Here is a 91,975-nt window from a genome sequence, read left to right on the forward strand (position 1 = left end):
AGGAAGATCACGCCATGGGGCTCCGCTTCGCGCCAGCCAAATCATTGCATTAAGCATGGTACGGTTTTCTTTTGAGGGACGACCTGGTTTTCCTGTGTTTTCAGGAGGAAGTAAAGTTACTATATGATTCCATTCATCATCTGTTAATTCATATCGTCTCAACATATAAAACACCCCTTTTTCTTTATTTTACCATAAAACGGGGATGCAAAACATTTGTTTTGTGCAACTTTTAATTTTCAAACACGCTCTAGAGCGTGTTTGAAAATTCATTCCTGCCATCTGCACGCCCCACTTTGCGGCATATTTGCCCCGAATTCAGGTTACGTAGCCCGCTACGCGCCCTTCATCCGGAACAAATCTCCCACAAACTGTGACGCACAGGTGCCAGAAAGCAATTTTAAAACACGCTCTAGTGCTCCTGCTAGGCAGAAGTTAAATTTCTGTCCGGCCGTACCTGGTCTGTTATGAAAAATTTTCTATCCCCGAAGCTGGACGGCACAGATTTTTAGTACTCCTGTGACTGCTTTTCCTCAAGAACATGGGAATCAAATGCACTCCAGGCATCTCCCTGGGGAACCGTAGAAAACCAACCGCCGCAATATGGGCACTGTGCAGTGCTATCCTGCTGGTTTTCCGTGATGTCATAATTATTGCCTTCCTGGGCCACATGGCGGCCATAAGGGCTTGTACCGCTTTCATCCTGTATGGTGGAGAACCACTCGCCGCAGTACTGGCACTGGGCATCCGCATCGGTTGGGATGCTTACGGATGATTCTGTGGTATTAGCAGAACTTGTCTGGGATTGTGTTTCGGTAGTTGCTTCCTGAGTCACAGCTTCCGTTGTCTGAGGCGTTGTCTCGGGAGTAGTCTGCGGTGTGGTGACAGGCTCTGTTTCCGGTGCGGTTGTTTCTCCTTTTAATATCGGTGTATTTTTTTTGTTTTTAGAAGTATTACTGCTTTTCTGGGTTTCTTTTGCAGTAGTCTTTTTTGTGGTCTCAGTTTTAGCTGTTGTTTTTTCTGTGTCTCCGGAAGAATCCCTCTGGCATGCGGTTATACCAAGAGATAAACAAGTCAATATTAAAATTAATAGTCCTTTTTTCTTCATGAATAGTACCTCCTCATATATGTATGGTTATATTTTAGGCGAAAAGGAGAAAATAGGCAAGTAGAACTGCAAAATATTTTCATTTGCAAAAATCAGAAAATTTGGTATAATAAACATAGTGTAATAGAACAACGTGAGTAGGAGGTTGTTATTATGAGTAAAGAAGATAATCAATACGGTTATAATATACCAACAGATGAGAGTTTCGGACAGGTTCAGATTGCTGATGAAGTAGTAGCAATTATTGCCGGACTGGCAGCCACAGAAGTAGAAGGTGTAGCCAGCATGGAAGGAAATATTACAAAAGAGCTGGTAGGAAAGCTCGGAATGAAAAATTTATCAAAGGGTGTAAAGGTTGCGGTGCTGGATGGCATTGTAAATGTGGATATGACTTTGAACCTGGATTATGGTTACAGTATCGTAAAAACCAGTAAGAAAGTTCAGGAAAAAGTAAAAGCATCCATAGAAAATATGACAGGACTAACCGTGGCAGATGTAAATGTCAGAATTGCCGGCGTGACTATGGAAAAACGCAAATAATCAGTGGGATGTCTGAGACAGGACATCCCTTTTTTGCATGGATAGAATATTTGTGGTAAGATACGAGAAAAAGGAAGACCCGGAGGAAAAATAATGGGCAGAAGAGAATTACGAGAACACATATTTAAATTACTGTTTTTTACGGAGTTTCATGATGCAGAGGAAATGGAGCAGCAGCTTTCTATTTACTTTGAGGATCTGGGTGATGTGGAAGAGAAGAACCAGGAATATATTGAAGGAAAGTACCAAATGATCCTGGAGAAAGAAACGGAAATTGATGCGTCAATCGATCAGATCGCGGAAGGCTGGAAAACCACCCGTATGGGTAAAGTGGACCTGACGATACTGCGTCTTGCAGTATATGAAATGAAATTTGATGAAGAAATTCCCGTAGGAGTTGCCATTAACGAGGCAGTTGAACTTGCAAAGAAATTCGGTGGAGATGATTCACCTGCATTTGTTAACGGAATTTTGGCTAAACTAGCTTTATAGGAGATAAAATGCAGAATGTTTATTCCGTAGGCCAGGTGAATGCGTATATTAAAAATATGTTTACGCAGGATTTCATGCTGGCACGTATTTATGTAAAAGGAGAGGTTTCCAACTGTAAATACCACACTTCAGGGCATATCTATTTTTCTCTGAAGGATGAAACGGGCACAATGGCCTGTGTGATGTTCGCAGGTGCAAGAAAAGGGCTGGCGTTTCCAATGAAAGACGGACAGCGTGTAATTGCCATGGGCAGCGTCAGTGTATATGAACGGGACGGAAGGTATCAGCTCTATGCCAGAGAAATTATTCTGGATGGGGCAGGGCTTCTCTATGAAAAGTATGAGGCATTAAAAAAAGAACTGGAAGAAATGGGTATGTTTGCGGCGGAATATAAGCAGGAAATTCCGGGATTTGCCAGAAAGATTGGGATCGTAACGGCTCCAACCGGTGCTGCAATCCGTGATATTATGAATATCTCTTACCGCAGGAACCCTTATGTCCAGTTGATTTTATATCCGGCACTGGTTCAGGGGGAAGGTGCAGCTGACAGTATTGTTAAGGGCATCCATACTTTGGACAGAAGCGGTGTGGATACTATTATCGTAGGAAGAGGCGGCGGATCCATTGAGGATTTGTGGGCATTTAATGAAGAAAAGGTTGCCCGTGCAATTTTTGAATGCCGTACGCCTGTGATCTCGGCAGTGGGACATGAAACCGATGTTACAATAGCAGATTATGTGGCGGATCTTCGGGCACCCACTCCTTCTGCGGCAGCAGAGCTTGCAGTGGCAGACATATATGCCGTAAGAGAACAGTTGCTGCAGTATAAGAGAAGACTGGATGGAAGAATGCAGGAGTCCCTGGTGAGAAATCAGGAGAGACTTACGAAGTATCAGCTGAAGCTGAATTATTTAAGTCCCCGGAACCAGATTCAGGAAAAGCGCCGGGCATTGACAGAAAAAGAAGAAAAACTGAAGCGCCTAATGGAAAGCCAGTTACAGGAAAAGCGCCAGTTTTTAATTGATAAAGAAGATAAAATACAAAATCTGATGAATGACCGCCTCTTGGAGAAGCGGCATCAGTTTCGAATATATATAGAAAAGATGAAAGGCCTGTCACCCCTTGAAAAGCTGAATCAGGGATATGCTTATGCGACAGATGATAAAGGAAGTACCCTGAGCAGTATCGTGCAGGTAGAGCAGGGAGAAAGGCTTAAGATATATGTAACTGACGGACGGATAGATGCAGAGGTGAAAAAGAAAGAGCCGATGGACTATCGATAACAATCAGGAGTTTGACCAATGGAGAAAAAAGAAGAAGCAAAAGTCCTTACTCTGGAAGAATCCTTTGCACAGCTGGATAAAATGATAGAGGCGCTGGAGAGCAGGGATATTTCACTGGAAGATTCTTTTAAGACTTATCAGTCGGGAATGGAACTTTTAAAGAGCTGTAATGAAAAAATTGACACAGTGGAAAAGAAAATGCAAGTGATTAATGAAAATGGTGAGCTGAATGAATTTTAATGAAGAGATGAAAGAGCAGATTGCTCAGGTAAAGAACGTAATCAGACAGTATCTTCCACCGGAAGAAGGTTTTCAGAAAACACTGCTGGAAGCCATGAATTACAGCATGCTGGCAGGAGGAAAAAGACTCCGGCCGCTGCTTATGATGGAGTCTTACCGCCTGTTCGGCGGGACAGGCAGAATAGTGGAGCCTTTTATGGCGGCGATGGAGATGATTCATACCCATTCCCTGATTCATGATGACCTTCCTGCAATGGATAATGACGAATACAGAAGAGGAAGAAAAACAACCCATGTAGTCTATGGTGAAGCCATGGGAATCCTGGCTGGTGATGCTCTTTTGAATTATGCTTATGAGACAGCCTCTAAAGCATTTGACATGGAACCTGAAAATGCGCGCATTGGACAGGCTTTTCGGGTATTAACGGTAAAAACAGGGATAAACGGCATGATCGGCGGACAGTCAGTGGATGTGGAAGCATCCGGAAAACCTCTGGAACGGGAGCGGCTGGATTTTATTTACAGATTAAAAACCAGTGCCCTGATCGAAGGTTCCATGATGGTTGGAGCTGTCTTGGCAGGTGCAGACAAGGAAGAAGTTAATCTGATGGAAGCGATTGCTGCGGATATCGGACTGGCATTCCAGATCCAGGATGATATACTGGACGTTACCAGCACCACGAAAGCGCTTGGAAAACCGGTAAAGAGTGATGAAAAGAATCATAAGACCACATATGTAACCCTGCGGGGACTGAAAGAAGCGAAACAGGACGTGGCACAGATTTCAAACCGTGCAATACGTATCCTGGATTCTCTTCCCCAGAAAAATGAATTTCTGCGCAGTCTGATTCTGCAGCTGGTGAATAGAGAGAATTAGAAGGTGAACCAATGGTTTTAGATAAGATTCAAAAAGAAAATGATATTAAAGAACTGAATGCAGAAGAGCTTACTCTGCTGGCAGATGAGATTCGGGAGTTTCTGATTCATAAAATCAGCATCTCAGGGGGACACCTTGCCTCAAATCTTGGCGTAGTTGAACTGACCATGGCAATGCATCTGACATTTAACCTGCCGGAAGATAAAATGATCTGGGATGTAGGCCATCAGTCCTACACTCATAAACTCCTGACAGGCAGAAAGAATGGATTTGACCATCTGCGTAAATATGGAGGCATGAGCGGTTTTCCCAAGCGTAAAGAAAGTCTTTGCGATGCATTTGACACCGGTCATAGTTCTACTTCCATATCAGCGGGGCTTGGATATGCCCAGGCGAGGGATATCAAAGGAGAGAAGCACTATGTAATCTCTGTTATCGGAGATGGTGCCCTGACTGGAGGAATGGCTTATGAAGCCCTGAATAATGCTTCCCAGATCAAAACCAATTATATTATAGTACTCAATGACAATAACATGTCCATTTCGGAAAATGTAGGCGGAATGTCCTCTTATCTTGGAAATCTTAGGACGGCAGATGCTTATACCGAACTGAAATCCGGAGTGACAAATACCCTTTCTAAAATTCCGGTATATGGTGACCGCATTGTAAAACGGATACGTAAAACCAAAAGCGGGATCAAACAGCTTTTCATTCCGGGAATGCTGTTTGAAGAGATGGGGATTACCTATCTGGGCCCTATCGACGGGCACAATATGGAACAGGTATGTAAGACCTTTCGAGAGGCAAAGAAAGTAAACGGAGCTGTCTTGGTGCATGTGTGTACGAAAAAGGGAAAAGGCTATGAACCTGCGGAGCGTCATCCCGCCAGATTCCACGGGGCAGAGCCCTTTGAAATTGAGACAGGAATTCCAAAATCAAAAAGAGTAAAATCTAATTATACCGATATATTTTCTACAGTTATGCGAAAGCTGGGAGACCGGGAGCCCGAGATAGTCGCAGTGACAGCTGCGATGCCCGACGGCACAGGATTAAAGAGGTTCCGCAATATGTTTCCGGACCGGTTCTTCGATGTGGGAATTGCGGAAGAGCATGCGGTCACCTTTGCGGCAGGTCTGGCGGCAGCAGGACTTAAGCCTGTAGTCGCTGTGTATTCCTCGTTTTTGCAAAGAGCCTATGATCAGGTGCTTCACGATGTCTGCATACAGAATCTTCATGTGATTTTTGCGATTGACAGAGCAGGGCTGGTTGGAAGTGACGGAGAAACCCATCAGGGAATTTTTGATCTTTCCTATTTATCCAGCATTCCCAATATGTGTATAATGGCACCAAAGAATAAATGGGAGCTTTCTGATATGATGAAATTTGCGGTGGCCTATCACGGACCTATTGCACTGCGTTATCCCAGAGGAGAAGCTTATGATGGACTCAGGGAATTCAGGGAGCCTGTGAAGTATGGAAAAAGCGAAGTAATCTATGATGAAAGTGAAATCGCCCTTGTGGCAGTTGGGAGCATGGTCAAGACAGCCAAAGAAGTCCGGTCACGGCTGCGGGACACGGGTTACAGCTGTTCTCTTGTGAATGCCAGATTCGTGAAACCCTATGACAGCGAACTTTTATTGGAACTGCAGAAGGAACACAGGCTGGTGGTAACACTTGAGGAAAATGTAAAAAGCGGTGGATTCGGTGAAGCAGTACTGGATTATTTTAACCAGATCGGAAGCCGGGTGAAAGTCCTGAATATTACCTTGCCTGATGACTATGTGGAGCATGGAAATGTGGATATGTTAAAGCAGGAAGTGGGAATTGACGCAGATTCTGTGGAGAAAAAGATTCTGGCGGCTTATATTGGATTGTAATAAAGCTGCCAGTAAGGAGATACAATGAAAGAACGTTTAGATATATTATTGGTGCAGCGGCAGCTGGCTCCTTCGCGTGAGAAGGCCAAGGCGATTATTATGTCCGGAAATGTCTATGTTAACGGACAGAAAGAGGACAAAGCCGGTTCCACTTTTGATGAGAAGTCAGAAATAGAAGTAAAAGGAAATACCCTGAAATATGTCAGCCGTGGAGGGCTGAAGCTGGAAAAAGCGATGAGCCATTTTGATATTACCCTGGAAGGAAAAGTCTGCATGGATGTAGGCTCTTCCACCGGTGGTTTTACAGACTGTATGCTGCAAAACGGAGCAGTTAAAGTATATGCGGTGGACGTAGGCCATGGTCAGCTGGACTGGAAGCTTCGACAGGATGAACGGGTAGTCTGCATGGAAAAGACGAATATCCGCTATGTGGAGCCGGAAAACATAGAAGAATTAGTGGAGTTTTCCTCCATTGATGTTTCTTTTATTTCTCTGACAAAAGTCCTGCTGCCGGTGCGGAATTTACTGACGGATCAGGGGCAGATTGCCTGCCTGATAAAGCCGCAGTTTGAAGCCGGACGGGAAAAGGTCGGAAAAAAGGGAGTGGTCCGTGACAGTGCGGTCCATGAAGAAGTAATTAGAAAAGTCATTGCCTATGCGGTCAGTATTTCCTTTGAAGTACTGGGACTGGAGTTCTCCCCCATTAAAGGTCCGGAAGGCAATATAGAATATCTGCTCTATCTGCAGAAACTGCCGGAAGGCACACAGAATGAAGAGATTCCATTTTCTGTGGAAGATATTGTAAAGGAAGCACATAAAACGTTAGAGCGTGTTTAGGCACACTCAGAATTAGAGGTATATCAGTATGGATAAATTTTATGTGATAACGAATTGCTTAAAAGATCCGGATATGGAGACTACAAAATCTATCCGGGATTATCTGGAAAGTCAGGGAAAAGTCTGCATGATACAGCAGCGTCCGGGCAAAAATAAATTACATAATTATAAGTATACCAATGCAGCGCTTATCCCTCCGGATGTGGACTGTGTATTGGTGCTGGGCGGTGATGGAACGCTTTTGCAGGCATCACGTGATCTTGTCGAGCGGAATATACCTCTTCTTGGAATTAATCTGGGAACACTGGGATATCTGGCTGAGATTGACCGTTCTAATATTAAGCCGGCACTGGATAAGCTGCTGCTGGATGAGTATGAGATTCATGAGCGGATGATGTTAAGCGGAACGGCATATCATCAGAATAAAAAACTGATGAGTGACATTGCGTTAAATGATATTGTAATCGGACGTAATGGAAGGCTTCGCATTATAGATTTAAATATTTATGTAGATGATGAGTTTTTAAATTCTTACAGCGCAGACGGCATTATCATCTCTACGCCTACCGGATCTACCGGGTACAGCCTGTCCGCAGGCGGTCCGATCGTATCCCCTGAGGCAGAGATCATAATGATAACGCCGATTGCGCCCCATACATTAAATACCAGGAGCATTGTACTGCCACATAATGCGAAGATAACAGTGGAAATCGGAGAAGGACACAGTACCAGAGAGGGTGCGGAAGCCACCTTTGACGGAGACACTTCTGTAAATTTAAACTGTAATGATCAAATTGTCATTACAAAGGCAGACCGCTGTGCAAGACTGGTCAAAATAAATAATATCAGTTTTTTGGAAATATTACGAAAGAAAATGTACCAGACATAGGAGGTGTGGCATGAAAATAGCAAGACATGCTAAAATAGTAGATATCATCAACCGCTATGAGATAGAGACACAGGAAGAACTGGCAGAGCGGTTAAACCAGGAAGGTTTCCGTGTGACCCAGGCTACTGTGTCCAGAGATATCCGTGAATTAAAACTTACTAAAATTGCCATTAACGGCGGACGGCAGAAATATGCGGTGATGCAGGCAAACGGAAATGGAATGAACGAAAAATACCTGCGGGTATTAAAAGACGGTTTTGCATCTATGGATATGGCGCAGAACATCCTGGTTGTGAAAACGGTATCCGGGATGGCTATGGCGGTAGCAGCAGCCCTGGATGCCATGCATTGGCCTGAGATAGCGGGATGTATTGCAGGAGATGATACCATTATGTGTGCCATCCGAAGCGTGGATGATACACTGCTTGTTATGGATAAAATCCGTAAAATTGTAGGAACAGAGCACAAATAATCTTTTGTCGGGAGAGGTAGAAGGATAAGCTTATGTTACTAAATCTACATGTAAAAAATATGGCGTTAATACAGGAACTGGAAGTGGACTTCAGGAAAGGTCTGAATATACTGACAGGTGAGACAGGAGCTGGTAAATCTATTATTATCGGCTCTGTTAACGTTGCACTTGGACTTAAAAGTTTTAAAGAATTCGCAAGAGAGGATGCAGATTACGCATTAGCCGAACTGGTGTTTTCTGTTGAACAGGAAAACCAGAAAAAGCAGATTCTGGATATGGATATACCGATTGAAGACGATCAGGTGATCATCTCCAGGAAGCTGATGAATGGAAGAAGCATCACAAAAGTAAATGGGGAAACGGTTCCGGTTTCCGTTGTTAAGGAACTGGCGGAGATTTTGATTGATATTCATGGACAGCATGAGCATCAGTCTCTGCTGAATAAAAAAAATCATTTACAGATATTGGATGAATTTGCGAAAGAAGAGCTGGCAAAATATAAAGATAAAGGTGCTGCTCTGTATAGAAATTATACAAAAATTAAACATCAGCTGTCAGACACCAGAATGGACGAGGCACAAAAGGCAAAAGAAATGGATTTTCTGCAGTTTGAAGTAGATGAAATAGAAGAGGCCGGGTTAAAAATCGGGGAGGATGAGGAACTGGAGGCACAGTTTCGAAAACTTTCTAATGGTAAGAAGATTATTGAATATATTACAGAGATTCATGATCTGTGTGGAAACGACAGTATGTCAGGAGCCGCCGAAAATCTGGGCAGATCCTTAAGGAATCTCTCTCTGGTTACGGAATATGATAAGGAACTGGAGGGACTGTATAACCAGCTTGCCGATGTGGAAAGCCTTCTGTCGGATTTTAACCGGGAACTCAGTGCCTATATGGGAAGCATCTCATTTGACGGAGAGGATTTTGCCAAGATAGAAGACCGCCTTGATTTTATTAATCATTTAAAATCAAAGTGCGGCAACAGTATCAAAGCGATATTGGCATATAAGGATGAAAAAGAAAAGAGGCTGTCAGAACTTCGGGATTACGATGCCTATATGGAACGTTTAAACGGGGAATTTGAGGCTTGTAAAGCAGAACTGGATAAGAATGCCGCTAAGATGTCTGCGATCCGTAAATCCTATGGTAAAAAGCTTGCAAAGACTATCCGTGAGGCTTTGGTGGACCTGAACTTCCTTGAAGTGCAGTTTGAAATAGCCGTAGACCAGACCGGACAGGCAGATGCAAATGGATATGACGAGGTTTGTTTTATGATCTCCACAAACCCCGGGGAAAGTGTAAAACCGCTTGGCAGCGTGGCATCCGGAGGGGAACTCTCCAGGATTATGCTTGCGATTAAAACTGTTCTGGCGGATAAGGATGCTACGGAAACCCTTATTTTTGATGAAATTGATGTGGGAATCAGCGGCAGGACTGCCCAGAAAGTATCGGAAAAGCTGGCAGTTATTGCCAGGAACCATCAGGTTATCTGTATTACCCACCTGGCTCAGATTGCATCCATGTCAGACAGCCATTATGTCATCGAGAAAAAAATTGTTAAAAACAATACGATTACATCCATCCGTGAACTGTCTGAGGATGAGAGTATTCATGAGATTGCCCGGATTCTGGGCGGTGCAAAAATCACGGAAACGGTTATGGAAAGTGCAAAGGAAATGAAAGAATTGGCATTATGTACAAAAAAATACTAGAGTGAATCTGCTGCGATACTCACATACTAAAAAAGGATATACCAAGTGTATATTCTTTTTATTTTTGCAATCTTTTGATTAGAAAGTGTAAAAGATAATACACTACTGATTTGGGAATAGTACAAGAGAGCTTGTGTTAATTCCGGGGTCAGGCATGAGAATGCGAAATAATTGAATGATGATGAAAGGATGTGAGCATGTGGCAAAGAATAGAAAGCGTTGCAGGAAGATCATTATTTCGGTTTTAACAATTGTTCTTTTTGTCAGCGCAACGGGGGCATTTTTAATAGACCGCAGCATACCGGATCGCTTACAGGTGGTATCGGGCGACAGGAAAACTCAGATTTTAAGATATCCATTTGATACGTTTATTGAGGAAAACGTAGCACAGGCCGCCAGTCAGAACGGTTCTAACATTCCGCAGGATAACCTGAAGATGAGTTCTCAGGAACCGTATACTATTGAATGTAAATTGTTTGGAGTTATTCCGGTAAAGAACATCCAGGTAGATGTGGTGGAACGCAGTAAGGTAATCCCTTGCGGCAGCCCGGTGGGAATCTATATGAAAACAAGAGGAATTCTGGTGGTAGGAACAGGTGCAGTAAATGGAATGGATGGGGTAGATTATGAACCTGCGGCTTCCGTTGTTCAGTCCGGAGATTATATATTGGGGGTAAATGGAAATCCAATATCCGATAAAAAAGAATTAATTTCCCGTATAAATGAATCAGGCGGATCGGATATAACGCTGGAAGTTCAGAGAAAAGGGGAAATCACGGATTTAAAGGTAAAACCGGTCATGACCGGAACGTCTGAATACAAGACCGGCATCTGGGTACGTGATGACACTCAGGGTATCGGAACCCTTACGTATGTGGATGAAAATGGAAATTATGGAGCTCTGGGACATGGAATCAGTGATGTGGATACCAGTACGCTGTTATCACTTCAGGAAGGAAAATTATATCCTTCAGACATTATTTCTGTAGTAAAGGGTGAAAAAGGCACACCGGGTGAACTGGCAGGAGTAATCCGCTATGACGAAAACGAAGTCATGGGCAGTATTACGGCAAATACTGAGGCAGGCATATTTGGTAAAGTGACAGAATCTTTTAAATCCCAGCTGAAAGGGACACCAATAGAGGTTGGCCTTAAACAGGAGATCGAAACAGGCCCTGCAACGATACGCTGTACCGTAGATGGTACTGTAAAAGAATACGACATAGAAATCGAAAAAGTTTTATTAAATAGCAGCGATGTAAATAAAAGCATGGTGATTAAAGTGACAGATGAGGAATTACTGCAGAAAACAGGCGGAATTGTCCAGGGAATGAGCGGAAGTCCCATCATTCAGAACGGAAAATTAATCGGCGCAGTAACCCATGTTTTCATCCAGGATTCGACAAGCGGATTCGGTATATTTGCGGAAAACATGATTTTTGTCGATTCTTGATGACAAGTTTTTCTTGATAATAGGTTCAAATGTTATATAATACAATTAGTTTTTGTTCGTGACAATTTATGGTATGGGCAAACATTAAATTTAGCGTACAATGACAAAAAAGTAAAATTGGAGGAGAGATTTGTGGAAAAATTAAATATAGCGATCGCTGACGATAATGAAAGAGTCGTCCAGTTACTGGATAATATTGTTGGCAGCGATGACGAACTTAACGTTGTGGGGAAGGCGGCGAATGGTGAAGAGCTTGTAGACATTATTAAACAAAAAGAACCGGATGTAGTACTATTAGATATTATTATGCCGAAGGTTGACGGTTTAACCGTCATGGACCGGATCAATAAAGATAAGACGGTTAAGAAACATCCGGCATTTATTGTCATTACAGCAATTGGACAGGAAAAGATTACAGAAGATGCATTTGATCTTGGGGCGGATTATTATATTTTAAAACCATTCGACAACGATATGGTAATCAACAGAATTAAGCACGTAAGAAGAAATAGAGAAAGAAACTTTGCCGAAGTGCGTAAAGTAAATGCGTATGAAAGCAAGAATGAATATATGGAACGCAATCTGGAGACGGATGTAACAAATATTATTCATGAGATTGGCGTTCCGGCACACATTAAAGGATATCAGTATTTAAGAGATTCCATCATCATGTCGGTAAATGATATGGAAATGCTGAACTCAATTACGAAAATTTTATATCCAACAATCGCGAAAAAGCATCAGACGACACCGAGCCGTGTAGAAAGAGCGATTCGCCATGCGATTGAAGTAGCCTGGAGCCGTGGTAAGATGGACACAATCGACGAACTTTTTGGCTATACGGTAAGCAATGGAAAGGGTAAACCAACGAACTCAGAGTTTATTGCCCTGATTGCAGATAAGATCAGATTGGAATATAAAAACAGATAATGCTTTTCATAACGCCTAAAATGAGGTATAATGTATGATTATAAGACTAAATCTACATTAGGGAGGGTATGGTATGAAGAAAGTATTATTTGTCGCATCTGAGTGTGTCCCTTTTATTAAAACGGGAGGTCTTGCGGACGTAGTAGGATCACTTCCAAAATGTTTTAACAAAGAAGAATTTGATGTGCGTGTAATTTTGCCCAAATATATGTGCATGAAAGAAGAGTACAAGAGCCAGATGAATTATGTGAGTCATTTTTACATGGATTTAGCATGGCGTTCTCAATATGTGGGAATACTGGAAATGAAATATGAGGGAATTCAGTTCTATTTTATTGATAATGAATATTACCTTTCAGGACCTAAGCCCTATGGGAATATTTATGAAGATATTGAGAAATTTGCTTTTTTTTCCAAGGCTGCGCTCTCTGCGTTACCGGTAATTGGATTCAGGCCTGATATTGTACACTGCCACGACTGGCAGACAGGGTTGATACCGGTTTATCTGAAGGATCGGTTCCATGAAGGAGAATTCTTCAGCAGCATGAAATCTATTATGACCATACATAATCTGAAATTCCAGGGAGTCTGGGATATGAAGACTGTAAAAGATATGACAGGACTGCCTGCATACTATTTTGCTCCGGACAAATTAGAAGCTTTCGGGGATGCAAATTATTTAAAAGGCGGCATCGTATATGCCGATGCAGTGACAACAGTCAGCGATACTTATGCGGAAGAAATTAAAACACCATTTTATGGCGAGCATTTAGATGGGCTTATGAGAGCCAGAGCTAACTGCTTGTCAGGGATTGTCAACGGTATTGATTATGAAGAATATAATCCGGAGACAGATCAGTATATAGTTAAGAATTATAATGCGAAAAATTTCCGAAAAGAAAAGATTAAGAATAAACGCGCTCTGCAGCAGGAATTAGGCTTGGAACAAAATGATAAGAAGTTCTTGATAGGTGTTGTATCCAGGCTGACAGATCAAAAAGGGTTTGATTTGATCGCCTATATAATGGATGAAATGTGCCAGCAGCAGGATTGGCAGTTCGTTATATTAGGTACTGGTGAAGAGAAATATGAGAATATGTTCCGGCATTTCGCATGGAAATATCAGGGAAAGGTAGCGGCTTGTATCTATTATTCCGAAGCGATGTCCCACAAGATTTATGCTTCCAGTGATGCGTTCCTGATGCCATCTTTATTCGAACCATGCGGACTCAGCCAGTTAATGAGCCTTCGTTACGGTACCGTACCGATTGTAAGGGAAACAGGAGGTTTAAAGGATACCGTTTGGCCATATAATGAATATGAAAGTACAGGAACCGGATTTAGCTTTGCAAATTACAATGCCCATGAAATGTTTAATACGATTAAATATGCATATTACGTATTCAATGAGAAAAAACGTGAATGGAATAAGTTGATCGACAGAGGCATGGCAGCAGATTTCTCCTGGGATACATCTGCCCAGAAATATGCAGAGCTTTATAACCGCTTATAAGAATAGTTTTCCTCCTTTTTAGACATACTAGTAAAGTAAAATAGATATGTCAAAAAGGAGGAATTTTTTATGGCAGAAATATCAGAATTAGATTTACAGAACCTGCGTCATCTCATCGGTGGTTGTGCTACTACGCACTGTAAAATGACTGCATACGCATCTCAGGCTCAAGACCCGGGTGTAAAACAGTTTTTCCAGAAGTCAGCTCAGTCTGCAATGGAAACAAAGCAGCAGTTAATGGGATTCTTACAGTAATCAACAGGAGGAAAAAAACATGGATGAAAAAACAATGGTATCTGACACGCTTGTAGGTATTAACGGTGAATTAACACGTTATGCTGAGATGATTACCCAGTCTGAAAATCCACAGCTGAAACAGACTTTAAAACAGATCCGTAATCAGTGTGAAATGTCTCAGGAAGAAATTTACCAGATCGCAAGAGCAAAAGCTTATTATGTGCCGGCTGCAAAAGCAACGGCAGAAGAAATCTCTCATGTACGTTCTATTCTGACTCAGGGTTAATTAATGAGCCTCGGCTGAATATATTGGCCAAATAGAATGAAAAAGAAAGACCCGGATTGTCGGCTGTGGATTGATATGCAGCCTGCTTGTCCGGGTCTTTCTGTGCTGTTTCAAAATTTTTTTCTCCGGATTACTGTAAACCAGGCTGTACATCTTACTTCAGTCGAAGCGAAATTATCCAATTATGAAATAAAGTTAACTTAAATAAACATTAGTTCTTGTCTGCCTTGAATAATATAGTTATAATACAGATAGTTTTTTATATAGTCATCAGAACAGGATGCCTAATGGATGTTCCTGGTCACTTTGCCGACTGCAATTCCGGCTGCAAATGAAGTTATCAATGAGCAGAATAGAAAGGTATAAGATAATGAGTATGAGTTTAAAAGATTTATGTGAAAAAATAGAATTACCCGAAGCAGTAATCAGCAATGTAATATTACTGGAACAAAGTTTAGAGTTGGATCAGTTAGACGAAGTGAACCTGCTTATGGATTCCGGAAACTGGGATACCGGGCTGAAAATACTGCGTACCCGGCTGGGGGAAGATAAAGAGGGATTTAAAATTCTTACCGTGATGCTTTATGCAGCATTAAAAACGAAGATGACTTATGACCGGCTGGGGATTGAGGAGTCTGTTTTCTTAGATACGATGAAATGTTTTACGAGATTTGTCAATGAATACAGGGAAAGCTATGGTGACTATGGTTTTGACCGAGATTTTTGGGTACCCAGACAGTTATCCTGTCTGTTGTTTCGGCTTGGAACTCTTGAATTCGAAATGAAAGTGATTGATAATGACGGGGTACTGGATATACACATACCCTCAGACGCTGATCTATCCAGAGAAAAGTGTGATGAATCTTACGAAATGGCAAAGCGGTTTTTTTTACATTATTTTCCGGAGTTTCAATACAAAAATATCTGCTGCAGCTCCTGGCTCCTTTCTCCTGAATTGAAAGAGGTGCTTCCGGTGGAATCAAAAATTATTCAGTTTCAGAATCAGTTTAAAATCACAGAGGTATATCCGGATAACCAGGAGTATTTGATCTGGATTTTTAAAAGTAAGGATATTCCATTTGAAAAATTGCCTGAAAATACTTCTCTGCAAAAAAATGTGAAGCGGTATCTCCTGGAAGGAAAACACATTGGTAGTGCAGATGGGATATTATAATCCCATCTGTGTTTGATACATATCATAATAAAGACCTCTTCGGGTAAGCAGTTCTGTATGGTTCCCCATTTCAGCAATTTCTCCATCTTTTAATAAGAGTATAACATCTGAATCCCGAATCGTTGATAATCGGTGGGCGATTATAAAAGAAGTACGGTTTTGTGTCAGATTCAATACGGCTTTTCGGATCTTCTGTTCTGTTCGGGTGTCTACGGAGCTGGTTGCCTCGTCCAGAATAAGGATAGGAGCATCTGCAAGGATTGCTCTGGCTATGGTAATAAGCTGGCGTTCGCCCTGGCTGAAACTGCCAACCTCTTCTCCCACTAGTGTATCATATCCGTTTGGCAGGCGGCTGATGAAACTATGTGCTCCTGCGGCTTTCGAGGCGGAAATCACTTCCTCATCCGTTGCATCTTCCCGCCCATATCGGATATTTTCCCGAATGCTTAGATAAAATAGTGCCGTGTCCTGCAATACGATGCCGAAACTGTTTCTAAGACCAGCTGTTTCGTAATCCCGCAGGTCATTGCCATCCAACAGGATGCGCCCGCCAGTTACATCGTAAAATCGTGCCAGAAGACTGATGATTGTGGTTTTTCCGGCTCCGGTGGGTCCTACAATCGCAATGCGGGTACCGGAAGGAACTGTGAAGCTTAAATCCTTTAAGATTGGGATATCAGGGTTATATCCAAACCAGACATGGTCAAACACAACTTCCCCCGTTGGATGTTCAACAGGCAAAGCATCCGGTTTGTCTGCCGGTTCAGGTGTTTCATCAAAAATATCAAAAATTCGCTCTGCCCCTGCCACAGCCGTCTGAAACACGTTGAATATGTTGGATACCTCAATGAGGGGCCTGGTAAACTGTCTGGAATACAGCAGAAAACTGGATATTACACCTACGGTAATGAGACCGCGGGATGCCATAATACCGCTGACAACAGAGATACAGATAAAACCTAAGTTGTTAATAACATTCATGATGGGCATTAGATAACCGGACCAGATCAGAGCTTTTGTTCCAACCTTGCACAGGGATTCATTGTAACTTTCAAATTCATCGGTAACCTGCGTTTCCCGTCCGAAAGCTTTTACCAGAGACAGTCCTGCTATGCTTTCTTCAATATGTCCGTTTAGAGAGCCAAGTACATTTTGCTGTTCCCGGTATAATTTCCGTGTATGTTTTGTAATTGTTTTTGTAAGCAGAAAGACAAATGGAACGGTAATCAGCGCGGTTATGGTAAGCCAGAGGTTTAACCAAAGCATAATGCAGAGAATGCCCGTTAAAGTAAAGGCGAGCATCATAAGCTGAGTTAAGGAATCTGAAATAGTAGTGCTGATATTGTCTATATCATTTGTAAGTCTGCTCATCAAATCGCCATGCTGGCTTTTGTCAAAATAAGAAAGGGGCAGGTCTTTCATTTTAGAAAATAATGTTTTTCGGATAAAACAGATTATTTTCTGGGATACGGATGCCATTAGAAAGGACTGCAAAAAGCGGATTGCCCAATCAGCAAGATACACAATAAATAATGCTGCTAACAGAAATGGTACCGGAGTTAAAGCATCAATATGATCAATAATGCGCCCAATCAGAAAAGGGGTCAGCATTGCAGAAAGAGACGCAAAACCGGATAGTAAAAAGACGGTTAACAAGCCATGACGGCGGCCTTTCGTAAGATTCCACAGCCGTAGTAATGTGCCGCCTAAGTTTCTGGGCTTAACTACAGGCAGCCCTCTTTGATGCCTCAGAGATGCTTTAGAGGGCGGTATTCCATTTGATTTAAGCTCTGGCAATTTCATCATCTCCTATCTGTGAACGGTATATTTCCTGGTATACGGTGCATTTGTTTAAAAGCTCTTCATGGTTTCCCTGGCCGCAAAGTACACCGTCTTCCATGCAGAGGATCAGATCGGACCGCATAACGGAAGAGATTCGCTGGCTGATTAAAAAGACGGTAGTGCCCTGGGAATGAGATCGGATATTGTGCATCACGGCAGCCTCGGTAGATGCATCTAATGCACTTGTGCAGTCGTCCAGAATCAGAATCCCGGGCTGACGGATCAGAGCTCTTGCAATGGACAGCCTCTGTTTCTGTCCCCCGGAGAGATTGACGCCGCCCTGACCGAGAATGGTATCGTATCCATCCGGAAAGGATTCAATAAAACTGTGGGCACAGGCTGCCTTGGCGGCTTTATAAATGGAATCATCCGCAGCTTTTGAATCACCCCAGCGGAGATTGTCAATGATACTGCCGGAAAACAAAAATGATTTCTGAGGCACAATGCCAATGTGGCTGCGCAGGTGTCCGGTTTCTACGGTACAGACATCTTGACCGCCTACAAAGACAGCACCTGCGGATACATCATAAAATCTCGGTATCATATTAACCAAGGTGGATTTTCCGGAACCGGTGGAACCGATGATCCCTATGGCAGATCCGGAGATGGCGCTAAAACTGATGTTCTGCAGTGCCATTCGTTTGGAACCGGGATAGGAAAAAGATACATCCTCAAATTGTACTTCTCCGGTCAGATTAAATTCTTTTGGATTTTTAGGTTCGGACATGGCCGGTACCTCATCTAATACCTGCTGGACACGTTTTGCTGAGGCGGTGGCCCGAACCATGCTGTTTAAAATATTGGAGACCATACTGAGAGAAAAAAGTACCTGAGTCATATAATTAACGGAAGCCATTAATTTACCAACGTCTGTTTGTTCCCCATTGCCTCCAAGCCATAGTAATACCACAATTCCGGTGTTGACGGTTAGATTAATCAAAGGGCCGAAGACGGAAGTTACACGCATGGCTGAAGTGCCGGAAGCAGCCAGTTCATCGGCGGCATTAGCAAATTTGTCTGTTTCAAAGCGCTCCCGCCCAAAGGCTTTTACAACCCGGATGGAGGTTAAAAATTCTCTGCTGACATTATTTAGCCGGTCCAGCTTTTTTTGCAGGCGTGCAAATCTGGGATAACCCAGGAGCATATTTCCAAGGATCCAGATGGAGCAGAGTATCAGAATCAGAATGATCATAGGAATCTGTTTAGGTGTCCGGGTTACGATTAAAAAAATGGCACCAATGCAGGTAATGGGGGCCTTTACCAATATCCGCATACTTCCGTTAATGAAGTTCTGAATCTGCGTCACGTCATTGGTCAGCCGTGTTATGAGGGAAGCCGGGTTAAGCTTATCAATATTTGCATAAGAAAACGTCTGGATTTTTTGAAATAGAACAGAACGCAGTTCTTTTCCGATCTGCTGCGAGGTTCGGCTTGCAAGGATATTCCGCATAACGGCACCTAAGGCGCCAAGGAGTGCCACGCCAAGCATCACCATTCCGTAATATAGAACCACGGATGTATCCTGGTATTTAACACCTTCATCTACGATGCGGGACATAAAAGCCGGCTGCAGCAGATCACAGAGCGCTTCTATTGTTAAGAAGAAGATTGCACAGCAAAAAAGCAGTAAATGTTTTTTGATCATAGAGAATATCAGTTTCAAAATGTTACCTCCCTGTCTTTTGTCAGATAAATTATATCATGAAATAGAAAAGCGTGATGGAAAAATAGTGTCTGTTATTCTATCCGATATTCTATTTGCAAGTATATCTTAAATTTTACTTAATTAGCAAACCAGCCGTGCAAAAATCTTGTCATGATAAAGAAAGTATGACATAATATACCTATTCAATATGGTATGCAAAAAGGCAGGAAAACATTTAAGGGAGTGACCGGAAATGGAGAAAAGAATGAATAAAAAGTGGAAACTGTTGATCTTGACATTAACAGCAATATGTATGTTTGGGATGCTGTCTGTTACCTCTCTGGCAGGTTTCCGGCAGACAGAAGGCGGATATCGTTATTACATGGATGGAACGGATCAATATCTGAAGGGTTTTCAGACCGTGGATAACAATACGTATTACTTCAATAAAAAAGGCTATATGCAGACCGGCTGGGTGAAAATAGGAAAAAGTTATTATCACTTCACCGACAATGGCATTATGACGAGAAATAGCTGGTATGGACCATATTTCCTGGGACGAAACGGTAAGATGGCAGTCAATAAGTGGATTGGCGGCCGGTATGTGGGAAAAGACGGTGCATGGATTCAGGGATATGATAAGAAAAGCAAGCCCGGATTTGTACAGACGGCAAAAGGAACCAAGTATAAAAAACCAAATGGTAAATATGCAAAAAGAGAATGGCTCTGGATTGGCAAGAACGGTAGTGTGACAAATGGGTATTGGTATTATTTTTATACCAACGGCATTATGGCAAAGAACACCTGGCTGAATGGGATCTTCCATATGAACAGCAAAGGACGTCTGGATACAGACAAATGGATAAGCGGGAGATATGTGGATAAGGACGGAGAGCTGGTCCGCAATGCATGGGTAAAAAATACATATTATGTGGGTTATGACGGCAGAAAATACCGCAGCATGTGGATCGATGACCATTATGTGGGCAGCAATGGTAAAATGGTGAAGAAAAGATGGGTTGGTAATAAATATCTGCAAAAGGATGGTACGCTGGCTAAAGATAAATGGATTGGTGAGCGCTATGTGGATGTGAACGGCAACTGGATAAAAAATAAAAAGAAATAAGATACAGATATTAAAAAGCTGTCGGTCATTTGGCCGGCAGCTTTATTACGCGAAAAACGAAAAGCAGTAGTACGTAAGACAATGTTAAGAGGATTGCTAATGAAAACAGCTCGATCAGCGGAGGGGGAACAAATCCCAGTGAATGTACCGACTGTCTTGCGAAAAGAATAATGCCGATGCTGAGCACCAGTGCCAGCACAGGAAGAACGATGGATGCCTGCACATGGAAGGAATAGTCATATTCCTTTTTCAGGGAACGCAGAGCCATAAATGCTATAACCAGTTCACTTGCCAGTAAGCCCCAGAGATACCCGGAGATTCCAAACAGGGGGACAGCGAACCATACAAAGCCAATTCTGAGCAAAAGACCGATGGTGCTTTGAATAAAAGTAGTAGTCGTTTTGCCAAGTCCATTTAAAACACTGGTCAGGGTAGTGGTCAGATAAAGAAACGGACAGATCCAGGAAAGCGTTAGGATAAAAGGACCAGCCAGATCACTGTGAAACAATACCTCACCCATTTCATTGCCCAGTGCAAGGAAAACTCCGGTGCACAGAATTCCAAGAATCAGGCTGTATTTAATCGTATTTTCAATGGTTACGGTAATTCGCGTACCGTCCTGGGCGGACTGGGCTTCGGAAACGGTGGGCAGCAGTAAAGTAGACGCGGATGCGGTAATTGCGGATGGAAATAATATGAGCGGTATCGACATACCGGTCAGGACGCCATATGTACTCAGTGAAGTAGAAACATCCATTCCATATACTCTCAGGCGAAGGGGTATAAAAAGTGCTTCCATGCTTTGCAAAAGGTTTAGCAGTACGCGGTTTAAAGTAAGGGGTGTAGATAAGGATAACATCTCCTTGAAATTGGTTACCATAGAACTGGTTGGAGAATCCTTGTAGTTTTCATTTCCAAAGTGTACGGCGATAACCGTACTGCATAACAGGAATGAAACCACTTCTTCCGTAACCATACCATATACGGCAAGTGCTGGTGTGATGGCAATTCCTTTTTCAATAAAGATAATGTAAAGAACGTATGAAGTTCCCATGCGGACCAGGGATTCAATCAGCTGGGAGATAGCAGGTACATTGGTGCGGCGAAGTCCATAATAATATCCGTTAATACAGGAGTGAACCGCGGCAAAAGGAACCGAGTAGGCAAGCAGGCGCAAAAGTTCGGCACATCGTGTCTCTTCCAGGAAATGCACGGATATAAAATCAGCATAAAAGAAGAGGACATAGCAGGCAAGTGCGGATAGAGCCAGAGAGATAGTAAGACCGGTTATGAATATATTCCGGGCACCTTTTTTATCACCAACCGCCATTTTTCCGGATACGAATTTGGAGATGGCAGTCTGGATACCGGAAGCAGTCAGGGAACAACTCATAGCATAGATTGGGAAAATTAACTGGTAAATCCCCATTCCTTCCGCACCGATTGTATAAGAAAGGAATATTCTATAGAAGAAGCCGATGATGCGGCTGGCGAAACCGGCAAGGGTCAGAATGATGGCTCCCTTAATGATAATATGCTTTTTGTTCATAGGAAGTCTCCCACAAGTTTTCTTTAATATATATTCGATATAAGTGCTTGACAGAACTATGCAGTGGTGTTATATTTTACCTATGAAATCCGAGTAAATTACTGGGGATTAAAGTCAAATCCGCGGCAGCAAGCTTGGCGGGGGGATTTGTTCGATGCTCTGCTTCGATCCGTGCTAAACGTGCGTTACCGGCGCACAGCACTCCTCGCGGCAGTCGCCAGGTGGATGTGCCCGCACATCCGTTTGGCTCGTTGCCCGCGGAAATAAATTTTAAGAAGGTGAGCAGATGAAGCTTTCTACAAAAGGCAGATATGGGCTTCGTGCGCTGATAGATTTGGCGATGTACAGTGAAAAGGAAGCAGTGTCCATCAGCAGTATTGCAGCCAGACAGAATATTTCGGAGAGCTATTTGGAACAATTAGTAGGAAAGCTTAAAAAAGCAGGAATCGTACTTAGCATCCGCGGAGCTCAGGGCGGCTACAAGCTGGCAAAACCCGCATCCGATATATCAGTAGGTGACATCTTAAGAGCTTTGGAAGGGAATCTGGATGCCGTAGAGTGTCCGGGACTGAAAGAAGAAAACGGATGTGAAGGCGCAGATCTATGTGTCACCAAATACGTATGGCAGCGTATCAATGAAAGTATAAGCCACGCAGTGGACGAAATGAAATTGGATCAGTTAGTAGAAGAAAGTAAAAAAACAAAAAATAAAGGGCAGCAAAAATCAAAAGCATGTGAAAATTAAGGAGATGGTTATCATGAAGAAATTAATATATCTGGATAATGCGGCTACAACTAAAACTGCTCCGGAGGTAGTGGAAGCAATGCTTCCTTATTTTACGGAGAATTATGGGAATCCATCCAGCATTTATGAATTTGCAGGTGTCAGCAAAAAAGCCGTGTCACAGAGCAGAGAAATTATTGCAAAAGCATTAGGCGCAAATGACAATGAGATCTATTTTACCGCAGGAGGCTCAGAAGCAGATAACTGGGCACTTAAGGCTGCAGCTGAAGCATATCAGTCAAAAGGAAACCATATCATTACCACAAAAATAGAGCATCATGCCATTCTTCATACGGCTGAGTATCTGGAGAAAAACGGTTTTGAAGTGACTTATCTGGATGTAGATGAAAATGGTGTAGTGAAACTGGAACAGCTAAAGAAAGCAATCCGTCCCACCACAGTCCTCATTTCTGTTATGTTTGCAAATAATGAAATCGGAACCATTCAGCCGATTAAGGAAATTGGAGAAATTGCCTGTCAAAATGGCATTCTTTTTCATACAGATGCGGTACAGGCTTTTGGACAGCTTCCGATCAATGTAGATGAATGTCATATCGATATGTTAAGTGCAAGCGGACATAAGTTAAACGGACCAAAAGGGATCGGCTTCTTATATATCCGTAAAGGTGTGAAAATCCGCTCTTTCGTTCATGGCGGAGCACAGGAGAGAAAAAGACGAGCAGGTACAGAGAATGTACCGGGCATTGTGGGGCTTGGAGCAGCGGTACAACGTGCTGTAGATACTATGGAAGTAAGAACGGCTCAGGAAATAAAATTGCGGAATCATCTGATTGAACGGGTGCTAAAGGAAGTGCCGTATACAAGATTAAACGGACACCACACATTGCGTCTTCCTAACAACGTGAACTTCAGCTTCCAGTTTGTTGAAGGAGAATCCTTACTGATCATGCTTGATATGGAAGGTATTTGCGGTTCCAGCGGTTCCGCCTGCACATCCGGTTCTCTGGATCCGTCCCATGTATTACTGGCAATCGGGCTTCCGCATGAAATCGCCCATGGTTCATTGCGTTTAACATTGAGCGAAGAAACCACAATGGAAGACATTGACTTTGTAGTAGAAGTCATAAAGAAAATCGTTGAAAAGCTGCGCAGCATGTCACCGCTATATGAAGATTTTATGAAAAAGGCAGTACGTAAATAAATATAGATAAAAATCATAGATTTGAGAAAAATAATAGAACAAGTGATAACAGGTCACAGAGAATATGGAGGAAACTTAGAATGTACAGCGAAAAAGTTATGGATCATTTCCAACATCCAAGGAATGTGGGAGAAATAGAAAATGCAAGCGGTGTAGGTACCGTAGGAAATGCAAAATGTGGAGATATCATGAGAATTTATCTGGATATCGATGAAAATAAGATTATCCGCGATGTAAAATTTAAGACTTTCGGATGCGGCGCTGCAGTTGCTACCAGCAGTATGGCAACGGAACTCGTAAAAGGCAAAGATATAAACGAAGCACTGAAGATTACAAATAAAGCAGTAATGGAAGCCTTAGACGGACTTCCGCCTGTAAAAGTACATTGTTCCCTGCTGGCTGAAGAGGCAATTCATGCTGCACTGTGGGATTATGCTGAAAAGAACCACATTCAGATAGATGGATTGGAAAAACCAAAGTCAGATATTCACGAAGGTGAAGAAGAGGAACAGGAAGAGTATTAATGGAAAAGAAAAAAGTAGTCGTAGGAATGTCCGGAGGAGTTGATTCCTCCGTTGCGGCCTACCTGTTAAAAGAGCAGGGATATGATGTAATTGGTGTCACCATGCAGATATGGCAGGATGAAGACAACGAAGTGCAGGAAGAAAATGGCGGATGCTGCGGGCTGAGTGCAGTAGATGATGCCAGAAGAGTGGCGCAGGATCTTGAGATTCCATACTATGTAATGAACTTTAAGTCGGAATTCAAAGAAAATGTGATGGACTATTTTGCAAAGGAATATCTGCAGGGAAGGACCCCCAATCCTTGTATCGCCTGTAACCGTTATGTGAAATGGGAATCTCTTTTAAAAAGAAGCCTGGACATCGGAGCGGATTATATAGCCACTGGGCATTATGCCAGAGTGACACAGCTGCCAAATGGCAGATATACATTAATGAAATCAGCAACAGCGGCAAAGGACCAGACATACGCATTATATAACCTTACTCAGAATCAGCTTGCCCATACCCTAATGCCGGTAGGGGCATATACCAAAGACGAGATCCGCGAAATTGCAGACAAGATCAATCTTCGTGTAGCACATAAACCGGACAGTCAGGAGATCTGTTTTGTTCCGGATAAAGACTATGCATCATTTATCGAAGAATATTCCGGAAAGCGGATACCCCAGGGTAATTTTGTAAATACAAAGGGAGAAGTGATCGGACGTCATAAAGGAATTACCCATTATACAATCGGTCAGCGTAAAGGATTAAATCTGGCAATGGGACATCCTGTTTTTGTGGTGGAAATCCGTCCGCAGACAAATGAGGTGGTTATCGGTGAAGGAGATGAGGTATTTGGACATACGCTCTATGCTAATCATCTGAACTTTATGTCCATTGAAGATCTGGATGGGGAGATGGAAGTAATGGCGAAAATCCGTTATAACCATAAAGGCTCTCCCTGTACCGTAAAAAGAGTAGAAGAGGATAAAGTACTCTGTACTTTCCCGGAACCGCAAAGGGCCATAACACCCGGACAGGCTGTAGTTTTCTATGACGGCGACTATGTGCTTGGGGGAGGTACCATCCTGTAGCGGACTGGTGCAGCATTATGCGATGAGGTACCGGAGCGTGTTTGAAAGGAGTATTCAAGATGAAATCAGATTACCATCTGCATACCTGGCATTCCGCAGATTCGGAAGCGCCCATGCGTTCCATGATCGAAGAAGGCATACGGATTGGACTGAAAACCATGTGTTTCACCGAACATATGGACTATGACACCCCAAAGGAAATGGGGGATTTTGAATTAAATACAGAAGCATATTTTAATGAATACCGGTGCTTAAAAGAAGAATATCAGGATAAAATGGAATTGCTTTTTGGCGTAGAATTGGGATTGCAGGCACATCTTGCAGAAAAACACGAAGCCTATGTGCAGAAGTATCCTTTTGATTTTATTATCGGTTCCTCCCATGTGGTCAGGGGATGTGATCCCTATTATCCCAGCTTCTTTGAGGGAAGGACAGAAGAATCCTGCTATCTGGAGTATTTTGAATCTATTGAAAAGAACATACGGGCATTTTCTGATTTTGATTCATACGGGCACCTGGATTATGTAGTCCGTTACGGGCCTAATAAAAACCGGGATTATTCCTATGAAAAGTATCGGGAGATTCTGGATGGCATCCTAAAGCTGCTGATTGAAAAAGGGATTGCCCTGGAAGTAAATTCCGGCGGGATCAAGTATGGACTTGGAGAGCCGAACCCATCGGTGGATGTGATCAGGGCTTACCGGAAACTGGGCGGAGAATTGATCACCCTGGGGTCAGATGCCCATACACCGGAATACCTGGCTTATGAATTTAAGAAGCTTCGGCAGATTTTAGAAGAATGCGGTTTTACCCGTTATACCGAATTTCGGAAAAGAAAACCGGAATTTGTAGAACTTACGAATATATAAGGCGTATATGAGGTACGGAAGCTTGTCTCCTGCGGGGCAATCTATAACAAAAAGACATGTTTCCCCGCTAATATGCCATTTTTAATGTGCAGGTATACAGAAATTTGTAAAAGAAGCATAAATTTTGAAATTGCACTTGAATTTTAGAAGGAAATTAGGTAAAATAGCAAATAGGTTGATGTTTCTTTAACAATCTTAATGAAACTCTAAACTAACCAGGTACATATAATATGCTCCCGGTTATAATATTTTATTCTTAGGAGGAATTAAATCATGGCAGTAAAAGTAGCAATTAATGGTTTTGGACGTATTGGACGTCTTGCTTTCAGACAGATGTTTGGCGCAGAAGGATATGAAGTAGTTGCAATCAACGACTTAACAAATCCTAAAATGTTAGCACACTTATTAAAATATGATTCAGCTCAGGGTAGATATGCATTAGCTGATAAAGTTACTTGCAGCGAAGATTCCATCACAGTAGACGGAAAAGAAATCAAAATCTACGCACAGAGAGATCCTAAAGATCTTCCTTGGGGCGAATTAGACGTTGACGTAGTTCTGGAGTGTACAGGCTTCTTTACATCCAAAGATAAAGCTTCTGCTCATATTGCAGCAGGTGCTAAGAAAGTTGTTATTTCTGCTCCAGCAGGAAATGACCTTCCTACAATCGTTTACAATGTAAACCATACAGAATTAAAAGCAGAAGATACTGTTATTTCAGCAGCTTCCTGTACAACAAACTGCTTAGCTCCTATGGCTAAAGCTTTAAATGACTTAGCTAAAATCAAAACTGGTATCATGGCTACTATCCATGCTTACACAGGAGATCAGATGACTCTTGACGGACCTCATCCAAAGGGAGATTTAAGAAGAGCTCGTGCAGCAGCAGCTAACATCGTTCCTAACAGCACAGGCGCAGCAAAAGCTATTGGTTTAGTTATTCCTGAATTAAACGGAAAATTAATCGGATCTGCTCAGCGTGTACCAGTTCCAACAGGTTCTACTACTATCTTAACAGCAGTTGTAGAAGGAACAGTTACAAAAGAAGATATCAATGCAGCTATGAAAGCAGCAGCTACAGAATCTTTTGGTTACACAGAAGAAGAATTAGTATCCAGTGATATCATTGGAATCAGATTCGGTTCCCTGTTTGATGCTACACAGACAATGGTACTGCCATTAGATAACGGCACAACACAGGTTCAGGTAGTTTCATGGTATGACAATGAAAACTCCTACACAAGCCAGATGGTTCGTACAATCAAATACTTCTCTGAATTAGCATAATTCAAGCAAAACAGAGATAACAAGTTAGATCCTGAAGGGTCCGGTCTTAGGACTGGACTCTTTTGTGGTTTTGCTGGTGCATTTGATCATATTCAACCAATTTAACAGTACGTATTCTGCTCCACAGTTGTGTTCCAATGATTGCGGAGCAATAATATAAAGTTCATAATTATAATAAATAACCCAGGAGGCAGATACACATGCTTAATAAAAAATCAGTAGATGATATTAATGTAAAAGGCCAGCGCGTACTGGTTCGTTGTGATTTCAACGTACCATTACAGGAAGGCAAAATTACAGATGAAAACCGTTTGGTTGCAGCTCTTCCTACAATTAAGAAATTAATTGCTGATGGCGGAAAGGTAATCCTTTGCTCCCATCTTGGAAAACCCAAGGGCGAGGCAAAACCGGAATTATCTTTAGCTCCAGTTGCAGTTCGTTTATCCGAATTGTTAGGACAGGAAGTAAAATTTGCAGCAGATCCTGAAGTAGTAGGAGCAAATGCAAAAGCAGCTGTTGAAGCAATGAACGATGGGGATGTAATTCTTCTTGAAAATACACGTTACAGAGCAGAAGAAACAAAGAATGGCGAAGCATTCAGCAAAGAATTAGCTTCTCTTTGTGATGTATTTGTAAATGATGCATTTGGTACTGCCCACAGAGCACACTGCTCAAATGTAGGGGTTACACAGTATGTGAAAACAGCTGTTGTAGGATACTTAATGCAAAAAGAGATTGATTTCTTAGGAAATGCAGTAAATAATCCGGAGAGACCATTCGTAGCGATCCTTGGCGGATCCAAAGTTTCCTCTAAGATTTCTGTAATCAACAACCTGCTTGATAAAGTAGATACTTTAATCATCGGTGGTGGCATGTGCTTTACATTTGCAAAAGCACAGGGCATGGAAATCGGTAAATCTTTAGTTGAGCCGGATTACCTGGATTACTCCAAAGAAATGGTAGAAAAGGCAAAAGCAAAAGGCGTAAACTTATTACTGCCGGTTGACTATATTGCAGCAAAAGAATTTTCAAATGACTCTGAATTCCGTACAGTAGAAGGAAATTTAGATGCAGATGAAATGGGACTTGACATCGGACCTAAATCCGCTCAGATGTTTGCAGATGCATTAAAAGATGCGAAAACAGTAGTATGGAACGGACCAATGGGATGCTTCGAAATGTCCAACTTCGCAGGCGGAACAGTTGCAGTAGCAAAAGCACTTGCTGAGATTGATGCTACAACAATTATCGGCGGCGGTGATTCTGCAGCAGCAGTTAACCAGCTTGGATTTGGTGATAAAATGACTCATATTTCAACAGGCGGCGGCGCTTCACTTGAATTCCTGGAAGGAAAAGATCTTCCCGGAGTAGTAGCTGCAAACGATAAATAAGATTCAGTATAACTATAAAATCCGGGCAATATCATATCTGCCGGATTTGAAGAAAACAGGAGAATAAGAAAAATGGCAAGAAAGAAAATTATCGCAGGAAACTGGAAAATGAACATGACTCCAAGTGAGGCAGTTGCATTAGTAAATGAATTAAAACCATTAGTAGCAAGTGAAGAAGTAGACGTAGTATTCTGCGTACCTGCAATCGACATTATCCCGGTTATGGAAGCAGCTAAAGGATCCAATATCCAGGTTGGTGCTGAAAATATGTACTATGAAGAAAAAGGCGCTTACACAGGAGAAATCTCACCTGCAATGTTAACAGATGTTGGTGTTAAATATGTAGTTCTCGGACATTCTGAAAGAAGAGAATACTTTGCAGAAACAAACGAAACAGTAAATAAGAAAGTATTAAAAGCTTTCGAACATGGAATCACACCAATCGTTTGCTGTGGCGAAACATTAGAGCAGAGAGAACAGGGCGTAACCATCGACTTCATCCGTCAGCAGATCAAAGTTGCATTCTTAAATGTAACAGCAGATCAGGCTAAGACAGCTGTAATCGCTTACGAACCAATCTGGGCAATCGGAACAGGTAAAGTAGCAACAACAGAGCAGGCTCAGGAAGTTTGCGCTGCAATCCGTGTCTGCATCGGCGAAATCTATGATCAGGCAACAGCAGAAGCAATCCGCATTCAGTACGGCGGATCTGTATCAGCATCAAGCGCAGCAGAATTATTTGCTCAGGCAGATATCGATGGCGGCCTTGTAGGCGGAGCAGCTTTAAAACCAGACTTTGGAAAAATTGTAAATTACAAATAATTTATAGTTAAATAGATATAATTAATCAAACCCTCCGGCATCTTGCCGGAGGGTTTTTAAAGCTCTGATGTGAAAAACATGATTGTGTACAGCTGTTATGCCGGATGCATATTTTCGTAAAAGGTATAACCATTCCGGCCCAGTTTTGACTTTCTTTCATATAAAGCTTGGTCAGTCTTTGATATAATCAAAAAAGTTTTTATTGTAAGTGTGGCACAGATTGTTGCATAATCATCACCATAGTAGCGTATTTGCATATTGCTGCATAAAAGCATCTCATGGGGAGAAAACCCCAAATTTGAATTGCAGCCCCTCTGCGTTTAGTGCTATAATATACAACGTAAGTGATGTCCTGTTACAAAAGGATAAAAAGGAGAAAAAAATGAGCGAGGTAAAGAAAATCAACATTGCCCTGCTTGGTCTGGGAACAGTGGGTACCGGAGTTTACAAGGTTTTGAAGAGCCAGCAGGAAGAAATGCCCTGCAAGATTGGCGCAGAACTTGTGATTAAGAAAATTCTGGTCCGCAACCTGGAGAAGGCTGCAGCCAAAGTGGATGATCCGTCAGTTCTTACGAATGACTGGAACGAAATCATTCAGGATGGGGAGATTGAAATCGTCATTGAAGTAATGGGAGGGATGGAACCCGCCAAAACTTATATGATGCAGGCCCTTGCGGCAGGGAAAAATGTAGTAACAGCCAACAAGGATCTGGTTGCTGTTGATGGAAAAGAGCTGTTGGATATGGCAGCGCTCAATCAGAAGGATTTCTTGTTTGAAGCCGCAGTTGCGGGTGGAATTCCGATCATACGGCCGCTGAAGCAGTGTCTGGCTGGAAATCATCTGTCGGAAGTCATTGGAATCGTAAACGGCACCACTAATTTTATATTGACTAAAATGACCGAAGATGGCATGGAATTTGCAGATGCGCTGGCAATGGCTACGGAACTGGGATATGCGGAAGCAGACCCTACGGCAGACGTTGAAGGTTTGGATGCAGGGCGTAAGGTGGCAATTATGGCATCTATTGCATTCAATTCCAGGGTAACCTTCCAGGATGTGTATACGGAAGGAATTACGAAGATTACGGCAACCGATATCCGCTATGCCAAGGAAATGGGATGCCACATTAAGCTGTTAGGCGTTGCCAGGAATACAGAGGGCGGAATAGAAGCAAGGGTACATCCCATGCTGATTCCAAGTACGCATCCGTTGGCGGCGGTAAATGATTCCTTTAATGCAGTATTCGTCCATGGAGATGCAGTGGATGATGCCATGTTCTATGGCAGAGGAGCCGGGGAATTACCAACAGCCAGTGCCATAGTAGGGGATGTATGCGATATTGCCAGGAATATCCGGTTTGGGTGCACCGGCAGGATCAGCTGTACCTGCTATAAGAATTTGCCGATTATGAAAATTGAAGATGTGAGAAGCCGCTATTTCCTGCGTATGCAGGTGGAGGACCACCCAGGTGTATTGGCAAGTGTAGCCAGTGTTTTCGGCAACAATGGAGTAAGTATCGAGAAGATTATTCAAAAGACAAAACGAGGTGATCTGGCTGAAATTGTCGTGATTACAGATTCTATTGAAGGGCGGCATTTTGATGATTCCCTGAAAATATTTGCAAGCATGTCAATGATCAATGAAATTTCAGCAGTAATCAGAGTGTACGGGCACTCATAAAATACAGACAGGATGGAAGAGAAAACGTGGAAAAACTATTTAAATTAAAAGAAAATCATACGAATGTAAAAACGGAAATCATCGCAGGTATTACCACATTTATGGCTATGGCCTATATTTTAGCAGTAAACCCGAATATTTTGTCAAGCACCGGTATGGACAAAGGCGCAGTCTTCACTGCAACAGCCCTTGCTTCTTTGGTAGGAACACTGTGTATGGCGTTATTCGCAAATTATCCATTCGTATTAGCCCCGGGAATGGGATTAAATGCATATTTTGCCTATACCATTGTGGCTGATATGGGATACAGCTGGCAGGTAGCGCTGGCCGCAGTCTTTGTAGAAGGTATTATCTTTATTCTTCTTTCGGCAGTTAAAATCAGAGAAGCGTTGTTTGATGCAATCCCTATGACTTTAAAACATGCCGTGAGCGTGGGAATTGGTTTGTTCATCGCATTTATCGGATTGCAGAATTGCCACCTGGTATTAGGGGGATCAACTTTGGTTACCCTGTTTTCAATGAAAAAATTCCAGGGGCTTAATGAAGGAATGGGAAGTTTCCAGGATGTTGGGATTACAGTGTTATTAGCAATTATCGGTATTATCATTACAGCAATTATGGTGGTCCGTAAGGTAAAAGGAAATATTCTGTGGGGAATGCTGATTACCTGGCTTTTGGGGATCGTTTGCCAGCTCACCGGCTTATATGTTCCCAATGCGGAAATCGGACTGTTTTCTTTAATTCCGGATTTCAGCGGCGGAATATCCATTCCCGATATATCACCGGTATTCTTTAAAATGAGCTTTTCCGGTATGCAGATCGGACAGTTTGCCATGGTAGTGTTTGCTTTGTTGTTCGTAGACTTGTTTGATACCCTGGGGGCACTTATTGGACTTGCAACAAAGGCAGACATGTTAGATAAAGACGGAAAACTGCCGCATATCAAAGGTGCATTGATGGCGGATGCAGTAGCTACAACGGCAGGTGCGGTATTTGGAACGTCCACCACTACCACATATGTTGAAAGCGCAACCGGAGTTTCAGAAGGAGGCCGTACGGGACTCACAGCGGTAGTAGCAGCAGTACTGTTCGGATTAGCGTTGTTCCTGTCTCCAATCTTTCTTGCAATTCCGTCTTTCGCTACAGCACCGGCATTGATCATGGTAGGATTCTTTATGCTTTCCAATGTAACCAAGATCGATTTCAATGATATGAGAGAAGGAATTCCGGCATTTATCTGTATTGCAGCAATGCCATTCTTCTATAGTATTTCAGAAGGTATCGCAATGGGAATGATCTCTTACGTGGCACTTCACCTGGCATCTAAGAAGGTAGAACGTAAGAAGATGAGCGTTATTATGTACATTTTAGCGGTATTATTTATCCTGAAATATTTGTTCTTATAAGGATTTAGGGATAGGTTTTATGGATATAGGGACGCTTTGCAGACAGATGTAGTGCCTGGAAAGAGAAGGGGGCGGACCATTCTCTTTCCAGGATGCAGTTTATTGATAGAAAGCTGGTTTTCTCAGCATGGTGGGACCCTGGGGGTATAACATGCTGGACGATGAAATTGTAAGCTCGAGGGGGTAAAGCGTTGCCAATCCAAATTTACAGCTGTAAAACAGGTATTGTATGATCCGGCAGGAGAATTACAATACCTGTTTTAATTTATGCAGATGATTTGTGAGGAAGGCAATTTTGCGTACACATAAGGTAAGTAAGGCAATAAATTGGTGTAGTTGATGAAATATTTCACTTTGCAAAAATTAATCGGGGGTATTGTTGACAAGAAGCCCAACCATCATGTAAAATAAGCTTTTGAGAACGTTAATAATTTATTTAAATAAAGGAGAAAATATCATGAGTAAGAAACCAACCGTTTTGATGATACTTGATGGATATGGATTGAATAAGAAGGAGCAGGCAAATGCAGTAGCAGAAGCAAACACTCCGGTAATGGACAAGTTAATGGCTGAATGCCCGTTTGTAGAAGGTCAGGCAAGCGGAATGGCAGTTGGACTTCCGGAAGGCCAGATGGGTAATTCAGAAGTAGGACATCTGAACATGGGCGCCGGACGTATTGTATATCAGGAGCTTACCAGAATCACCAAAGAGATTCAGGATGGTGATTTCTTCAAAAATGAAGCATTATTAGATGCAGTAAGAAATGCAAAGAAAAATAATACGGCACTCCATATGTTTGGTTTATTATCCGATGGCGGAGTTCACAGCCACAATACACATGTATATGGTCTGTTAGAGCTGGCTAAGAAAGAAGGCCTTGAGAAAGTATATGTACACTGCTTCCTGGACGGACGTGACACACCTCCTTCTTCCGGTAAAGGATATGTGGAACAGTTAGCTGACAAAATGAAAGAGATCGGCGTTGGCGAGATCGCATCTGTAATGGGACGTTATTATGCAATGGACAGAGATAACAGATGGGACAGAGTGGAACTGGCTTATAATGCTATGGTAAATGGCAAAGGAGAGACCGCTGAGTGCGGACCCTGCGGCGTTCAGAAATCCTATGACGCAGACAAGACAGATGAATTCGTACTTCCTACCGTAATGGTAAAAGACGGAGCACCGGTTGCAACCATCCAAGATAAAGATTCCGTAATCTTCTTTAACTTCAGACCGGACCGTGCAAGAGAAATTACCCGTGCTTTCTGCTGTGATGATTTCGATGGCTTTCCACGTGAAAAAAGATTAGATCTGACTTATGTTTGCTTTACGGATTATGATGAAACAATTCCTCATAAAGAAGTAGCTTTCCATAAAGTGGCAATTACCAATACATTTGGCGAATTCCTGGCTGAAAATCATCTGACACAGGCCAGAATTGCAGAAACAGAAAAATATGCACATGTTACTTTCTTCTTTAACGGAGGAAAAGAAGAGCCAAATGCAGGTGAAGACAGAATTCTTGTAAAATCTCCAAAGGTTGCTACCTATGATTTAAAACCGGAGATGAGTGCTTATGAAGTTTGTGATAAGTTAGTTGAAGCAATCAAATCGGATAAATACGATGTGATCATCATTAACTTTGCAAATCCGGATATGGTTGGACATACTGGTGTAGAAAATGCAGCTATTAAAGCAATTGAGGCAGTTGATGCATGTGTTGGAAGAACCGTGGCAGCTCTTGAAGAAGTAAATGGACAGATGTTCATCTGCGCAGACCATGGAAATGCAGAGCAGTTAGTTGATTATGTAACAGGAGTTCCGTTTACTGCACATACAACAAATCCGGTTCCGTTCATTCTGGTAAATTATGATAAGGACTATACATTGAAAGAAGGCGGATGCCTGGCTGATATTGCACCTACATTAATTGAAATGATGGGGATGAAGAAGCCGGCGGAGATGACAGGGAAATCGTTGCTGATCAAAAAATAAGGGATTCTTATGCAAGGGGGCGTGATGCACCGAAAGGTGCGGGCGCTCCTGTTTATATATTTAAAAGTGCAGATTTATTTGAATATTTGACGGAGGTTTTGGATATGGTAAAGGATATTGTGAAATCGGCTATTATGATTAAGCTGAAATGTAAATCGGAGAGTCCTTTGATTTCGCCGGCGGAGTTTTGCTGTGCGGCGGGTGTGGCAGTGAAGGTAATTGGGCTGGGTGAAAGATTTGTGGAGAAGTTTCGGTCTTTGGACTCTGTGGCGGAGATGAAGGAGGTTTTGTTTCCGGAACTGGAAGCGGTGAAGGAGGAGTATCAGGAGGATGCCGTAAATAAGAGGCTTATACATTTGCTCCTTTCCTGCAAGGTGGAAGGGGAAGTGACGGATGAGCTCCGTGAGATATTTGATATGGGCATGCACTGATTTTTTTGATTATTTTATGAAATAAATGGGCACACTACTCTCTAAAGGAGGGCAATGTTCTATGTTTGAATATATACCAATTGTCGATGTTTACGGAAGAGAGATCCTGGATTCCAGGGGAAATCCTACAGTGGAAGTGGAAGTACTGGCGGAAGGCGGTGCGATTGGAAGGGCAGCGGTTCCTTCTGGAGCATCTACCGGACAGTTCGAAGCGATGGAACTTAGGGATGGGGAAGAACGTTATCTGGGACAGGGTGTTTCCCAGGCAGTACATCATGTGAATACAATCCTGGCTGATGCAGTTATCGGTGAAAACGTGCTGCAGCAGACTACGGTTGATAAAATACTTTTAAGAGAAGATGGAACCAGGAATAAATCGAGAATTGGAGCAAATGCCATATTGGGAGTTTCCATGGCAGTTGCCAAAGCAGCTGCCCAGTCACTGAAACTGCCTTTGTTTCGTTATATGGGCGGAATGCAGGCGGGAGAACTTCCGGTTCCGATGATGAATGTGTTAAATGGCGGATGTCACGCAGATAACACCGTAGATCTTCAGGAATTTATGATTATGCCCAAAGGAGCGAAAAGCTTTCATGACGGATTGCAGATGTGCTCGGAAATTTATCACAATCTAAAGAAAATTATTAAAGCCAAAGGACTGTCTACCGGTGTCGGAGACGAGGGCGGATTCGCACCGGATCTGCCGGATGCATCAGCAGTGATAGAATTGCTGATAGAGGCAGTGGAAAAAAGCGGCTACCAGATGAAAAAGGACATTGTTATAGCCATTGATGCAGCAGCATCTGAACTATACGATGAAAAGAAGAGAGTTTATTATTTTCCGGGTGAAAGCCAGATGAAGGGGCACCGGGTAGAACGTACGGCAGATGAGATGATAGAGTACTACAAGGAGATGACGGATAAATATCCGGTTGTATCTATTGAAGACGGTTTGTTTGAGGATGACTGGGAAGGCTGGCAGAAGCTGACGCAGGAATTGGGTGACCGGATTCAGCTGGTTGGGGATGATTTATTTGTTACTAATCCCGAACGTTTGAAAAAAGGAATTGAGCTGGGAGCGGCAAATGCAATCTTAGTCAAGGTCAATCAGATTGGTACGCTGACAGAAGCATTTGAGGCCATTTACATGGCGCAGCGGGCAGGATACCGTACGATTATTTCCCATCGTTCCGGAGAGACAGAAGATACCATCATCGCGGATATAGCAGTTGCAACGGGAGCGGGGCAGATCAAAACAGGAGCACCGTGCAGGAGTGAGCGGGTAGCCAAGTATAATCAGCTCCTTCGTATCGAGGAAAATTTTTAAATTATTGACTTTTTTTCCAGCCTGTGGTAAACTCAATATTGTCGTTTAACATAGGAGGTGCAGAGCGTGGAAGTTTTAAAAATGATCCTTACTATAATTTATATCTTAGTATGTATTGCGTTGACAGTAATTGTATTGATGCAGGAAGGCAAGTCAGCAGGACTTGGTACAATTGGTGGAATGGCAGATACTTACTGGGGCAAGAACAAAGGACGCTCCGTAGAAGGTGCGCTTGTTAAATCCACCAAGTTCTTGGCAATTGGATTTATCGTGCTGTCAGTAGTATTGAATCTTAAGTTTTAAAGTTAGAAGACACTCTTGTAGTTACTGCAAGGGTGTTTTTTTAAACCATGTCGAAAAACATGGAATATAGTCAGTGTATCTAAGGTTGTGCCGGCGGGTAGGTTTCAGGCAGACAGATTTACCGGGCACCGTAAAAATAAACAAGCAGATGCTGCCAACTAAGAAAGAGAGAAAATGAATGAATCAAGAATTATTAGATAAGAGAAAGAAAGTCATATACGATATGATTTGTGATAAACAATACATTCCGATGAAGATTAAAGAAATCGCGATCTTACTTCAGGTTACAAAAGAAGACCGCCCGGCGCTGGAACTGGTACTGGAAGAGTTAATCCGGGAAGGAAAAATTGAAATATCCAAAAGGGGCAAATATAAAAAAGCAGAGGATACATCCCTTGTAGGGAAATTTATCGGACATCCAAAAGGATTTGGATTTGTAGAGATCGAAGGCAGGGAAGAAGATATTTTTATCCCGGAAACTGCAACCGAAGGAGCAGTACATCAGGATACAGTGCAGGTAGCGCTTGTTCCGGGAAAGAACGGAAAACGACAGGAGGGTGCCATTATTAAGATTCTGGAACATGGCATGAAGGAAGTAGTCGGAACCTATCAGCAGAGTAAAAATTTTGGCTTTGTCGTACCTGATAATTTAAAGCTGACCAAAGATATCTTTATCCCTATTGAGCGCTCAAAAGGGGCTGTGAACGGGCATAAGGTAGTTGCAGAAATCACAGATTACGGTACAAAAACGAAAAATCCGGAAGGAAAAGTCAAAGAAATTATCGGGCATATAAATGATCCGGGAACGGATATCCTTTCCATCGTTTATGCCTATGAGCTGCCCCTTGATTTTCCGGAAAAAGTAATGAATCAGGCACAGCGCATGCCCGATGAAATCATAGATGGTGATATGGAAGGCAGAAAAGATCTGCGTGATTTGCAGACAGTAACCATTGACGGTGAAGATGCAAAAGATTTGGATGATGCCATTTCCCTTACAAAAGAAGGAAATATTTATCATCTGGGAGTTCATATAGCGGATGTAACCAATTATGTACAAGAGAACAGTGCATTAGACCGGGAAGCCTTAAAAAGAGGTACCAGCGTTTATCTGGTAGACCGGGTAATACCTATGCTTCCTCACAAATTGTCCAACGGAATCTGTTCCCTGAATCAGGGTGTAGACAGACTGGCACTGAGCTGTATCATGGATGTGGATGAAAAAGGAAACGTCATCAGTCATGAAATAGCAGAAACTGTGATTAACGTAGACCGAAGAATGACTTATACCAGCGTAAAGAAAATCCTGACAGAGCAGGATGAAGAAGAACGCTTAGAATATGAATCACTGGTACCAATGTTTGAACTCATGCAGGAACTGGCAGGTCTATTGCGGGAGAAGAGAAAGCAGAGAGGTTCCATCGACTTTGACTTCCCGGAGACTAAGATTATTCTGGATGAAAAAGGAAAGCCCCAGGAAATCAAACCATACGACCGCAATATAGCGACTAAAATTATAGAAGATTTCATGCTGCTGGCAAATGAAACCGTAGCAGAAGACTATTACTGGCAGGAACTTCCCTTTGTATACCGTACCCATGACACACCGGATCCAGAAAAAATAGAAAAGCTGGCATTGTTTATCAACAACTTCGGATATGGAATTAAAAACAGCAAAAATGATATCCATCCCAAAGAATTGCAAAAACTGCTGGCAAGAATCGAAGATTCGCCGGAAGAAGCCATGATCAGCAGATTAACTCTGCGTTCTATGAAACAGGCGAAATATACACCGGAATGTACCGGACATTTTGGTTTGGCAGCGCAGTACTACTGCCATTTCACGTCACCGATACGCCGCTATCCCGATCTTCAGATCCACCGTATCATCAAAGACAATCTTCGTGGCAGAATGAATAACGGCAGGATCAAACATTATGATGGAATTCTGACCCAGGTTGCCGATCAGTCCAGTAAAATGGAACGCCGTGCGGATGAGGCAGAGCGGGAGACAGATAAGCTGAAAAAAGTGGAATATATGGAAGCCCGTATAGGTCAGTGTTTCCAAGGTGTTATTTCCGGAATCACAAGCTGGGGTCTGTATGTAGAGCTGCCAAATACCATAGAGGGTATGGTTCATGTTACTCATATGTACGACGACCGCTATTATTATAAGGAAGAAACTTATGAAATGTTCGGTGTAGACACCGGTAAAATATATAAACTTGGACAGAAATTAACCGTAAAGGTAATAGACTGCGACCGACAGAGCCGCACCATCGATTTTGAGATCGCAGAAGAAGGGGGAGAAAGTTAAGTGGGAGCACAATCCATTAAACTGATAGCAAATAATAAAAAAGCGTTTCATGATTATTTTATAGAAGATACCTATGAAGCAGGCATATCTCTGCATGGAACAGAAGTAAAATCCCTTCGCATGGGGAAATGCAGTATCAAAGAATCCTTCGTCCGCGTTGATCGCGGCGAAGTATTCATATATGGAATGCATATCAGTCCTTATGAGAAAGGAAACATTTTTAATAAAGATCCGCTGCGGGTGAAAAAGCTTTTATTACACCGCTTTGAAATCAACAAGCTGACCGGTAAAATGAAAGAAAAGGGATTTACACTGGTTCCGCTTAAGGTTTATTTTAAAGGAAGTCTGGTAAAGGTGGAAATCGGACTTGCCCGAGGTAAAAAACTCTATGATAAACGACAGGATATAGCAAAAAAAGATCAGAGAAGAGAAGCAGAGAAGGAATTTAAGATCCGGAACCTGTAGAAGAGATCACATAAAATTTGTTTAGTACCAGAAAAGAGCCAGAAAAGAACCCAACAAGAGCCAAATAAGAGCCAAATAAGAGCGTATGCAGGAGGAAATCGGTATGGTACCCACATCAAAAGAAGACTTGACAAAACTGGTAACCCAGGCTACTTTAGAAACTTATGAAGAATTATCACCTCAGCTGATCGTACTGCTGGATCAGGTGAAACACAATGATCAGTTAACAGAATCCCAGAAAAACGACGAGATCATGCTGAACATGATGGGATATGTTAAATCCTGTACCAATGAAATCATCATTGAAGTATTATCAGAAATTCTCGGACTGGATTAAAGAAAATATATTTTTCGATTAAAGGTTTTCAAATGTAATGAATTATTGGAAATATATTTTCTAATCTAATTGACAAAATATAGAAATGGTGCTATATTAAAATAGTAATAGTTACTGATATTAAAAAATACAAAGGAGGATTTTACACATGGAATTAAAAGGATCAAGAACAGAAGCGAACTTACAGGCAGCATTTGCAGGTGAAAGCCAGGCAAGGAACAAATATACATATTATGCAAGCAAGGCAAAAAAAGAAGGATATGTTCAGATCTCAAATCTCTTCTTAGAGACAGCAGATAACGAAAAAGAACATGCAAAAATGTGGTTTAAATTATTACATGACGGTATGCCGGATACCCTTACAAATTTAAAAGATGCTGCAGAAGGCGAAAACTACGAATGGACTGACATGTACGCAACCTTTGCAAAAGAAGCAAAAGAAGAAGGTTTTGATCAGATTGCATACTGGTTTGAAGAAGTAGCAAAAATCGAAAAAGAGCATGAAGAAAGATATCGTAAATTGTTAGCAAATATCGAAGAAGGCAAAGTATTCATTAAAGGTGAAGAAGTAGCTTGGCAGTGTTCCAACTGTGGACATATCCACTATGGTACAGATGCTCCGGAAGTATGTCCGGTATGTTCTCATCCACAAGCTTATTTCCAGATCCAGGCTAAAAACTTCTAAAAATCATTACATAAATTTTATTAAGAATAAAACGGGTAAATCTGTGTGCATATATAATAGGAAGAAATAAGTTATCGGAATGATAATTAGTGTGCAGCGGATATGAGTTGGAATATATTTAAATATAATGAAACACAGTAAAATAGCGAAACGAAATAAATGAACGAAACGTGATATAACATATTGTAACGTGAGATATATAGTAATCAAAGATATGGAATAGATATCGAAATAATGTTGAAAATGCTGCGTGGTAATTATTTAAGCGCAGCATTTTCGCATATGATAAAGGTTTACATAATATGTTAATACAAAATATCTGAATAACCTTGACATTCCTAACAATATCAACTATAATGGAACAACTGAGAAACATAAATATTAATTTATATTTCTAAAATGCAAACGTCTGCAAAACCAAATACACCTGATCAGGGGTTGTACTGGTTTCGACGGGGGTTTTGCAATTGGAGAAGCCATCCGTGGGCCGGGACCACGCAGCAAACCGGACAAAAAATATAAACGCAGACGATAATTATTCGTTAGCAGCAGCCTAATGCTGCTTGTCGGCCTTGGGTCACTCACAGCTTAAGTCACCGGCATCAAATAATGTGAGGCACTTTGTTTCCAAAGCTTTGAGGGAATAAAAGAACTTATGAAGCTACTAAAGTCTGCAGCTTGTCATTAAGCGGCAGATAGAGGGAATGTTAAATTAATGACTGTGATGGGAGATGCTTCAATGAATAGGCTTTCGGACAGGGGTTCGATTCCCCTCAGCTCCATCTATAAAATGCTATAGGTTCTGAACGATAACAGAGGCTATAGCTTTTTTTTGTGTAAAAACCCACTATTCTGGTATGAATTACATATGTTTCTCATAATTCCGGTTGCACATTATTGTATAAAAATTTATACAATTGCAAATAAGGGAAATGTAACAAACAACCACGTTTATGACATAAATGACAATTGGCGGGGATTGACATATTCACCAAAAAGTAGGATAATAACTCTGTAGTTGGAGAACGAGCATCCGACAAAATATGCCAAGGCAAAAAATTATAAGGAGGTAGTGTTATGAAACGAATCACGAAAAGCATCATGGTGATTATGGTTATGTCGTTGTTCTTCGGATTAACTGCGAATGCTGCTGTTAAGAGAGTAAGAATTACTAAACCGACCACAGAATCAAGCGCAGTTGTTTGGTTAAAGAAAGGTTATACGATAGTAGATCTGAAAGCCAAAGTTTCTGTAACGGATAATAGCAGCAAGGCTGTGACTTATAAGTCCAGTAAAAAGTCTGTTGCTTCCGTTGATGAAAAGGGTCGCGTTACCTGTAAAAATCCGGGTCAAGCTACAATCACGGTAACTTCAAAATCTGATAAAACAAAAACAGATACGATTACGCTGAATGTGAGACAAAAAGTTAAAACAGTGTCTGCTAGTAAAAAGAGTTTTAAATTATATGTTGGGAAAAAAGCATCAATCAATCCTACATATTCTCCGGATACAGCAGTATTTGATCGTTGGGGTTACAAAAACTACAATAGCAAGATTATAAGCGTTAGCAAAGATGGTGTTATCACAGCAAAGAAAATTGGTAAAACAACTATTACAGTTAAAGCTTATGATGGATTCAAAAATGGTTCAGATGCATGGACGAAAATCTCAGTAGAGGTTAGACCTCGCTATGTATCTTCTATTGTACCAGAAAGAAAAACGGTTGAATTGGGTGTTGGAGGAAAACTTTTGTTAAGCCCAAAAGTATCTCCTTCCAGTGCTACGAACAAAGATCTTTCTTTTAAGACCAGTAATTCGAAAGTAGCAACAGTAAGCAGTAATGATATTGTAACTGCAAGAAGCATAGGAACTGCTACAATTACCATTACAGCAAAAGACGGAAGTAAGAAGAGTACTACAATCAGAGTAAAAGTACATGATACCGTTAACGTTAAGAGTGTTGATTTAAAAGCTACAAGAAGTACTTTAACAGTTGGTGGAGCAAGAACAAAACTGACTGCTGTAACTAATCCTTCTGATGCAACTGTTAGAACGACATCTTATTCTACCAGTAATAAGGCAGTTGCGATTGTAGAAAAAACCAGCAAAGGTGTTGCAATGGTAAAACCTGTTGGACCTGGTACAGCTACAATTACAGTTAAGATTACAGATGGTAATTTGAACAAAGTTTATGGCAAGGTTACGGTTAAGGTTGTTCAGCCTGTAACGGGTGTTACGCTTAATACTTCAAATTTAGTACTTTCTACTGACAGTACATTTGGAGATGTAACAGCTCAGTTAACGGCAAATGTCCTTCCACAAAATGCAAGTAACAAAAATGTTACATTTGTATCCAGCAACCCAAATGTTGCAGCTGTTAATTCTTCTACCGGTCTTGTAAGTGCTAAGGCAGCCGGTACTGCAAAAATTACGGTTACGACAGCAGATGGTAAAAAGACAGCTTCTGCAGATGTAAAAGTAAATGGTGTTACTATTAACAAATTAGCGGTTAAGAAAAATGTTAGTACAGGTAACACAATTGAATTGTATGTGAATGGAAAAATGTCCTGGGATGAAAATAAGACTTCGGAAATCAGAGAAACATTGAATCGTTTTGTTGGGGATTTAGTTACGGCTGCAAAGAGTAACTTCCCAGAGTTTGCAAAAGCTTTCAATGTTGTTATGAATGGACAGACTTATAATGTTACATTAGGAAAAGATGGATTTACATTTACAAAAGATGGAAAAGATATGTTCCCAATGTTAAACGGTAAGTCATTTGATGTAGTGAAACTCACCTTTGCTCGTGGTGTGAATTCAGATCAGATCCAGAAACTTATTGATGGCATTAGTACAGGATTAATAGCTTTAGGCGACAAAGAATATAAATTTGATGGCGGACTATTTGTTGAAAGAGGTGTTTCAAAATCTAATATAACGAATATTTCCTTAAAAGATAGTCAGATCGTATTTAATATCAATGGAACTAAAGCTGCAGTTGGTACAAATAACGCAGGAGAATTAGTAATTAAAAATTCACCTGAAGTTGCTAATACAATTTATGAAGTATTCAGAAATTACCTTGTAGTAGTACAATAACAAATATCAGTTGATATTTTAAACCAAAGTTAGAAGGCAGAGGTGCCTGAAAATGGTGCCTCTGCTTTTTACCTGAAATAGGATTGGCAGGAAAAGTTATCCAGGACAGACGGAGGAACCTTAAATGAAAAAGTGGAAAACCCCCATTATATTTGCACCCATACTACTATCGGCAGCAATGACGATGACAGTATACGCTGGTGACATAAATGGACCGGAATCGAGTATCATAGGAGCGGCAAGCGGGACATTTACCTATAATGGAAGAACATATGTGGCAGGAAGCGAATATCTTGGAATGCTGCAGGCGAAGCTGGCCGAAGATGGGGTAGACTTGACACAGGCGCAGGCTGACGAATTAATAGGGCAGATGTATGCTTCTGTGGGCAGCGGAGTGAATCAGGGATATCTGGTTCCAACGGATGGAGGAGATTCGGGAACGGGACAGCCTTCAACAGAACCTGATACATCAGGAAGCGATAACGGCAATGGAAACGGTTCGGGAACAGGCGATAAGAAGAAACCGAATAATAAGAATGATAAAGATAAGACGGATACAGACAAACCGGGAAGTGACACAAATGAAGGCGGAGCAAATGCAGCGGGCGATGGAAAAGACAATTCAAATTCAGATACATCAGATAAAAATGCATCTGCATCTATAAATTCAGATGATAGTAAAGGCGATAGAGATAGCAAAGATTCCAAAGATGCATCGAATAAAAGTCAAAAAGAAACAGATATAGCAGAGAAAAAGAAAAAATCTGAACTCTTGGATGATAATGTATACACAGATACATCTAAAGAAGAGCAGGATTACATAGATTCATTAATTAAGAATGCAGAAGGGACAAAAGGTCTTACCGAAAAAAATGATCCATCTGCAATTAACAAAGAAAATAAAGGAAACAGCTTAACCAGCATCCTTGCAAATAAAGGTCCTGTAGCAGCGATTGGTGTATTGATAGTCTTGGGTATCATTGTTGTAATACTGGCTATACGCAAGATTCGCAGAAGCGTAAAAGGATCTAAAATAGACGTAACAAATTACATAGACATGCATAGCCACATTTTACCAGGTGTAGATGATGGTTCGAAAGATATGGAAACGACAATGAAAATGGTAGACATTGCGTACCAGCAGGGAACACGTAAAATGATTGCAACCCCGCATTACCATATCGGACATCATAAAAAAAGTAAAGTAGAGTTAGAAGAAATTTTACAAAATACTCAAAATAGGATCCATGAAAAATACCCTGATTTTGATCTATACTTAGGAAACGAGTTATTCTGTTCAGATGGAATCATCAGAAGAGTAGAAGAGGGGAAGGCATTAACCCTGGCAGGCAGCCGCTATGTACTGGTAGAATTCAGGACAGATGAATCCTATCGTAAGATTTATGAAGCGGCAGCAGGATTTTTACGTGCAAGATATATTCCAATCATTGCCCACGTAGAGCGTTATAAAAATGTAATGGATAATCCCCAGAATTTAAAAGAACTGAAAAACGCAGGGGCATTACTTCAAATGAATCATGCAAGTGTGAAAAGGCACTTGAAATTGATAAAAAATGGCGATATTGATTTCCTGGCAACAGATTGCCATGATGCAGGTCACCGCACTCCGGAAATCAAAGAGTCATTGCAGCATCTGGGAACCATCTGCGATTCTGCGCAGATTAAAAAAATGTTAGTAGACAATCCAGAATGCATTTTACAAAATAAATACATTTAGAGAAAGGTAATTACGAATGGAAACCAATCAATTACAAAACGACGAAGTGGAAATTGACTTAAAAGAGATATTCTTTGTCCTCTTGCACAAATTTTGGATTATAGTATTGGCAATGGTAGTATGTGCCGGAGTTGCCGGAATATTTACAAAGACAATGATTACACCCCAGTTTAAATCTTCATCAATGTTGTATATTTTGACAAAGTCAACAAGCATCACATCCCTGGCAGATATACAGATGGGATCACAGCTAACAAAAGATTATTCTATATTAGTGGAGAGCCGTCCGGTTCTGGAAGAAGTAATCAAAAATCTGAAACTTGATCTGAAATATGAAGAGCTGTTAAAGAAGATTGAGATCTCAAATCCGGCTGATACACGAATTATAACAATTACAGTGACAGACCCGGATCCAAAAATGGCGAAGACAATTACAGATGAAGTAGCTGAAGTTGCTTCTGATCGTATTGCAGATATTATGAAGCAGGAAGACAAACCAAGTATTGTCGAGAAAGGTCATATAGCAGAGACAAAAAGTAGTCCTAGTACAGTTAAAAATTGTGCCATTGCCGGTCTCTTAGGAGCAGTAGTTGCAGCATTTATTATAATATTAATCTTTATGATGGACGATACCATTAAAACAGCAGATGACATTGAGAAGTATCTTGGAATCACAACATTAGGAACAATACCAACTGGTGATAAAAGTAAGAAACAATCCAGACAGAGAAAATTACCATTCAGGCGGTAAGGAGAAGAGATTATGAAAAAAGTAAATTTTGAAAAAATAGATGCACTAAATTTCCAGTCAAGTGAAGCATACAAAACTTTACGTACGAATATTCAATTTTGTGGAGAAAAAATAAAAGTTGTTTCATTTACAAGCTGCCTTCCCAACGAAGGAAAATCAACATTAGTCTTCCGTCTTGCCAGTTCTATGGCAGAGGCTGGGAAGAAAGTATTGATGATCGATGCAGATATTCGTAAATCAGTAACTGTTGCAAGATATCAGGCGGATAAAAAGGTTCAAGGTTTATCAGAGTATCTGACCGGACAATGTGCATTGGATGATTGTCTGTGCGGTACAAATATAGAAAATATGGACTTTATCTTTACGGGGCCAGTGGCTCCGAACCCATCAGAATTGCTGGGTAGTGATAAATTTGAAGAATTAATCGCCCGGTTACGTCCGGAGTATGAATACATATTTATTGATTGTCCTCCATTGGGAAGCATTATTGATGCAGCGATTGTTTCCACAGTTAGCGATGGTGCTGTATTTGTAATTGAAGCTGATATTATTAGTTATAAATTTGCGCAGAAGGTAAAACAGCAGTTGGAGAAGAGCGGTTGTAAAATCCTAGGTGCAGTATTAAATAAAGTTGATATGGATGGAAAAGGTTATTATGGCCGTTATTATGGAAAATATTATGGTAAAAAGTATGGCGGTTATTATGGCTATGGTTATGGGGAAAAAGATGTTCAAAATGCAGCAAAAGAGGCAGTAGCGGGAAATTAGATTATATTAATAGGAAACGGGAGAGTTATGAATGAACCCACGTGCAAATAAATTATATAGAACTTATATAGCAATAATTGAGTTTGCGATACTAACGGCAGTTTATTTCTTATGTATCTATTTAAGAACAGGCAGTATAGCATTATTTCAGAGCAGTGTGTTTTTGCTGGGGTACTTTTTGCTTGTAGTATTGCGGGTTGTACTGGTTAAAATTTTAGATCCCTATAAGGATATGTCTCACAGAGGACACTACAGGGAATTTCGGAATGTGTTAAAAATCAGCACATTTGAAGTTGCCCTGCTGATTGTGAGTCTGTATATGCTTGGCAAAGGAAAAGAGTTTTCAAGAACCGTATTTATCGTATTCTACTTGCTTGAGATAGTATTTGACTGGATTGTTCGTTATTGGTATAAGGAATATTTTAATACCAAGCATAAAGGTAATGGGACAAGCCAGAAGCTATTGGTGATTACTACATCTGATAAGATTGGTGCTATACTGAAAAGCATGAATGAAAATGACGATTGGTTTTATGATGTCTTTGGCTGTGCAATACTGGATAAGGAAATGACAGGGCAAACGATAGCAGGAGTTCCTGTGGTAGCCGGGCATAGTACGGTACGACAGTATGTTATACAGAATGTGGTTGATGCTGTCTTTTTAGATGGAAATATGAAGAATGATGATTTTCAGAAGTTAATAAATCTTGTTAGTGATATAGGCAGTATGTTATATATTAATCTGGCTAACTTTGGGATGGAATTGACAAATGAGAGAATTATCAGGATAGGTGGATTTACGACGTTGGCTTCCAGCCGAAGAGAGATTTCGCCTATTCAGAATATTGCTAAAAGGGCTATGGATATTGCAGGTGGGTTGGTAGGAAGTATTTTTACGGTGTTACTAACCATTATACTTGGACTGTTTATAAAGATAGATTCACCAGGGCCTATTTTCTTTAAGCAGGAGAGGGTAGGTAGAAATGGACGTCGATTTAAGATGTTTAAGTATCGTTCTATGTATATTGATGCGGAAGCACGGAAAGCAGAGCTTATGAAGCAGAATAAGATGAGTGGGATAATGTTTAAGATGGATAATGATCCTCGCATCACAAAGGTTGGTAAATTTATTCGGAAGACTAGTTTGGATGAATTTCCTCAGTTTTTTAATGTGTTGATGGGGGATATGAGTTTGGTTGGTACCAGGCCGCCCACGGTGGGGGAGTTTCAACAGTACGAATCACATCATAAGAAGAGGCTTAGTATGAAACCGGGGCTGACTGGGCTTTGGCAGGTTAGCGGGCGGAGTGATATTACGGATTTTGAAGAGGTTGTGGAACTGGATTCTAAGTATATTGATAGTTGGGACATTGGGATGGATGTGAAGATATTATTGAAGACGGTGGGGGTTTTGTTTGGGGATAGGCATGCGAGTTAAGAGAATGGATAATAGGCAGTTATTAATACATATTTATAGAATTAAATTTGAGTTAATCAAAAATTTTTATAGGATATTATTGTAGTAAGAAGATGGAATACGATTTTTCTTATTATATCCTTGGTTTATGGATGAGGCATAATATGAATAGGGCATAATAGGGACAAGGAGTTGTGAGGCGAATGGCTATACTTCGAAGTTCATATTTTCTTACCCGGAAAAGTGAGCAAAAGCTTGGAATATCAAGCGTTTTGGCAGACTAAGGAGGGTTGAGGTGCCGCAGCGGAGATTATATAATCTTCCGCTGTTTGTCGTTAAAAAGAGTTATAGTGACAGGAATATAAGGAGAATTATGAAAAATAAAAAAAGACTTTTGTTTGTTGTGGAGGCAATGGGTGGAGGTGTATATACTTATATTTTGGAACTAGCCAATGAATTAGTAAACAAATATGAGATGTATATAGCTTATGCGGTGCGACCACAAACACCGTTTGACTACAAAAATCAATTTGATAAGAGAATACATTTAATAGAAGTGAATAATTTTACGCGTTCAATTTCGCTAAATAAAGATTTAAAAACTTTATTTGAAATTAAAAAAATTGCTAATCATATTAATCCGGATATAATACATTTACATTCGTCAAAGGCTGGAGTAATAGGTAGATGGGCTTTCAATGGAAAAAAAATAGCGTTATTTTATACACCTCATGGTTATAGCTTTTTAATGTCAAATTATGGATTTGCAAAGAGAAACATATTTAAATTTATTGAAAGAATATCAGTTAGAAAATCGTGCACTGTTATATCATGTAGCGAAGGTGAGCATAGAGAAACATTGCAATTGACCAAGAATGCTACATATGTGAATAACGGGATTGATATAGATGAAATGAGAGAATTGATTGGAAAAATAAAATACAAACCTAATTCTTCTTTTACAGTTTTTACATTGGGTAGAATTTGCTATCAAAAGAATCCAAAACTGTTTAATGAAGTAGCTAAGGCACTGCCAGATATTAAATTTGTATGGATTGGAGATGGAGAACTTAGAGATGAATTAAATAGTTCCAATATTGAAATAACAGGATGGATAGACAGAAATGAAGCTTTGAGTAAGGCTATGTCTGCGAATGTGTTTGTATTAACTTCCTTGTGGGAAGGTTTACCAATGAGTTTACTTGAGGCTATGTATATGAGAAAATTGTGTATTGTATCTGATGTAATAGGAAATCATGATGTGATAAAGTCCAATGATAATGGATATGTATGCAATACAAAAAAAGATTTTGTAGAAGCTATTTTATTTGCAAAAATGAATGAAACAGAAAAGTTAAAAGATAAAGCATATATGCAGATTTTAAATCAGTATAATACAAAATGTATGGCAGAACATTACGAAAGAATTTATTCGAAAAAATTGGAGAAATAAACGTATGAAAAAGGTTGGAATAGTATCTTGTTATTTTCAGCATAATTATGGTAGTATGCTACAAGCTTATGCAACACAAATGGCGCTAGATAATATGGGAATAGATAATGAAACAATAAATATTGAAGGTTTTGCAGGAGAAATCAAAAAAGCAAAAATAAAATATTTTATTAAAGCTTCTTTAACATCGAAAATATTATTTACAAAATTTGGAATGGCAAAAAATGTGGCAATTAAAAAGTTTTCCAAAGGTAATTATGCAGCAAAATCAAAAATCAGAAATAATAGATTTATTCAATTTAGCAAAAGAGAATTTAAGTTATCAGAGCAATATAATTCAAAAAAGGAACTTGCTAGTCTAACAAGTCAAAAGTATTCTGCTGTTTTGGTTGGAAGTGATCAATTATGGCTTCCAGGAAATATTGCAGCTGACTATTATACATTGAACTTTGTTCCAGAAAACACAAATACAATCGCATACTCAACGAGTTTTGGACAGGCATCGTTGCCAAAGGATAGTGCAAGAAAAGCTGCAAAGTTCTTGAGAAAAATAAAACACATAGGAGTAAGAGAAGAATCAGGCCAGAAGTTGGTAAAAAAATTAACAGGACGGGATGTGCCAATAGTATGTGATCCTACACTTCTTTTTTCAGGAGAAGAATGGAATAAAATACAAGATTCAAAACCGTTAATAGATGAACCATATATTCTCTGCTATTTTCTAGGCAATAATCCATTGCATAGAGATTTTGCGAAGAGATTAAAACAAGAGACAGGATGTAAAATTGTAGCATTAGTACACTTAGATGAATATGTAAAATGTGATGAACAATATGCAGATGAGAGCCCGTATGATATTGATCCATCAGACTTTTTGAACTTAATTAAAAACTCTGAATATGTATGTACAGATTCCTTTCATTGCACCCTTTTTTCAATTTTGTATAATAAGATTTTCTTCACATTTAGAAGATATAATAATAACTCAATTCAGTCAACAAACAGCAGGTTAGATACGTTATTCAAGCTAACTGATATATCAAATAGGCTTATGAATGGAGATGAAAATATTAAGTATTGTCTAAATAGAGAAGTGGATTTTGAGCATGCAAATCTATTATTGGACAAGGTAAGAGAAAATTCATATGAATATTTAAAAAAAGCACTTTCTGATGAAGGGAGTACAGACCTTTGCTAGCAAATAAAGAAAAATGTACAGGATGTGCATCTTGTGCATCAATATGTCCAATACAATGTATTACTATGGCGGTTGACAAAGAAGGATTTAAGTATCCAATCATTAACTCAGAGAAATGCATTAATTGTAAAAAATGTGAAAATACTTGTCCTGTTTTACTTAAAACAGAGCCTGAAGAAAAAGAGCAAGTAGGATACATAGCACAGCATAAAAATCAGTTAATTAGAAAAGACAGTTCATCAGGAGGCGTTTTTACAACAATAGCATCCTATGTTATTTCTTTAGGTGGGGTAGTATTCGGAGCAGCCTATGATGAAAAATTTAACGTACATCATGTTTATATAGAAAAAGTCTCGGAGTTATATAAATTAAGAAATAGTAAATATGTACAAAGTGATATAGAAAATTGTTTTATAGAAGTTAAGGATTTTTTATCGAAAAATAGATGGGTATGTTTTAGTGGAACACCGTGTCAAATAGAAGGACTTGTTGCATTTCTTGGAAAAAAGCATGAAAAATTAGTATTGGTAGATGTTGTTTGCCATGGTATTCCATCACCATTGATTTGGAAAAAATACATAAGTTATCAAAAGGTTGATAATTATCCAGATACCAATATTAGATTTAGGGATAAGTATTATGGTTATAAATATTCTACGATGAGTATTATCAACAAGGAAAAAAATATATATCATGCTGGTGCGGAATCGGATCCGATGTTAAGAGCTTTTTTTGATGATATGATTGATAGACCGTCATGTTATAATTGTTCTTTTAAATATAGGTACCGTTTAAGTGATTTTACAATATGGGACTGTTTTTCGGTTTATGATTTTAATGAAGATTTTGATGATGATCTTGGTACTAGTAGAGTTCTTATTCAATCGGAAAAAGGAAAATATATATTTGAAAACATAAAAAGCAGTATGGATTTTATGAAAGTAGAACCTGATAAATTAGTACATGGTGTAAAAGAAATGTTTGAATCAGTAAAGACTAATAAAAAGAGACAAGCATTTTTTGAAGATGCGCAAATTTTATCTGGAGAAAAATTATTTGAAAAATATTACCCAATATCTAAATCTGTAAGAATCAAAACAGTATTTAGATTAGTATTAGTTAAGAGTGGTTTATATGCATTTGCAAAAAAATGTTTAAATAAAATAAAAGGCAGATAAACAAATAATTGCAATATATAGATATAATGGATAGAGAAAGTCTTTAAGAAACAATAAGGAGAGAACTATGATTATAACAAAAACACCTTTTCGAATGTCTTTTTTTGGTGGTGGAACAGATATGCCAAAATTTTTTAATGAACATGGTGGAGCTGTTTTGTCTACGACATTTGATAAATATTGCTATGTAAATGTTCGTCATTTACCACGTTTTTTTGATTTTAAAACACATTTAACTTACTCAAAAATGGAGTATGTAAATTCAATAGATGAAATACAACATCCGGCGATCAGAAATGCTATGAAGATGCTAGATATGGAAGAAATAAGATTAACATACGAGGCGGATCTACCAGCCAGATCAGGACTAGGGACGAGTAGTTCGTTTGCAGTTGGAATGCTTAATGGTTTTTATGCATTAAAAGGAAAATATGCAGATAAAAAGAAGTTAGCTGATGAAGCGATACGGCTTGAAAGAGAACTGTGTATGGAGGCTGGTGGATGGCAAGATCAAATTGCTGCTTCCTACGGTGGTTTTAATCGAATAAACTTTTATGATAATGATTATGAAGTACTTCCATTGATTATTTCCCCAGAGAGAAAAAAAGAATTAAATTGTAACTTATTAATGTTTTTTACTGGGTTCACAAGATTTTCATCTGATGTACAAAAGGCTAATTCATCTGGAAAAGAAGATAAGATAGATCAACTAAAAGAAATGTATTCATTGGTTGATGAAGCTGAAAGAACATTAACGGAAAAAAAAATTAATATTGATGAATTTGGCAGACTTTTGGATCATACTTGGAAATTGAAAAGACAGACAGGTTCAGCGGTATCCACAGATAGTATAGATTATCTGTATAAAAAAGGAATTGAAGCCGGGGCTTTAGGGGGAAAATTACTTGGAGCTGGTGGTGGTGGATTTTTAGTTTTTTATGTACAACCAGAATATCAAGAAGCAGTTAAGAGGGCAATGAGTGACTTATTATATATTCCATTTGAGTTTGAAACAGGTGGAACAAGAGTGATACATTATACACCGGAATCATATGAGCCTGCAGAACAAAAGGAGATCTAATAAATGAATGTTGTTATTATGGCTGGCGGGAAAGGTACACGAATTTCGTCAATTACAAGTGTAATTCCAAAACCGATGATTAAAATAGATAATAAGCCAGTACTAGAACATGAGATAGAATGCTTACGAGAGCAGGGATATTCAGATATTATTATTACAGTAAGCCATTTAGGAAATGTAATTATGGATTATTTTGGTGATGGAAAAGGTATTTCACCTGCAACAGAAAAGCCGTTTGGTGTTGATATAGAATACTTTATTGAAGATGAGCCACTTGGAAATGCTGGGGCACTTTTTGAATTGAAAGATCGATTAAAAGAAGATTTTTTATTACTAAATGCAGATTCTATGTTTAATGTGGATTTCAATCGATTTGTAGAGTATCATAAATTGAAAGGTGGTTTAATAACACTTTTTACACATCCTAATAATCATCCTTATGATAGTGGATTAATTATAGCCGATTCAAATTGCGTCGTACAGGAATGGCTTGCAAAAGAAGATGATAGAAAAGGATATTATAAAAACAGAGTGAATGCTGGTTTGCATGTTATTTCACCCCAAATATTGGAGAAAAGACCTGATACAAAAAAAGTGGATTTAGACCGTCAACTTTTAAAACCATATTCAGGAACTGGAAAAATGTTTTGTTATGATAGCCCTGAATATGTAAAGGATATGGGAACTCCTGAAAGATATTATTCTGTTAGTGAGGATTGTATATCTGGAAAAATAAGAAGAAGAAATTTAAAGAATTTACAAAAAGCTATTTTTTTAGATAGAGATGGTACACTTAATGAGTACAAAGGATTCCTGAGAAATATGGATGATTTTGAATTGTTGGAGGGTGTACCAGAAGCATTAAAAAAAATAAATGAATCAGGGTATTTAACTATTGTAGTTACAAATCAACCGGTAATTGCTCGCGGTGAAGTAACAACAGAAGAATTGAATATGATTCATAACAAAATGGAAACATTATTGGGTGAAAAAGGAGTGTATGTTGATAGTATATACTATTGTCCGCATCATCCACATAAGGGTTATGATGGAGAAGTTGTTGAATTAAAAATCGACTGCAACTGTCGAAAACCTAAGCCAGGAATGTTATTAGATGCTGCAAAAGATTTTAATATTGATTTGTCACAGTCATGGATGATTGGTGATAGTGAAAATGATATACTTGCAGGTCAAGCAGCTGGTTGCAAAACAGCATTAATTGGAAATGATCATTTTGGACAGGAGCAAACAGTTTGTTCACTTCAAGAATTTGTTGATAAAAATTTATAATATAGTATGAAAAGAGGTGAAGACAAATGAAAGCATTAGAGGATAGGTTAGTAAAACATATTAAGTTATTGCTAAAGAGGTATCCAGCGCTTGATGCAATTCAGACAGATATAATTAATGCTTATTTGATTTTAGAGGAGTGCTATTGTCAAGGAGGTAAATTATTAGTAGCTGGCAATGGTGGTTCGGCGGCTGACTCAGAGCATATAGCAGGTGAGTTAATGAAAAGATTTAAAACACCAAGACCTGTAGACAAAGAGTTTGCAGACAGGTTGATTGAAATTGACTCTATAAGAGGACAAGAACTCGCAAATAATTTAGAATGTTCATTAATGGCTATTCCATTAGTTGCTCATGAAGCTTTAACAACAGCATATATAAATGATGTTGATGGATTAGGTGTTTTTGCTCAACAATTGTTTGGCTTTGGTAGGCAGGGCGATGTGTTTTTGGGGATATCAACGTCAGGAAATAGTAAAAATGTAATGAGTGCGACAGTTGTAGCAAGAGCTCTTGGAATTAAAGTAATTGGATTAACAGGTGCAAGTGGGGGTGAATTAGCTGAAGTTTCAGATGTGTGTATAAAGGCGCCTGAAACAGAAACATACATGATCCAAGAGTATCATTTACCTATTTATCATTGCTTGTGTTTGATGCTTGAAGATAAATTCTTTGGAAAGGAAGAGATATGATGAAAATAGCTTTAGTTGGTAGTGGAGGTTATATTGCAAGTTTTTTGCTAAAAAAGTTTGAGGAAGATCCCAATATTGAAAGCATTCTGAAAATTGATCAAAATGAAAATGCTGATGAAGTTTTAAATTTACAACAACCAGAAAATTTTAATTATGATATTTTAAAAGAAGTTGATTTTATAGTTTTTACAGCAGCAATTTCAGGACCGGATAAGTGTGCTGATGAATTTGATTTCTGTTGGAAAATAAATGTAGAGGGAACTAGCTATTTTATTAGAGAAGCTATTGATAGAAAGTGCAAGGTTCTATTCTTTTCAAGTGATGCAGTATTTGGTGATATTTCAGGGGAAATATACAATGAGGAATCCGAAACAGACGCAAAAACACCTTATGGAAGAATGAAAAAGGCAATTGAAGATGAATTTAAACAAAGTCCATTTTTTAAATGTATTAGATTGTCATATGTTGCTTCGGCAAGGGATAGATTTGTTTCATATTGCTTAGACTGCATTAATAAAGATGAAGTTGCTGAAATATTTCATCCATTTTATAGAAATTGTATTGTTGTAAGTGATGTTGTTAATGTAGTGTGTTGGATGTCACTTCATTGGGATGAGTATAAACCATTTGTTTTAGATGTGGCTGGTAAAGAACTAGTAAGTAGAGTTAGAATAGCGGATGAAATCAATAGGATTTTAGATAATAAATTAAAATATACAATTGTTCAGCCTAGAGATGCGTTTTATCAAAACAGACCAAGAATAACACAAATGGAAAGCTTGTATTTAGAAGAATATAATATAATTAAAGATAATAGTTTTACAGAAAAAATAAAAATAGAATTTAAGGAGATAGAAAGATGAGTAAAAAAGCGTTAATAACAGGAATAACAGGAATGGTTGGTTCTCATTTAGCAGATTTTTTATTAAAAGAGACAGATTGGGAAGTGTATGGTGTTTGTAGATGGAGAAGTCCACTTGATAATGTAACACACTTGCTTGATAGAGCAAATAAAAAAGATAGATTATATTTTGAATATGCTGATTTAAATGATGAAATATCATTAATGACAACTGTTAACAAAATAAAGCCAGATTATGTATTCCATTTGGCAGCACAGAGTTATCCATTGACTTCTTTCACTGCACCAATAGATACTTTGAATACTAATATTTTAGGAACAGCACGTTTATTAGAAGCTTTTCGTCTTGCTATGGAAACAGATGAAGAATATAAACCAGTAGTACATGTTTGTGCATCATCAGAGGTGTTTGGAAAAATTCCAGCTGAAAAGAAACCAGAAAGCGGAATTAATGAAGAGTGTCCATTCCATCCAGCGTCACCATATGCCATTTCAAAAGTTGGAACAGATTTATTAGGTAGATACTATGCTGAGGCATATGGAATGACAGTTATGACAACTAGAATGTTTACACATACAGGACCTCGTAGAGGTGATGTTTTCCATGAATCAACATTTGCAAAACAAATTGCTATGATTGAGGCAGGCTTAATTGAACCAAAGGTTATGGTTGGAAATTTACAATCATTAAGAACATATGCAGATGTAAGAGATGCAGTACGCGCATACTATATGTTAGTTACAGTTAATCCAATTGCTGGAGCTTATTATAATATTGGTGGATCTTATACTTGTGAGGTAGGAGATACTCTTAATACTTTAATTTCTTATTCAACAATGAAAGATAAGATTGAAGTTTTAACAGATCCAGAAAGACTACGTCCAATAGATGCAGACTTACAGATACCAGATTGTAGAAAATTTAAAGAACATACTGGATGGGAACCGGAAATTAGTTTTGAACAGACGATGCATGATTTATTAAATTATTGGCGAGACAGAGTTAACAAAGGTGAATCTTTCCTTATAAGATAATATTATAAAAGGATGTTAACTGGGGATATTTTAACAATATCCCTAGTTGTACTATAAATGGTGTTTTATGAAAAAAGTATTAATAGATTATTTAGGAAGAAATAATGCAGGACCTGTTTTTACGATTGAAATTGCAAGGTCTATGGCAAAAAATGGATATGAAGTATTTGTGTTAATTTCAAAGCAGACAGTGAATAGAACTGAATGGGAATGTGATTCTTTTTTTAAGGAAATATATGAGGTAGATACATATTCAAGTAATATAGAGTTTTTAGTTAATACCACTCGTCTATTTGTATCTGGCAAGAAAAAAATAGTTGAACATTACAAAAAAAAACAGATTAAATTTGATTATATAATTAGGCCATTTTATCATCCGTGGGCTGTTTTTTTGGATAATACAATTGCATATGAAAAAGTTGTAACATTTTGCCATGATCCAATAAGTCATTACGGCGCTAATAAACTTAGAAGTTCTCTTTTTGGCAAGTTTATGAAGCAATCAGATATAGTAGTTGTTTTAACAAAATCATTCACAGAAGTTGTTGAAAAAAAATATGGTATTGATAAAAAAAATATAATATTTATGCCTCATGGTATTATTAAAATGTATAAAAATAAACAAATGAAGCAGGATTCAACATTGTATTCTAAAGATAAGATAAACTTTATGTTTTTTGGAAGAATAGAGAAATATAAGGGCATTGGAGTGCTATTGAAAGCATTTAATATGTTATGCGAAAAATATCAAAATGTAAGTTTAACGATTGCTGGGAAAGGACAAACTGAAGAATTTGAGGATTTAATGAAAAATCTTCCGAACTTTAAATTGATGAATAGATTTATTGAAGATGAAGAAGTAGGAATGTTATTTGATGGACCAAATGTAATAACTGTAATGCCATATTTAGATGCAACTCAATCTGGTATTATACCACTTGCTCTAGAATATAAGACTCCTGTTATTGCAACCGACACAGGTGGAATCCGTGAGCAGCTTTTAGATGGAAAGTTCGGGTTGATTGCCAAGCCAGGTGATGAAAAATCATTATATCTTGAAATGAAAAAGATAGTTGATGATAAGAATATAATTACTGAACAGAAAAAAATAATGAAAGAGGTTTCAGAAGAAATGGACTGGGATGTTATTTTAAATAAATTCTGTCAAGAGTTAGAGGGAAAATGTGATGTCCAATAAAGTGTATAATGATAAGGTAAGTATTATCTTGGTCAATTATAATGGAAATAATGATACTTTGGAGTGTGTAAAGAGTTTAAAACAAATTGCTTATACAAATTATGAGATCATCGTTGTAGATAATGCTTCTGCAAATGTAGATTATATAAAAAGTGAACTAAATGAATCCGTGATTTTTTTGCAAGCAGAAAAAAATTTGGGATTTGCAGGTGGAAACAATTTGGGAATATCATATGCATTAGATAATGGTGCAGAATATGTGGTGTTGCTTAATAATGATACGACAGTTGATAAAAATTTTATTTCTGATATGGTATTTTCTTCAAAGAAAAATAAAGATAATGGGATAGTGACTGGAAAAATATTATTTCATTCTAAGCCTGATTATATTTGGTATGCTGGTGGAGAAATGAATTTAAATAAGGCAAAGATTAGACATTTTGGAATAAGAACGAAAGACAAAAAAATAATTGAGGAAAAGTATGTTAATTTCGCAACGGGGTGTTTGATGTTAATACCCAAAAATGTTATTGAAACAGTGGGATACTTAGATGATCAGTATTTCATGTATTGTGAAGACGCTGAATTTTGTGTTAGGTTGAAGAAAAATGGATATAGTATTATTTATAATTCAGAGGCTGTTATTTATCATAAAGTAAGTGCTTCTAGCGGAGGAGCAGGCAGTAAATTAAGTCAATATTATAGAACAAGAAATGAGTTATACTTAGTGAGTCATTATTCAGATCATAAAATACAAGGTATTATATTCTGTTTATTGAGGTTTTTAAAAAGAATCATGAAAGGACAATTTTCTGTCAACTGTGTAAGATATGGAATAAGAGACTATATGAATTCAAACATGGGTATGACAAATATTAGTTTTAGGTGAATGAAAAATGAAAAAAAAGGATATTTTATGGGTTTCTTTGATGGCACCATATGATAATGTGGGACATGCCTCAGGAAAAACACAAAACTTTTATTTGAAAAAATTACATGATAAGGAAGAATACAATATTTACTTAATATCTTTTGCTAATTGCAATATAAAAGAAAAAGTAGATTTAGATAAATATAATATAAAGAATAAAATTTTCTATTATACATGGGATGGTAAAGCAGGAAGAACTATGAAATGGAGAAGTCGATTTTCAAAAGTTAACATTTGGAATCGTAATGCAGGATTAATTTCTCCTTATTATGCAGAGTGTGCGCTAAAACAGATGATGCAGATGAAAGAAAAAGGATATGACCCCCAAATTATTATTTTTCAATGGACCGAAATTGCACTGATGCTAGAAAAAGCAAAGAAAATATTTCCTAATGCTAAAACAGTTATTATTGAAGAAGATGTTTCGTTTTTAGGGCATGAAAGGAAAGCTGAAGCAGAATCAGGAATTAAAAAACATTTTCTTAGAAAGAAAGCTTTAAGAATAAAAAAACGAGAAATTGAATTACTAAATAAGTCAGATTTAATTATTCTGAATAATGAAAAAGATAGAGATTTGATTTGTAATGAAATATATGATACTGATAAAATTATGGTGTGGTGTCCTTATTTTCAAAATATGTTACCATATAAGAGAAAAGAAAGTAATAAAAACATTATTTTTTTTGGAGCAATTTCAAGACCTGAAAATTGGAAATCTATTGTTTGGTTTATAAAAAATGTGTGGCCACTTCTTAAAGATGAGGAAATTCATTTTATTATTATTGGTAGTAATCCGCCAGATGTTTTAAAAAAATATGAGTCTGATAGAATACAAATTACGGGCTTTGTTGAGGATATTAAACTATATTTTGAGGAATCAATGTGTTTAGTTGTGCCATTGGTTTTAGGTGCTGGGGTAAAGGTAAAAGTATTAGAAGGACTTTCAGCAGGAATTCCGGTTTTAACTAATACTATTGGAATAGAAGGGATTCCTGCAAGAGATAAGGAAGATTTTTTCTTTTGTGAAACACCAAATGATTATGTGGACATTATTGAATCTTTATGTGCGCATAAGATAAATACTAATTCAATAGAAATGAATAGCAAGGAATTTATATCACATAATTTTAATTATGAAAATGATGTGAACCAGTTTCAAGAAAGATTGAAACAACTATTATAAGTATTAGGAGGAAATAAAAGGCGTGAAATTGAGAATAAACATAAATAGACTTCCATTTTTTCTTTCAGTATTTATATTATGTATTTATACTTTTACGCGAGGCGGAGCAGCTCTATTGATTAGTACCTCTATTTGGACAGTGTTACTTGGAGTTGTATTAGTATGCTCTATATACAACATAATTCAGTATGGTGGAAAAAAAATAACTTGGGAGGAATCACTTGTAGGCATATTTATACTTATAATTTTATTTTGGAATAATCAAGATTTTGCGCATGGTGCTTGGTTTCTTCAATTTGTTATGATTGTATTCTTTATATTTCTTCTGGCTGCTACAAAAACAGATTATTGGTTTGAGTTTGCCTTTAATATGATGATTGCAATGGCTCTTTTTCATACTTTCTGGACGTTGTTGTGTTATGCAAGCCCAAGTGTATTCAATAATTTTATATATCCAATTGTAAAACCAATAACGCTCTATGATTTAAGAGTTATGTATGACAAAGGTTTTATTATGGGATTTAATTATTCTAACTCACAGGATGCAATGTACTTAGCAATGGGACTATGTGCATGCGTTAGTGGAATCTTATTTACTAATAATAAAAAAATAAAATAAGGTATGTTTGTTTTCTTTGCTAATTGCTATTTCATTATTACTTACAGGTAAAAGAGGACCAATATTATGGATTGCCATTGGTTTTGTGGTTACATATTATGTTTACAATAGTAATAAGAAAATGAGTAGATTATTTAAACTTTTTTCTTTGTTTATTTTGATTATTACATTATTTTTAATCGGCTCAACATTCATTCCAGGACTCAATAACTTTATTGTAAGATTTCAAGAGCAGATTCAGGCAGGGGATGTTTCTACTCATCGTTATGAATTATGGGGAATGGGAGGCGCTGGATTTGTTTCAAGTCCTATTTTTGGACATGGTTGGTTTTGGTTTAAATATAATAATATCTTTGGAACCAGTTATCATGTACATAATTGTTATATTCAATGGCTATGCGAACTTGGCATAATTGGTTCATTACCATTTTTTATATTTATTATAACAGTATATTCTAGAGCAATAAAACTGATAAAAAAAATAAGTTTAGGGATTATTACTGTGGATGATAAACTGGTAAAAATTCTATCGTTTTGTTTATTCTATCAGACTTATTTCCTAATATATTGTTTTGCGGGTACATCATTTTATGAACCAGAAACATTACTTCCCTGGGTATTTAGTAGTGCAATAATACTATATAGTTGGAAAAAATATAAAGGGGCAAATATGGTGGATAAGAGAGAGTAGGATTTGCAATTATGACAGAAAAATTACAGAGAAAATTTTTGAAATTTAGAGCATTGTTTGTAACTGGAAATAAAAGAGCGGAGTTGTATCGCCCATTTCTATATCATCTAGGTAAAGATTGTGAGTTTTATACGCGAAACTTAGGAAATGAACCATATCTGATTAGTATTCACGATCATGTAATACTTGCAGCAAATTGTAATTTTATTACACATGATTATTCAACAGCGTGTGTGTCACATTATTTGGGTAAGCCAGTAGGAAAAATAGGTTCGATTGAAATAGAGGATAATACATTTATAGGTGCTTATGCGACAATTATGCCTAATGTTCATATTGGTAAAAATTGTATTATAGCGGCAGGCAGTGTTGTTACAAAGGATGTGCCAGATAATGAAGTTTGGGGAGGTGTTCCTGCAAAGTACATCACAAAAATGGATGAATATAGTAAAAAAATTGTAAAAATAAATGAATGCTATCCATGGCATGGTATAAAGGGAGCCGATAGTATTCAGGCAAGACAGAAATATTTTTTTGAAGATAAGAAAAACGAAATAATTGAGGAGGAAGGAAATTGAAAGTTGGAATAATGACATGGTTTTATGGGGATAATTATGGAGCTAGGGCTCACTCATACGCGCTTCAGCAAACAGTAAAAGTACTTGGTCATGAATGTGTAATGATATCGATATTTCCGCCTCATTTATTTAAAATGAATTTGAAAATGAATTTAAACTATAAGAACAGGAAACAACACCCAGTATTAGCTATGCGATGTTTGATACGAAATTATAATTTTTATAAAGCTAGAAAACAAATGTACAGCAGTAGTAAAATTGTAAAAAATGCTGAAGAAATTGACGCATTAGGATGCGATTTGATTATATTGGGAAGTGATGAAGTTTTTAAGGTAGAACATCCTTATTTTAACAAATTATTTTACGGTGTTGGAATTAAAACACCGACTATTTCATATGCACCAAGTGCTGGACAAACATCTGTAAACTATGATTTGTCATCAGATATAAAAGAAGCAATAATGAAAATTAAGAGTTTATCAGTAAGAGATCATCATACATATGAATTGATAAGAAATAACACGGGAAGAGAAGCTGAAATTGTCTTAGATCCAACGTTAATATATGATTTTAGCAATATATCAATCTCGCTTCCAGAAAATAAATATGTACTAGTATATTCATTTGATACTTTAGATGAGTATAAAGATAGAATAAAAGAGTATTCAGAAAAAAGAAACTTAAAAATTATTTGTATTGGCAGATATTGCAGTTGGGCAGATAAATCATACGATTCAATAGATGTTAGACGTTGGTTAGGGGCGTATAAAAATGCTGAATTAGTAATATCTGATTCATTTCACGGAACTGTGTTTTCAATAAAAAATACCAAACGTTTTGTAATTCTTGGTCGAGAAGATAAATTAAATAAGATAAATGATTTAATGCGTGATTGCGGTGTCTCATTACAGTTTTATGATGGAAGTCATTCCATTGAAGAATATTTAAAACAACCATTTTCTTATGAAGAAATAGAGAATACACTTAACTTAAAAAAGAAGGTATCAATGCAGTTTCTTAAAAATGCTTTAAACGAGGTACAAAGATGATATTTATTATTATAATTATTGTGTTAATTATACTAAACAATGTGTGGCTGCATATTTATTCGTGTCTACAAGAAAAAATGGATGCAAGAGCAGAACAAAAAAGGATAAAAAAGACTAGTGATGAGAATGGATTAGAACACAAGCGAAATAATTCAGGGTCTTCTAAAAACGGAATAAAAAAAATAGCTGGGCTCATATATTCTACAATTAATCCGTATTTATATGGATGGATGCGATATAATATTCTTTTGGCTGGAAAAATTCCGAGTCATAAGATCAGAAATATTCTATATAAATTTGTTTTCAAAATGAAGATAACAAAAAATACTGTAATATATGGAGGAAGTGAAATTAGATCACCATGGAATATTACAGCTAACAGATGTGTTATTTCTAATAATTGTATATTAGATGGAAGAAGAAAAATAATAATTGAAGATGATGTTGTCTTTGGTGGTGGTGTTCATATTTGGACAGAAGAACATGATGTAAACGATCCAATGTTTGCAGTTAATTTTGAAAATGCCCAGTCGGTGATTATTCATAAACATGCATGGATTTGCTCTGATTCAACAATTCTTCCAGGTGTTGAAATTGGAGAAGGAGCAGTAGTGGCATCGCGTGCTGTAGTAACGAAAAATTGTGAATCGTTTTGTGTATATGGTGGAGTTCCTGCAAAAAAAATCTCAATTAGAACAAAAGATTTGAGATATACTTTAAATGGAAAACCAACATGGCATTTTTATTGATGAGGTAATTATTTTGGTTAATTTAGATTTAGCAAATTCCCCAATCTTTTTACAAATGGAAAAAAAGGATTGTTGTGGATGTGAAGTTTGTGTGGCTATGTGTCCTACAAAATGTATTACAATGAAAGAAGATAGTGAAGGCTTTTTATTCCCACATATGGATGAAACTAAATGTATTTCATGTGGAAAATGTAATAAAAGTTGTCCAGTGTTGCAAGTAAAAGAAAATGTTTTAATAAAAGATACATATGCTGGATATTCATCTAGTTCAGAAATAGTAGATAAAAGTGCATCGGGGGGCGCTTTTTCGGTTATTGTAAATAGTTTTTTGAATACTTTTAAAACAGATGCATTTGTGGCTGGGGTAGTTTGGGATGATGATTTCAAAGGATGTCATCATGTTGTGACTAATAATATTGCTCAGATAGAGAATATGAAATCTTCAAAATATGTACAAAGTAAAAAAGGAAATGTATATTCTCAGATTGAAGAATTATTAAAGAAAAATAAGAAACTTTTGTTTTCTGGAACTCCATGTGAAGTTGCAGGACTAAAGCAGATGCTTGGAAAAGAATATGAAAATCTAATTACTGTTGATATTGTATGCCAGGGACCCAGCTCACCTAAAGCATTGGAATGTTTTGTGGGTATTATAGAACGTAAGTACAGGTCTAAAATAAAAAAAATGAATATGAGATTTGTACAAAAAGAACCATGGATACCACAATGGCTCAAAATAGACTTTAAAAACAATAAAACTTTTTTGAAAGTTTTTTATGAAACTGAAATAGGTAGAGCGGTGCATATTATGCAAAGGTGGTCATGTTACAGTTGTCATTTTTGTGGTAATAATCATGCATCTGATATTACTATTGGGGATTATCATGGAGCGGATGTTAATGAAGTTTATTACAATCCAAGAGGTACATCTATTGTTATTATAAATACAATTAAGGGTAAAAAAATCTTTAATCATATCTCTGAAAATGAAAGTAAGTGGTTTCATGTTGATTATAATATGGTGGTAAAATCAAATCCTAGAATTTTAAGATCGTGGAAACCACATAAAATGCGAGAAGAGTTTGGAAAGAAATTAGGAAATAATGATTTGCATGATGCTGCAAAAATGAGTTGGTCATTTCGTCAGAAATTGAGAATAAAGATACCATATGATTTTCGAATTATTCTTAGAGAACTTAGACAAAGAAATAAGTAAAGGATGATAATATGAAAATATTAATGTTTGGTGGTAGTGGAATAATTAGTTCGGAAATATGCAAACTAGCTATTTTAAAAGGGGATTCTGTTACTATATATAATAGAGGAAGAAGAAAAGAAGAAATAGCGGAGGGTGCGCAATTAATCATAGGTGATTTAAGAAAGGAAACAGTCGAAAATATAACAAATAAAATTGATGATTATTATGATGTTATTTTTGATTTTATCAGTTATATATCTGAGCAATTAGAAAAAACAATTGAAATTTCGAATAAACGTTGTCAGCATTTTATTTATATTTCTTCAGCAACGGCATATACAGATACAAAAGATGCGATTTATCGTGAAGATTCAAAAATAGGAAATTGTAGATGGCGATATGCTCAAGAAAAAGCTAATTGTGAATTTTTATTACAAAATAAAAATGTTTCATTTAATTATACGATTATTAGACCTTATATAACATATGGACATACAAGAATACCGTATCAGGTCGCCCCAACTGACTACTACACAATTATAAATAGAATTAAATGTCATAAACCAATAGTAATATGTAATAAGAATACAAAATGTACATTAACTAATGCAATAGATTTTGCCAAGGGTGCATACGGATTGTTGCTAAATCAAAGAGCATATGGAGAGGCTATACATATTGTCGGAGACTATGTGACTACATGGGGAAATGTTATTGAATGTATTGCAAAAGAATTGGGTGAAAAAGTTGTTTTAATCGATATACCAATCACTTGGGTTGAAAAAAATCGAAAAAATATTGGATTTGATGTGGATGAAATTATTGGTGATAAGGGAAGAAATATGGTGTTTGATAATGATAAGATCAAGAAATTGGTTCCAGAATTTTCTGACTTTAAAAGTTTAGAAGATTCAATTAAAAATTCGATAAGCTATTTTGCAATTAAGGAACATCAAAAGATTGATTATTTTTGGGATGCAGGAATTGATAGAATGATAGAATCTTATTTGAAAAAAACAGGACAAAATGGTGGTTTAGAAAGCATTTCTATCAAAACATATAATTACGAATTATCTAAAAATGAAAAAACAAGATATCTTTCGAATCGTAGTAAAGTGAATTTGTTCCTATTCAAGTTGAGAAGAAAAATAAAAATATATTTGGGAAAAAACGGTGAATAAAATGATAAAAAAATTTTTTCATAAATATAATATGAATTTACCGGCTAAAGCTGCTATTTGGTTCACTTTTTGTAATGTTATGCAAAAAGGAATTTCAATGATCACGGTGCCCATTTTTACTAGAATTTTATCTACCGAAGAATATGGTATTTTTAGCATATATTTATCGTGGATGAATATCTTAGTTATTTTCACATCGCTAAATCTGTATTATGGTGTTTTCAATAATGCGATGTTAAAATATGAAGATGAAAGAAATAAATTTACGTCTTCAATGCAAGGATTGACGGTTGTTATAACTACTATTTTCTTTGCTATTTATCTTTTAGGAAAAGATTTTTTTAATAATATAATCGGTTTAAGTACAATTTTTATGGTATTAATATTTATAGAAATGGCAGTAACCCCAGCTTTACAATTTTGGTCAGCAAGACAGAGATTTGAATTTAAATATAAAGCTTTAGTAGGAATTACACTAGCTAAATCGCTTCTAAATCCAATTTTGGGTATAGTTGCAGTTATAGTTACTAGACAAGGAGCTTTGGCTAGAGTATTTTCGGTAGTTATGTTAGAAGTTATTTTTTGTGGAACGATAATGATCTATCAATTTATCAAGGGTAAATCTTTTTTCGTAAAAGAATATTGGAAATATGCAATATCATTTAATTTACCATTACTTCCGCATTATCTATCAGGTTCAATCTTGAATCAAGGAGATAGAGTAATGATTAATATGTTTTCTGGTAAAACAGAAGTTGGAATATATAGTGTAGCGTATAATATTGGTATGTTAATGCAGTTGTTTACAAATGCAATAAATGCATCTTTTACTCCCTGGTTTTATATGAGTCTGAAGGAAAAGAAATATGAAGAAATTAAAAGAGTAACTAATCTTCTTTTATTATTAATGAGCATTCTTGTTATACTATTAATGTTTTTTTCACCAGAAGTAATTAAAATCTTTGCGACGAAAGATTATTATGAAGCTGTCTATGTTATTCCTCCTATTTCAGCGAGTGTATTTTTTATATTTATGTATATTTTATTCTCAAATTTGGAATTTTATTTTGAAGAGAACAAATTCATTATGATAGGGTCAGTATCTGCAGCCATTCTGAATGTTGCATTAAATTATTTATTTATTCCCAAATTTGGTTATTTGGCGGCGGGATATACTACACTTGTATCATATGTATTGTATTGCGTGGCACATTATATATTTAGTCTAGTTGTGTGTAAAAAACATATAAATTCTGCGAAGTTATACAATGGTAAATTTATTAGCATGCTATCATTAGGAGTTATTATTGCAACCCTCTTATTTAACATTCTTTACAATTACACAATTTTAAGATATCTATTAGCACTAATATTTGGAATTATACTCTGTATAAAAAGAGATTATTTTAAAAGAATTCTTATGCTTATAAAGAGTAAATAAACGTGTGTGAAAGACAGCATGTATTTTATGAGAAGTATTTTTGTAAAGAAATTAGAAATTAGTGCAATTGAAATCATCAAAAGATGTTAAGTGTTTTAAGCATTCATTCGTTACCTCTATTGGAGAAGAGCCAGATAGTTTATTATAATAATTGAGCATAAGATATTTGAAATCTAATATTTCAGGTGGGACATTTAATATACCTGACAACTGCAAGACTGCCCTGATTCATAACAAAAACTGGTACGACCAGCAGGTCAATACTGTATACCATGAAATGGCAGAACACTATGGTACGGCGATCATCCCTGCCCGGCTGCGAAACCGGAAGTTTTTTGATATCAACGAGATGAATTCCGCTATCTGGAAAGAGCTGGATCAGTTTAACCATGCGCCTTTCCAAAAAAGGGAGGGCAGCCGCTATTCCGTATTCGAGGAGGAAAAAGCCCCCTTTATGCAGCCGCTTCCGGTGCATTCCTATGAATTCGCACAATGGAAAATGGCAACCGTCCAGCTGAATTATCATATCGCCATAGAGACACAGAATTATTCGGTGCCCTATGAGTAAGTCAAGAAAAAAGTGGACATCCGTTACAGCCGGAGTACCATTGAGGTTTTCTATAAAGGCACCCGTATCTGCAGCCACGAACGGCTCCACGGCCGCCGGGGGCATATTCTACGGTGGTTAGCCATATGCCCGTAAACCACCAGCTGTACAGCGAATGGGACAGCGCCAGGTTCCTGAAATGGGTTTCCGGTATTGGTGTATCCACCAGACGGGTAGTCCAAAAAATGTTTGATACCTATCACATTGAGGAACAGGCATACAAAGGCTGTCTCTCCCTCCTGAAGCTGGCTGACAAATATACTCCTGTGAGGCTGGAAGAGGCCTGCAAGGCAGCACTGGACAAGATCCCAAACCCACGCTATAAAAACATACGGCTGATTCTGGAATCTGGCGGCGACAAAACATCCAACGTAACGCAAGCCGGTGCCAGACCTCCCGTAACGGGCCAGTATGCAATTGTAAGGGGCGGAGCATTATTACGGAGGTGGCAGCCATGAAGAATGACACCCTGAAAAAACTGCGTGCCATGAAACTTCCAGCTTTCGCCCAGGTATATCAGCAGCAGATTGACAACGAGCCTGATTACCAGTCCCTGCCGTTCCATGAACGGCTTATGCTGATGGTTGATGCCGAATCCGACTCCCGGCACAATAACAACATAAAACGGCTGGTTAAAAATGCCGGTTTTTCAGATTCCTCCGCATTTCTGGGAAATATTGATTAACTTCCAGACCGCCATCTGAACCGTGACCTGCTGGAGAGCCTTGCTGACAACGAATATATCCGGAAAGGTCTAAACGTCATACTGATTGGCGTTACAGGATGCGCAAAGACTTATATAGCCAGCGCACTTGGCATGAATGCCTGCTAGTCTGGTTATAAAGCCAGATATATCGGGCTACCGGAACTGATCAGTGAACTGGAAGCTGCAAGGATACAAGGCAGATACCATCAGGTGATGAGACAATATCAGAAGTATGCGCTGGTAATACTGGATTAATTCCTGCTGATTCCAGCATCTGACCAGGAACAGCGTGACCTTCTGGAACTCATGGAATACCGATGCGGAAGGGCATCTACTGTTTTCTGCTTACAGTTTGTCGCAGAAGGATGGCATGAACGGCTGGGCGGGAGTGCTCTGGCGGACTCTATCCTTGACCGTATCATCCCATCTTCATATAGCATGAAGATAGACGGGGATGTATCTATGCGGCAAAGGAAACGTGTTATTAAGAACTAAACCCCAGTAAGGGAGCCACTATAAAGCGGTGGCTCCCACCATCGGACTCATGGCTCCTGGTATTGGAACGCATGACTCTATTTAAGAAGATTGGGTGGCTCCGCCACTCCGGTATATTCACCCGGAATGAAGGAACCTATAAAAAGGCCCAGGCAAAGTATGCGAATCCGGTCTTGCTCATCATTGATGAAGGGCTGCTCATGAAACCCACAGAATCAGAGCAGCATGATATCCTTGAATTGCTTCACAGACGCCGCCGTAAATCATCTACCATCTTCTGCTCGCAGTACGATCAGAGCGGCTGGTATGACCAGCTGGGAGGAGATGAAAGCCCTCTGGCGGAAGCAATCTTGGACAGGATCAAACACGATGCCTGCCAACTACAGGTCTATGAGAGAGGTATATGGACTGGATCAGTCCTTAAGCGAGTAAACTCGCAGATAACAATAATGCTGATGATTTCCTGCTCCGGACTACTGATTTCCAGTTCTCCGGAACAGCGATTTCATCGCACCGTAATAAACATGCGTAAATTTACCTTCCGAAATAAAGGTGTAGAGTTCACCCACGATGCGCTTACCTTTCATATCGTATATACTCCTTATTTTGTATTATTATCATCAGCAGTCTACATACATCTTCTCATATCTTCTCATAATAATTCTGATATTCCCCAGAAATAATTGTTTCCCACCATATTTTATGATCAAGATACCACTGAATCGTTTTTTTAATTCCGTCTTCAAATTTTGTTTCCGGCAGCCATCCTAATTCATTGTGAATTTTGGTAGGATCGATAGCATAGCGCATATCATGGCCCTTGCGGTCTTTGACATAGGTAATCAGGCTTTCTGGTTTATCCAGCGCTTTACAAATAATTTTAACAATATCGATATTCTTCATTTCATTGTGACCGCCTACATTATATACCTCACCAACACGTCCGTTGTGTATGATTAAATCTATGGCTTTGCAATGGTCTTCCACATAGAGCCAGTCACGGACATTCAATCCCTCCCCGTATACAGGAAGCGGCTTATCGTTTAATGCATTGGCGATCATCAGAGGAATTAATTTCTCAGGGAAATGGTAGGGTCCATAGTTGTTCGAGCATCTGCTGATTGTAACCGGTAGGCCGTAGGTTCGGTGATAAGCGAGAACTAACAAATCGGCACTTGCCTTGGAGGAACTGTAAGGACTGCTGGTATGTATCGGTGTTTTTTCAGTAAAGAATAAATCAGGGCGGTCTAATGGAAGATCACCATATACTTCATCGGTAGATACCTGATGGTATCTTTGGATTCCATATTTACGGCAGGCATCCATGAGAACTGCAGTTCCTTTAATATTGGTATCTAAGAAAACTTCCGGATTTTCAATGGAACGGTCTACATGGCTTTCTGCAGCAAAGTTTACGACCATATCGGGGTGTTCCTCTTCAAAAAGTCCGTAAACTGCTTCACGGTCCGTGATGTTTATCTTTGCAAAGCGGAAGTTTGGATGATTCATGACTGGTTCCAGCGTGGAGAGATTGCCAGCATAAGTCAGACAATCTAAGCAAGATATGCGATAGTCAGGGTATTTGTTTAACATGTGGAATACGAAGTTGGATCCGATGAATCCTGCTCCGCCGGTTACGATAATATTCATAGTTTTCATTCTCCTTTGAATTTGGTTTAAGAATACGTTTTAGTGAAGGATATCCATGTATTTTCCGTCTAAGACATCTTTCAAATATTGGCCATATTGATTTTTCTTTAAGAATTCATATACGCGTATGAGGTCATCCCTTGTAATCCAGCCATTGAGATAAGCGATTTCTTCCAGGCAGGCAATTTTGCGGTGCTGATGAGATTCCATGGTTTTGACAAAATTAGTGGCTTCTACAAGGCTTTCATGTGTTCCAGTATCCAGCCAGGTGAATCCTTGACCCACTAACTCTACGTTTAAATTATTATTTTCTAAATAGATTCGGTTCAGGTCCGTAATTTCAAGTTCTCCACGATCACTGGGTTTTAAATTTTTAGCATATTCAACGACCTTATTATCATAGAAATACAGACCAGTTACACAATAATTACTCTTTGGCTGTTTGGTTTTTTCTTCAATGGAAATCGCTTTGCCCTCTGAATTGAACTCCACAATGCCGAATCGTTCAGGATCATCTACGTAATAGCCGAAGACAGTAGCACCTTTGCCGCTTTCTGAATTTTCGACAGCAGCATTAAGCCGTTTTTTAAGTCCATGTCCTGCGAAGATGTTGTCACCAAGTACCATTGCAACGGTATCCTTGCCGATAAATTCTTCCCCGATGACAAATGCCTGTGCCAGTCCGTCCGGATTTGGTTGCACGGCATAAGATAAATTCGTGCCAAATTGATGCCCATCGCCTAACAGTTCTTTGAAACGCGGGGTATCCTGAGGTGTTGAAATAATCAGAATATCACGTATGCCCGCATTCATCAGAACGGACATGGGGTAATAAATCATAGGTTTGTCGTAAATGGGTAATAATTGTTTTGATGTAACCATAGTCAGTGGGTAAAGGCGGGTACCAGAGCCGCCTGCATGTATAATTCCTTTCATATGAATTCTCCTTTTCTTTGTTGGTTTTTATCTTCTGCAAAATGAAATCTCTTCAAGTATAATACCATTATAAAAGGTGCCCCTAGGGCACCTTCAAGTGTTTTTTAAAAAAATTTGTTTATTTCTTGCAAATAAAGATTCCGGCATCTTTTGTGATATAAAATCCACCGGTTGTTTTCTTATTCACGAATGATCGAAAATCTTTAAATCGATCTACGATATACTGGTTTTGATTTCCGTGGCAGGACAACACATAGGAGATCAGCGTTTCTGAGTCGGGAACAAGCAGTGAATCATCGTAGGAGTTCCACAGAACGTCGCAAAAGAAGGGGGATAGTAATTCTTTCCCATTTTCACGTCCGAACCGTTCATACAGCTTATCCGCAGAAAGGACAATGCGATCGTCAAAGTCAGATACAAGATGGCTTACTTCTTTCATATGCCGGTTTCCATAGGTACTGCAGATAAAGGTGCCGCCAGGTTTTAGTACACGGATCACTTCTTGGCATACTTCTGCAATATCTTCACAGTAGAAGAGCACATGATTGGCGAGAACCAGATCAAAGCTCTTATCTTCATAGGGAATGTGACTACAATCGAAAGTATCAAAATCAAAGCGTGAATCTTCACAACCGATACTTCGGCGGGTATCACGCAGCATTCCCTCAGAAATATCTGATAGGGTGATTTGTATGGCATCCGGTATTTTGGAAAAGTTCTCTGTCCAAAGAGTGCCGTCACCGCATCCCAGTTCCAGAATATTATTTTCGGAATTTATGTGACATTGTTCATAGATCCAGGGAAACCAGCCCTGGGCATTTTGGGAGTACAAATGATGAAGATTAATTCTTGCGACGATGTTCGATGCATTTTGATATTGGTTTTTTAAGCTCTTTTCCATACCCATAACATGAATTAGCTCCAACATATGGCACCAATCCACTGTTTTATCTTCTTGAATGGATTTCGAAGTATCCCGTATTGTCTGAGCCACGACTTGCATTTGTTCGATGCGGTCTTCAACAAGTTTTAGCTGAAGATTCAGTGAATCAACCATAAAATGTTCATCAGTATTCGTTATTGTCATTTCGCGGATATCATCCAGAGAAAATCCTAAATATTTTAGTAAGAGTATCTGCTGTAGTCTGGCAAAATCATCGTATGTATAAAAACGTGCACCAGAATCTGTCACATAAGATGGTTTTAAAATCTGATGTTCGTCATAGTAGAGCAGTGTTTTCTTCGTGATATGAGAGAGACTGGCAAACTCACCGGAAGAATAATAACCTGGTATTTTCATCCACATTGTTTCCTTTCGCATGAAGTAATAAAGCTATTATATATAGGAAAGTCTGTGACTTCAATAGAAACATGTTGCTATGCCATTATAAAAGGGGTTAAGACAGCAGCATGTGATTGAAACATCAAAAAACCTGCCGCCTAAAAAGGCAGCAGGCTCATAACCCAACAGTATACCCAATATTCACAAACATTTCTATATTATTTCTTGTCTACTAAAAACAGTACCGGTGACAGAGATTTAAATGTCACAGTTACTTCCTGGTCCTCCACACTATCCGGTGTAAGTACTTCCCACTTGTCATCTTTCTGTAAATGAAGAACTTTTACGTTTTCATCTTTCTGGATGCTTGGGATAGCAAAAGTAATAGAAACTTCATCAAAATCAACTCCATCCAGGCTTACGTCAACTGCATAAGCAATTGCCATATTCTTCAGGGAAGGATCAACTGTTGCAGGATCTACGGTTACTTTTGTTTTTGTGATTTTCAATTTGCTGATATCGATGCTCTTACCATTTACCATAACTTTACTTGCTTTTACGTTAACAGTAGGACTTGGAGCAGCGAAAGCTGACATTGTAAAGGAAAGCATTAATGCAAATGCCAATACAAGAGAGCCAATTCTTTTTATGTTTTTCATGTTTGTTACCTCCATTTTGCGTTAAATTATATTGTGAATACCCCTACAGAAATGTAAGTGTATACTGTCCACCAATTTGAGGAGAGTTTTATTTTTGCTTTGTGTAGAAGAGATCCAGAACCAGTTCTTTCAGTCCCTTTTCATCTGCATGGAATTCAGCATAAATTTTCCCCTCGGTAAGCTTTCCGGAAACCATATGGAAATTTTCATCTCCAAGACCGGATTTTGCGAATTTGTCAAATAAAGTCTGCATTTGAGCAGTGTTTAAATCGGTTACAACATATTTCTGAATCTGTTTATAAAGCGTAAGGATACTAAATGGATCTTTCGATGTTTCAGACGCCAACTTTTTCGTAAATGCAGTAATATATTGTTTTTGGCGCTGAATTCTTAACTGATTGGAATCCAATTTATCGGTATCGCGGTATTTTACGTATTGTAAAGATTGTTTTCCTTTTAATTCAACTGTTTTTCCTTTTGCCAAAGCCGGATCCTGGCTGGTAAGGTCTTCCAGTACTTCTACGGATACCCCTCCGATAGCGTCGTTAATCGTAGGAATAGCGGCCATTTTCATAGCAACATAATGGTCAATTTTGATGCCGCCAAATAAGTTTGACACCGCTTTTACTGTATTCAGACAGCTTTGTTCCTTGCCATCCCCATATCCATGGGAAAGTGCGATCTGAAGATTTGCGGTTCGAAAATATTCACCATAGATATCCAGCATATCCACATCTGTCATGGTATCCCGGTTGATTCCAATAATTTGGCTCTTGCCGGTATCTTTGTCCGATACAACTAAGAACAGACAGTCAGCCATTCCGCTATCCCCCAGGGAATCAACAGTGCCATCTTCCTGTTCATTGTTTACGTTGTCAATACCCATGAACAATGTTGTCTCAATATTGGATTTCAGAGTATAAGTTTCCTTGTTATATGTAATCTTGGATTCGGCTTTTTTTGTTTCGCCTTGATTTTTTGCATCCGCAGCATGTACAAACTGTGTACTGCACAGTATATAGGTTATACTAAGAATGCAGGTACAAATCAGTGCTAATTTCTCAAATATAGTAAACCCTTTTTCTTTGTACATAAATAATACACCACCTTTCATTTGGATTTAGGATATCTCGTTTAGCAGAATTTGTCAATGAATTTATGCGATTTAGTACAATGACTGAGAGTATATTTTACAAAATTTAATGATAGAAAACATAATTCATTCAGTGAAAATTCTTTAAGAATATATATGGCAAATATTAATAAAAACAATTAGAATATTCGTACATGGTATGGTATCATTAAAATTTAATTATGTCATTTCAATTTATCTGAGAAAAGAAAAACATTAGCAGGGAAGTTTATCATTATGAAAGCACTTATTATTGAAGATTTTACAGAATTTATTATTGAATACGGATTTAGAGGTATCCTGCTGGGGATGGGAATTGTACTTATTTATATCGCAATCCTATGGTGTGTTAAAAAATTTCATAATCCGCAGATGAAAATAAGAGCATCTCTAATACCGGTTATCTATATATTTTCTGTTTATTGTTATCTGGTTCTGGAGATCGCCTATTTTTCAAGGGAACCAGGATCACGTACAAGAGCGGATTTAATGATCGGAGCTACATTTCAAAATACACCAAGAGCAATTTCATATGTTATCGAGAATATTATTATGATGATACCTTTAGGAGTCTTGGTACCTGTACTATGGAAACGGATTCATACGGTCTGGAGATGCCTTGCCGTTGGATTCTTTACAAGTTTGGTTATAGAAATATTCCAGTTTGTATCTGAACGGGGATTTTTCCAGACAGATGATATAATTACAAATGTATTTGGAACTTTGATTGGCTATTGGATCTATTTATGTATTTTGAAAATTCGCTCAAAGTTTAATATGAATATTATATAAATCGGTTAATGATTAGAAAAATGAGTTCGATGGAGCCAATAGATATTCATAAATTATAAAATCCAACATCTCTGAAGAAAAGTGATGTTGGATTTTTATGATGAAGAATAATGTTCCATATAATATTTAGACAGGTATATCAGAAAATAATAAATGAAATTAAATATCAGCTGCCAAATCTTTTACCACTTCCTACGATATTCCGCCGGGGTAATCCCTTCCGAAGACTTAAACTGCTTTATAAAATAATTTGCATCATAAATGCCACACAAAGTGGCAATTTCTGAAATACTCTTATCACTAAACCGTAACAATTCTTTTGCATTGTTAATCCGCTTGAGGGTCAGATAAGTAACAATGCTTTCTCCGTATTTTTTTTTAAATTCCCTGCAGAGATAATATTTACTGATAAAAAATGTGTTAGCAAGCTGTTCGAGATTGATTTTTTCTGTAAAGTGCTTGCTCAAATATTGTCGTACGAGGCTTAGCTTTTCGTCCATAGAATCAGACGAGGAAGACTGCAGCTTGGTTTTTCTGGGTGTAGTAATGATTAGGGTTAGCAGTTGTACAATCATACTGGAACTGAGAGCTTCACAATACGGAGGCTTTTTTTGATTTGTATGAATAAGGTTCCAGATCAGAGCAATGATATCAGCAGTTTCTACCGGATAAAAAATATTAGAAGAGCTTCGCATTGTATATTTATAGTATTCCCTGGAAGTTGCACCATTAAAATGTACCCATAACAGTTCCCAGGGATTTTCTTCGATACTCTCATGGGAATAAGGTTCCATGCAGTCCAGGAAAAAGCAGGCACCTTTTTCTACTTGCGTTTTTTTGCCGTGGTAAGTGAAATACCCGGAACCTGAAAGTACGTAAATGAATAAGTAGGAATCCAGATTTTCGCGCCTGCTGATATGAGGTTTCAAACTCTTTAAATAGCCTGTTTCCTGTACATAGAAAAAACTTTTCTTGGCTATATTTGTTGGTGTTGTAATAACAGATTCCCGCTGTCCTTTCTTACCGGATATTTCGGAGTCAAATATTGAATTCATTTCTTTTTACCCTTTCATAAAATTTTCAAATACTCATTACATTTAATCATTTGGCAATTAGCAGTTGGATACTGGTGTAGCAAATTACGATTTTTCCAAAATGATAAAATATAAAAAACAGTTTTCACAAAATAACAATAGTAAAATATTGCGAATAACAATATTTTACTATTAATACTATAAACTGAGCAATTTTTAACATTGTTTTGCCTAGTATACCACTATATAATGCAAAAGACAATTATAAACAAGAGAAAAATAATCACAAAATTATACAGTTTAATAGAGGAGATTAAAAATCATGGTGAAAGTTGCATTGATAACAGGAATTACCGGACAGGATGGTTCTTATCTGGCAGAATTATTATTAGAAAAAGGATATGAAGTTCATGGAATCATTCGCCGGCACAGTACCGTGTGTACGGACAGGATTGATCATGTATTAGAAAATAAAGAATATAAGAAAAGATTTTTCTTGCATTATGGAGATCTGACAGATTCCAGTAATTTAAGTCTTCTAATGATGAAGATTAAGCCGGATGAAGTCTATAATCTGGCTGCACAGTCTCATGTGGCTGTTTCATTTGAAGTTCCGGAGTATACAGCGGAAGCCACTGGTGTGGGGACAATCAGACTTTTGGAGGCAATCAGACAGAGCGGATGTAATTGCCGTTATTATCAGGCGTCCACATCAGAACTTTATGGAGGGCTGCCAGGAACAGCACCGCAAAGCGAGCAGACACCATTTTATCCCAAGAGCCCTTATGGGGCTGCAAAGCTGTATTCTTACTGGATTACAGTAAATTACAGGGAATCCTATGAAATGTTTACATGCAATGGAATTCTATTTAACCATGAATCGCCAAGAAGAGGGGATAATTTTGTTACCAGAAAAGTTACTTTAGCAGTGGCCAATATCTGTGCCGGCAAACAGGAAAAGCTTTCTCTTGGAAATATGGATGCAAAACGTGATTGGGGATTTGCAGGAGATTATGTAGAGGGGATGTGGCGTATGCTGCAGCAGGAGAAACCGGGTGATTATGTATTGGCGACGAATGAGACTCATACCGTTCGGGAGTTTGTGGAAATGTCTTTTAAAGAAGTTGGAATTACCATTGAATGGAAAGGCAGCGGAGTAGAGGAAAAAGGATACGATATGGAAACAGGGCGTCTGTTAGTAGATGTGGATCCTCAGTTCTATCGCCCGGCAGAAGTGGAACTGCTTTGGGGAGACAGCAGCAAAGCGGAGAAAGAACTGGGCTGGAAGAGAAAAGTGAATTTTCCGGAACTGGTAGCTATGATGGTTGATGAAGATATGAAGACATGCGCGGGAGTCGGATCAGAAGAATTTAGAAATGCAGAGAAGGTTGCATGCTAATCACGAAAGGACAGAATAATGGAAAAGTCATCAAAAATATATGTAGCAGGACACCGGGGAATGGTTGGATCTGCGATTGTTAGAAAATTAGAAAGAGAAGGATATACAAATATTATTGGACGTTCTTCAAAAGAACTGGATTTGTGCAGACAAAATCAGGTAGAAGATTTTTTTGCTGATGAAAAACCGGAATATGTATTTCTGGCAGCGGCTAAAGTAGGCGGTATTATGGCAAACAGCCTGCATAAGGCAGATTTTTTATATGAAAATATGATTTTAGAAATGAATGTGATAAAAGCGGCATTTGATATTGGAGTAAAAAAATTAATGTTTTTAGGCAGTTCCTGTATTTATCCCAGAATGGCACCGCAGCCAATGCCTGAGAGTTGTCTGCTGACCAGTGAATTGGAGCAGACAAATGATGCATATGCACTTGCTAAGATATCCGGTTTAAAGTACTGTGAATACCTGAATCAACAATATGGTGCTGATTACATCAGCTGTATGCCTACAAATCTATATGGTCCCAATGATAATTACCATCCGGAACATTCCCATGTCCTGCCTGCATTAATCCGCAGGTTTCATGAAGCAAAAGTAAATCAGTCTGAGGAAGTGGTGATCTGGGGAACTGGTTCACCACTCCGTGAATTTTTATATGTAGATGATCTCGCAGATGCATGCTTATTCCTGATGAATCACTATTCTGGAAATGAGACAGTGAATGTGGGAACTGGCAAAGAGGTAACGATATCAGAATTAGCAAGCCTTGTGAAGCAAAGGGTTGGTTATAAAGGAAATCTTCGTTTTGATACTTCAAAACCAGATGGAACCCCGCGTAAACTTTTGGATGTTCATAAACTTACAGAACTGGGATGGAAATATAAAACTGAACTTTCTGAAGGAATAAGCATTGCATATGATGATTTCTTACATAGTGAAATGAGGGCGGAGAGGTAAATGAAGGTATATGGTGTGATTATGGCAGGTGGTCAGGGAACAAGATTCTGGCCCCTTAGCCGGCAGGCAAAGCCAAAGCAGTTGTTGAATCTAAGCGGTAAGGAGCTCATGATAAATGAAACAATTGAACGGTTGGCAGGGATCATAGACAAAGCGAATATGTTTATTGTAACAAATCAGGTACAAGCGGATGCTATGGCGGCAGCAGTTTCTGGAAAACTGGATAAGGGTCATATTCTGGTGGAACCGGATGCCCGTAATACAGCGGCATGCATTGGATACGCAGCATGTGAGTTGTTAAACAAATTCGGTGACGGTATCATGTGCGTATTTCCAGCAGATCATTATATTGAGGATCAACAGGAGTTCGAAAGAATATTAAAAGTTGTAATCCGGGAAGCAAGCTTGGGGGATAAGCTTCTTACTATTGGGATAACACCTGTATTTGCATCCACTGGATACGGATATATGAAATATGGTGGCAATAGTAATGAAGTTCTGAGAAAAGTAGAAGAATTTAAAGAAAAACCGTCTGTAAACATGGCGAAAACTTATCTGGAGAGTGGAACTTATGCATGGAACAGCGGAATGTTTGCCTGGAAAGTATCCGTGATACTGGATAATTTCAAAGATTATTTGCCAGAAATTTATCAGTATCTGATGCAAATTTATGAAAGTATGGGAACGGCGGAAGAAAGGGTGCTGATAGAAGATATTTATCCAAGGATACCATCGATATCTATAGATTATGGCATTATGGAACGGGCGCAACAGGTCTATATGGTATTGGGAGACTTTGGGTGGAATGACGTGGGCAGTTGGGAGACGCTGAATACCTTTTACGATCCGGATCAGGATGGAAATATAGGCATGGGGAATCATGTACGGATTGATACAAAAAATTGTATCCAGTTTTCGGATAAAAAGTTGATAGCAACTATAGGAGTTGAAAATCTGATCATTGTGGAAACGGAGGATGCACTTCTGGTGTGCAGCAAAGATCGTGCCCAAGATGTGAAAATGGTGGTTGATCAGTTGAAGGCTACAGGAAAGAATCAATATCTGTAAGGAGCATTGGAGGAATTTATGAAATGTCTGGTATTAGCGGGGGGAACAGGAGATCGCCTGTGGCCTGCGTCGAGAAGGAATTATCCGAAACAGTTTATGAATGTGAAAGAAAACCGCTCTCTGTTTCAGGAGACAATAGCAAGAAATATGCCCTTTTGTGATGAGTTTTATATTATGACCAATGAGAAATACCAGTATATTGTAGAAGGACAAATGCAGGCATTTCAAGGATTAAAATATCGGTGCTTTCTGGAGCAGGCAGGGAGAAAAACAGCTCCAGCGGCAGCAATTATCTGTATGTGTATCAATCCTTCTGATTTGCTATTAATTGTTTCTACAGATACAATCATAGATGGAGGAGATTACAGGAAAGCAATTCTGGATGCAAAAAATCTTGTAAATGAAGGATGGTTAGTTAGTCTTGGTGTAAGTGGAAAACGAGGAGTGAAGTTATTTACGCCAAATGCTAAATTAAATGAGAGTACATGTTATGAAATTGGTTTAGTGGATGCTGGAATATTAATGCTTAGAGCCGGAGATTACCTTCATGAGTTAAAAATATGCAGTCCATATATTTATGAACCATGCCGCTTTGGAGTGAACAGCTTAAACACTGCAGGAAAAATAATTTTATTAAAGAGGCAGTGGATGGAGAATATCCCCGCGGAAAGCATTGCCAGTGCTATTACTCAGAAGTCCGAAAAGGTCAGGATATATAAAGCAGATTTGAACTGGAGCCGTATACTGGATCTGGAATCCCTGTCGGAATATCATGAATTTCGCCAGGAAGGCAGAGTTATTGAAGAAAATTGCAGAGACATATCTATTCTGAATTATGCAAAAGGGAAAATTGTGATCGCTAACGAAATGGAAGATACGGTGATTGTGAATACCAACGATGCAGTTTATGTATCCAGAAAAGGGAAAACTCAGGCCATTAAGGACATAATGCGGAAACATTACAGGGAAGAGAAAAAAGTTTTTGATGAAAGCAGTATTTGTTATCAGCCCTGGGGAATGAAAGAAATTTTGACGTGTACACCGGAGTATAAAGTAAAGCGAATTACTATTTTCCCGGAAAAAGTTCTGCCTGGACATAAACACCAGTTCCGCAGTGAACATTGGGCAATTGTAGGAGGAGTTGCAACGATTACTTTAAATGAGGAAATCCGGGAGTATGGCAAAAAGGAATGTGTGTATATACCGATGGGCACACTCCATCAGATTGCAAATTACACTTCGGAGAATATTATTGTAGTGGAAACCAGCATTGGAAAAATATTGGAAGAAGCAGATTATGTAAAAAACGGGTTAACAAGCGGTTTGGAAGTGGAAATAGAAGATACGGATCTTGTTAAGCTGGAACCGGCATTTAAAGATTATTTGTGGGGTGGAAGTAAACTTCGGGATATTTATCATAAACATTGTGACTATGACTGTATTGCTGAAAGCTGGGAGTTGTCTACTCATGGGGCGGGACAAAGTGTAGTAGCAGAAGGAAAATATAAAGGGCTGCTTTTTGGGGAATATATCGCAAGAATCGGTCGTGAAAATTTGGGTTGGAAATGCCAGTCTTATGAGAAATTCCCATTATTGATTAAGTTCATAGATGCCAGGGATATGCTTTCCATTCAAGTTCACCCAGGAGATGATTATGCCCTTCCGGTTGAGGATGAATACGGGAAGAACGAAATGTGGTATATAATGGATTGTGATGAAGATGCATACATATACTATGGTTTCAATAAAGATGTCGCCGAAGAAGAAGTGCGTAAAAGAATTGATGAGCAGACTTTGACGGCGATCCTGAATAAAGTACCAGTTCACAAAGGAGAATCTATATTTGTTGAAGCGGGAACTGTTCATGCGATTGGTCCTGGTATTCTGGTCTGTGAAGTTCAGCAAAATTCAAATGCTACGTATCGTCTTTACGATTACGGAAGAAGAGACCGTTATGGAGAATTGCGGGAACTACATCTTGAAAAAGCACTGGATGTAATTCAAAAGACAAGAACCATAATAAAACCGACAATCACAGAAGATGAAATCTTAACAGAAGGATATACTACGAAGCTGCTAGGAGAGTGTAAATATTTTTCCTGTACGAAGTACCATGTAAAAACATTTGTCAGAATAGTAGGAGATGAGTCATCTTTTTATTCTATCATGATTTTGAGCGGATCAGGGGAACTACAGGTGGAAAATACAAGGCAGTCCTTTAAACCAGGAGAGAGTTTTTTTGTACCAGCAGGAAAAAAGAATGTACAGGTAACAGGCTATTGCGAATTTTTGCTGACGCAGGTGTAAAGTAATAATTATTAGGAAAACTGTAAAAATTGACTGTAAAAATACATTGGAATTACTCATAGAGAATGATATAATAGTTAAACATAAGCAATAAATACTCTAAGGAGAAAACCAATGAATACAAAATATAGAAAAATGAAGAATCTGTTCTTACGTCAGAGCTATCTGGATTCCTGGGATGACTATATAAGAAGTCTTAGAAAAAGCAATTTTATTAAATGGGATTATATCATTTTAACAGCCTCTAATGAAGAACAAGCGGAGGTATATCGTCAGCAGATCAATGCTCGTCTGGAAAATCATTTACTGCCGGATACAACCAGATACGTTGTTCTGCCGGATCCCGATGGTAAAAGGGTAGGATCCGGAGGGGCTACTTTTAATGTCCTCAGATATATTGCCCAGGTTGATGGAGAAGTCAGGGAAAATTATTTTGCAGGAAAACGTATTTTGGTGATTCACTCTGGTGGTGACAGTAAGAGGGTACCTCAATATTCAGCATGCGGAAAACTGTTTTCGCCGGTTCCCAGGGAACTTCCAAATGGCAGGCCGTCCACTCTGTTTGATGAATTTATTATAGGAATGTCCGGAATTCCATCCAGATTTAAAGAAGGAATGTTAGTGCTGTCCGGAGATGTTCTTTTACTGTTTAATCCGCTTCAAATCGATTTTCAATATAATGGGGCAGCAGCTATTTCCATTAAGGAGCCGGTAGAAACAGGAAAAAATCATGGAGTATTTTTGAATGACGGAACTGATTATGTAGGACGTTTTCTCCATAAACAGTCTGAAGAACAGTTAAAGCATATGGGGGCAGTAAATGATCATGGATATGTTGACCTTGATACGGGTGCAGTCATTATGGACAGTCAGATGCTCCAGGCGCTGTTTCGTTTGATCAGTACTGATAATAAAGTAGACGATACTAAATTCCACAAGTTTGTAAATGAAAAATCCCGCATCAGTTTTTACGGAGATTTCTTATTTCCCCTGGCAAAAGAGTCAACCTTAGAGGAATATTACAAAGAGGCTCCAGAAGGAAGTTTTTGCGAAGAACTAACGGACTGCCGTACAAAAATATGGGAGAACCTGCACAACTTCAGCATGAAATTACTTTGTGTATCACCAGCGGAGTTTATTCATTTTGGAACCACCAGAGAACTGCTGAATTTAGTTACCAGTACTATTGATGATTATGAATTTTTGGACTGGAAACGCCAGGTTGTGACTAATGTCTGTGACAATAGAGAATTTGCTTCACATAATAGTTTTATTTCCGACCTGGCAAAGGTGGGAGAAGGATCTTATATTGAGGACAGTTACTTGCTGGATGGAACTGTTATTGGAGAACATTGCATCATTTCCAACGTTAGTATAAAAAAATATGCAGATACCCTCTTCGGTTGTAATGCATGGACTATTGATGCCTCAGGGAAAGTGTGTTGTTCGTACTTATGCGGTGGAGGACAATCCCAAAGGAATGTTAAGTGCAGATACAGTTTTTTTGAAAACAACTTTAAGTGGATTTATGGAAAAGAATCATCTGTGTCAGGAAGATCTGTGGGTTGGGGATGATACTTATCTTTGGTTTGCTAAGCTATACCCTCTTTGTAATACCATGAGTGATGCCTTAAAGCACGCTGGTATATTGATAAAGATGGCTGAAGGTACAGCGTCAGCGGAAGAAATCAATAATTGGAAAAATAGCGATAGGACAAGTCTTTACAGCAGTTTTAATGAAGCAGATGTTCAGGCAATTGTTCCTTGGAAACGGGAGCTTGAGAACCAGATATTGGTGAAAAAATTTATTACCAGGGTTGAAAAGGGGGACTACTATCAGGATGCGCTGCAGGTATTCGGTGATGCCGGTATAAATGCAGACCAGTATCATCTGCTAATGGAGGCGGCAAAGAATAGTGAATTTTCTACCAGAATACGTATTTATTATGATCTTTCCAGATTTATGAAGCGGGAGCATTGCGTGTTTGAGGGGAACTCCTACGATAAATTAGAATCTTTATGTTTTCAGACTATACAGGATGTGATCTATGAAAATGGCGCTTCTATGATCAAAAAGGATAATTCGTTTAAGATCGCATTGGATGAAGTAAATGTGGCTTTGCCTGTTCGGGTAAATTGGGGCGGCGGCTGGACCGATACACCTCCTCATTGTAACGAAAAGGGGGGGGTAGTGCTAAATGCTGCAATTAAATTAAAGGGGATCTTGCCTGTTCAGGTATGTGTCAGACGTCTCTATGAACTTCATGTTGAATTTGAAAGTGAAGACATCGGGGTATTTGGTACGGTGGAAACGGTTCAGGAAATACAAAATTGCCATGATCCGTTCGATTCTTTTGCTCTTCATAAAGCAGCATTGATCGCATGTGGTATTATTCCCATAGAAGGAGATTATGATTTAAAAGAAATACTGAAAAATCTGGGAGGTGGAATATATCTTTCGACCCAGGTAAAAGGTGTGCCGAAAGGATCTGGACTTGGAACCAGCAGTATATTATCTGGAGCTTGTGTAAAAGGTATTTTTGATTTTCTGGGGCAGGATATCAGCGATGGTGAGCTTTATGAGATCGTACTTTGCATGGAGCAGATCATGAGTACCGGTGGCGGTTGGCAGGATCAGGTAGGAGGGATTACTCCGGGAATTAAATATATAACTACCGAACCTGGTATCAGTCAGGAAATTAATGTGAATACGATGAAGCTGAAGCCCGAAGTTCTTCAGGAATTACAGGATCGTTTTGCGCTTATTTATACAGGGCAGAGAAGGCTTGCGCGTAATCTGCTTCGGGATGTTGTGGGTGGATATCTGGGAGGCAGACCGGAATCAGTGGAGGCACTTCATAAGATGTCCCGCATGGCTGCCCTTATGAAATTTGAATTAGAACGCGGCGATATTGAAGAATTTTGCAGGTTGCTGAATGAACATTGGGAATTATCAAAGAAATTAGACAGCGGTTCAACAAATACGTGTATCGATCAAATTTTCATGGCATGTGAAGACTTGATAGATGCAAGATTTATCTCAGGTGCAGGCGGTGGCGGATTTTTGCAGGTGATTTTGAAAAAAGGAATCAAAAGAGATCAACTTCGTCAAAGATTGTATGGCGTTTTTCAGGACAGTGGGGTAGATGTTTGGGACTGTGAGATTTTAGTATAATCACATTGTTATTGTATCAATGAGTCTTTTAAAACAACTTTGTTAATATATAAAATGATTTATATAGAACATTTAATGGACTTGCAGACTCAGAAAGGTTACTTCCTATGAGTCTGCATTTCTTATATATCCATTTCTCTGCTGGTATGGACTGCAGCCGGCTCCTCACTTTCCCCAATCCGCACCAATCGCCCGTCCATCCTCATCCACCCGGACAACGTCACCATAACCTGCCCCGGTATATAAAACACCCATACCATACTGGGGGCAATCCGGTACCAGCTGTCCAGCCATCCCCCTCTGTTCAATTCTACATATAAGGTCAGATTTCCTATCCCCACATGTATATCGCAAAACAGCAGCAGGCAGATCCCAAGAGCAAACAGTCCCATCTGTCCCTTCCATGCATTTACCAGATTAAACAAAAGACAGAAGAAGTAAACCGCCGCCAATGCAGCAGTAATGTTAATATCAATCGAAACCAGCCAGCAGATCAGGCAGAACAAAAAGCTTCCGCCAACTCCAAATGACAGCATATTCCAAACGTTCTTCTGAATAATTTTACAGTAGCAGATCTGCACAATCAGAAACATACAGATTCCCAGGAAATAAAATTTTGTGAATATAAGAAAATAATCTGCAAATAATGAGAAAAATAAAGATGCAGTAATAAAAATAAAATAGTGGCTGGAAGACTTTGAGCTCAGCTGATACCAGATGCTGAAAAAGAGGCAGGTCAGTACGGTACAGAATTTCAGCATGGTAATGGGCAGATGTGGAAATAATCCGAGAAAATCGGATAAAAATATCATAGAATAAAAAGATATCTCAATTAAAAGAAAACACTTTAAAGAAAATTTTTCCATTGCTCTGCCACCTCTTTTTCTCATAGTTTGGTATGTATCTTTATATTTGACAACATAACCATAATATTGCCAAAAGAGCCTTAAAATAAACGTTAAAATAGTATAAACTTTTGCTTTTGCCTTGTATGGTTGCAACACTTATGCTAGAATAAGGAAGGTATTATGAGACGCCCTTGCAGCTGCAAAAGTATGCAGGGCTGGCGTTTTGGTATTACAAAGGAGGAGATTACTTTGGAAAAAGAAATGAGTTTTATAAATAAACGCATTATTCCGGATTCAGCAGGCCCGTTGTTCAGACAGGCGAAAGAATTCGATGAATTGATGATGATGTATAATTGTGCAATACGTGAAATTAAAACAAAACTGGAAGTGTTAAATGACGAGTTGTCTGTAAGATATAATCGCAATCCCATTGAATTTATTAAATCCCGGATTAAAAAACCCATTAGTATTGCGAACAAACTCCAGAGCAGAGGGCTTGAAGTTTCGATAGATTCGGTTGTGAATAATTTAAATGACGTAGCAGGTATCCGTGTTATCTGCTATTTTATTGATGATATTTATGATGTGGCTAAGATGTTGGCAAGGCAGGATGATGTGAAGCTTCTGGAAGTAAAGGATTACATCCGCAATCCCAAAGAAAATGGATACCGAAGCCTGCATATGATCGTGGAGGTGCCGGTCTTCTTTTCCAAGGCAAAACAGAACATGAGAGTAGAGGTACAGATTCGTACCATCGCTATGGATTTCTGGGCAAGCCTGGAGCACCAGCTTCGTTATAAAAAGAATATAGAAGATATCAAAGACAGCGAAGACATCAGTCTGGAACTTAAGAAATGTGCTGAGGTTATTGCAGATACCGATTGCAAAATGCAAAATATTCGTGAACGGATTGGGGTTTTCACAGAACTGACATAATTTGTTGTTATACTTCATACAGAATACAGGTTCGGAGGTTGGAGATAATGGATAAATTAAAAGTTTTAGTTGTAGATGACGAAAGCAGAATGAGAAAGCTGGTAAAAGATTTTCTTGTAAAAAAAGACTTTGTCGTATTAGAAGCGGAGAACGGAGCGGAAGCTCTGGACGTTTTTTTTGAAGTGAAAGATATAGCGTTGGTGATTCTGGATGTAATGATGCCAAAAATGGATGGATGGCAGGTGTGCAGGGAAATCCGTACTTATTCCAAGGTGCCCATTATTATGTTAACGGCAAAAAGTGATGAACGAGATGAGCTTCTTGGATTTGAGCTAGGTGTTGACGAATATATTTCCAAACCTTTTAGTCCAAAGATTCTGGTTGCAAGAGTAGAAGCGATTCTTAGAAGAACAAATTCTATTTCACCGGATGAAATCATTATAGCAGGTGCAATCGAGATTAATAAGGCGGCCCATCTTGTAAAAGTGGATGGAAAGCCGGTAGATTTAAGCTATAAAGAATTTGAGCTGTTGGCTTATTTTGTGGAGAACCAGGGACTGGCACTTTCCAGAGAGAAGATTCTGAACAGCGTTTGGAACTACGATTACTTTGGTGATGCCAGAACGATTGACACACATGTGAAAAAACTCCGCAGTAAATTGGGAGAAAAAGGTGATTATATCAAAACGATCTGGGGGATGGGCTACAAGTTCGAGGTGGAATAGATGAAGCATTCAATTCGGAAACAAATGGCGCTTATCTTTATCGGACTGGTATTACTGATGTTGATTGCAAACTGGCTGATCAATAACTTTTTCCTGGAAAGTTACTATGTGGTAAAGAAAGAGAAAGTGTTGGTAAATGTATTTCAGGAAATAAATAAAGAAGATATCAATAGCAACTATTACACAAATGAATTTTTAGAAAATGTAAATAGTTACTGTGCCCAGAACAATATTATTATGGCTATCTTAAATCAAAATCTGTTGCCTTTATATACAAGTAATGACAGCCAGGACGTAAGAAACATGGTAGGCAGGGTGTTTGGATATGTTATGGGAACGGATAATTCAGATATCCGTATATTGAGACGGGAAGATAATTTTCTTGTCCAGAAAAACTGGGATGATAAATCAAAATCAGAATATCTGGAAATGTGGGGCATTTTAGATTCCAATGACTATGTGATCATGCGAATTCCGCTGGATAGTATCCGGGATAATGTTAAAATTTCAAATGAATTTCTGACGTATATCAGTATTGTTTTCATTTTACTGGCAATTATTATTATCTGGTGGTTGTCGAATCACATAACAGCACCGATTCTGGAACTTACCGATTTATCCAAACGGATGGCAAGCCTGGATTTTAATGTAAAATACAAAAGCGGCGGCAAAAATGAAATCGGTCAGCTGGGAGAACATTTTAACCAGATGTCAGAAACTCTGGAGACAACAATTTCAGAATTAAAGACTGCTAATAATGAACTGCAGAAAGATATCGAGCAAAAAATACAAATAGATGAAATGCGCAAAGATTTCTTATCGAATGTGTCTCATGAATTAAAAACGCCGATTGCCCTGATTCAGGGATATGCGGAAGGACTTAGAGAATGCATTAATGATGATGAAGAAAGCCGGGACTTCTATTGTGAGGTTATCATGGATGAAGCCTCGAAGATGAATCAGATGGTCAAAAAACTTCTGACTTTGAATCAGCTTGAGTGTGGTCAGGAAAAAGTCATTATGGAGCGATTTGATTTAACAGCGCTGGTACGTGGTGTCGTACAGTCCGCCGGCATCCTGGGACAGCAAAAAGGGGCAAAAATAATTTTCGAACAGGAACAGTCTGTCTATGCATGGGCAGATGAATTTAAAATAGAAGAAGTGATCACCAATTATGTCAGCAACGCACTCAATCATGTGGCAAATGAAATGATTGTAGAAGTTAAGATTTGCAGCGTAAATCAAAAAATACGTGTTTCTGTATTTAACACAGGACTTCCGATACCGGAAGAAGACCTGGATAAGATATGGATTAAATTTTATAAAGTGGATAAAGCCAGAACACGTGAGTATGGCGGCAGTGGTATTGGTCTGTCCATTGTAAAAGCGATTATGGATTCTTTCCGTCAGAAATGTGGTGCGATCAACTATGATAATGGTGTAGAATTTTGGTTTGAACTGGATGGAGATGAAGCGAGAGGAGCAGAATATGAAGCGTGATCTTATTATCTGCACCTGTAATGGAGTGACTGCAGGTCAGATTGAAGATGCTGTTTATGGAGGTGCCAGAACATACGAAGATGTACAGGAACTTCTTCATATAGGAAAGCAATGCATCAAATGCAAGGAGATGGCAGGCTTTATTATAGAAAGTCTGGCAGAAGAACTGGATGACTAAAGGCATTTCCCGCAAAGTTTGATACATTAATGTCAGAAGGCAATTTTTAAACATGTTCCCGCAAGGATTCGCCAGATTAGCCAGAAATCATGAACTGATACAAATCAATAATATGTGGTGTTTATTAATATCAGACACAATATATTGTGGGTATGCATATATCAAAAATTCCGAAGAAAATTCTTCGGAATTTTTTGTAAAAAAAGGTAATTTTATTGTTGACAATTAACGAATGAAATGGTATTATATCAAAGTCGCTTAAAACAAACGACAAGAAACACAAAAAAAGTCCAAAATGTGTAGGAAATTCAACTGAATAACACACATAAAACTTTTTGAAAAAGTTGTTGACAAGCATTTGGCAGTGTGATAGGATATAGAAGTTGCGCTAAAGAGTACAACAACAAAGAAAAGCAAGCAGAACCTTGATAATTGAACAGTGAAACAACCTTGAAAGATTCTATTAAAAGAGATTTCAAAATTAAGAACCGACACATTCGTGTGTCAACCTTAAAACAGTAATAAAGGGATAAAATTAGCTAGTAGTTGATTTTTGAACTAAGATCAAAACTTTATTTGAGAGTTTGATCCTGGCTCAGGATGAACGCTGGCGGCGTGCTTAACACATGCAAGTCGAGCGAAGCATTAAAACAGATTTCTTCGGAAAGAAGTTTTAATGACTGAGCGGCGGACGGGTGAGTAACGCGTGGGTGACCTGCCTCATACAGGGGGATAACAGACAGAAATGTCTGCTAATACCGCATAAGCGCACAGTGCTGCATGGCACAGTGTGAAAAACTCCGGTGGTATGAGATGGACCCGCGTCTGATTAGCTAGTTGGTAAGGTAACGGCTTACCAAGGCGACGATCAGTAGCCGGCCTGAGAGGGTGAACGGCCACATTGGGACTGAGACACGGCCCAAACTCCTACGGGAGGCAGCAGTGGGGAATATTGCACAATGGGGGAAACCCTGATGCAGCGACGCCGCGTGAAGGAAGAAGTATTTCGGTATGTAAACTTCTATCAGCAGGGAAGAAAATGACGGTACCTGACTAAGAAGCCCCGGCTAACTACGTGCCAGCAGCCGCGGTAATACGTAGGGGGCAAGCGTTATCCGGATTTACTGGGTGTAAAGGGAGCGTAGACGGCATGGCAAGTCTGGTGTGAAAGGCAGGGGCTCAACCCCTGGACTGCATTGGAAACTGTCAGGCTGGAGTGCAGGAGAGGTAAGTGGAATTCCTAGTGTAGCGGTGA

Annotated in this window: 85 protein-coding genes, 1 rRNA gene, 1 other RNA gene and 5 pseudogenes; 79 read left to right on the top strand and 13 right to left on the bottom strand. The window is 38.6% G+C overall.

The features are described 5' to 3' along the window. Positions 1-165: transposase (locus RHS_RS04530; protein ID WP_047832471.1), on the bottom strand; the 165-nt coding region annotated here is incomplete at its 3' end. A gap of 24 nt (positions 166-189) precedes the next feature. Next, positions 190-384 (bottom strand): annotated as a pseudogene (locus tag RHS_RS30095) (DUF6783 domain-containing protein). Here RHS_RS30095 and RHS_RS30100 point away from each other — a divergent pair. Further along, a pseudogene (locus RHS_RS30100) lies at positions 322-471 on the top strand (DUF6783 domain-containing protein); the annotation flags it as partial. The pseudogenes RHS_RS30095 and RHS_RS30100 sit on opposite strands and share 63 nt — an antisense overlap. Positions 472-508: 37 nt before the next feature. On the opposite strand, the gene RHS_RS04535 reads toward RHS_RS30100, so the two are convergent. Further along, on the bottom strand, positions 509-1,108 hold the full coding sequence (locus RHS_RS04535; RefSeq protein ID WP_027293824.1) for a hypothetical protein: 600 nt from the start codon (positions 1,106-1,108) through the stop codon (positions 509-511). A gap of 153 nt (positions 1,109-1,261) precedes the next feature. Here RHS_RS04535 and RHS_RS04540 point away from each other — a divergent pair, with 153 nt between their 5' ends. The 16 genes from RHS_RS04540 (at position 1,262) to RHS_RS04615 (ending at position 15,923) form a co-directional block, all read left to right on the top strand. Next, complete coding sequence (locus RHS_RS04540; protein ID WP_027293825.1) at positions 1,262-1,648, top strand: Asp23/Gls24 family envelope stress response protein; 387 nt, start codon at positions 1,262-1,264, stop codon at positions 1,646-1,648. Between the two features lie 93 nt (positions 1,649-1,741). Continuing rightward, positions 1,742-2,140, top strand: a complete 399-nt coding sequence (gene nusB / locus RHS_RS04545) for a transcription antitermination factor NusB (RefSeq protein ID WP_027293826.1) — start codon at positions 1,742-1,744, stop codon at positions 2,138-2,140. Positions 2,141-2,148: 8 nt separating this feature from the next. Then, a complete protein-coding gene (gene xseA, locus RHS_RS04550) occupies positions 2,149-3,423 on the top strand; it encodes an exodeoxyribonuclease VII large subunit (protein ID WP_047832472.1) in 1,275 nt (424 codons plus the stop codon). 18 nt (positions 3,424-3,441) lie between these two features. Beyond that, positions 3,442-3,663 carry an exodeoxyribonuclease VII small subunit gene (gene xseB, locus RHS_RS04555; protein ID WP_044292876.1) on the top strand — a complete coding sequence of 74 codons (222 nt, stop codon included), beginning with the start codon at positions 3,442-3,444 and terminating at the stop codon, positions 3,661-3,663. Continuing rightward, positions 3,653-4,540: a polyprenyl synthetase family protein gene (locus RHS_RS04560; RefSeq protein WP_027293829.1), complete on the top strand. Its 888-nt coding sequence runs from the start codon at positions 3,653-3,655 to the stop codon at positions 4,538-4,540. Before xseB ends, RHS_RS04560 begins: the two co-directional genes overlap by 11 nt. An 11-nt stretch (positions 4,541-4,551) precedes the next feature. Next, positions 4,552-6,417 (top strand): 1-deoxy-D-xylulose-5-phosphate synthase, encoded by a 1,866-nt coding sequence (gene dxs / locus RHS_RS04565; protein WP_044292875.1) that lies wholly within the window; start codon positions 4,552-4,554, stop codon positions 6,415-6,417. A 24-nt stretch (positions 6,418-6,441) separates the two neighbouring features. Continuing rightward, a complete protein-coding gene (locus tag RHS_RS04570) occupies positions 6,442-7,254 on the top strand; it encodes a TlyA family RNA methyltransferase (protein ID WP_027293831.1) in 813 nt (270 codons plus the stop codon). A gap of 28 nt (positions 7,255-7,282) precedes the next feature. After that, positions 7,283-8,143, top strand: coding sequence for an NAD(+)/NADH kinase (locus RHS_RS04575; RefSeq protein WP_027293832.1), 861 nt, complete (start codon positions 7,283-7,285; stop codon positions 8,141-8,143). Between the two features lie 10 nt (positions 8,144-8,153). Continuing rightward, on the top strand, positions 8,154-8,615 hold the full coding sequence (gene argR / locus RHS_RS04580) for an arginine repressor (RefSeq protein ID WP_027293833.1): 462 nt from the start codon (positions 8,154-8,156) through the stop codon (positions 8,613-8,615). Between the two features lie 32 nt (positions 8,616-8,647). Continuing rightward, the gene (recN, locus tag RHS_RS04585) at positions 8,648-10,330 is read left to right on the top strand and encodes a DNA repair protein RecN (protein WP_027293834.1); all 1,683 of its coding nucleotides are present in this window, start codon (positions 8,648-8,650) and stop codon (positions 10,328-10,330) included. 199 nt (positions 10,331-10,529) lie between these two features. Next, a complete protein-coding gene (gene spoIVB / locus RHS_RS04590; protein WP_242858423.1) occupies positions 10,530-11,783 on the top strand; it encodes a SpoIVB peptidase in 1,254 nt (417 codons plus the stop codon). A gap of 132 nt (positions 11,784-11,915) precedes the next feature. Next, positions 11,916-12,713, top strand: coding sequence for a sporulation transcription factor Spo0A (gene spo0A, locus RHS_RS04595; protein WP_027293836.1), 798 nt, complete (start codon positions 11,916-11,918; stop codon positions 12,711-12,713). 73 nt (positions 12,714-12,786) lie between these two features. Further along, complete coding sequence (gene glgA / locus RHS_RS04600) at positions 12,787-14,226, top strand: glycogen synthase GlgA (protein WP_027293837.1); 1,440 nt, start codon at positions 12,787-12,789, stop codon at positions 14,224-14,226. A gap of 69 nt (positions 14,227-14,295) precedes the next feature. Further along, a complete protein-coding gene (locus RHS_RS04605; protein ID WP_027293838.1) occupies positions 14,296-14,481 on the top strand; it encodes a hypothetical protein in 186 nt (61 codons plus the stop codon). Between the two features lie 19 nt (positions 14,482-14,500). Then, the gene (locus tag RHS_RS04610) at positions 14,501-14,749 is read left to right on the top strand and encodes a spore coat protein (protein WP_027293839.1); all 249 of its coding nucleotides are present in this window, start codon (positions 14,501-14,503) and stop codon (positions 14,747-14,749) included. Between the two features lie 343 nt (positions 14,750-15,092). Next, positions 15,093-15,923: an acyltransferase domain-containing protein gene (locus RHS_RS04615; protein ID WP_052430636.1), complete on the top strand. Its 831-nt coding sequence runs from the start codon at positions 15,093-15,095 to the stop codon at positions 15,921-15,923. Here the strand turns inward: RHS_RS04615 and RHS_RS04620 are convergent. Next, positions 15,918-17,720, bottom strand: a complete 1,803-nt coding sequence (locus RHS_RS04620; protein WP_044293413.1) for an ABC transporter ATP-binding protein — start codon at positions 17,718-17,720, stop codon at positions 15,918-15,920. The genes RHS_RS04615 and RHS_RS04620 overlap by 6 nt on opposite strands. After that, complete coding sequence (locus RHS_RS04625; RefSeq protein ID WP_047832473.1) at positions 17,707-19,428, bottom strand: ABC transporter transmembrane domain-containing protein; 1,722 nt, start codon at positions 19,426-19,428, stop codon at positions 17,707-17,709. The genes RHS_RS04620 and RHS_RS04625 overlap by 14 nt, the downstream gene beginning before the upstream one ends. 235 nt (positions 19,429-19,663) lie before the next feature. Here RHS_RS04625 and RHS_RS30105 point away from each other — a divergent pair, with 235 nt between their 5' ends. Beyond that, positions 19,664-20,536: a hypothetical protein gene (locus tag RHS_RS30105; RefSeq protein ID WP_052430634.1), complete on the top strand. Its 873-nt coding sequence runs from the start codon at positions 19,664-19,666 to the stop codon at positions 20,534-20,536. 25 nt (positions 20,537-20,561) lie between these two features. Here the strand turns inward: RHS_RS30105 and RHS_RS04635 are convergent, their stop codons facing one another. Then, entirely contained in the window at positions 20,562-22,085 is a 1,524-nt protein-coding gene (locus RHS_RS04635; RefSeq protein WP_027293844.1) for a polysaccharide biosynthesis protein, read from the bottom strand. Between the two features lie 286 nt (positions 22,086-22,371). Here RHS_RS04635 and RHS_RS04640 point away from each other — a divergent pair, with 286 nt between their 5' ends. From RHS_RS04640 to RHS_RS04870, 49 genes and pseudogenes are all read left to right on the top strand, one after another. Then, a complete protein-coding gene (locus RHS_RS04640; protein WP_027293845.1) occupies positions 22,372-22,830 on the top strand; it encodes an Rrf2 family transcriptional regulator in 459 nt (152 codons plus the stop codon). 13 nt (positions 22,831-22,843) lie between these two features. Beyond that, entirely contained in the window at positions 22,844-24,031 is a 1,188-nt protein-coding gene (nifS, locus tag RHS_RS04645) for a cysteine desulfurase NifS (protein ID WP_027293846.1), read from the top strand. An 80-nt stretch (positions 24,032-24,111) separates the two neighbouring features. Then, positions 24,112-24,555 (top strand): Fe-S cluster assembly scaffold protein NifU, encoded by a 444-nt coding sequence (nifU, locus tag RHS_RS04650; protein ID WP_027293847.1) that lies wholly within the window; start codon positions 24,112-24,114, stop codon positions 24,553-24,555. After that, on the top strand, positions 24,555-25,631 hold the full coding sequence (mnmA, locus tag RHS_RS04655; protein WP_027293848.1) for a tRNA 2-thiouridine(34) synthase MnmA: 1,077 nt from the start codon (positions 24,555-24,557) through the stop codon (positions 25,629-25,631). Before nifU ends, mnmA begins: the two co-directional genes overlap by 1 nt. A 59-nt stretch (positions 25,632-25,690) precedes the next feature. Continuing rightward, positions 25,691-26,500, top strand: coding sequence for a histidinol-phosphatase HisJ family protein (locus RHS_RS04660; RefSeq protein WP_047832474.1), 810 nt, complete (start codon positions 25,691-25,693; stop codon positions 26,498-26,500). Positions 26,501-26,773: 273 nt separating this feature from the next. Further along, positions 26,774-27,787, top strand: coding sequence for a type I glyceraldehyde-3-phosphate dehydrogenase (gap, locus tag RHS_RS04665; protein WP_027293850.1), 1,014 nt, complete (start codon positions 26,774-26,776; stop codon positions 27,785-27,787). 200 nt (positions 27,788-27,987) lie between these two features. After that, positions 27,988-29,178, top strand: a complete 1,191-nt coding sequence (locus RHS_RS04670; protein ID WP_044292868.1) for a phosphoglycerate kinase — start codon at positions 27,988-27,990, stop codon at positions 29,176-29,178. Between the two features lie 72 nt (positions 29,179-29,250). After that, positions 29,251-30,000, top strand: coding sequence for a triose-phosphate isomerase (gene tpiA / locus RHS_RS04675; RefSeq protein WP_047832475.1), 750 nt, complete (start codon positions 29,251-29,253; stop codon positions 29,998-30,000). Positions 30,001-30,382: 382 nt separating this feature from the next. Then, positions 30,383-31,681 (top strand): homoserine dehydrogenase, encoded by a 1,299-nt coding sequence (locus RHS_RS04685; RefSeq protein WP_047832477.1) that lies wholly within the window; start codon positions 30,383-30,385, stop codon positions 31,679-31,681. A 26-nt stretch (positions 31,682-31,707) separates the two neighbouring features. Then, positions 31,708-33,087 carry an NCS2 family permease gene (locus RHS_RS04690; protein WP_044292864.1) on the top strand — a complete coding sequence of 460 codons (1,380 nt, stop codon included), beginning with the start codon at positions 31,708-31,710 and terminating at the stop codon, positions 33,085-33,087. A gap of 457 nt (positions 33,088-33,544) precedes the next feature. Continuing rightward, complete coding sequence (gene gpmI / locus RHS_RS04695) at positions 33,545-35,086, top strand: 2,3-bisphosphoglycerate-independent phosphoglycerate mutase (RefSeq protein WP_044292862.1); 1,542 nt, start codon at positions 33,545-33,547, stop codon at positions 35,084-35,086. A gap of 104 nt (positions 35,087-35,190) precedes the next feature. After that, on the top strand, positions 35,191-35,517 hold the full coding sequence (locus tag RHS_RS04700; protein WP_044292860.1) for a DUF3837 family protein: 327 nt from the start codon (positions 35,191-35,193) through the stop codon (positions 35,515-35,517). A 61-nt stretch (positions 35,518-35,578) separates the two neighbouring features. After that, positions 35,579-36,844, top strand: coding sequence for a phosphopyruvate hydratase (gene eno / locus RHS_RS04705; protein WP_027293858.1), 1,266 nt, complete (start codon positions 35,579-35,581; stop codon positions 36,842-36,844). A gap of 81 nt (positions 36,845-36,925) precedes the next feature. Continuing rightward, positions 36,926-37,147: a preprotein translocase subunit SecG gene (secG, locus tag RHS_RS04710; RefSeq protein WP_377140450.1), complete on the top strand. Its 222-nt coding sequence runs from the start codon at positions 36,926-36,928 to the stop codon at positions 37,145-37,147. Between the two features lie 178 nt (positions 37,148-37,325). Continuing rightward, positions 37,326-39,464 carry a ribonuclease R gene (rnr, locus tag RHS_RS04715; protein ID WP_044292858.1) on the top strand — a complete coding sequence of 713 codons (2,139 nt, stop codon included), beginning with the start codon at positions 37,326-37,328 and terminating at the stop codon, positions 39,462-39,464. Further along, positions 39,465-39,929 carry an SsrA-binding protein SmpB gene (smpB, locus tag RHS_RS04720; RefSeq protein ID WP_027293861.1) on the top strand — a complete coding sequence of 155 codons (465 nt, stop codon included), beginning with the start codon at positions 39,465-39,467 and terminating at the stop codon, positions 39,927-39,929. 103 nt (positions 39,930-40,032) lie between these two features. Then, positions 40,033-40,266: a hypothetical protein gene (locus tag RHS_RS04725; protein ID WP_027293862.1), complete on the top strand. Its 234-nt coding sequence runs from the start codon at positions 40,033-40,035 to the stop codon at positions 40,264-40,266. Positions 40,267-40,414: 148 nt separating this feature from the next. Beyond that, the gene (gene rbr, locus RHS_RS04730) at positions 40,415-40,951 is read left to right on the top strand and encodes a rubrerythrin (protein ID WP_027293863.1); all 537 of its coding nucleotides are present in this window, start codon (positions 40,415-40,417) and stop codon (positions 40,949-40,951) included. Between the two features lie 434 nt (positions 40,952-41,385). Then, positions 41,386-41,736, top strand: a transfer-messenger RNA (tmRNA) gene (gene ssrA / locus RHS_RS30110). A 292-nt stretch (positions 41,737-42,028) separates the two neighbouring features. Next, the gene (locus tag RHS_RS30115; protein ID WP_395021312.1) at positions 42,029-44,050 is read left to right on the top strand and encodes an Ig domain-containing protein; all 2,022 of its coding nucleotides are present in this window, start codon (positions 42,029-42,031) and stop codon (positions 44,048-44,050) included. A gap of 124 nt (positions 44,051-44,174) precedes the next feature. After that, positions 44,175-45,788: a CpsB/CapC family capsule biosynthesis tyrosine phosphatase gene (locus tag RHS_RS30120; RefSeq protein WP_395021314.1), complete on the top strand. Its 1,614-nt coding sequence runs from the start codon at positions 44,175-44,177 to the stop codon at positions 45,786-45,788. Positions 45,789-45,804: 16 nt separating this feature from the next. Continuing rightward, the gene (locus tag RHS_RS04745) at positions 45,805-46,539 is read left to right on the top strand and encodes a YveK family protein (protein ID WP_047832478.1); all 735 of its coding nucleotides are present in this window, start codon (positions 45,805-45,807) and stop codon (positions 46,537-46,539) included. A gap of 12 nt (positions 46,540-46,551) precedes the next feature. After that, positions 46,552-47,307, top strand: a complete 756-nt coding sequence (locus RHS_RS04750) for a CpsD/CapB family tyrosine-protein kinase (RefSeq protein ID WP_044292855.1) — start codon at positions 46,552-46,554, stop codon at positions 47,305-47,307. A 31-nt stretch (positions 47,308-47,338) separates the two neighbouring features. Further along, a complete protein-coding gene (locus RHS_RS04755) occupies positions 47,339-48,745 on the top strand; it encodes a sugar transferase (protein WP_047832479.1) in 1,407 nt (468 codons plus the stop codon). Positions 48,746-49,097: 352 nt separating this feature from the next. Further along, the gene (locus RHS_RS04760) at positions 49,098-50,177 is read left to right on the top strand and encodes a glycosyltransferase (RefSeq protein WP_047832502.1); all 1,080 of its coding nucleotides are present in this window, start codon (positions 49,098-49,100) and stop codon (positions 50,175-50,177) included. 4 nt (positions 50,178-50,181) lie between these two features. After that, positions 50,182-51,375: a polysaccharide pyruvyl transferase family protein gene (locus tag RHS_RS04765; protein ID WP_047832480.1), complete on the top strand. Its 1,194-nt coding sequence runs from the start codon at positions 50,182-50,184 to the stop codon at positions 51,373-51,375. Beyond that, a complete protein-coding gene (locus RHS_RS04770) occupies positions 51,369-52,553 on the top strand; it encodes a Coenzyme F420 hydrogenase/dehydrogenase, beta subunit C-terminal domain (protein ID WP_047832481.1) in 1,185 nt (394 codons plus the stop codon). The genes RHS_RS04765 and RHS_RS04770 overlap by 7 nt, the downstream gene beginning before the upstream one ends. Before the next feature lie 67 nt (positions 52,554-52,620). Then, complete coding sequence (locus tag RHS_RS04775; RefSeq protein ID WP_047832482.1) at positions 52,621-53,634, top strand: kinase; 1,014 nt, start codon at positions 52,621-52,623, stop codon at positions 53,632-53,634. Positions 53,635-53,637: 3 nt separating this feature from the next. After that, entirely contained in the window at positions 53,638-54,924 is a 1,287-nt protein-coding gene (gene gmhB, locus RHS_RS04780) for a D-glycero-beta-D-manno-heptose 1,7-bisphosphate 7-phosphatase (protein WP_047832483.1), read from the top strand. Between the two features lie 26 nt (positions 54,925-54,950). After that, positions 54,951-55,616, top strand: coding sequence for an SIS domain-containing protein (locus RHS_RS04785; protein WP_047832484.1), 666 nt, complete (start codon positions 54,951-54,953; stop codon positions 55,614-55,616). Further along, the gene (locus RHS_RS04790; RefSeq protein WP_395021320.1) at positions 55,613-56,479 is read left to right on the top strand and encodes an NAD-dependent epimerase/dehydratase family protein; all 867 of its coding nucleotides are present in this window, start codon (positions 55,613-55,615) and stop codon (positions 56,477-56,479) included. The genes RHS_RS04785 and RHS_RS04790 overlap by 4 nt, the downstream gene beginning before the upstream one ends. Next, on the top strand, positions 56,476-57,513 hold the full coding sequence (locus tag RHS_RS04795; RefSeq protein WP_047832486.1) for a GDP-mannose 4,6-dehydratase: 1,038 nt from the start codon (positions 56,476-56,478) through the stop codon (positions 57,511-57,513). The genes RHS_RS04790 and RHS_RS04795 overlap by 4 nt, the downstream gene beginning before the upstream one ends. A gap of 67 nt (positions 57,514-57,580) precedes the next feature. Further along, the gene (locus RHS_RS04800; protein ID WP_047832487.1) at positions 57,581-58,711 is read left to right on the top strand and encodes a glycosyltransferase family 4 protein; all 1,131 of its coding nucleotides are present in this window, start codon (positions 57,581-57,583) and stop codon (positions 58,709-58,711) included. After that, positions 58,701-59,600, top strand: a complete 900-nt coding sequence (locus RHS_RS04805; protein WP_047832488.1) for a glycosyltransferase family 2 protein — start codon at positions 58,701-58,703, stop codon at positions 59,598-59,600. The genes RHS_RS04800 and RHS_RS04805 overlap by 11 nt, the downstream gene beginning before the upstream one ends. Positions 59,601-59,607: 7 nt before the next feature. After that, positions 59,608-60,825, top strand: coding sequence for a glycosyltransferase (locus RHS_RS04810; protein WP_047832489.1), 1,218 nt, complete (start codon positions 59,608-59,610; stop codon positions 60,823-60,825). Positions 60,826-60,847: 22 nt separating this feature from the next. Next, positions 60,848-61,444 carry a hypothetical protein gene (locus tag RHS_RS04815; RefSeq protein ID WP_047832490.1) on the top strand — a complete coding sequence of 199 codons (597 nt, stop codon included), beginning with the start codon at positions 60,848-60,850 and terminating at the stop codon, positions 61,442-61,444. Between the two features lie 7 nt (positions 61,445-61,451). Beyond that, positions 61,452-62,135 (top strand): O-antigen ligase family protein, encoded by a 684-nt coding sequence (locus RHS_RS04820; RefSeq protein WP_395021325.1) that lies wholly within the window; start codon positions 61,452-61,454, stop codon positions 62,133-62,135. Positions 62,136-62,146: 11 nt separating this feature from the next. Continuing rightward, complete coding sequence (locus RHS_RS04825) at positions 62,147-62,713, top strand: acyltransferase (protein ID WP_395021327.1); 567 nt, start codon at positions 62,147-62,149, stop codon at positions 62,711-62,713. Then, complete coding sequence (locus RHS_RS04830) at positions 62,710-63,762, top strand: polysaccharide pyruvyl transferase family protein (protein WP_047832492.1); 1,053 nt, start codon at positions 62,710-62,712, stop codon at positions 63,760-63,762. The genes RHS_RS04825 and RHS_RS04830 overlap by 4 nt, the downstream gene beginning before the upstream one ends. Continuing rightward, entirely contained in the window at positions 63,759-64,511 is a 753-nt protein-coding gene (locus tag RHS_RS30125) for an acyltransferase (protein ID WP_395021330.1), read from the top strand. The genes RHS_RS04830 and RHS_RS30125 overlap by 4 nt, the downstream gene beginning before the upstream one ends. Then, the gene (locus RHS_RS04840) at positions 64,483-65,727 is read left to right on the top strand and encodes a Coenzyme F420 hydrogenase/dehydrogenase, beta subunit C-terminal domain (protein WP_047832493.1); all 1,245 of its coding nucleotides are present in this window, start codon (positions 64,483-64,485) and stop codon (positions 65,725-65,727) included. Before RHS_RS30125 ends, RHS_RS04840 begins: the two co-directional genes overlap by 29 nt. A gap of 11 nt (positions 65,728-65,738) precedes the next feature. Next, complete coding sequence (locus RHS_RS04845) at positions 65,739-66,890, top strand: NAD-dependent epimerase/dehydratase family protein (protein WP_047832494.1); 1,152 nt, start codon at positions 65,739-65,741, stop codon at positions 66,888-66,890. A 1-nt stretch (position 66,891) separates the two neighbouring features. Continuing rightward, positions 66,892-68,331: a lipopolysaccharide biosynthesis protein gene (locus tag RHS_RS04850; protein WP_047832505.1), complete on the top strand. Its 1,440-nt coding sequence runs from the start codon at positions 66,892-66,894 to the stop codon at positions 68,329-68,331. Positions 68,332-68,497: 166 nt separating this feature from the next. After that, on the top strand, positions 68,498-68,899 hold the full coding sequence (locus RHS_RS30130) for a hypothetical protein (RefSeq protein WP_395021333.1): 402 nt from the start codon (positions 68,498-68,500) through the stop codon (positions 68,897-68,899). A 12-nt stretch (positions 68,900-68,911) separates the two neighbouring features. After that, on the top strand, positions 68,912-69,034 hold the full coding sequence (locus tag RHS_RS30135) for a hypothetical protein (protein ID WP_395021335.1): 123 nt from the start codon (positions 68,912-68,914) through the stop codon (positions 69,032-69,034). Next, a complete protein-coding gene (locus RHS_RS30140; RefSeq protein WP_395021337.1) occupies positions 69,025-69,396 on the top strand; it encodes a hypothetical protein in 372 nt (123 codons plus the stop codon). Before RHS_RS30135 ends, RHS_RS30140 begins: the two co-directional genes overlap by 10 nt. Beyond that, positions 69,393-69,623, top strand: coding sequence for an IstB-like ATP-binding domain-containing protein (locus RHS_RS04860; RefSeq protein WP_047832495.1), 231 nt, complete (start codon positions 69,393-69,395; stop codon positions 69,621-69,623). Before RHS_RS30140 ends, RHS_RS04860 begins: the two co-directional genes overlap by 4 nt. Positions 69,624-69,650: 27 nt before the next feature. After that, positions 69,651-70,139 (top strand): annotated as a pseudogene (locus RHS_RS04865) (ATP-binding protein). 122 nt (positions 70,140-70,261) lie between these two features. Beyond that, positions 70,262-70,571 (top strand): annotated as a pseudogene (locus tag RHS_RS04870) (ATP-binding protein); the annotation flags it as partial. 210 nt (positions 70,572-70,781) lie between these two features. On the opposite strand, the gene rfbB reads toward RHS_RS04870, so the two are convergent. The 5 genes from rfbB to RHS_RS04895 form a co-directional block, all read right to left on the bottom strand. After that, positions 70,782-71,789, bottom strand: coding sequence for a dTDP-glucose 4,6-dehydratase (rfbB, locus tag RHS_RS04875; RefSeq protein ID WP_047832496.1), 1,008 nt, complete (start codon positions 71,787-71,789; stop codon positions 70,782-70,784). Positions 71,790-71,828: 39 nt separating this feature from the next. Continuing rightward, positions 71,829-72,725, bottom strand: coding sequence for a glucose-1-phosphate thymidylyltransferase RfbA (gene rfbA / locus RHS_RS04880; RefSeq protein WP_047832497.1), 897 nt, complete (start codon positions 72,723-72,725; stop codon positions 71,829-71,831). Positions 72,726-72,843: 118 nt separating this feature from the next. Next, positions 72,844-74,025 carry a methyltransferase domain-containing protein gene (locus RHS_RS04885; RefSeq protein WP_047832498.1) on the bottom strand — a complete coding sequence of 394 codons (1,182 nt, stop codon included), beginning with the start codon at positions 74,023-74,025 and terminating at the stop codon, positions 72,844-72,846. Positions 74,026-74,225: 200 nt separating this feature from the next. Continuing rightward, on the bottom strand, positions 74,226-74,666 hold the full coding sequence (locus tag RHS_RS04890; protein ID WP_044292826.1) for a hypothetical protein: 441 nt from the start codon (positions 74,664-74,666) through the stop codon (positions 74,226-74,228). An 88-nt stretch (positions 74,667-74,754) separates the two neighbouring features. Next, positions 74,755-75,759, bottom strand: a complete 1,005-nt coding sequence (locus RHS_RS04895; protein WP_395021341.1) for an LCP family protein — start codon at positions 75,757-75,759, stop codon at positions 74,755-74,757. 276 nt (positions 75,760-76,035) lie between these two features. Here RHS_RS04895 and RHS_RS04900 point away from each other — a divergent pair, with 276 nt between their 5' ends. Further along, complete coding sequence (locus RHS_RS04900) at positions 76,036-76,590, top strand: VanZ family protein (protein WP_052377854.1); 555 nt, start codon at positions 76,036-76,038, stop codon at positions 76,588-76,590. Positions 76,591-76,772: 182 nt separating this feature from the next. Here the strand turns inward: RHS_RS04900 and RHS_RS04905 are convergent, their stop codons facing one another. Continuing rightward, on the bottom strand, positions 76,773-77,645 hold the full coding sequence (locus tag RHS_RS04905) for an AraC family transcriptional regulator (RefSeq protein WP_044289474.1): 873 nt from the start codon (positions 77,643-77,645) through the stop codon (positions 76,773-76,775). Between the two features lie 301 nt (positions 77,646-77,946). On the opposite strand from RHS_RS04905, the gene gmd reads away from it, so the two are divergent. The 6 genes and pseudogenes from gmd to RHS_RS30155 all read left to right on the top strand — a co-directional run bounded on the left by gmd (position 77,947) and on the right by RHS_RS30155 (position 86,533). Further along, complete coding sequence (gmd, locus tag RHS_RS04910) at positions 77,947-79,023, top strand: GDP-mannose 4,6-dehydratase (RefSeq protein WP_047832499.1); 1,077 nt, start codon at positions 77,947-77,949, stop codon at positions 79,021-79,023. A gap of 18 nt (positions 79,024-79,041) precedes the next feature. Then, positions 79,042-79,983, top strand: a complete 942-nt coding sequence (locus RHS_RS04915; protein ID WP_047832500.1) for a GDP-L-fucose synthase — start codon at positions 79,042-79,044, stop codon at positions 79,981-79,983. Continuing rightward, positions 79,984-81,051 (top strand): mannose-1-phosphate guanylyltransferase, encoded by a 1,068-nt coding sequence (locus tag RHS_RS04920; RefSeq protein WP_027294801.1) that lies wholly within the window; start codon positions 79,984-79,986, stop codon positions 81,049-81,051. It begins immediately after the preceding gene. 18 nt (positions 81,052-81,069) lie between these two features. Further along, positions 81,070-83,358 carry a type I phosphomannose isomerase catalytic subunit gene (locus tag RHS_RS30145; RefSeq protein ID WP_395021344.1) on the top strand — a complete coding sequence of 763 codons (2,289 nt, stop codon included), beginning with the start codon at positions 81,070-81,072 and terminating at the stop codon, positions 83,356-83,358. Between the two features lie 135 nt (positions 83,359-83,493). After that, positions 83,494-84,916, top strand: a pseudogene (locus tag RHS_RS30150) (L-fucokinase); the annotation flags it as partial. 507 nt (positions 84,917-85,423) lie between these two features. Then, positions 85,424-86,533 carry a fucokinase gene (locus RHS_RS30155; protein WP_395021347.1) on the top strand — a complete coding sequence of 370 codons (1,110 nt, stop codon included), beginning with the start codon at positions 85,424-85,426 and terminating at the stop codon, positions 86,531-86,533. Between the two features lie 122 nt (positions 86,534-86,655). Here RHS_RS30155 and RHS_RS04935 read toward each other — a convergent pair whose 3' ends face one another. Next, positions 86,656-87,399, bottom strand: coding sequence for a hypothetical protein (locus RHS_RS04935; RefSeq protein WP_047832501.1), 744 nt, complete (start codon positions 87,397-87,399; stop codon positions 86,656-86,658). A gap of 243 nt (positions 87,400-87,642) precedes the next feature. Here RHS_RS04935 and RHS_RS04940 point away from each other — a divergent pair, with 243 nt between their 5' ends. The 5 genes from RHS_RS04940 to RHS_RS04960 form a co-directional block, all read left to right on the top strand. Beyond that, complete coding sequence (locus RHS_RS04940) at positions 87,643-88,317, top strand: GTP pyrophosphokinase family protein (protein WP_044290089.1); 675 nt, start codon at positions 87,643-87,645, stop codon at positions 88,315-88,317. 47 nt (positions 88,318-88,364) lie between these two features. Then, positions 88,365-89,042, top strand: coding sequence for a response regulator transcription factor (locus RHS_RS04945; RefSeq protein WP_027294797.1), 678 nt, complete (start codon positions 88,365-88,367; stop codon positions 89,040-89,042). Beyond that, positions 89,043-90,542 carry a HAMP domain-containing sensor histidine kinase gene (locus RHS_RS04950; RefSeq protein ID WP_027294796.1) on the top strand — a complete coding sequence of 500 codons (1,500 nt, stop codon included), beginning with the start codon at positions 89,043-89,045 and terminating at the stop codon, positions 90,540-90,542. Then, positions 90,532-90,720: a (2Fe-2S)-binding protein gene (locus tag RHS_RS04955; protein ID WP_027294795.1), complete on the top strand. Its 189-nt coding sequence runs from the start codon at positions 90,532-90,534 to the stop codon at positions 90,718-90,720. Before RHS_RS04950 ends, RHS_RS04955 begins: the two co-directional genes overlap by 11 nt. 572 nt (positions 90,721-91,292) lie before the next feature. Continuing rightward, positions 91,293-91,975 (top strand): 16S ribosomal RNA (locus RHS_RS04960); the annotation flags it as partial.

Origin of the sequence: Robinsoniella sp. RHS, from assembly GCF_001029355.1 — a bacterium.
GTDB lineage: Bacteria > Bacillota > Clostridia > Lachnospirales > Lachnospiraceae > Robinsoniella > Robinsoniella peoriensis.

What these genes read in the sequence shown, in the direction of transcription:
- RHS_RS04535 (WP_027293824.1), bottom strand. Translation starts at nt 1,108, where the DNA reads ATGAAGAAAAAAGGACTATTAATTTTAATATTGACTTGTTTATCTCTT.
- RHS_RS04540 (WP_027293825.1), top strand. Translation starts at nt 1,262, where the DNA reads ATGAGTAAAGAAGATAATCAATACGGTTATAATATACCAACAGATGAG.
- nusB (WP_027293826.1), top strand. Translation starts at nt 1,742, where the DNA reads ATGGGCAGAAGAGAATTACGAGAACACATATTTAAATTACTGTTTTTT.
- xseA (WP_047832472.1), top strand. Translation starts at nt 2,149, where the DNA reads ATGCAGAATGTTTATTCCGTAGGCCAGGTGAATGCGTATATTAAAAAT.
- xseB (WP_044292876.1), top strand. Translation starts at nt 3,442, where the DNA reads ATGGAGAAAAAAGAAGAAGCAAAAGTCCTTACTCTGGAAGAATCCTTT.
- RHS_RS04560 (WP_027293829.1), top strand. Translation starts at nt 3,653, where the DNA reads ATGAATTTTAATGAAGAGATGAAAGAGCAGATTGCTCAGGTAAAGAAC.
- dxs (WP_044292875.1), top strand. Translation starts at nt 4,552, where the DNA reads ATGGTTTTAGATAAGATTCAAAAAGAAAATGATATTAAAGAACTGAAT.
- RHS_RS04570 (WP_027293831.1), top strand. Translation starts at nt 6,442, where the DNA reads ATGAAAGAACGTTTAGATATATTATTGGTGCAGCGGCAGCTGGCTCCT.
- RHS_RS04575 (WP_027293832.1), top strand. Translation starts at nt 7,283, where the DNA reads ATGGATAAATTTTATGTGATAACGAATTGCTTAAAAGATCCGGATATG.
- argR (WP_027293833.1), top strand. Translation starts at nt 8,154, where the DNA reads ATGAAAATAGCAAGACATGCTAAAATAGTAGATATCATCAACCGCTAT.
- recN (WP_027293834.1), top strand. Translation starts at nt 8,648, where the DNA reads ATGTTACTAAATCTACATGTAAAAAATATGGCGTTAATACAGGAACTG.
- glgA (WP_027293837.1), top strand. Translation starts at nt 12,787, where the DNA reads ATGAAGAAAGTATTATTTGTCGCATCTGAGTGTGTCCCTTTTATTAAA.
- RHS_RS04605 (WP_027293838.1), top strand. Translation starts at nt 14,296, where the DNA reads ATGGCAGAAATATCAGAATTAGATTTACAGAACCTGCGTCATCTCATC.
- RHS_RS04610 (WP_027293839.1), top strand. Translation starts at nt 14,501, where the DNA reads ATGGATGAAAAAACAATGGTATCTGACACGCTTGTAGGTATTAACGGT.
- RHS_RS04615 (WP_052430636.1), top strand. Translation starts at nt 15,093, where the DNA reads ATGAGCAGAATAGAAAGGTATAAGATAATGAGTATGAGTTTAAAAGAT.
- RHS_RS30105 (WP_052430634.1), top strand. Translation starts at nt 19,664, where the DNA reads ATGGAGAAAAGAATGAATAAAAAGTGGAAACTGTTGATCTTGACATTA.
- RHS_RS04635 (WP_027293844.1), bottom strand. Translation starts at nt 22,085, where the DNA reads ATGAACAAAAAGCATATTATCATTAAGGGAGCCATCATTCTGACCCTT.
- RHS_RS04640 (WP_027293845.1), top strand. Translation starts at nt 22,372, where the DNA reads ATGAAGCTTTCTACAAAAGGCAGATATGGGCTTCGTGCGCTGATAGAT.
- nifS (WP_027293846.1), top strand. Translation starts at nt 22,844, where the DNA reads ATGAAGAAATTAATATATCTGGATAATGCGGCTACAACTAAAACTGCT.
- nifU (WP_027293847.1), top strand. Translation starts at nt 24,112, where the DNA reads ATGTACAGCGAAAAAGTTATGGATCATTTCCAACATCCAAGGAATGTG.
- mnmA (WP_027293848.1), top strand. Translation starts at nt 24,555, where the DNA reads ATGGAAAAGAAAAAAGTAGTCGTAGGAATGTCCGGAGGAGTTGATTCC.
- RHS_RS04660 (WP_047832474.1), top strand. Translation starts at nt 25,691, where the DNA reads ATGAAATCAGATTACCATCTGCATACCTGGCATTCCGCAGATTCGGAA.
- gap (WP_027293850.1), top strand. Translation starts at nt 26,774, where the DNA reads ATGGCAGTAAAAGTAGCAATTAATGGTTTTGGACGTATTGGACGTCTT.
- RHS_RS04670 (WP_044292868.1), top strand. Translation starts at nt 27,988, where the DNA reads ATGCTTAATAAAAAATCAGTAGATGATATTAATGTAAAAGGCCAGCGC.
- tpiA (WP_047832475.1), top strand. Translation starts at nt 29,251, where the DNA reads ATGGCAAGAAAGAAAATTATCGCAGGAAACTGGAAAATGAACATGACT.
- RHS_RS04685 (WP_047832477.1), top strand. Translation starts at nt 30,383, where the DNA reads ATGAGCGAGGTAAAGAAAATCAACATTGCCCTGCTTGGTCTGGGAACA.
- gpmI (WP_044292862.1), top strand. Translation starts at nt 33,545, where the DNA reads ATGAGTAAGAAACCAACCGTTTTGATGATACTTGATGGATATGGATTG.
- RHS_RS04700 (WP_044292860.1), top strand. Translation starts at nt 35,191, where the DNA reads ATGGTAAAGGATATTGTGAAATCGGCTATTATGATTAAGCTGAAATGT.
- eno (WP_027293858.1), top strand. Translation starts at nt 35,579, where the DNA reads ATGTTTGAATATATACCAATTGTCGATGTTTACGGAAGAGAGATCCTG.
- secG (WP_377140450.1), top strand. Translation starts at nt 36,926, where the DNA reads ATGATCCTTACTATAATTTATATCTTAGTATGTATTGCGTTGACAGTA.
- rnr (WP_044292858.1), top strand. Translation starts at nt 37,326, where the DNA reads ATGAATCAAGAATTATTAGATAAGAGAAAGAAAGTCATATACGATATG.
- RHS_RS04725 (WP_027293862.1), top strand. Translation starts at nt 40,033, where the DNA reads ATGGTACCCACATCAAAAGAAGACTTGACAAAACTGGTAACCCAGGCT.
- rbr (WP_027293863.1), top strand. Translation starts at nt 40,415, where the DNA reads ATGGAATTAAAAGGATCAAGAACAGAAGCGAACTTACAGGCAGCATTT.
- RHS_RS30115 (WP_395021312.1), top strand. Translation starts at nt 42,029, where the DNA reads ATGAAACGAATCACGAAAAGCATCATGGTGATTATGGTTATGTCGTTG.
- RHS_RS30120 (WP_395021314.1), top strand. Translation starts at nt 44,175, where the DNA reads ATGAAAAAGTGGAAAACCCCCATTATATTTGCACCCATACTACTATCG.
- RHS_RS04745 (WP_047832478.1), top strand. Translation starts at nt 45,805, where the DNA reads ATGGAAACCAATCAATTACAAAACGACGAAGTGGAAATTGACTTAAAA.
- RHS_RS04750 (WP_044292855.1), top strand. Translation starts at nt 46,552, where the DNA reads ATGAAAAAAGTAAATTTTGAAAAAATAGATGCACTAAATTTCCAGTCA.
- RHS_RS04755 (WP_047832479.1), top strand. Translation starts at nt 47,339, where the DNA reads ATGAACCCACGTGCAAATAAATTATATAGAACTTATATAGCAATAATT.
- RHS_RS04760 (WP_047832502.1), top strand. Translation starts at nt 49,098, where the DNA reads ATGAAAAATAAAAAAAGACTTTTGTTTGTTGTGGAGGCAATGGGTGGA.
- RHS_RS04765 (WP_047832480.1), top strand. Translation starts at nt 50,182, where the DNA reads ATGAAAAAGGTTGGAATAGTATCTTGTTATTTTCAGCATAATTATGGT.
- RHS_RS04775 (WP_047832482.1), top strand. Translation starts at nt 52,621, where the DNA reads ATGATTATAACAAAAACACCTTTTCGAATGTCTTTTTTTGGTGGTGGA.
- gmhB (WP_047832483.1), top strand. Translation starts at nt 53,638, where the DNA reads ATGAATGTTGTTATTATGGCTGGCGGGAAAGGTACACGAATTTCGTCA.
- RHS_RS04785 (WP_047832484.1), top strand. Translation starts at nt 54,951, where the DNA reads ATGAAAGCATTAGAGGATAGGTTAGTAAAACATATTAAGTTATTGCTA.
- RHS_RS04790 (WP_395021320.1), top strand. Translation starts at nt 55,613, where the DNA reads ATGATGAAAATAGCTTTAGTTGGTAGTGGAGGTTATATTGCAAGTTTT.
- RHS_RS04795 (WP_047832486.1), top strand. Translation starts at nt 56,476, where the DNA reads ATGAGTAAAAAAGCGTTAATAACAGGAATAACAGGAATGGTTGGTTCT.
- RHS_RS04800 (WP_047832487.1), top strand. Translation starts at nt 57,581, where the DNA reads ATGAAAAAAGTATTAATAGATTATTTAGGAAGAAATAATGCAGGACCT.
- RHS_RS04805 (WP_047832488.1), top strand. Translation starts at nt 58,701, where the DNA reads ATGTCCAATAAAGTGTATAATGATAAGGTAAGTATTATCTTGGTCAAT.
- RHS_RS04810 (WP_047832489.1), top strand. Translation starts at nt 59,608, where the DNA reads ATGAAAAAAAAGGATATTTTATGGGTTTCTTTGATGGCACCATATGAT.
- RHS_RS04825 (WP_395021327.1), top strand. Translation starts at nt 62,147, where the DNA reads ATGACAGAAAAATTACAGAGAAAATTTTTGAAATTTAGAGCATTGTTT.
- RHS_RS30125 (WP_395021330.1), top strand. Translation starts at nt 63,759, where the DNA reads ATGATATTTATTATTATAATTATTGTGTTAATTATACTAAACAATGTG.
- RHS_RS04840 (WP_047832493.1), top strand. Translation starts at nt 64,483, where the DNA reads ATGGAAAACCAACATGGCATTTTTATTGATGAGGTAATTATTTTGGTT.
- RHS_RS04845 (WP_047832494.1), top strand. Translation starts at nt 65,739, where the DNA reads ATGAAAATATTAATGTTTGGTGGTAGTGGAATAATTAGTTCGGAAATA.
- RHS_RS04850 (WP_047832505.1), top strand. Translation starts at nt 66,892, where the DNA reads ATGATAAAAAAATTTTTTCATAAATATAATATGAATTTACCGGCTAAA.
- RHS_RS30140 (WP_395021337.1), top strand. Translation starts at nt 69,025, where the DNA reads ATGCCCGTAAACCACCAGCTGTACAGCGAATGGGACAGCGCCAGGTTC.
- RHS_RS04860 (WP_047832495.1), top strand. Translation starts at nt 69,393, where the DNA reads ATGAAGAATGACACCCTGAAAAAACTGCGTGCCATGAAACTTCCAGCT.
- rfbB (WP_047832496.1), bottom strand. Translation starts at nt 71,789, where the DNA reads ATGAATATTATCGTAACCGGCGGAGCAGGATTCATCGGATCCAACTTC.
- rfbA (WP_047832497.1), bottom strand. Translation starts at nt 72,725, where the DNA reads ATGAAAGGAATTATACATGCAGGCGGCTCTGGTACCCGCCTTTACCCA.
- RHS_RS04885 (WP_047832498.1), bottom strand. Translation starts at nt 74,025, where the DNA reads ATGAAAATACCAGGTTATTATTCTTCCGGTGAGTTTGCCAGTCTCTCT.
- RHS_RS04890 (WP_044292826.1), bottom strand. Translation starts at nt 74,666, where the DNA reads ATGAAAAACATAAAAAGAATTGGCTCTCTTGTATTGGCATTTGCATTA.
- RHS_RS04895 (WP_395021341.1), bottom strand. Translation starts at nt 75,759, where the DNA reads ATGTACAAAGAAAAAGGGTTTACTATATTTGAGAAATTAGCACTGATT.
- RHS_RS04900 (WP_052377854.1), top strand. Translation starts at nt 76,036, where the DNA reads ATGAAAGCACTTATTATTGAAGATTTTACAGAATTTATTATTGAATAC.
- RHS_RS04905 (WP_044289474.1), bottom strand. Translation starts at nt 77,645, where the DNA reads ATGAATTCAATATTTGACTCCGAAATATCCGGTAAGAAAGGACAGCGG.
- gmd (WP_047832499.1), top strand. Translation starts at nt 77,947, where the DNA reads ATGGTGAAAGTTGCATTGATAACAGGAATTACCGGACAGGATGGTTCT.
- RHS_RS04915 (WP_047832500.1), top strand. Translation starts at nt 79,042, where the DNA reads ATGGAAAAGTCATCAAAAATATATGTAGCAGGACACCGGGGAATGGTT.
- RHS_RS04920 (WP_027294801.1), top strand. Translation starts at nt 79,984, where the DNA reads ATGAAGGTATATGGTGTGATTATGGCAGGTGGTCAGGGAACAAGATTC.
- RHS_RS30145 (WP_395021344.1), top strand. Translation starts at nt 81,070, where the DNA reads ATGAAATGTCTGGTATTAGCGGGGGGAACAGGAGATCGCCTGTGGCCT.
- RHS_RS30155 (WP_395021347.1), top strand. Translation starts at nt 85,424, where the DNA reads ATGATCAAAAAGGATAATTCGTTTAAGATCGCATTGGATGAAGTAAAT.
- RHS_RS04935 (WP_047832501.1), bottom strand. Translation starts at nt 87,399, where the DNA reads ATGGAAAAATTTTCTTTAAAGTGTTTTCTTTTAATTGAGATATCTTTT.
- RHS_RS04940 (WP_044290089.1), top strand. Translation starts at nt 87,643, where the DNA reads ATGAGTTTTATAAATAAACGCATTATTCCGGATTCAGCAGGCCCGTTG.
- RHS_RS04945 (WP_027294797.1), top strand. Translation starts at nt 88,365, where the DNA reads ATGGATAAATTAAAAGTTTTAGTTGTAGATGACGAAAGCAGAATGAGA.
- RHS_RS04950 (WP_027294796.1), top strand. Translation starts at nt 89,043, where the DNA reads ATGAAGCATTCAATTCGGAAACAAATGGCGCTTATCTTTATCGGACTG.
- RHS_RS04955 (WP_027294795.1), top strand. Translation starts at nt 90,532, where the DNA reads ATGAAGCGTGATCTTATTATCTGCACCTGTAATGGAGTGACTGCAGGT.